108 protein-coding genes and 1 tRNA gene (2 of these 109 cut by a window edge) are annotated in these 110,598 nt (G+C 68.3%); 56 read left to right on the forward strand and 53 right to left on the reverse strand.

What is annotated here, in order from left to right; translation table 11 throughout:
- Together ccmA and ccmB are read left to right on the forward strand one after the other, a co-directional pair.
- A protein-coding gene (gene ccmA / locus V5F48_RS05955) for a heme ABC exporter ATP-binding protein CcmA (RefSeq protein ID WP_394257951.1) crosses the window boundary here: on the forward strand, positions 1 to 391 show its 3' portion. It extends 233 nt beyond the left edge of the window; only the last 391 of its 624 coding nucleotides appear in the window; its start codon lies beyond the left edge, outside the window; it ends in the stop codon at positions 389 to 391.
- 331 nt (positions 392 to 722) lie between these two features.
- Entirely contained in the window at positions 723 to 1,391 is a 669-nt protein-coding gene (gene ccmB / locus V5F48_RS05960; RefSeq protein WP_394258068.1) for a heme exporter protein CcmB, read from the forward strand.
- 23 nt (positions 1,392 to 1,414) lie between these two features.
- On the opposite strand, the gene V5F48_RS05965 is transcribed toward ccmB, so the two are convergent.
- The 4 genes from V5F48_RS05965 to V5F48_RS05980 all read right to left on the reverse strand — a co-directional run bounded on the left by V5F48_RS05965 (position 1,415) and on the right by V5F48_RS05980 (position 4,870).
- Positions 1,415 to 1,768: a winged helix-turn-helix domain-containing protein gene (locus tag V5F48_RS05965; RefSeq protein ID WP_394257952.1), complete on the reverse strand. Its 354-nt coding sequence runs from the start codon at positions 1,766 to 1,768 to the stop codon at positions 1,415 to 1,417.
- 574 nt (positions 1,769 to 2,342) lie between these two features.
- The gene (locus tag V5F48_RS05970; RefSeq protein WP_394257953.1) at positions 2,343 to 2,747 is read right to left on the reverse strand and encodes a hypothetical protein; all 405 of its coding nucleotides are present in this window, start codon (positions 2,745 to 2,747) and stop codon (positions 2,343 to 2,345) included.
- A 293-nt stretch (positions 2,748 to 3,040) separates the two neighbouring features.
- Complete coding sequence (locus V5F48_RS05975; RefSeq protein WP_394257954.1) at positions 3,041 to 4,339, reverse strand: DNA polymerase IV; 1,299 nt, start codon at positions 4,337 to 4,339, stop codon at positions 3,041 to 3,043.
- 204 nt (positions 4,340 to 4,543) lie between these two features.
- Positions 4,544 to 4,870, reverse strand: a complete 327-nt coding sequence (locus V5F48_RS05980) for a DUF3572 domain-containing protein (RefSeq protein ID WP_394257955.1) — start codon at positions 4,868 to 4,870, stop codon at positions 4,544 to 4,546.
- Between the two features lie 101 nt (positions 4,871 to 4,971).
- Between V5F48_RS05980 and V5F48_RS05985 the strand changes: the two genes are divergently transcribed.
- Entirely contained in the window at positions 4,972 to 5,340 is a 369-nt protein-coding gene (locus tag V5F48_RS05985) for a response regulator (RefSeq protein ID WP_149577534.1), read from the forward strand.
- A 1,224-nt stretch (positions 5,341 to 6,564) separates the two neighbouring features.
- Here the strand turns inward: V5F48_RS05985 and rpmG are convergent.
- From rpmG to V5F48_RS06020, 7 genes are all read right to left on the reverse strand, one after another.
- Positions 6,565 to 6,732 carry a 50S ribosomal protein L33 gene (gene rpmG / locus V5F48_RS05990; RefSeq protein WP_282642566.1) on the reverse strand — a complete coding sequence of 56 codons (168 nt, stop codon included), beginning with the start codon at positions 6,730 to 6,732 and terminating at the stop codon, positions 6,565 to 6,567.
- Positions 6,733 to 6,919: 187 nt separating this feature from the next.
- Positions 6,920 to 8,086, reverse strand: coding sequence for an MFS transporter (locus tag V5F48_RS05995; RefSeq protein WP_394257956.1), 1,167 nt, complete (start codon positions 8,084 to 8,086; stop codon positions 6,920 to 6,922).
- Positions 8,087 to 8,096: 10 nt separating this feature from the next.
- Positions 8,097 to 8,831 carry an NUDIX hydrolase gene (locus tag V5F48_RS06000; protein WP_394257957.1) on the reverse strand — a complete coding sequence of 245 codons (735 nt, stop codon included), beginning with the start codon at positions 8,829 to 8,831 and terminating at the stop codon, positions 8,097 to 8,099.
- 81 nt (positions 8,832 to 8,912) lie between these two features.
- On the reverse strand, positions 8,913 to 9,434 hold the full coding sequence (locus V5F48_RS06005; RefSeq protein ID WP_394109879.1) for a DUF983 domain-containing protein: 522 nt from the start codon (positions 9,432 to 9,434) through the stop codon (positions 8,913 to 8,915).
- Between the two features lie 34 nt (positions 9,435 to 9,468).
- Positions 9,469 to 11,802, reverse strand: a complete 2,334-nt coding sequence (gene rnr / locus V5F48_RS06010) for a ribonuclease R (protein ID WP_394258069.1) — start codon at positions 11,800 to 11,802, stop codon at positions 9,469 to 9,471.
- Between the two features lie 459 nt (positions 11,803 to 12,261).
- On the reverse strand, positions 12,262 to 13,131 hold the full coding sequence (locus tag V5F48_RS06015) for an SH3 domain-containing protein (RefSeq protein ID WP_394257958.1): 870 nt from the start codon (positions 13,129 to 13,131) through the stop codon (positions 12,262 to 12,264).
- 147 nt (positions 13,132 to 13,278) lie between these two features.
- Positions 13,279 to 13,578 (reverse strand): hypothetical protein, encoded by a 300-nt coding sequence (locus V5F48_RS06020; RefSeq protein WP_394257959.1) that lies wholly within the window; start codon positions 13,576 to 13,578, stop codon positions 13,279 to 13,281.
- 78 nt (positions 13,579 to 13,656) lie between these two features.
- Here V5F48_RS06020 and V5F48_RS06025 point away from each other — a divergent pair, with 78 nt between their 5' ends.
- Positions 13,657 to 14,130, forward strand: a complete 474-nt coding sequence (locus V5F48_RS06025) for a hypothetical protein (protein ID WP_394257960.1) — start codon at positions 13,657 to 13,659, stop codon at positions 14,128 to 14,130.
- A gap of 17 nt (positions 14,131 to 14,147) precedes the next feature.
- Here the strand turns inward: V5F48_RS06025 and V5F48_RS06030 are convergent, their stop codons facing one another.
- Positions 14,148 to 15,896 (reverse strand): extracellular solute-binding protein, encoded by a 1,749-nt coding sequence (locus tag V5F48_RS06030; RefSeq protein ID WP_394257961.1) that lies wholly within the window; start codon positions 15,894 to 15,896, stop codon positions 14,148 to 14,150.
- Between the two features lie 499 nt (positions 15,897 to 16,395).
- Between V5F48_RS06030 and V5F48_RS06035 the strand changes: the two genes are divergently transcribed.
- Positions 16,396 to 17,184, forward strand: coding sequence for an invasion associated locus B family protein (locus V5F48_RS06035; RefSeq protein ID WP_394109883.1), 789 nt, complete (start codon positions 16,396 to 16,398; stop codon positions 17,182 to 17,184).
- Between the two features lie 181 nt (positions 17,185 to 17,365).
- Here the strand turns inward: V5F48_RS06035 and hspQ are convergent, their stop codons facing one another.
- The gene (hspQ, locus tag V5F48_RS06040) at positions 17,366 to 17,689 is read right to left on the reverse strand and encodes a heat shock protein HspQ (RefSeq protein ID WP_394258070.1); all 324 of its coding nucleotides are present in this window, start codon (positions 17,687 to 17,689) and stop codon (positions 17,366 to 17,368) included.
- Positions 17,690 to 17,987: 298 nt separating this feature from the next.
- Complete coding sequence (locus V5F48_RS06045) at positions 17,988 to 19,028, reverse strand: HpcH/HpaI aldolase/citrate lyase family protein (protein ID WP_394109884.1); 1,041 nt, start codon at positions 19,026 to 19,028, stop codon at positions 17,988 to 17,990.
- Between the two features lie 98 nt (positions 19,029 to 19,126).
- On the opposite strand from V5F48_RS06045, the gene V5F48_RS06050 reads away from it, so the two are divergent.
- Positions 19,127 to 20,005 carry a gamma-glutamylcyclotransferase family protein gene (locus V5F48_RS06050; protein WP_394257962.1) on the forward strand — a complete coding sequence of 293 codons (879 nt, stop codon included), beginning with the start codon at positions 19,127 to 19,129 and terminating at the stop codon, positions 20,003 to 20,005.
- A 15-nt stretch (positions 20,006 to 20,020) separates the two neighbouring features.
- On the opposite strand, the gene V5F48_RS06055 is transcribed toward V5F48_RS06050, so the two are convergent.
- The 3 genes from V5F48_RS06055 to V5F48_RS06065 form a co-directional block, all read right to left on the reverse strand.
- Positions 20,021 to 20,995 (reverse strand): quinone oxidoreductase family protein, encoded by a 975-nt coding sequence (locus V5F48_RS06055; protein ID WP_394257963.1) that lies wholly within the window; start codon positions 20,993 to 20,995, stop codon positions 20,021 to 20,023.
- A 69-nt stretch (positions 20,996 to 21,064) separates the two neighbouring features.
- Positions 21,065 to 21,817, reverse strand: a complete 753-nt coding sequence (locus V5F48_RS06060) for an SDR family oxidoreductase (RefSeq protein ID WP_394257964.1) — start codon at positions 21,815 to 21,817, stop codon at positions 21,065 to 21,067.
- Positions 21,814 to 22,575 (reverse strand): TerC family protein, encoded by a 762-nt coding sequence (locus V5F48_RS06065; protein WP_394257965.1) that lies wholly within the window; start codon positions 22,573 to 22,575, stop codon positions 21,814 to 21,816. Before V5F48_RS06065 ends, V5F48_RS06060 begins: the two co-directional genes overlap by 4 nt.
- Before the next feature lie 263 nt (positions 22,576 to 22,838).
- Between V5F48_RS06065 and V5F48_RS06070 the strand changes: the two genes are divergently transcribed.
- Positions 22,839 to 24,062, forward strand: coding sequence for a UbiH/UbiF family hydroxylase (locus tag V5F48_RS06070; RefSeq protein WP_394257966.1), 1,224 nt, complete (start codon positions 22,839 to 22,841; stop codon positions 24,060 to 24,062).
- Between the two features lie 11 nt (positions 24,063 to 24,073).
- Here V5F48_RS06070 and V5F48_RS06075 read toward each other — a convergent pair whose 3' ends face one another.
- Positions 24,074 to 25,030 carry an AEC family transporter gene (locus tag V5F48_RS06075; protein ID WP_394257967.1) on the reverse strand — a complete coding sequence of 319 codons (957 nt, stop codon included), beginning with the start codon at positions 25,028 to 25,030 and terminating at the stop codon, positions 24,074 to 24,076.
- A gap of 367 nt (positions 25,031 to 25,397) precedes the next feature.
- Between V5F48_RS06075 and V5F48_RS06080 the strand changes: the two genes are divergently transcribed.
- The 6 genes from V5F48_RS06080 (at position 25,398) to era (ending at position 31,651) form a co-directional block, all read left to right on the forward strand.
- Positions 25,398 to 27,626, forward strand: coding sequence for a RelA/SpoT family protein (locus tag V5F48_RS06080; RefSeq protein ID WP_394257968.1), 2,229 nt, complete (start codon positions 25,398 to 25,400; stop codon positions 27,624 to 27,626).
- Positions 27,627 to 27,684: 58 nt separating this feature from the next.
- Entirely contained in the window at positions 27,685 to 28,458 is a 774-nt protein-coding gene (locus V5F48_RS06085) for a pyridoxine 5'-phosphate synthase (protein ID WP_394257969.1), read from the forward strand.
- Positions 28,455 to 28,862 carry a holo-ACP synthase gene (gene acpS, locus V5F48_RS06090; protein WP_394109893.1) on the forward strand — a complete coding sequence of 136 codons (408 nt, stop codon included), beginning with the start codon at positions 28,455 to 28,457 and terminating at the stop codon, positions 28,860 to 28,862. Before V5F48_RS06085 ends, acpS begins: the two co-directional genes overlap by 4 nt.
- 166 nt (positions 28,863 to 29,028) lie before the next feature.
- Positions 29,029 to 29,781, forward strand: coding sequence for a signal peptidase I (lepB, locus tag V5F48_RS06095; protein WP_394109894.1), 753 nt, complete (start codon positions 29,029 to 29,031; stop codon positions 29,779 to 29,781).
- 5 nt (positions 29,782 to 29,786) lie between these two features.
- Complete coding sequence (gene rnc, locus V5F48_RS06100; RefSeq protein WP_394257970.1) at positions 29,787 to 30,488, forward strand: ribonuclease III; 702 nt, start codon at positions 29,787 to 29,789, stop codon at positions 30,486 to 30,488.
- Positions 30,488 to 31,651 carry a GTPase Era gene (era, locus tag V5F48_RS06105; RefSeq protein WP_394257971.1) on the forward strand — a complete coding sequence of 388 codons (1,164 nt, stop codon included), beginning with the start codon at positions 30,488 to 30,490 and terminating at the stop codon, positions 31,649 to 31,651. Before rnc ends, era begins: the two co-directional genes overlap by 1 nt.
- 33 nt (positions 31,652 to 31,684) lie before the next feature.
- On the opposite strand, the gene V5F48_RS06110 is transcribed toward era, so the two are convergent.
- The gene (locus tag V5F48_RS06110) at positions 31,685 to 33,481 is read right to left on the reverse strand and encodes a chloride channel protein (RefSeq protein WP_394257972.1); all 1,797 of its coding nucleotides are present in this window, start codon (positions 33,479 to 33,481) and stop codon (positions 31,685 to 31,687) included.
- Positions 33,482 to 33,485: 4 nt separating this feature from the next.
- Positions 33,486 to 35,723 (reverse strand): DNA topoisomerase IV subunit A, encoded by a 2,238-nt coding sequence (gene parC / locus V5F48_RS06115; RefSeq protein ID WP_394257973.1) that lies wholly within the window; start codon positions 35,721 to 35,723, stop codon positions 33,486 to 33,488.
- Positions 35,724 to 36,018: 295 nt separating this feature from the next.
- On the opposite strand from parC, the gene V5F48_RS06120 reads away from it, so the two are divergent.
- Positions 36,019 to 36,273 (forward strand): hypothetical protein, encoded by a 255-nt coding sequence (locus tag V5F48_RS06120; protein WP_394257974.1) that lies wholly within the window; start codon positions 36,019 to 36,021, stop codon positions 36,271 to 36,273.
- Here V5F48_RS06120 and recO read toward each other — a convergent pair.
- Positions 36,258 to 37,007: a DNA repair protein RecO gene (gene recO / locus V5F48_RS06125; RefSeq protein ID WP_394257975.1), complete on the reverse strand. Its 750-nt coding sequence runs from the start codon at positions 37,005 to 37,007 to the stop codon at positions 36,258 to 36,260. The genes V5F48_RS06120 and recO overlap by 16 nt on opposite strands.
- A 188-nt stretch (positions 37,008 to 37,195) precedes the next feature.
- On the opposite strand from recO, the gene V5F48_RS06130 reads away from it, so the two are divergent.
- From V5F48_RS06130 to V5F48_RS06190, 13 genes are all read left to right on the forward strand, one after another.
- Positions 37,196 to 37,510 carry an FtsB family cell division protein gene (locus V5F48_RS06130; RefSeq protein WP_394109900.1) on the forward strand — a complete coding sequence of 105 codons (315 nt, stop codon included), beginning with the start codon at positions 37,196 to 37,198 and terminating at the stop codon, positions 37,508 to 37,510.
- 161 nt (positions 37,511 to 37,671) lie between these two features.
- A complete protein-coding gene (gene pdhA, locus V5F48_RS06135; RefSeq protein ID WP_394257976.1) occupies positions 37,672 to 38,679 on the forward strand; it encodes a pyruvate dehydrogenase (acetyl-transferring) E1 component subunit alpha in 1,008 nt (335 codons plus the stop codon).
- 10 nt (positions 38,680 to 38,689) lie between these two features.
- Positions 38,690 to 39,043, forward strand: coding sequence for a hypothetical protein (locus V5F48_RS06140; RefSeq protein WP_394109902.1), 354 nt, complete (start codon positions 38,690 to 38,692; stop codon positions 39,041 to 39,043).
- Between the two features lie 5 nt (positions 39,044 to 39,048).
- Positions 39,049 to 40,413, forward strand: coding sequence for a pyruvate dehydrogenase complex E1 component subunit beta (locus V5F48_RS06145; RefSeq protein ID WP_394257977.1), 1,365 nt, complete (start codon positions 39,049 to 39,051; stop codon positions 40,411 to 40,413).
- 12 nt (positions 40,414 to 40,425) lie between these two features.
- Positions 40,426 to 41,760, forward strand: coding sequence for a pyruvate dehydrogenase complex dihydrolipoamide acetyltransferase (locus tag V5F48_RS06150; RefSeq protein ID WP_394257978.1), 1,335 nt, complete (start codon positions 40,426 to 40,428; stop codon positions 41,758 to 41,760).
- 132 nt (positions 41,761 to 41,892) lie between these two features.
- Positions 41,893 to 42,129 (forward strand): YdcH family protein, encoded by a 237-nt coding sequence (locus tag V5F48_RS06155; protein WP_394257979.1) that lies wholly within the window; start codon positions 41,893 to 41,895, stop codon positions 42,127 to 42,129.
- Between the two features lie 198 nt (positions 42,130 to 42,327).
- Entirely contained in the window at positions 42,328 to 42,969 is a 642-nt protein-coding gene (locus tag V5F48_RS06160; protein WP_394257980.1) for a nucleoside 2-deoxyribosyltransferase, read from the forward strand.
- Complete coding sequence (lpdA, locus tag V5F48_RS06165) at positions 42,962 to 44,377, forward strand: dihydrolipoyl dehydrogenase (protein WP_394257981.1); 1,416 nt, start codon at positions 42,962 to 42,964, stop codon at positions 44,375 to 44,377. The genes V5F48_RS06160 and lpdA overlap by 8 nt, the downstream gene beginning before the upstream one ends.
- A gap of 188 nt (positions 44,378 to 44,565) precedes the next feature.
- Positions 44,566 to 44,937, forward strand: coding sequence for a hypothetical protein (locus V5F48_RS06170; RefSeq protein ID WP_394257982.1), 372 nt, complete (start codon positions 44,566 to 44,568; stop codon positions 44,935 to 44,937).
- 31 nt (positions 44,938 to 44,968) lie between these two features.
- Positions 44,969 to 45,247: a GlsB/YeaQ/YmgE family stress response membrane protein gene (locus V5F48_RS06175; protein WP_138397593.1), complete on the forward strand. Its 279-nt coding sequence runs from the start codon at positions 44,969 to 44,971 to the stop codon at positions 45,245 to 45,247.
- A gap of 11 nt (positions 45,248 to 45,258) precedes the next feature.
- The gene (locus tag V5F48_RS06180; protein ID WP_394109908.1) at positions 45,259 to 45,507 is read left to right on the forward strand and encodes a GlsB/YeaQ/YmgE family stress response membrane protein; all 249 of its coding nucleotides are present in this window, start codon (positions 45,259 to 45,261) and stop codon (positions 45,505 to 45,507) included.
- Between the two features lie 154 nt (positions 45,508 to 45,661).
- The gene (lipA, locus tag V5F48_RS06185) at positions 45,662 to 46,615 is read left to right on the forward strand and encodes a lipoyl synthase (protein WP_394109909.1); all 954 of its coding nucleotides are present in this window, start codon (positions 45,662 to 45,664) and stop codon (positions 46,613 to 46,615) included.
- 2 nt (positions 46,616 to 46,617) lie between these two features.
- A complete protein-coding gene (locus V5F48_RS06190) occupies positions 46,618 to 47,076 on the forward strand; it encodes a type II toxin-antitoxin system RatA family toxin (protein ID WP_394257983.1) in 459 nt (152 codons plus the stop codon).
- Positions 47,077 to 47,082: 6 nt separating this feature from the next.
- Here V5F48_RS06190 and V5F48_RS06195 read toward each other — a convergent pair whose 3' ends face one another.
- Complete coding sequence (locus V5F48_RS06195) at positions 47,083 to 47,472, reverse strand: rhodanese-like domain-containing protein (RefSeq protein ID WP_394257984.1); 390 nt, start codon at positions 47,470 to 47,472, stop codon at positions 47,083 to 47,085.
- A 338-nt stretch (positions 47,473 to 47,810) separates the two neighbouring features.
- On the opposite strand from V5F48_RS06195, the gene V5F48_RS06200 reads away from it, so the two are divergent.
- From V5F48_RS06200 to V5F48_RS06230, 7 genes are all read left to right on the forward strand, one after another.
- A complete protein-coding gene (locus V5F48_RS06200; RefSeq protein ID WP_394109912.1) occupies positions 47,811 to 48,728 on the forward strand; it encodes an ABC transporter permease subunit in 918 nt (305 codons plus the stop codon).
- Complete coding sequence (gene livM, locus V5F48_RS06205) at positions 48,728 to 50,254, forward strand: high-affinity branched-chain amino acid ABC transporter permease LivM (RefSeq protein ID WP_394257985.1); 1,527 nt, start codon at positions 48,728 to 48,730, stop codon at positions 50,252 to 50,254. The genes V5F48_RS06200 and livM overlap by 1 nt, the downstream gene beginning before the upstream one ends.
- Entirely contained in the window at positions 50,254 to 51,180 is a 927-nt protein-coding gene (locus tag V5F48_RS06210) for an ABC transporter ATP-binding protein (RefSeq protein ID WP_394257986.1), read from the forward strand. Before livM ends, V5F48_RS06210 begins: the two co-directional genes overlap by 1 nt.
- Entirely contained in the window at positions 51,177 to 51,980 is an 804-nt protein-coding gene (locus tag V5F48_RS06215) for an ABC transporter ATP-binding protein (RefSeq protein WP_394257987.1), read from the forward strand. The genes V5F48_RS06210 and V5F48_RS06215 overlap by 4 nt, the downstream gene beginning before the upstream one ends.
- Complete coding sequence (locus V5F48_RS06220) at positions 51,980 to 52,423, forward strand: DUF6867 family protein (RefSeq protein WP_394257988.1); 444 nt, start codon at positions 51,980 to 51,982, stop codon at positions 52,421 to 52,423. The genes V5F48_RS06215 and V5F48_RS06220 overlap by 1 nt, the downstream gene beginning before the upstream one ends.
- 120 nt (positions 52,424 to 52,543) lie before the next feature.
- On the forward strand, positions 52,544 to 53,644 hold the full coding sequence (locus tag V5F48_RS06225; protein WP_394257989.1) for a branched-chain amino acid ABC transporter substrate-binding protein: 1,101 nt from the start codon (positions 52,544 to 52,546) through the stop codon (positions 53,642 to 53,644).
- Between the two features lie 361 nt (positions 53,645 to 54,005).
- On the forward strand, positions 54,006 to 55,064 hold the full coding sequence (locus V5F48_RS06230) for a bile acid:sodium symporter family protein (protein ID WP_394257990.1): 1,059 nt from the start codon (positions 54,006 to 54,008) through the stop codon (positions 55,062 to 55,064).
- A gap of 7 nt (positions 55,065 to 55,071) precedes the next feature.
- Here the strand turns inward: V5F48_RS06230 and V5F48_RS06235 are convergent, their stop codons facing one another.
- Together V5F48_RS06235 and V5F48_RS06240 are read right to left on the reverse strand one after the other, a co-directional pair.
- Positions 55,072 to 55,968 (reverse strand): PPC domain-containing DNA-binding protein, encoded by an 897-nt coding sequence (locus V5F48_RS06235; protein ID WP_394257991.1) that lies wholly within the window; start codon positions 55,966 to 55,968, stop codon positions 55,072 to 55,074.
- 123 nt (positions 55,969 to 56,091) lie between these two features.
- Positions 56,092 to 57,180, reverse strand: a complete 1,089-nt coding sequence (locus V5F48_RS06240) for a lysine-2,3-aminomutase-like protein (RefSeq protein ID WP_394257992.1) — start codon at positions 57,178 to 57,180, stop codon at positions 56,092 to 56,094.
- A 71-nt stretch (positions 57,181 to 57,251) separates the two neighbouring features.
- Here V5F48_RS06240 and V5F48_RS06245 point away from each other — a divergent pair, with 71 nt between their 5' ends.
- The 3 genes from V5F48_RS06245 (at position 57,252) to V5F48_RS06255 (ending at position 60,010) form a co-directional block, all read left to right on the forward strand.
- Positions 57,252 to 57,575: an XdhC family protein gene (locus V5F48_RS06245; protein WP_394257993.1), complete on the forward strand. Its 324-nt coding sequence runs from the start codon at positions 57,252 to 57,254 to the stop codon at positions 57,573 to 57,575.
- Positions 57,576 to 57,674: 99 nt separating this feature from the next.
- Positions 57,675 to 58,379, forward strand: coding sequence for an XdhC family protein (locus V5F48_RS06250; RefSeq protein ID WP_394257994.1), 705 nt, complete (start codon positions 57,675 to 57,677; stop codon positions 58,377 to 58,379).
- Positions 58,376 to 60,010 (forward strand): NTP transferase domain-containing protein, encoded by a 1,635-nt coding sequence (locus tag V5F48_RS06255; RefSeq protein ID WP_394257995.1) that lies wholly within the window; start codon positions 58,376 to 58,378, stop codon positions 60,008 to 60,010. Before V5F48_RS06250 ends, V5F48_RS06255 begins: the two co-directional genes overlap by 4 nt.
- Here V5F48_RS06255 and V5F48_RS06260 read toward each other — a convergent pair.
- The gene (locus V5F48_RS06260; RefSeq protein WP_394257996.1) at positions 59,991 to 60,446 is read right to left on the reverse strand and encodes a DUF488 domain-containing protein; all 456 of its coding nucleotides are present in this window, start codon (positions 60,444 to 60,446) and stop codon (positions 59,991 to 59,993) included. The genes V5F48_RS06255 and V5F48_RS06260 overlap by 20 nt on opposite strands.
- 336 nt (positions 60,447 to 60,782) lie before the next feature.
- On the opposite strand from V5F48_RS06260, the gene V5F48_RS06265 reads away from it, so the two are divergent.
- Complete coding sequence (locus tag V5F48_RS06265) at positions 60,783 to 61,952, forward strand: zinc-binding metallopeptidase family protein (protein WP_394257997.1); 1,170 nt, start codon at positions 60,783 to 60,785, stop codon at positions 61,950 to 61,952.
- A gap of 113 nt (positions 61,953 to 62,065) precedes the next feature.
- On the opposite strand, the gene topA is transcribed toward V5F48_RS06265, so the two are convergent.
- A complete protein-coding gene (gene topA / locus V5F48_RS06270; protein WP_394257998.1) occupies positions 62,066 to 64,768 on the reverse strand; it encodes a type I DNA topoisomerase in 2,703 nt (900 codons plus the stop codon).
- A gap of 321 nt (positions 64,769 to 65,089) precedes the next feature.
- Between topA and V5F48_RS06275 the strand changes: the two genes are divergently transcribed.
- Positions 65,090 to 65,308: a hypothetical protein gene (locus V5F48_RS06275; protein WP_282642313.1), complete on the forward strand. Its 219-nt coding sequence runs from the start codon at positions 65,090 to 65,092 to the stop codon at positions 65,306 to 65,308.
- Positions 65,309 to 65,330: 22 nt separating this feature from the next.
- Here the strand turns inward: V5F48_RS06275 and dprA are convergent, their stop codons facing one another.
- The 4 genes from dprA to V5F48_RS06295 form a co-directional block, all read right to left on the reverse strand.
- Positions 65,331 to 66,479: a DNA-processing protein DprA gene (dprA, locus tag V5F48_RS06280; RefSeq protein ID WP_394257999.1), complete on the reverse strand. Its 1,149-nt coding sequence runs from the start codon at positions 66,477 to 66,479 to the stop codon at positions 65,331 to 65,333.
- 8 nt (positions 66,480 to 66,487) lie between these two features.
- Complete coding sequence (plsY, locus tag V5F48_RS06285) at positions 66,488 to 67,096, reverse strand: glycerol-3-phosphate 1-O-acyltransferase PlsY (RefSeq protein ID WP_394258000.1); 609 nt, start codon at positions 67,094 to 67,096, stop codon at positions 66,488 to 66,490.
- A 136-nt stretch (positions 67,097 to 67,232) separates the two neighbouring features.
- Entirely contained in the window at positions 67,233 to 68,549 is a 1,317-nt protein-coding gene (locus tag V5F48_RS06290) for a dihydroorotase (protein ID WP_394258001.1), read from the reverse strand.
- A complete protein-coding gene (locus V5F48_RS06295; protein ID WP_394109930.1) occupies positions 68,542 to 69,489 on the reverse strand; it encodes an aspartate carbamoyltransferase catalytic subunit in 948 nt (315 codons plus the stop codon). The genes V5F48_RS06290 and V5F48_RS06295 overlap by 8 nt, the downstream gene beginning before the upstream one ends.
- Before the next feature lie 290 nt (positions 69,490 to 69,779).
- On the opposite strand from V5F48_RS06295, the gene V5F48_RS06300 reads away from it, so the two are divergent.
- The gene (locus V5F48_RS06300) at positions 69,780 to 70,235 is read left to right on the forward strand and encodes a hypothetical protein (protein ID WP_394258002.1); all 456 of its coding nucleotides are present in this window, start codon (positions 69,780 to 69,782) and stop codon (positions 70,233 to 70,235) included.
- Between the two features lie 60 nt (positions 70,236 to 70,295).
- On the opposite strand, the gene V5F48_RS06305 is transcribed toward V5F48_RS06300, so the two are convergent.
- The 4 genes from V5F48_RS06305 to V5F48_RS06320 all read right to left on the reverse strand — a co-directional run bounded on the left by V5F48_RS06305 (position 70,296) and on the right by V5F48_RS06320 (position 72,601).
- Positions 70,296 to 71,231, reverse strand: coding sequence for an AEC family transporter (locus V5F48_RS06305; RefSeq protein WP_394258003.1), 936 nt, complete (start codon positions 71,229 to 71,231; stop codon positions 70,296 to 70,298).
- A gap of 139 nt (positions 71,232 to 71,370) precedes the next feature.
- Positions 71,371 to 71,901, reverse strand: coding sequence for a Holliday junction resolvase RuvX (gene ruvX, locus V5F48_RS06310; RefSeq protein ID WP_394109933.1), 531 nt, complete (start codon positions 71,899 to 71,901; stop codon positions 71,371 to 71,373).
- Between the two features lie 53 nt (positions 71,902 to 71,954).
- Positions 71,955 to 72,320, reverse strand: coding sequence for a type II toxin-antitoxin system VapC family toxin (locus V5F48_RS06315; protein ID WP_394258004.1), 366 nt, complete (start codon positions 72,318 to 72,320; stop codon positions 71,955 to 71,957).
- Positions 72,317 to 72,601: a type II toxin-antitoxin system VapB family antitoxin gene (locus V5F48_RS06320; RefSeq protein WP_394258005.1), complete on the reverse strand. Its 285-nt coding sequence runs from the start codon at positions 72,599 to 72,601 to the stop codon at positions 72,317 to 72,319. Before V5F48_RS06320 ends, V5F48_RS06315 begins: the two co-directional genes overlap by 4 nt.
- Before the next feature lie 85 nt (positions 72,602 to 72,686).
- Between V5F48_RS06320 and gatC the strand changes: the two genes are divergently transcribed.
- Together gatC and gatA are read left to right on the forward strand one after the other, a co-directional pair.
- Positions 72,687 to 72,974: an Asp-tRNA(Asn)/Glu-tRNA(Gln) amidotransferase subunit GatC gene (gene gatC, locus V5F48_RS06325; protein WP_012115897.1), complete on the forward strand. Its 288-nt coding sequence runs from the start codon at positions 72,687 to 72,689 to the stop codon at positions 72,972 to 72,974.
- Positions 72,971 to 74,455, forward strand: a complete 1,485-nt coding sequence (gene gatA, locus V5F48_RS06330; RefSeq protein ID WP_394258006.1) for an Asp-tRNA(Asn)/Glu-tRNA(Gln) amidotransferase subunit GatA — start codon at positions 72,971 to 72,973, stop codon at positions 74,453 to 74,455. The genes gatC and gatA overlap by 4 nt, the downstream gene beginning before the upstream one ends.
- Before the next feature lie 45 nt (positions 74,456 to 74,500).
- On the opposite strand, the gene V5F48_RS06335 is transcribed toward gatA, so the two are convergent.
- Positions 74,501 to 75,640, reverse strand: a complete 1,140-nt coding sequence (locus V5F48_RS06335) for a glycosyltransferase family 2 protein (RefSeq protein ID WP_394258007.1) — start codon at positions 75,638 to 75,640, stop codon at positions 74,501 to 74,503.
- 261 nt (positions 75,641 to 75,901) lie between these two features.
- Here V5F48_RS06335 and gatB point away from each other — a divergent pair, with 261 nt between their 5' ends.
- Positions 75,902 to 77,392: an Asp-tRNA(Asn)/Glu-tRNA(Gln) amidotransferase subunit GatB gene (gatB, locus tag V5F48_RS06340; protein ID WP_394258008.1), complete on the forward strand. Its 1,491-nt coding sequence runs from the start codon at positions 75,902 to 75,904 to the stop codon at positions 77,390 to 77,392.
- A gap of 209 nt (positions 77,393 to 77,601) precedes the next feature.
- Here gatB and lldD read toward each other — a convergent pair whose 3' ends face one another.
- The 3 genes from lldD to V5F48_RS06355 all read right to left on the reverse strand — a co-directional run bounded on the left by lldD (position 77,602) and on the right by V5F48_RS06355 (position 79,963).
- The gene (lldD, locus tag V5F48_RS06345) at positions 77,602 to 78,768 is read right to left on the reverse strand and encodes an FMN-dependent L-lactate dehydrogenase LldD (RefSeq protein ID WP_394258009.1); all 1,167 of its coding nucleotides are present in this window, start codon (positions 78,766 to 78,768) and stop codon (positions 77,602 to 77,604) included.
- Positions 78,765 to 79,523 (reverse strand): FCD domain-containing protein, encoded by a 759-nt coding sequence (locus V5F48_RS06350; RefSeq protein ID WP_394258010.1) that lies wholly within the window; start codon positions 79,521 to 79,523, stop codon positions 78,765 to 78,767. Before V5F48_RS06350 ends, lldD begins: the two co-directional genes overlap by 4 nt.
- A gap of 140 nt (positions 79,524 to 79,663) precedes the next feature.
- Positions 79,664 to 79,963 (reverse strand): hypothetical protein, encoded by a 300-nt coding sequence (locus tag V5F48_RS06355; RefSeq protein WP_394258011.1) that lies wholly within the window; start codon positions 79,961 to 79,963, stop codon positions 79,664 to 79,666.
- On the opposite strand from V5F48_RS06355, the gene V5F48_RS06360 reads away from it, so the two are divergent.
- On the forward strand, positions 79,950 to 80,294 hold the full coding sequence (locus V5F48_RS06360) for a DUF2190 family protein (protein ID WP_394258012.1): 345 nt from the start codon (positions 79,950 to 79,952) through the stop codon (positions 80,292 to 80,294). The two genes, V5F48_RS06355 and V5F48_RS06360, sit on opposite strands and share 14 nt — an antisense overlap.
- Before the next feature lie 26 nt (positions 80,295 to 80,320).
- On the opposite strand, the gene V5F48_RS06365 is transcribed toward V5F48_RS06360, so the two are convergent.
- Entirely contained in the window at positions 80,321 to 81,502 is a 1,182-nt protein-coding gene (locus V5F48_RS06365) for a phospholipase D-like domain-containing protein (protein WP_394258013.1), read from the reverse strand.
- A 207-nt stretch (positions 81,503 to 81,709) separates the two neighbouring features.
- A tRNA-Met gene (locus V5F48_RS06370) sits at positions 81,710 to 81,786 on the reverse strand.
- Positions 81,787 to 81,995: 209 nt separating this feature from the next.
- On the opposite strand from V5F48_RS06370, the gene V5F48_RS06375 reads away from it, so the two are divergent.
- Positions 81,996 to 82,886, forward strand: a complete 891-nt coding sequence (locus V5F48_RS06375) for an alpha/beta hydrolase (protein ID WP_394258014.1) — start codon at positions 81,996 to 81,998, stop codon at positions 82,884 to 82,886.
- Between the two features lie 4 nt (positions 82,887 to 82,890).
- Here V5F48_RS06375 and V5F48_RS06380 read toward each other — a convergent pair whose 3' ends face one another.
- Positions 82,891 to 83,787, reverse strand: coding sequence for an RNA methyltransferase (locus tag V5F48_RS06380; RefSeq protein ID WP_394258015.1), 897 nt, complete (start codon positions 83,785 to 83,787; stop codon positions 82,891 to 82,893).
- 234 nt (positions 83,788 to 84,021) lie between these two features.
- Here V5F48_RS06380 and V5F48_RS06385 point away from each other — a divergent pair, with 234 nt between their 5' ends.
- A complete protein-coding gene (locus tag V5F48_RS06385) occupies positions 84,022 to 85,236 on the forward strand; it encodes an NADP-dependent isocitrate dehydrogenase (RefSeq protein WP_394111480.1) in 1,215 nt (404 codons plus the stop codon).
- A gap of 382 nt (positions 85,237 to 85,618) precedes the next feature.
- On the opposite strand, the gene V5F48_RS06390 is transcribed toward V5F48_RS06385, so the two are convergent.
- The 3 genes from V5F48_RS06390 to V5F48_RS06400 form a co-directional block, all read right to left on the reverse strand.
- Positions 85,619 to 86,788: a cyclic nucleotide-gated ion channel gene (locus V5F48_RS06390; RefSeq protein WP_394258016.1), complete on the reverse strand. Its 1,170-nt coding sequence runs from the start codon at positions 86,786 to 86,788 to the stop codon at positions 85,619 to 85,621.
- Positions 86,789 to 86,792: 4 nt separating this feature from the next.
- Positions 86,793 to 88,529, reverse strand: a complete 1,737-nt coding sequence (locus V5F48_RS06395) for a cation:proton antiporter domain-containing protein (RefSeq protein WP_394258017.1) — start codon at positions 88,527 to 88,529, stop codon at positions 86,793 to 86,795.
- Positions 88,530 to 88,920: 391 nt separating this feature from the next.
- A complete protein-coding gene (locus tag V5F48_RS06400; RefSeq protein WP_394258018.1) occupies positions 88,921 to 90,066 on the reverse strand; it encodes an NAD(P)H-dependent flavin oxidoreductase in 1,146 nt (381 codons plus the stop codon).
- Positions 90,067 to 90,153: 87 nt separating this feature from the next.
- Between V5F48_RS06400 and V5F48_RS06405 the strand changes: the two genes are divergently transcribed.
- From V5F48_RS06405 to V5F48_RS06425, 5 genes are all read left to right on the forward strand, one after another.
- Complete coding sequence (locus tag V5F48_RS06405) at positions 90,154 to 90,984, forward strand: LysR family transcriptional regulator (protein WP_394258019.1); 831 nt, start codon at positions 90,154 to 90,156, stop codon at positions 90,982 to 90,984.
- 140 nt (positions 90,985 to 91,124) lie between these two features.
- Positions 91,125 to 92,408, forward strand: coding sequence for an ergothioneine biosynthesis protein EgtB (egtB, locus tag V5F48_RS06410; protein ID WP_394258020.1), 1,284 nt, complete (start codon positions 91,125 to 91,127; stop codon positions 92,406 to 92,408).
- Positions 92,408 to 93,412: an L-histidine N(alpha)-methyltransferase gene (egtD, locus tag V5F48_RS06415; protein ID WP_394258021.1), complete on the forward strand. Its 1,005-nt coding sequence runs from the start codon at positions 92,408 to 92,410 to the stop codon at positions 93,410 to 93,412. The genes egtB and egtD overlap by 1 nt, the downstream gene beginning before the upstream one ends.
- A 202-nt stretch (positions 93,413 to 93,614) precedes the next feature.
- Complete coding sequence (locus tag V5F48_RS06420; protein WP_394111430.1) at positions 93,615 to 93,857, forward strand: hypothetical protein; 243 nt, start codon at positions 93,615 to 93,617, stop codon at positions 93,855 to 93,857.
- 54 nt (positions 93,858 to 93,911) lie between these two features.
- Positions 93,912 to 94,124, forward strand: coding sequence for a hypothetical protein (locus V5F48_RS06425; RefSeq protein WP_394111429.1), 213 nt, complete (start codon positions 93,912 to 93,914; stop codon positions 94,122 to 94,124).
- Here the strand turns inward: V5F48_RS06425 and V5F48_RS06430 are convergent.
- A complete protein-coding gene (locus tag V5F48_RS06430) occupies positions 94,113 to 94,406 on the reverse strand; it encodes a hypothetical protein (RefSeq protein ID WP_394258022.1) in 294 nt (97 codons plus the stop codon). The genes V5F48_RS06425 and V5F48_RS06430 overlap by 12 nt on opposite strands.
- Positions 94,407 to 94,545: 139 nt before the next feature.
- On the opposite strand from V5F48_RS06430, the gene V5F48_RS06435 reads away from it, so the two are divergent.
- The 5 genes from V5F48_RS06435 to V5F48_RS06455 all read left to right on the forward strand — a co-directional run bounded on the left by V5F48_RS06435 (position 94,546) and on the right by V5F48_RS06455 (position 102,601).
- The gene (locus V5F48_RS06435) at positions 94,546 to 96,339 is read left to right on the forward strand and encodes a potassium/proton antiporter (protein ID WP_394258023.1); all 1,794 of its coding nucleotides are present in this window, start codon (positions 94,546 to 94,548) and stop codon (positions 96,337 to 96,339) included.
- A 67-nt stretch (positions 96,340 to 96,406) separates the two neighbouring features.
- Positions 96,407 to 96,730: a hypothetical protein gene (locus V5F48_RS06440; protein ID WP_394258024.1), complete on the forward strand. Its 324-nt coding sequence runs from the start codon at positions 96,407 to 96,409 to the stop codon at positions 96,728 to 96,730.
- 41 nt (positions 96,731 to 96,771) lie between these two features.
- Positions 96,772 to 97,974, forward strand: a complete 1,203-nt coding sequence (locus V5F48_RS06445; protein WP_394258025.1) for an aminotransferase — start codon at positions 96,772 to 96,774, stop codon at positions 97,972 to 97,974.
- Positions 97,975 to 98,299: 325 nt separating this feature from the next.
- Complete coding sequence (locus V5F48_RS06450; protein ID WP_394258026.1) at positions 98,300 to 99,451, forward strand: efflux RND transporter periplasmic adaptor subunit; 1,152 nt, start codon at positions 98,300 to 98,302, stop codon at positions 99,449 to 99,451.
- 6 nt (positions 99,452 to 99,457) lie between these two features.
- Positions 99,458 to 102,601: an efflux RND transporter permease subunit gene (locus tag V5F48_RS06455; RefSeq protein ID WP_394258027.1), complete on the forward strand. Its 3,144-nt coding sequence runs from the start codon at positions 99,458 to 99,460 to the stop codon at positions 102,599 to 102,601.
- Positions 102,602 to 102,617: 16 nt separating this feature from the next.
- Here the strand turns inward: V5F48_RS06455 and V5F48_RS06460 are convergent, their stop codons facing one another.
- The 8 genes from V5F48_RS06460 to V5F48_RS06495 all read right to left on the reverse strand — a co-directional run.
- The gene (locus V5F48_RS06460) at positions 102,618 to 102,947 is read right to left on the reverse strand and encodes a lipid-A-disaccharide synthase N-terminal domain-containing protein (RefSeq protein ID WP_394258028.1); all 330 of its coding nucleotides are present in this window, start codon (positions 102,945 to 102,947) and stop codon (positions 102,618 to 102,620) included.
- Positions 102,947 to 103,693: a glycosyltransferase gene (locus V5F48_RS06465; RefSeq protein WP_394258029.1), complete on the reverse strand. Its 747-nt coding sequence runs from the start codon at positions 103,691 to 103,693 to the stop codon at positions 102,947 to 102,949. The genes V5F48_RS06460 and V5F48_RS06465 overlap by 1 nt, the downstream gene beginning before the upstream one ends.
- Positions 103,690 to 104,622 (reverse strand): phosphatase PAP2 family protein, encoded by a 933-nt coding sequence (locus V5F48_RS06470; RefSeq protein WP_394258030.1) that lies wholly within the window; start codon positions 104,620 to 104,622, stop codon positions 103,690 to 103,692. Before V5F48_RS06470 ends, V5F48_RS06465 begins: the two co-directional genes overlap by 4 nt.
- Positions 104,619 to 106,352, reverse strand: a complete 1,734-nt coding sequence (locus tag V5F48_RS06475; RefSeq protein ID WP_394258031.1) for an ArnT family glycosyltransferase — start codon at positions 106,350 to 106,352, stop codon at positions 104,619 to 104,621. The genes V5F48_RS06470 and V5F48_RS06475 overlap by 4 nt, the downstream gene beginning before the upstream one ends.
- A gap of 210 nt (positions 106,353 to 106,562) precedes the next feature.
- Positions 106,563 to 106,787 (reverse strand): hemin uptake protein HemP, encoded by a 225-nt coding sequence (locus V5F48_RS06480; RefSeq protein ID WP_394108854.1) that lies wholly within the window; start codon positions 106,785 to 106,787, stop codon positions 106,563 to 106,565.
- Positions 106,788 to 107,396: 609 nt separating this feature from the next.
- Positions 107,397 to 108,173 (reverse strand): amino acid ABC transporter ATP-binding protein, encoded by a 777-nt coding sequence (locus V5F48_RS06485; RefSeq protein WP_394258032.1) that lies wholly within the window; start codon positions 108,171 to 108,173, stop codon positions 107,397 to 107,399.
- Positions 108,174 to 108,188: 15 nt separating this feature from the next.
- The gene (locus V5F48_RS06490; protein ID WP_394258033.1) at positions 108,189 to 109,610 is read right to left on the reverse strand and encodes an amino acid ABC transporter permease; all 1,422 of its coding nucleotides are present in this window, start codon (positions 109,608 to 109,610) and stop codon (positions 108,189 to 108,191) included.
- Between the two features lies 1 nt (position 109,611).
- Positions 109,612 to 110,598 carry the 3' portion of an amino acid ABC transporter permease gene (locus V5F48_RS06495; protein WP_394258034.1) on the reverse strand. 309 nt of this gene lie beyond the right edge of the window, so the window shows 987 of its 1,296 coding nt (coding positions 310-1,296); its start codon lies off the right edge, out of view; it ends in the stop codon at positions 109,612 to 109,614.

Here is a 110,598-nt window from a genome sequence, read left to right on the forward strand (position 1 = left end):
GCATATTCACTATCTCGGCCACGAGGATGCGGTGAAGGGCGCGCTCACCGTCCGGGCCAATCTGGCCTTCTGGCGCACCGTGCTGGGACCCTCGGGCCTTCCGGTGGAGGATGCGCTGGAGGAGGTGGGCCTTGGCGGCCTCGGCGGCCTGCGGGCGCAGGTGCTCTCCGCCGGGCAGAAGCGGCGCCTCGCCATCGCCCGCCTGCTGGTCTCGCGCCGGCCGGTGTGGGTGCTGGACGAGCCCACCACGGCGCTGGACGTGAAGGCGCAGGCGCGCTTTGCCGCCTTCGGCCGGGACCATCTGGCGGGCGGCGGCATCCTGATCGCCGCCACCCACGCGCCGCTCGACCTCGGCGATGTGGATGAACTCAGGCTGGGGGGCATGGGCTGATGCGCGGCGTGGATGTGGAACGGCCGGGTGGGGTTGGCGGGCGTGGGCTTCGGGATACCGTGCAACTGTCGGCTCCCCATCTGCGGTGTTTGCCCCCTCCCCAGTCCTCCCCCGCAAGCGGGAGAGGGGGCAGGGCGGCGCTTGCTCCCACACCCTGCCCGGCGCACGCAGGGTCAAAGCCCTCTCCCGCTTGCGGGGGAGGGTTGGGAGGGGGCAGCGTGGTCGAGGCTGGAGCACACCGTCCGGCGTGGGCGCGATCAAAGTTCCCGGCTGTCCGCCGATGCGGCGGTGGACCCCGCACCCATCCCCCCTCTCGGAGCCTGCGCCCATGATGGCCGCCTTTTTCGCCATCGTGCGGCGTGACCTCGCCTTGTCCCTCGGCTCCGGCGGGGGGGCGGGGCTCGGCGTGGTGTTCTTCCTCAGCGTGGTCACGGTGATGCCGTTCGCGGTGGGGCCGGACCTGGTGCTGCTGGCCCGCATCGGCCCGGCCATCCTGTGGATCGGCGCGCTGCTGGCGAGCCTTATCGGCCTGGAGCGCCTGTTCGCCGCTGATGTGGAGGACGGCTCGCTGGACGCGCTCACTTTGTCGGCCCTGCCTCTGGAACTGGCGGCGGCGGCCAAGGGCCTTGCCCACTGGCTCGCCACCGGCCTGCCGCTGGTGCTCGCCGCCCCGGTGCTGGCGCTGATGCTGAACCTGGAGCCCGCCGCCATCGGCGCGGTGGTGCTGACCCTGCTGGTGGGAACCCCCGCCGTCACCTTCCTCGGGCTCATCGGCGCGGCGTTTGCCGGCGCGTTCCGGCGCGGCGGGCTCCTGATCGCGGTGCTGGTTATACCCCTCGCCATCCCGGTGCTGATCTTCGCCGTCTCGGCCACACAGGCGGCGGTGGTGGGGCCGGTGCCGTTCGGCACGCCGTTCCGCGTGCTCATGGGCCTCACATTGTTCGCGCTGGTGCTGGGGCCGGTGGCGGCCGCGGCGGCGCTCAGGGCCGCGCGGGCGTGAGCCTCAACCGCTGAGGCGCGGACCTATTCCGCCGCGCTGCTGAGGGAGGAAAGCTCCGCCTCCAGCGCTGCCACCTGCTGGCGGGTGGCCTCGGTGGCCGCGGCCGCGATGGTGCGATAAGCGGCCACCACCGCATGGCCGAGCGGGGTGAGCTGGGTGCCGCCGCCCTGCTTGCCGCCGGTGCGGGGGGTCACGATGGGGCCGGTGAAAAGGCCGTTCATCTCCTCCACCAGCTCCCAGGCCCGGCGGTACGACATATCCATGGCGCGCCCGGCGGCGGAGATGGAGCCGAGCGCCTCAATCTTCTCCAGAAGCTCGATCTTGCCGGGGCCGATGCGCTTGGGCCCGAGGTCGATTCGCACGCTGAGCGAGGCCATGCACAAACCTGAAGCGGAGCCGCCCTTGGGCAGGCGGCGCGGGGCGATAATCCAAGTCTAGCAGGCGCGCTTGAGGCTGTCGCGCGGGGCACAAAGACGGCGGTGTCTCAGTTTGAAAAGCGCCGCCGGTGACCCTTGCTCCTTCTCACCCACTGCAAGCCGGCCGGCTCCCTCTCCCGCGTGCGGGGGAGGGGTGGGGAGGGGGCACGGCACCCGGGGCAGAACACTGGCGACGGGACGGCGGAGAATGTCTGCCCCCTCCCTGCCCTCCCCCGCCCGAACTCGGCTTCTGCCGAGTTCGGTTCCCACGAGCCGAGGCCGGAAACATCCGGCCTCGGGCGGGAGAGGGTTCAGAGCGTGCCCAGTCGAAGCGGCTCTTTTCAAGCCGAGACACCACCGCAGAGACAGTTCGGCCCCGGGCACGGGGTGCGTGTCCGGGGCCTCCGTTCGACATGCCACGAGAGAGGGAGAAAGTTGAGAGGGAGAAGGTTGAGAGGGGGATGGGGAGAGACGGGGATGGGGGGAGAGGCAAGAAAAAGCGGGCCGCCACCGGGAGGCCGGCGGCCCGGAGAGGTCAGTTGAACCGGGTGGCCTTCGCTGCCTGCGCCACCTGCGCGCGGGGCAGGGCCGCCTCGGCCGCCACCAGGGATTTCAGCTGCGGCCCGGCGAGGGCGAAGGACACCTCGAAGCCATCGGGCGTCGACAGGGTGAGGATGAGGGTCTGGGGGTCAGACGCCTGCTCGATGCGCACCATTTGGGCGGGATAGACAAGGCGCAGGCTGTCGTCCCTGTGCCGGGCGCGCAGCACCTCGGTCATCATCTTGGGCAGGGTCATCACCATGGCCTTGAGGCAGTCGGACGGCAGGTTGAGGGCCGTCGCGGTTCCGTCGGGCCGGCTGAAGCTCATGCGGATGCGGCTGCCGTCCACCGCCACGTCGAAGGCGAGGAGGTCCTCGCCCATGATGTCGTCCCGCTCCATGAAGGGGCCTCCCGTCGCGGTGTTTGCGTGTAAGCTATATTCATTCAGATATAGCGTAAGTCAAGCGGGTCATTGCATCCGGGCGGTCACGTCGTTCGGTTCGAAAAAGTCGTTCTCCCTCTCCCCTCTGCGGGAGAGGGCCGGGGTGAGGGGTCCGCTGCGATCATGGGCAGACAGGCGTTTTTCGGCGTCGCCGTCCCCTCACCCCCATCCCCTCTCCCGCAGGGGGAGGGGGGGCACGGCCGCTCAAGGCGCTTTCGCAGAGTTCTCGCTTGGCGGGAAGGGCGCGCGTTCTAGGTCTTCTTGCGCCGGTCCGTGGTGGCATCCAGCAGGATGCCGCGGGTGAGGACGCCGCGGCCGAATCGCGCGCGCAGCTGGTCCACGGCGCTTTCCGTCGCCTTCAGCCGCTCGGTCGAGGTGTCCACGAGGTCCGCCGGGTCGGCGTCGGCGATGGGGCACAGGTCCGAGACCCCCACGCCGATGAGGCGGAACAAGGTGCCGTCCACCTCCTTCGCCAGCAGCTCCCGCGCCGCCCCGTTGATGCGCGCCGCAAGGCAGGTGGGCGCTTCCAGCGTGCGCGAGCGGGTGCGCAGACGGAAATCGGCGCTTTTCAGCTTCAAGGTCACCGCGCGGCCGGCGATGCCCGCATGCTTCAGGCGCTCGCTGACCTCCTCCGACAAAGCATAGAGGGTCTGCTCCAGCGGGCGCAGGGCGCCCATGTCGCGCTCGAAGGTGGTTTCGGCCGAGACGCTTTTGGCTTCCCGCTCCGGCTCCACCGCGCGGGTATCGAGGCCGAAGGCGAGGCGCGACAGGCGCAGCCCTTCCGCGCCGTAGCGCCGGGCAAGGTCGGCGGGGGCGGCGCGCTGGAGATCGGCGATGGTGTGGAAGCCGTCCTTCGCCAGCTTGCCGCCGAACGCCGCCCCCACGCCCCAGATGAAGGTGACGGGGCGCGGCGCCAGGAAGCCGGCCGCCTCCGCCTGCCCGAGCACGGAGAAGCCGCGCGGCTTGTCGAGGTCGGAGGCGATCTTGGCGAGGAACTTGTTGGCCGCGAGCCCCACCGAGACGGTGATTCCCACCTCCTTCTCCACCGCCCGCGCGAATCGCGCGAGCGTCCGGGCGGGGCTGGCGCCGTGCAGGGCCTGCGTTCCGGAGAGGTCGAGGAAGGCCTCGTCGATGGACAGCGGCTCCACCAGCGGGGTGAGCTGCTGCATCATGGCCCGCACCTGCCGGCCGACCGTGCGGTATTTCTCCATGTTGGGCTTCACCACCACCGCCTCGGGGCAGAGCGCCAGCGCCTTGAACATGGGCATGGCCGAGCGCACGCCCTTGATGCGGGCGATGTAGCAGGCGGTGGAGACCACCCCGCGCTTGCCGCCGCCGATGATGAGGGGCACGTCGGCAAGGCTGGGGTCGTCGCGCTTTTCCACGGCGGCGAAGAAAGCGTCGCAATCCACATGGGCGACGCTCAGCGTATCCAGCTCCCGATGCCGCACCAGGCGCGGGCTGCCGCAGGCCGGGCAGCGATCGCCGGCAGGGCCGCCCGTCTGGGGCGCGTCGCAAAGGCAGTCGCGGCAGAAGCCGGGGGTGCTCATGACGGCTGTCCGGGACGCGCGATTCGCGCTTTTCCTGCCGTAGAGCGACCTGCGGCCGCTCTCGTCTCACCTGATGTAGAGCGACCGGAGGCCGCCCTCACCTTTGCTGATGTAGAGCGACCGGAGGTCGCTCTCGCCTTTGCTGATGTCGAGCGACTTGCGGTCGCTCTCGCCTTTGCTGATGTAGGGCGACCTGCGGTCGCCCTACATGGGCCGGCGCACCGTGGCATCGGGGTCCACCGGCGGCGCGAGGATTTCCAGGGCGCCCACCACATGCCGGGGATCGAGCCCCTTCTCGGCGGCGAAGGCCACCAGCATGGCCTCGTCGGAAATGAGGAAGGCCAGCACCCCGGCGCCGAAGCTGCGGCGGGCGGCGGCCTCGCGCAAAGTCGCCGGGGATAGGCCGGTTTCGGCGAGGAATCGCACCAGCCGCTCGCCGTCGGCGGCGATGAAGGCGAGGGCGGAGGTCGCCACCTCCTGCGCCGCATCGCGCTGCGCCTTGAGGCCTTTTTGTTTGTCCTGAATGGGCATTTGCGCTTCCGCAAGGAATGGGGTCTAGGTGTCACCCCATTCCAGCACGTTCCGCGCGGGCTGCGAAGGGTGGACGGCGCAGGGCGGGTCCGGGGGATGGGATGGCCAAGACCGTAATGATCGTGGAGGACAACGAGCTGAACATGAAGCTCTTCCACGATCTGCTCGAAGCCCACGGCTACCGCACGGTGGAGACGCGCTCGGGGGTCGAGGCCGTGGAGCTGGCCCGCGCCCACCGGCCCGACCTCATTATCATGGATATCCAGCTGCCGGAGATTTCCGGCCTCGATGTGACGCGCAAGCTGAAGGCCGACCCGGAGCTGAGGGCGATTCCCGTGGTGGCGGTAACCGCCTTCGCCATGAAGGGCGACGAGGAGCGCATCCGCGCCGGCGGCTGCGAGGCCTACCTTTCCAAGCCCATCTCCGTGGCCAAGTTTCTCCAGACGGTGCGCCAGTTCGCCGGGGGGTGAGGCGCACCCGCCCGCCGCCTCCCGCGGAGCATGAAAAGGGAGCCCGGATGGTGAGCCGGCGGCCCACCGATTCGGCGGCTTTCCCTTTTGTCGTGATGTGCTAGTCTTCCATTCTCGGCAGATACAGCGTGAGAGACACGGTCGCGGACGGCCGCTGAAGGGGTGCTGCGCTTGCGCGGCTCCGGTGTCTCCCGCCTTCAGGACAACCCTGCGGAGTGCTCAGGTCCGCCGCATCTCCTGGGTCCGTGGGGTTTGGCCGGTGGGTGAGCGTTGCGGGAGGCCTCCCCGCTTCCTCCCCACCGGCCAGCCTACCTTCCAGCGCCGGTTTCGATCAGCCTGAACCCGCCTGATCGCCGCGCACTCCGGCGAACACGGTGGATACCTACCCCTCCGGTATCGCGCCTGTCCCTTCCATCGGGTCTGTCTCTGGTGGTTGGACCACGCGGGCTATCCGGCCCTTGCCCCAGCATCGTTCACAAGGCCCATGGCCACGCACGCCGGCAACGCGCTTGCGGGAGGCGTGGCCATGGGCGCGGCAGCGCGTCGGCCCGGGTGCCCTGAACAGGTACCCTGTAGCCGCGAGCGAGTGGCGTGTGTCGGAGTTTTTGTTGTGCAGTGCATTATTTTGGTGGTACTAAATCACCGCATACTGGTAAGGTAAGGCCGCTGACCTAAGGTAACAAAATTAGGATCGCCGCAATGGCCCCTTTTGTGTTCTTTATCATCGCCTATGTCCTCCTGCCCGGCCTTGTCATCGCGATCAGCTTCCGGGCACGGCCTCGCACGAAGTTGAGACGTACCGGCCTTACCCCAAGGGCGATCGTCGGCGGCGCATCCCGTTCCGCCCACGGCCCGGCGCTCAAGGGAAAGCGCGCCGTGTCACCCCCAAATCGTGGCTAGAGCGTTTTCGAGCCAAGTGGATACCGGTTCGCGTGAAGAAAACGCGTCAATACAAGAATCTAGAGCGATTGCCGTGAGCCAGTGCGAACGAAAAGCGCTCTTGCACGGCATGTCCAGGCAGGATTCGGGTCCAAATGGCTCTAAGGCCTGACGACCAGCAGATCCTACGGCGCAGGCGATCGGATCGCCCGGCGCCAAAAGAAAAGGGCGCCGTATGGCGCCCAAATCATGTCTAGATGGGTTTTCACGTCTGGAAGGCTCTGAGGCCTTAAGACCAGCAGATCCCGCGGCGCAGGCGAACGGGCCGCCCGGCGCCGCAGCGGATCACTTGATCTTGGTTTCGCGGAATTCCACGTGCTTGCGCACCACCGGATCATACTTCTTGAGCACGATCTTGTCGGTCTTGGTGCGGGAGTTCTTCTTGGTCACATAGAACACGCCCGTGTCCGCGGTGGACAGAAGCTTGATCTTGATGGTTGCAGCCTTGGCCATGTCTTGATCCCTGGGTGCCGCGTGCGGCGCGCGACCGTCTGGTTTGCGAAAACCGTGAGGTTGCGAAAAGAAAAACGGACGCGCTGCCGGTGCCGGCGGCTCGTGGGGGCGGAAACTCTCCCACAGCGCCTGAAATGTCAAGGCCGGGGCGGGTCCCGTTCCCGACACGTCATCTCGGCTACCCCCGTCAGCGCGCGCGCAGGGCGAGCCGGCTTGCCACCACGGCCGCATACAGGGCGAGCATGCCGAAGATGACGAAGGCGAAGCCGTAGGGGTTGTAGAGCCGCATGCCCAGCCCCGCCACCGGCGGGCCGACGATGAGGCCCACCGAATACAGCATGACAAAGGCCGCATTGGCCGCCGCAAGGTCCGCGCCGTGGTAGCGCGCGCCCAGATGGGCAAGGCCCACGGTGTAGAGCGAGCCCACGATGCCGGTGGACAGGAAGATCATGGCCAGGAACAGGGGGCTGGAGACCGCCACGAACGGCAGGGTCAGCGCGCCCGCCGCGCCCACCAGCGAGCAGACGAGGAGCAGGATGCGCCGGTCCACCTTGTCGCTCACAAGGCCGATGGGGATCTGGAAGGCCACGTTGCCCAGCACCGCCGCCGTCAGCAGCAGCGAGGCGCTGGTCTCCGACAGGCCGAGGCGCAGGCCGTAGAGCGGCAGGAAGGTCATCACCGCCGTCTCGATCGCGCCGAACACCAAAGCGGCCAGTACCGCCGAGGGCGAGCGCCGCACGAAGGTGAGCACGCCGTGATGGTCGTCATTATGGATGCGTGGGGTGATTCCCCGCGCCAGCAGGATGGGAATGGCGCCGAGGCACAGCACCGCCGCCCCCGCCAGATACGGCGCCCAGCCCGAGGCACCGAGCACGCTCAGGATGGCCGGCCCCAGCGCCGCCCCCAGCGACAGGGCGGTGGCATAGACGCCCATGATCAGCCCGCGCCGGTTGGGCGGCGCCAAGGCGTTGATCCAGAACTCGCTGACCGCGAACAGGATGCACAGGGCCGCGCCGAAGGTGAAGCGCAGCGGAAACCACATGAGGAAGGAGGGCGCCGCCTTGAAGCCCACGAGGCTGGCGGCGGCCAGCGCGATGGCGCCCACCAGCAGCGCCCGCAGCCCCACCTTGCGCACCAGCATGGGCACGAATGGCGCGGTGAGGATGGTCGCCACCCCGGCCATGGCCGTGTTCACGCCGATCCAGGTGCTGGAGATGCCGCGCACCTCCAGTTCCAGCGCCAGCAGCGGAATGGAAAGGCTGATGCCGACGCCGACGACGGTGATGGCGGAAATGGCGGCGGCAATGGAGGCCGTGCGGCTCATATGGCCCAGCGGCCGGTCGGGAGCATGCATGGAAAGGGGATCAATCAAGCAGGGTGCGGACGAATTGCCCGTGTTGCATGGCGTAGAAGGGCACCGGCAGGCGCGGGCTCGCGCCGGCCTCGATGCGCTGGGCCAGTTCCTCCAGCACCACGCGGGTGACGGTGGGCAGCTCCTGCGCGGCGGTTTCCGCGAAGGTGAGCCAGGCCAGTTCCACCAGTTCGGAGTCCTCGCCCACAAGGCCCGTCACCTCGTCGCAGACGGCGCGGGCATCGGCGGCGAAGAAGCGGGTGTCGAAGCGCCGGGGCCGGCGCGGCGGGGTGATGGCGCGGGCCACATAGGTGAGGGCGCCGAGATCGGGAAACACGCCGCGCTCCTCGAATACGCGCCAGTCGGTGGAGGGCGCCTGCGGCGTGCCGAGGTCCTTGGTGCCCACCAAGAGGCCGGTTTCCTCGTACATCTCGCGGATGGCGGCGGCGGCCAGGCCCCGGGCGCGGGAGAGAGTGGGGCGCTGCACCCTGGTCATCAGCCGCCGCTCGCTGTCGGCATCGAGCACGCCGTAGACCGGCATGGTCCGGTCGGCCTTCTCCAGCCGTCCGCCGGGAAAGACGAAGACGCCGGGCAGGAATTTCAGCTTGGGATGGCGTCGGCCCATGAGCACGCGGGGCTTTCGGCCCTTGTGGTCGATGAGGATGAGGGTGGCGGCGTCGCTCGGGCGGACGTTGGGCCAGTCCTGGCGGCGCTCGGCCTGGGTCAGCCGCGTGGCGAAGTCGGTCATTGCGCGTCAGTGCTCATCGGACGTTTTTTGGGGGGCGTGCTTATGGGGGCGATGTTCTGGAGTGCCAAGGCTGCCGGGACTTCAGCGGAGGGGCCGGACAGCGCGCACCACGGGGACCACTCCGTCGGGCGGTCCTTCCCGCTCGGCGCTCTGGGGGTCGAAGCCGTGCATGCGCAGGGCCCATTGCAGGTTCACCAGCATGCCCTTGAGCGGCGGCAGCAGGGTGAGGCAGAGCACCAGCGTCAGCGGCAGCCACAACACGAGGTGCACCCACACCTCGGGACGGTACATCTCCTCCACCAGCACCATCAGCGGCACCACGATGTGGCCCACCAGCAGGATGGTGGCATAGGGCGGGGCATCGTCCGCCCGGTGGTGATACAGCTCCTCGTCGCAGTCCGGGCAGTAGGGCGAGACCTTGAGATAGCTGGAGAACAGGCGTCCGGCGCCGCAGGCGGGGCACAGGCCGCGCGCGCCGCGCAGCAGCGCATCGGGCACGGCGCGGGGCGGCGAGGGCGGCTCCTGCGGCGCACGGCCCCGCGCATCCCCCGGCCCGGAGCCGGCGAGCTTGTTCGTTACCGTCATGGTCGCAGGCGTGGTCACCGTCGAACCCCTTTAACTCCCGTCAGATCGCGACTTAAGGGCGCGACCGCCCTTTGCCTTGCGGACCCTTGCCTTGCGGGCCCCTGCCTTGCGGGTTTTGGCCCGGATGGCCACTGCCGACGGCCCGTCCGGCCGGACCTTGCCGGGCACCGCCCTTTGGTCCGCCGCCCCGCCGGAGCGGGCCGGGCCGGCCGCGAGGCCCCTTTACATAGGAGCCTTCGGTCAGAAGCTCAAACCGCAGGGCGCCGGCCACCGGCGCCGCCTCCACCAGCTTCACCTCCACCCGGTCGCCGATGCGGTGCATTTCCCCGGTCCGCTCGCCCACCAGGGCCTGCCGGGTTTCGTCGTAGCGGTAATAGTCCTGCCCCAGCGTCGAGGCGGGAATGAAGCCGTCGGCCCCGGTGATGTCGAGCGCGACGAAGAGTCCCGCCTTGGTGGCCCCGGTGATGCGGGCGTTGAAGGTGGCGCCGATCTGGTCGGCCAGATGATGGGCGATGAGCCGGTCCACCGTCTCCCGCTCGGCCGCCATGGCCCGGCGCTCGGTGACGGAGATGGCGGCGGCCACCTCGGAGAGCGTGGCGGTGGTGGCGTCCTGCGGCAGGCCGTCCGTGCCGAAATCCATGGCACGCACCAGGCCGCGATGCACCACCAGATCCGCATAGCGGCGGATGGGCGAGGTGAAATGGGCGTAGCGGCGCAGGTTCAGGCCGAAATGGCCGTAATTCTCCGAGGCATATTCCGCCTGGCTCTGGCTGCGCAGGATCACCTGGTTGACCAGCGGGGCGGCGTCCGTGTCCTTCACCTGCGCGAGGATGCGGTTGAAGTGGGAGGGCCGCACCTGGTCGATCTTGGCCAAGGCGATGTCCAGCGTCTTCAGGAATTCCCGCAGGTTGGAGAGCTTTTCCAGCGAGGGGCCATCATGGACGCGGTAGACGAGGGGGGTCTTCTTCTCCTCCAGCGTCTCGGCGGCGGCCACGTTGGCGAGGATCATGAACTCCTCGATGAGGCGGTGGGCGTCGAGCCGCTCCGGCACCACCACGCGGTCCACCGTGCCGTCTTCCTTCAGCACGATCTTGCGTTCCGGCAGGTCGAGGTCGAGGGGCTGGCGGGCGTCGCGGGCGGTCTTCACGCAGGCATAGGCGGCGTAGAGCGGCTTCAGCACGCCGTTGACCAGCGGGTCGGTGATGTCGTCGGTGCGCCCCTCGATGGCGTTCTGCGCCTGGGCATAGGCCAGCTTGCCCGCCGAGCGCATGAGGATGCGGTGGAACGTATGGTGGCGCTTCCTCCCATCCGCGCCGATGACCATGCGCACCGCCAGCGCCGGGCGGTCCTCCCTGGGGCGCAGGGAGCACAGATCGTTGGAGATGCGCTCCGGCAGCATGGGCACCACGCGGTCCGGGAAATACACCGAATTGCCGCGGATCAGCGCCTCGCGGTCCAGCGGCGAGCCGGGGCGCACATAGGCCGCCACGTCGGCGATGGCCACGGTGACGATGAAGCCGCCCTCGTTGCCGGCGTCGTCGTCGGGCACGGCGTGGACGGCGTCGTCATGGTCCTTGGCGTCGGGCGGGTCGATGGTGACGAGGGGCACGTCGCGCCAGTCCTCGCGGCCGCGCGGGGTGACGGGCTTGGCCGCCTCGGCCTCCTTCAGCACCGCCTCGGGGAAGACGTGGGGAATGGCGTGGGCGTGCAGCGCGATCAGGCTCACCGCCTTCTCGGAGCTGAGGGAGCCCAGCTTCTCCTTCACCCGCGCGGTGGGCAGGCCGAACACGCGCTGGCGCATCAGCTCGACGGTGACGAGGTCGCCGTCCTTGGCCTCGTGCTCGGCGCCGGGGGGCACCTGGAGTTCGCGGCCCAGCTGCTTCTTGTCGATGGGGATGATGCGCCCGCCGCCTTCTCCGCCCGGCGCGGCGCGGAAGATGCCGATGGTCTGCTTGCGCGCCTTCTCCAGCACCTTGATGACGCGGCCCACATGGGGAACGCCATGCTCGATGGAGCCTTCCACGATGCGCAGCAGCACCCGGTCGGCAAGGCCGGGGGCGGGACCCACGGCGCGGCGGGGCACCTGAACCAGGATGGGCGGGGCGTCGCCCTGGGTCTCGGTGTCCCATTCCACCGGCACGGCGATCAGCTCGCCGTCGGCATCGCGGGAGACGATGTCGGCCAGCACCACGCCGGGCAGGGCGCCGGGCACATGCAGCCGGCGCCGGCTGCGCTCCACGGTGCCGGTCTCGGACAGGTCGCGCAGCAGGCTTTTCAGCTCGATCTTCTGCGCCGCGTTGAGGCCGAAGGCGCGGGCGATCTCGCGCTTGCCCACCTCGCCGCTCTGGGTGGCGATGAAGGCCAGCACCTGTTCCTTGGTGGGCATCTCGCCGGTGGCGTGGCGGGCGACCACCAGGGCCTCCACCCGCGCATGCTCGGCGGCCGCCTGCTTGCGCGAGGCGCGGGATTTACCCGCGCGCGCCTTGGGCGGTCGGGTGGCGGAAGGGGAAGATGGGGGCTTGGTGGGGCGCTTGGGCAACGGGTCCGTCCGGTTTCCCGCGACGCTACCCGGAACCGGAGCCGCGGGCTAGAGCGTTTTCGAGCGAAGTGGATACCGGTTCGCGTAAAGAAAACGCGTAAACTCAATGACCTAGAGCATTTCCCCGATTCAGTGAAACGGGGAAATGCTCTAGAGCACGCGTTGACCGGACGGCCTCGCAATCTGATCGGACAAGGTATTCTCTTGTCTTGAGCTTGGCGCCGATGGCGGGAAGGCAGACGCGCCAGTCGAGCCCCGGCGCCGCAGTTTCCCGGCGCCGAGGCGTGAGGCCGATCAGCCTTGATCCTATTGCGCCACGGCCGCCTTGTAGACGAAGCCGCGCTTGTCGCCGGACGACACCTCGCACCAGGATTTGCAGGAATAGAGCGTCACCTTGGTGCCCTCCTCCAGCGTGCCGACGACGGATGCGGAACGCTTCGGCCCGGAGCGCAGGGTGACGGCGGTGCGGATGCGCGCGGTGCGGCCGTCATCGGCGGCGGCCTTCCCGGTATCCGCCGAGGCCATCGCGATGGCCCGGGGCTTGGCCTTGGGAAGGGGGGCGCCGGCCGCCGGCATGGTATCGGAAACGGTCTGCGTGGCGCCTTCGGGCAGGCTCGCCTCGTCGCCCGCCTCGTCGCCGCTGACCGGTTCGAGGAAAGCCGGGCGGGCGAAATCGGCGGCCGTGGGGGCCGGTTCCGCCGGGCCGGGAAGGGGGCTCGCGGCCGCCACCCGAAGCGCGTTGGCCCGCTCCGGCGCGGCCGAGGAGGCAGCGAGGATGGAGGCGACCTTGGTGGACATCTGCGCGTGCCCACCATCCGGGGTCCTGCCATCCGGGGTACTGGGGCCGATGGCTTTTGGCGGGCGGGTGTCGCTGGCGCCGCCAGCGGTGAGGGTCGCGCCGTCGGGGGCCGGGCGGTTGGAACCGATGGAATGGTAGGCAACCACGCCGCCCATGCCGAGGATCAGGACAGAAGCGGAAAGCGCCAGGGCACGCCACAGCAGCAGCCCATCGCGCACCTTGCGACGTGGCGGGCGACCGCGCGTGCTGGTGCCGATGCGGGGGCGGGCGGTATCCCGCCGATCAAAAGGAACGTCGAAGCCGTTATCCAGATCATAGTCCCGGAAGGTGTCTTCCTTACCGCCGGAGCGGCGCTGGGCGCGTCCAAGGCCAGCCATATATATACCTCCTGCCAAGCCGTCTGCGCCGGAAGAGGCAGAGGCTCGAGGATCCATTTCTCTGGGCCTGTCGACCGCACGCGGACCGCGTTGCCTTCAGGGGGGGATCGCCTCGCGATGCCGCCTCAAAACGCAACCTGCTCCGTTTTAAACCGCTGGCGCGCGAACCGTGGCCTTCTTCCTCCCTCGTTCCGGCAAGACCGCCGGCAACGGCGGCTTCTGAAAGATGCACTTGAAACGGTAACATCTGAAGAACAAATCGCCCGCAAACCATACCGCCTGCAAGGCACTGTCGAGCGTGGCGACAAAATGCGGCCGATATGTGCCCATGCGGAAGCCGGGGGAAATACTTAAGGACGCCAATGCGCACGCCCGGCCGTGCCAGCCTGTGCCGCCGCCCTTCCTTCCGCCGCCCATCTTGCCGGCGCCCATCTTGCTGGCGTCCATCTTGCTATACGGGGGGCGCGACCAATACGGGGGCGCGACGCACTGCTAAGCTGCGACATCCTGAAGGAGCGGCCAGCCATGTTCGACCCGACGACTTTGACCGGCATCCATACCTATATCAGCCTCCTTGCCATCGCCGCCGGCATCGCGGTGGTGGCGGGCCTCGTTCGTGGCCTGGACCGGCCCACCACGGCGGCCAGTTTCCTGGCCCTCGCCTTGCTCACCAGCGCCACCGGATTCCTGTTTCCCTTCAACGGCGTCCTGCCGTCCCACGTGGTCGGGGCGGTGGCCATTCTCGTGCTGCTGCCGGCGATCTACGCCCGTTATAGCGCCGGGCTTGAAGGGCGCTGGCGCGGCATCTATGCCGGCACGGCGGTGGCGAGCCTCTATTTCCTCGTGTTCGTGGCGGTTGCCCAGGCCTTTGCCAAGGTGCCGGCGCTTCAGGCCGTGGCGCCGACCCCGGGCGCGCCGGCCTTCGCGGTGGCGCAGGGCGTGGTGCTACTCGCCTTCATCGGCCTTGGCTTCGCCGCCGTGCGGGCGCGGCCGGCGTAATCCTACTTGCCGGGAACCTACTTGCCAGGAACCCGCCACCAGGTCTCGGGCAGGGTGCCGTAGAGCGAAGCGCGACCGGGCCGCTCGATCCGCGTCCAGCGGGCGAGCCACTGGCCCGGCGTGTGGAACAGCGGCACCCCGTAGGCACCGGACACCAGCACCCGGTCGAGGGCGCGGGCGGCGGACACATATTCCTCCTCGTCGCGGGCCGCCAGCAGGGCGGCGATGGCGGCATCGATGGCCGGGGATTTCGCGCCCATGTAATTGCGGGTGCCCGGCGTGTCGGCGGCGGCGGAGCCGAAATAGAACGCCTGCTCGTTGCCCGGCGAGAGCGACTGGCCCCAGGCATAGGGCATCATGTCGAACTCATAGGCGCCCCGCCGGGCATCGAATTGCACCGCATCCACATACCGTACCTGCGCCGCGATGCCCGCCCGCTTGAGCTGGCTCTGGTAGGCGAGGGCCAGGCGCTCCTGCTCGCGGGTGGCCACCATGATCTCGAAGGCGAACGGCCGTCCGCTCTCCCGGTTCACCAGCGCCCCCTGCCGCAGCATCCACCCGGCCTGGTCGAGAAGCTGAAGCGCCGCCTTCAGCCGATCGCGGTCGCGGCCGGAGCCGTCGGAGACCGGGGGCCGGAAGGTGCCGGCCAGCACGTCGGGCACCACCGCATCGGGGAAGGGGGCGAGCAGCGCCCGCTCGCGGGCGTCGGCCGGCACTCCCGAACTTGATAATTCCGAACCTTCGAAGAAGCTCGCCGTGCGGCGATAGAGACCGTGGTAGAAATTCGTGTCGAGCCATTCGAAATCGAACAGCTCGATGAGCGCCTGGCGCACGCGGCGATCGGCGAAGAGCGGGCGTCGCGTGTTGAATACGAAGGCCGAGTAAGGCTTTGGCGTTCCGGTGGGAATAAGCTCCTTCACCACCTCGCCCGCCCGCGCGGCGGGGAAGTCGTACCCGGTCTCCCAGCGGGCGGGATCGCCCTCGAAGCGGGCGTCGATCAGCCCCTTCTTGAAGGCCTCGAACTCGGTGTTGGCATCCCTGAAGTAGAAGTAGCGGATCCGGTCGAAATTATAGAGACCGCGGTTGAACGCCAAGGTGCGTCCCCAATAGTCCGGGTTGCGCTCCAGCGTGATGGATGCTCCCGCATCCACCGCCCCGACCCGGTAGGGACCGGAGCCGACGAGGGGCGTGAGCGTGGTTTCCTCGAAGCGGTCGCGGTCGATGCTGGCCTGCTTGAACACCGGCATGAGGCCCATGATGAGCGGTAGTTCCGGGTCCGGCTCGGCGAAGGTAAAACGGACGGTGTGGGCGTCCGGCGCTTCGACCCTGGCGATTTTTCCGTAATAAAGACGGTGGTTTGGCCGGCCCATGTCGCGCATGAGCGCGAACGAGAACAAGACGTCGTCGGCGGTGACGGGGGTGCCGTCGGAGAAGCGGGCGGCGGGGTTCAGGGCGAAGGCGACGAAGCTGCGTTCGGCGTCGGTCGACACACTCTGCGCCAGCAGCGGGTAGAGCGTGAACGGCTCGTCGAGGGAGCGCGCCATCAGGCTCTCGGTCACGGTATTGCGTATGAAAAGCGGCGCCGAACCCTTGACGATGAAGGGGTTGAGGCTGTCGAAGGTGCCCAGCAGCGACAGGTCCAGATGGCCGCCCTTTGGGGCATTCGGATCGGCATAGGGCAGGGCGGCAAAGGTTGGCGGCAGGTCCGGCGCGCCGCGCATGGCGATGGCCGGCGCCCGGTCCAGCGCCTGGGCTTGTGCCGGCATCGGCGCAGCCAGAAGCAGGACCGCCAGAACCAGGTCCGCAAAGAGCCAGCGCCGGGCGTCTCCTCCCGATCCGTGCCATAGCGAACGCTGGCTGAAACCAATTCCCATGACGCCTTTTCCCATGACGCCTTTTCCCATGACGCCTTGCCAGCCTTTCCCCGCCGGCCGCGCCGCCAGCATGCACCCCGGCCGGTTACGAATCGTATGGACTGCCACCGTATTCTTACGGTACCGCTACGGCACATTTGACTGTTTAAACCAGCCTGTCGGCCGTTTGTTGGCCTTATTCCTCGGCAAGGTAGCACACGCTGTCCCGACGCCTCGAACGGTGTGGGCGTGCGTGCTCCCCGTGCGGCTGCCCAGAGCGGCTGCGGCCCGTCACCTTCTCGCCTCAATTGGGCTGGAGAGAGCCGGTGTCCGAGAGAGGGGGGTGCGGGGCCCCGGCCTCTGCGCGTGCGCGACCGGAGCCCCGGCGGCTCAGACCACAAGAAAGGCCACGATGACCATGACCAAATTCAACGCGCGGCTCACGGCCGGGGTTGCCGCCACGTTGTTCGCTGTGGCGTTCGCCGGCCCGGCCTTCTCCCAGACCCAGCCGGCCCAGCCTGCGCCTGCGGCCAAGCCGGCCCCCAAGCCCGCCGCACCCGCCGCCAAGCCCGCTGCTCCGGCACCGGCCGCGCAGGCGCCCGCTGGCGGCGCTCCCCAGGCCGAAGCCGACGTGAAATTCTCCGCCTCCCCGTGGCAGAAGATCTGCCAGGAGATCCCGGAGCGGAAGAAGCAGGTGTGCGTGCTGACCCAGGTGCTGGGCGTCGAGAATCAGGCCATCGCTAAGGTCGACATCGTCGAGATGCAGGATGAGCCGAAGAAGCGCATCAACATTTCCGTGCCCCTCGGCATGCGCCTGCAGCCCGGCCTGCGCATCACCCTCGACAAGGACCCGGTGAACGTCCCGTTCGTGCTGTGCCAGCCCATCCAGGGCGGCGGCGCCACCTGCATCGGCGACCTTGAGGTGGACGGCAGCTTCATCGCCAAGTTCCGCAAGGCCAATGCCGTGTACCTGCAGATGGTGAACGGCACCGGCCGCACCCTGAGCCTGCCCATCTCCACCGCCGATTTCGGCAAGGCCTATGATGGCCCCGGCATGGACGCCAAGGTGGCCATGGAGCAGGAGCGCAAGCGCATGGAAGACGCCCGCGCCGCGGCCCAGCAGCAGGAAGAGCAGGGCAAGGCCGCTCTCCTGAAGAAGGGCCAGGAGCTTGAGCGCGCCAAGGCGCAGGGCGCCCAGTGAACCGGATGGAGTGAACCGGATGCAGTGATCTGGGGCGGCGCGCCGCCCTGCCACGTTCAACAAAAAAGGCCGGCATTGGGATGCCGGCCTTTTTTCATGTCTGCTGGTCCGGCGGCCCGGACCAGTCTGCCAGTGGTCCGAGACTGCCCCCGAAGGGCCGGCCCCGGTTGCGCGACCGGCCTCAGTTGATGAGGTCGCGCCGCACCCGCCAGCCGCCGGCGCCGTCGTCGGTCAGGGCCTCGTTCACCTTGGGATGGCGCACCGGCTCCTCGGAGACGTCCCGCTCCAGGTTCTGCTCGGAGACGTAGGCCACATATTCGCTGTCCGCATTCTCGGCGAGCAGGTGGTAGAAGGGCTGGTCCTTGTGGGGGCGGATCTCCTCGGGAATGGAGAGCCACCATTCCTCGGTGTTGTCGAACACCGGGTCCACGTCGAACACGACGCCGCGGAACGGGAAGTGCTTGTGCCGCACCACCTCTCCGATGCGGAACTTCCCTTCGCGCATGGTGGAGTGGAAATCCGCCGCCGCACCCACGAGCGGCGAGGCGACCGCCCCTTCCGGCGCCCCGCCAGAACCCTTGCTCTCGGCTGCGCCAGCTTTGCCCTCGGCCGCTCCGGCTTTGGCGTCTTGCGCCACGGCGCCGGCCTCGGGTGCCGACGCGATGCCATTGCCGTCGGGCGCAGGCGCGCCGGTGGCGGGTTTCGCGCGCGCTTTGTCGTGACTGCCCATGTCCCGCCTCTTCACTGTGCCGTCGCGATTGACCTTCCGTTACGGCAATATCCTGTAAGGTTAATCAATTCTGTCACAGTCCGTAGGTTTTGCCCATTTCCGGATCCTTGGCTGCGACAATGCGGGCAAGGTCCACGATCACCTTGGCCTGCTTCCAGGTTGCATCGTCCTGCATCTTGCCGTCGATCATCACCGCGCCGGCGCCATCGGGCATGGCTTCCAGGATCTTGAGGGCGAAGGCCACCTCGCCCGGATCGGGGGAGAACACGCGCTTGGCGATGTCGATCTGGGTGGGGTGCAGCGACCAGGCGCCGACGCAGCCCTGCAGGAAGGCGTTGCGGAATTGGCTCTCGCACGCCGCGAGGTCCGAGAAATCGCCGAACGGGCCGTAGAAGGGCTTGATGCCGTTGGCGGCGCAGGCGTCCACCATCTTGCCGACGGTGTAGTGCCACAGGTCCTGCTGGTAGCCGGCGCGGGGCGCGTCGCCATCGGCGTCCGCCAGCACCTTGTAGTCGGGATGGCCGCCGCCGACGCGGGTGGTCTTCATGGCGCGGGAGGCGGCAAGGTCGGCCGGTCCCAGGCTCATGCCGTGCATGCGCGGGGAGGCGCTGGCGATCTCCTCCACATTCTTCACGCCCTCGGCGGTTTCCAGGATGGCGTGGATGAGGATGGGCTTGCCGATGGCGTGCTTGGCCTCCAGCTGGGCCAGCAACTGGTCGAGATAATGCACGTCCCAGGCGCCTTCCACCTTGGGCAGCATGATCACGTCCAGCTTGGCGCCGATCTCGCTGACGATCTCCACGATGTCGTCGAGCACCCAGGGGCTGTTGAGGCAGTTGATGCGGGTCCACAGGCCGGTGGAGCCGAAATCCGTGGCCTTGGCCATCTCAATGAAGCCGCGGCGGGCGGCTTCCTTGGCGTCGGAGGGGATGGCATCCTCAAGGTTGCCGAGCACCACGTCCACCTGCCTGGCGATGTCCGGCACCTTGTTGCGCATCTTCTCCAGATGCGGCGGCACGAAATGGATCATGCGCTCCAGCTGCACCGGCAGCTCGCGGTAAGGTGCGGGCGCACCGATGGCCAGCGGCTTGAAGAATTGGCGCGGCAGCTTCATGTGTCCCCCCACTGATTTGGCGGCCCGGCCTCGTGCCTCGGTCGCCAACCTGTTGAATGCAATGCAGCATAGGTGGCGTGCCGGTGCAACACGACTTCATGGCAGGACGATCTGGGCGCGCGCATGGGGGTGACGTCCGTCGCGGGCGTCGATGGCCGTCGCGGCGGGATGTTCTGCTCGGGCTCGCCGGCCTTGCCGCTGCGTCCGGCCCGGCGGCGGCGCGCGATTTCTGGGGCGAGGGGCTGCCCGACCAGCCCGCGGATTTTCTGTTCGGCTACGGCACGCTCATCAGCGAGCCGTCGCGCACGTCCACCTCGCGGCGGCGGGTGGTGGCGGTCCCGGCGCGGGTTTCCGCGCGGTTCGGCCTGGTGCGGGCCTTCGTCGCCCGCGGCGGGGCGCGGTCGGGGGCGGGTTTCACCGCCCTGGGGCTGCGCCATCTGCGCGAGGGGGAGGTGCCCTCGTCCATCAATGGCGTGGTTTTCCCGGTGCGGGACGCCGAGGAGATGGCCGCCTTCGACCGGCGCGAGGGCGGCTACCAGCGGGTGGAGGTGGCCCCGGCCCTGGTGGAGGCGGTGGGCTGGCAGGGGCTGCCGCGCTCCGGCCGGGTGTGGATCTATGTGCCCAAAGGGGTGGACATGAGCGGGGTGGCCATCAGTCGGGAGGGCACGCCGGACAACGGCATCCCGCCCGACGCGGCGTTCCCGCTGGTCCAGTCCTATATCGACGTGGTGTTGCAGGGCGCGCTGGCGGAAGGCGGCGCCTTCGCGCGCGAATTGATCGAGACCACGTTCGACTGGAGCGAATTCTGGCTCGACGACCGCCCCATACCCCGCCGGCCATGGGCTGAGACCGAGCAGGCCGGGGCCATCGACCGGCTGCTAGCGAGCACGGAGCCGGCGGCGAGCCAGTTCCGCAACCGGCTCTACCCGGAACTCTATGCCGCGCGCCATCTGACGGATGCGACGGCGCCGCGATAGGGAGATGCGGGCAACCTACGGCAGCAGCAGCGTTGACCCCGTGGTCTTGCGCGCTTCGAGGTCCTTGTGGGCCTTCTGCACGTCCTTCAGCGCATAGGTCTGGTGGATGGGGATCTTCACCGCCCCGGTCAGCACCGCCTCGAACAGGTCGTTGGCGGTGGCGATCAGGTCATGGCGCTTGGCCACGAAGGTGGCAAGCGTCGGCCGGGTGGCGAACAGGGAGCCCTTCTGCGAGAGCGCCAGCAGGTCGAAATTCTTGATGGCGCCCGAGGCGTTGCCGAAGCTCACCCACAGGCCGAGCGGCTTCAGGCAGTCGAGGGAGGCGGGGTAGGTCGCCTGTCCCACCCCGTCGTAAACCACGTCGCACAGCTTGCCGGCGGTGATCTCCTTCACCCGGTGCACGAAATCCTCGTCGCGGTAGAGAATCACCTCGTCGCAGCCGTGGGAGAGGGCCAGTTCCGCCTTGTCCCTTGACCCCACCGTGCCGATGACGGTGGCGCCCAGATGCTTGGCCCACTGGCACAGGATGAGGCCCACGCCGCCGGCCGCCGCCTGGACCAGGATCACGTCCCCCGGCTTGATGTGATGGGTGCGGCGCACGAGATACTGCGCCGTCATGCCCTTCAGCATCATGGCGGCGGCGGTCTGGTCGTCGATGGAAGCGGGCAGGTGCAGCAGAACGGCCGCCGGCACGTTGCGGACTTCCGCATAGGCGCCGATGGCCATGGCATAGGCGACGCGGTCGCCGGGGTGGAAGTCGTTCACGTCCGGCCCCACGGCCTCCACCACGCCGGCGCCCTCGTTGCCGGGGATGAAGGGCAGGCTCGCCGCCTTGTAGAGGCCGGTGCGGAAATAGACGTCGATGAAGTTGAGGCCGATGGCGGTGTGGCGAACCTGCACCTCGCCGCGCCCGGGGGAAGGCACCTCGACCGTTTCATAGGTCAGCGCCTCGGGACCGCCCGTCTGATGCACCCGAACCGCATGGACCATGACGCCAGACCCCTTTTCCTTCCGCGACGCCGGGGATCATAGGCCCGCGTCCGGCGCTCGCAAGCGCCCTCAGCGCCCGCCGGAGACCTTCAGGAGGGCGCCGGTGGTGTAGCTCGCCGCATCCGAAAGCAGGTGCAGGACGGCGTCGGCCACCTCCTCGGCGGTTCCGGCCCGGCCCATGGGCGTGGTCGGCACCAGCCGGTCCAGCCGGCCGGCGACGCCGCTGGTGTCGTGGATGTCGGTGGCGATGAGGCCCGGCGCCACTGCGTTCACCCGGATGCCCTCGCGGGCCAGCTCGCGGCTGAGGCCAATGGTGAAGCTGTCGATGGCGCCCTTGCTCGCGGCGTACCAGACATACTCGCCGGGCGAGCCCAGCGTCGCCGCCATGGAGGAGATGTTGACGATGGCGCCGCCCTTGCCCCCGCGCGCCGTGGACATGCGCCTGACCGCCGCCTGGGCCACCAGCAGCGCGCCGGTGACGTTGAGGTCGATGACGCGGGCGATCTCGGCGGGATCGGCATCGGCGAAGGGTGAGGCGCGGCCGGTGATGCCGGCGTTGTTGATGAGATGGGTCACCGGGCCGAGGCGGGCATCGCTCTCGCCGAACAGGTGGGCGATGTCGGCGGCAACCGCCATGTCGCCCTTGATCACCGCCACTTCGGCGCCGTGGGCGCGCGCGGCGGCGGCGGTGGCCTCGGCGGCGGCGGCATCGCTGGTGTAGTTGAGCGCGATCTTCCCATAGCCCGCCTGGGCGGCCTTGATCACGCAGGCGGCGCCGATGCCCCGGCTGCCGCCTGTCACCACGAGGACCTTGCCTGTCATTGTTCCCCCTCCGCGTGCCGCGCCGCGATCCGCCGCCGGCGCCGGCCGGAGGCGGCGACGTTCAGCATCTCCACCATCACCGAGAAGGCCATGGCCGCATAGATGTAGCCCTTCGGGACGTGCGCGCCGAAGCCGTCGGCCACCAGCGTGACGCCGATGAGCACCAGGAAGGCTAGCGCCAGCATCTTGGTGGTGGGATGGGCGGCGATGAAGGCGGAGAGCGGGCCGGAGGCGGCGAACATGATGGACACGGCGATGATCACCGCCAGCACCATGATGGCGAGATGCTCCGCCATGCCGATGGCGGTGAGGATCGAGTCCACCGAGAACACGAGGTCGAGCAGGATCACCTGCGCCACCACCGCCATGAAGGCGCGCTGCGCGTGAGCGGCCGGGCCGTCGCAGGCTTCCGGCTCGTCCTCGCCCTCCAGCGCGCCGTGCATTTCCTGGGTGGCCTTGGCAATGAGGAAGGCGCCGCCGGCCATCAGGATGATGTCGCGCCAGGAGAAGCCATGGCCGAAGGCGGTGAACAGGTTTTGCTGCAGGCCGATGAGCCAGGTGAGCGCGAACAGCAGCGCGATGCGCAGGATCAGTGCCGCGGAAAGCCCCACCTGCCGTGCCCGGAGCGCCTGGGCCGCGGGCAGCTTCTGCACCACGAGGGAGATGAACACCACGTTGTCGATGCCGAGGATGATCTCCATGGCGGTGAGCGTCACGAGGGCCGCCCAGGCCTCCGGTGACGAAATCCAGTCGAGCATCCGATCCCCCAGCATCGATTCCGCGCCAGAATGGGGAAACCCGCGCGCACCGCAAGATGTCCTGTCGTGATCTCTGCGCAAAAAGGCGCCGCGGGTGCCGATGGGGCAACACGCCGCGCCGCTGGAGCGTGACGGATCATACGCCGAAGCCTTGCGGCGTGGCATCTTGACGGCCTGACTCGGGGCCGGGCGGCCTTTTCTCTGCCCCATGCGGGAACTAGTGTGCGACACGCCGGTGACACGGCGGCGGCGGGGAGGCTGCGATGGCGCAAGAGGACATCCACGACGGGGACATCCACGACGGCGACATCCACAGTGACCATGTTCATGAGGTCGTCGTGGTGGGCGCCGGTCCGGCCGGGCTTGCCACGGCCCTCGGGCTGGCCGCACGGGGGGTGCCCACGGCTCTCGTCACCGGCCCCGATCGCGGGGCCGACCACCGCACCACGGCGCTGCTGGAAGGCTCGGTGCGCATCCTGGAGGATTTCGGCCTGTGGGCGGAGCTGGAGCCCCGTTCCGCGCCGCTGCGCGACATGCGCATCGCCGATGCCACCCGCCGGCTGGTGCGGGCACCGGAAGTGACGTTCCGCGCCGCGGAAATCGGCCTTCCCGCCTTCGGCTACAACATCGAGAACGACGCCCTGCGCAACGGCCTGCTCGCCAAGGCCATGCAGCGGCCCAACCTCTTTATCGCGCGCACCGCGCTGGAGCGCATCGATTTTGCGCCCGACGCCCTCACCCTGCATCTTGCCGACGGCACGCGCCTGCGTGCCCGCCTGGTGGTGGGGGCGGACGGACGCCAGTCACGGGTGCGGGCGGCGGCGGGCATCTCCATGCGCACCCGGGCCTATCCGCAGGTGGCCTTCACCGCCACCGTGCGCCACACCCGCTCGCACGAGGACACCTCCACCGAATTCCACACCGAGAGCGGCCCCTTCACCCTGGTGCCGCTGACGGGGGATCGCTCGTCCATCGTCTGCGTGGTCACGGAGCGGGAGGCGATCCGCCTGCTCGGCCTCGACGACATGGCGCTGGCCCGGGAACTGGAGACGCGGGCCTCGTCCGTGCTCGGCCGGTTCGAGATGGAGGGCGGCCGCGGCGCCTTCCCGCTGGCGGCGGAGACGGCGGAGCGCCTGGTGGCGGACCGCATCGCCCTCATCAGCGAGGCGGCCCACATCATGCCGCCCATCGGCGCGCAGGGCCTCAATCTCGGCCTGCGCGACGCGGGGGCGCTGGTGGCCTTCGTGGCGGACGCCTTCGCCGGGGGCGAGGACGTGGGCGGGGAGGCCCTGCTGTCGCGCTATGCGGCGGCGCGCCAGCGCGACGTGTTCGGCCGCATGCGGGCGGTGGACCTGCTCAACCGCTCGCTGCTGTCCGACCTGCTGCCGATCCAGGGCGTGCGCGGCTTCGGCCTCTATCTGCTCGACCGGGTCGGCCCCCTGCGCCGCACCCTCATGCGGCTCGGCATCGGCGACAAGGCGGCCTGAGGCCCGCAGGCTCAGAACAGACTGAGCGGGATGAGGTGCCCGCGCAGCAGGAAGAGCATGCCCGTCACCGTCACCACCGAGAACAGGGTGCCGAGGAGGACGGCGGCGGACGCCTCCTCCATGAACACATGGTACTGCCGCGCCAGCACGAACACGTTCAGCGCCGGCGGCAGCGCCGCCATCAGCAGCAGCGTCTCGCTCCAGACCTGCGAGAAGGGTCCGAACAGGCTCAGCGACACCAGCGCGATCACCGGGTGCAGCACCAGCTTCAACACCAGCAGCGGCCCCAGCTCCACCGGCACGCGCTTCAGCGGCCTAAGCGCCACGGTGACGCCGAGCGCGAACAGTGCGCAGGGCGCGGCGGCATTGCGCAGGAAATCCAGCATGCGCGACAGGGGCTCCGGCTCGCGGAACTCCAGCGCCGCCGCCGCGACCCCCAGCATGGTTGCGATGTTGAAGGGGTGGGTGAGCACCCTCTTGGCGATAAGGCCCAGCGTGTGGAGCAGGCTCTCGCCCCGTCCGCGCATGCTCATCAGCAGCGGCACGATGGTGAAGAACAGCAGGCTGTCGCAGGCGAAGATCAGCGCCGCCGGCGTTGCCGCCGCCTGCCCGAGGGCGGCCAGCGTCAGGCCCGGCCCCATGTAGCCCACATTGGCATAGGCGCCGATGGTGATGGCGATGGCGGCCTCGCCCACATGCCCGCGCCGGAAATACAGGCCGATGGCCAGCGCGATGAGCGCGGTGGTCGCGGTGGACGCCACCACCGCGAGGATGAAGGCGGGATTGGCCAGCTCGTGGATCGGCGTCTGCGCGACGATGCGGTAGAACAGCGCCGGCAGCGCCACATAGATGACGAAGAAGGTCAGCCAGGCGAGCCCGCTCTCCGGCAGCCGGACCCGCCAGCCGCAGAAATAGCCAAGGAAGATCAATCCGAAGAAGGGAAAGGCGAGGCCGAACAGGTCGCTCATGGCGGCGCGCTCATGGGTGCGGGCTCATTGGTGCGTGCTTTTGGGGCTGGCGCATTGCAGGGCAGGGGGGGCGGAAGCGTCTGGGGCGGGCGGCGCCTGTGGCGCGTTGCCTCATCCATAATCGGCGGGCGCGCGGATGAAAAGCGGTAGCCGCGCGCGGTCATCGTCACGCGCTGGTGCCCCGGCCCCCGCCATCAGCCCCGGCTTGCGCGAGGGTCAACGCCGTCGTCCTGCAGCGTTTTCCCGCCAAGAAGTGCAACGTGCGCCTTGCGCGTGGCCCCCCTCGGCATGATATCAAGACTCAAACTAGGATGGGGCGGGCGCGCTGAACCTGCCCCGCCCGTGCTGCGACGGATCGTTCCCGGCCATGATGCGCCAATACGAACTCGTCGAGCGCGTTCGACGGTATAATCCCAACACCGACGAGGCGCTGCTCGACCGCGCCTATGTGTATGCCATGCGCGCGCACGGCAGCCAGCTGCGCGCGTCCGGCGACCCCTATTTCTCCCACCCCCTCGAAGTCGCGGCGATCCTCACCGATCTCAAGCTCGACGATGCCACCATCGTCGCGGCGCTGCTGCACGACACCATCGAGGATACCAGCGCCACCAAGTCCGAGATCGAGCGCCTGTTCGGCATGCAGATCGCGACGCTGGTGGAGGGCCTCACCAAGATCAAGAAGCTGGATCTCGTCTCCAAGCAGGCCAAGCAGGCGGAGAACCTGCGCAAGCTGCTGCTGGCCATCGCCGACGACGTGCGGGTGCTCCTGGTCAAGCTCGCCGACCGCCTCCACAACATGCGCACCCTGAAATGGGTGCCGCCGGAGAAGCGCGATCGCGTGGCGCAGGAGACGCTGGACATCTACGCGCCGCTCGCCGCCCGCATGGGCATGCAGGACATGCGCGAGGAACTGGAGGACCTCTCGTTCCGCCAGCTCTCGCCGGAGGCCTATCAATCCATCGCCGTGCGCGTGTCCGAGCTGCGCCAGGGCAACGGCGCGGTGGTGCAGGAGATCGAGCGCGAGCTGAAGGACGAGCTGGCGCGGCGTGGCATCACGGTGGAGGTGAAGGGGCGCGAGAAGCGGCCTTATTCCATCTGGGGCAAGATGGAGCGCAAGGCCATCGGCTTCGAGCAATTGTCTGACCTCTACGGCTTCCGCGTCATCGTCGGCTCGGTGGAGGACTGCTATCGCGCGCTGGGGGTGATCCACACCAAGTGGGCCATCGTGCCCGGCCGCTTCAAGGATTACATCTCAACCCCCAAGCCCAACGACTACCGCTCGCTCCACACCACTGTGGTCGGTCCGCGGCGGCAGCGGGTCGAGATGCAGATCCGCACCCGGGACATGGAAGAGATCGCCGAATACGGCATCGCCGCCCACGCCCTCTACAAGGATGCGTCCGGGGCGCCGGGGGACATGCTCTCCTATGAGAGCCGCGCCTATGCCTGGCTGCGCAAGACCATCGAGAACCTGTCCCAGGGCCTCTCGCCCGAGGAGTTCCTGGAGCACACCAAGCTTGAGCTGTTCCACGACCAGGTGTTCTGCTTCACCCCCAAGGGCCGGCTGATCGCCCTGCCGCGCAAGGCGACGCCCATCGATTTCGCCTATGCGGTGCACACCGACGTGGGCAATACGGCGGTGGGCTGCAAGATCAACGGCTCCATCGCGCCTCTGGTGTCGGAGCTGAAGAACGGCGACGAGGTGGAGATCATTACCTCCAAGGCGCAGACGCCGCCGGGCGCGTGGGAGACCATCGCGGTGACGGGCAAGGCGCGCGCCGCCGTGCGCCGGGCCACCCGGACCGCCGTGCGCGCCCAATATGCCGGGCTCGGCCGCAAGATCGCCGAGCGGGCCTTCGCCAAGGCGGGCAAGGTGTTTTCGGAAGACGCCGTGGCCAAGGGGACGCCGCGCCTTGCCCGTACCGTCGCCGAGGATGTGTTCGCCGCCGTGGGCCGGGGCGAGATCAAGACCGATGACCTCATCCGCGCGGTCTATCCCGACTGGGCGCCGCCGCGCGCAGAGGATCGCACCGACCAGCAGGTGAACGGGGAAGGCTGGTTCGAGCTGAAGCGCGGCCACAACCTCAAGTTCAAGATCCCCGCGGGCGCCAAGCCCCGCGAAGGGACGGACATCGGGCGCCTCGACGCCATTCCCATCCGCGGCATCAACGGCGAGCTCCCGGTGCGGTTCGCGCCGGAGGGGGGCGCGGTGCCGGGCGATCGCATCGTCGGCATCCTGACGCCGGGGGAGGGGATCACCATCTACCCGATCCAGTCGCCGTCCCTGCAGAGTTTCGAGGATGCGCCCGAGCGCTGGCTCGACGTGCGCTGGGACGTGGACGAATTGTCGGACGGCCGCTTCCCCGCCCGCATCATCGTGACCGCCCGCAATACGCCCGGATCGCTGGCCCAGGTGGCGAGCGCCATCGGCGACCGCGGCGGCAATATCGACGGCCTCCAGATGCGCGCCCGCTCGGCCGACTTCCACGAGATGGTCATCGATATCGAGGTTTTCGACCTGAGGCACCTCAACACCATCATGGCGGACCTGAAGGCCCGCGAGGTGGTCGCCCAGGTGGAGCGTGTGAACGGCTGACCGTGCCGGCACACGGGCAACCGGCTATAAGCCCGCGACGGAGCAGGGAGCAGGGAGAATGGCGGTGTCGAAGCCGGTGCGGCTTGGAGTGAACGTGGATCATGTGGCGACGGTGCGCAACGCGCGCGGCGGCGCCCTTCCGGACCCGGTGCGCGCCGCCGCCCTCGCCAAGGCCGCCGGCGCCCACGGCATCACCGCCCATCTGCGGGAAGACCGCCGCCATATCCGCGACGCCGACATGGCGCGGTTGAAGGCCGAGGTCGACCTGCCCCTCAATTTCGAGATGGCGGCCACCGAAGAGATGGTGGCCATCGCCTGCCGCGTCCGCCCCAACGCCTGCTGCCTCGTGCCCGAGCGGCGGGAGGAGCGCACCACCGAAGGCGGGCTCGACGCGAGCGGCCAGCGCGCCGAGCTTGCCCCCCGCATCGCGCGGCTGAAGGCGGCGGGCATCCGCGTCTCGCTGTTCATCGCGGCGGACCCGGCCCAGATCGCGGCGGCGGCCGAGCTCAACGCCGACATCGTGGAACTGCACACCGGCGCCTGGTGCGACGCCTGCGCGGAAGGCCGGCACGCGGAAGCCGAGGCCGAGTTCACGCGGCTGAAGGCCGGGGCGCGGCAGGCGGCGGATCTGGGCCTGGAGGTCCATGCCGGCCACGGCCTCGACTACGACACCGCCGAGCGCATCGCCGCCTTCCCGGAGATCGTGGAACTGAACATCGGCCACTTTCTCATCGGCGAAGCCATTTTTGTGGGGCTCGACGCGGCCATCGCGCGCATGCGGGCGGCCATTGCGGCGGGGCGGGCGGCCATGGGGGACGGCGCGGCGGCATGATCATCGGCATCGGCTCGGATTTTTCGGACGCCCGGCGCATCGCCCGCTCCATCGAGCGGTTCGGCGACCGCTTCCTCGACCGGGTCTTCACCCCCGAGGAACGGGCCAAGGCGGATCGGCGCAAGCGGCGGGCCGAGACCTATGCCAAGCGCTTCGCCGCCAAGGAAGCCTGCTCCAAGGCCCTGGGCACCGGGCTCAGCCACGGCGTGTTCTGGCGCGACATGGGGGTTGTGAACCTGCCGTCCGGCCAGCCTACCCTGGTGCTCACCGGCGGCGCCGCCCGGCGCCTCGCCGCGCTGGTGCCGCAGGGCTATGAGCCGCACATCCACCTCTCCCTCACCGACGAAGGGCCGCTGACGGCGGCCTATGTGATCATATCGGCGGTACCCAAGACAGGCATCTAACCCGTCGACAGGTGCCTGTACGTGCGTTGCCGGGAGCCGACGAAGCCTCTATAGGGGCCATCACGCCACCTTGGCCCTGTGGACACAGACGCTGATCCGGCGTCTGTCCTCAGTTTCGGCGCAGTTTCCACTACCCTGCGCCCCATCCGGGATTTTTGGACACCAGATGACCGCGACCAGCGACTCCAAGAAGGACGGCGGTTTCCTCGAAACCGTCCGCGTGATCGTTCATGCGCTGCTGATTGCGCTGGTGATCCGGACCTTGCTGTTCCAGCCTTTCAACATCCCGTCCGGGTCCATGAAGGATACGCTGCTGATCGGCGACTACCTCTTCGTCTCCAAGTACAGCTACGGCTATTCGCGCTTCTCGATTCCCTTCTCGCCCAACCTGTTCTCCGGCCGCATCTTCGGCGCGGAGCCCACGCGCGGCGACGTGGTGGTGTTCAAGCTGCCGCGCGACAACGAGACGGATTACATCAAGCGCGTCATCGGCATGCCCGGCGACAAGATCCAGATGATCGGCGGCCTGCTGCACATCAACGGCACCCCGGTGCAGCGCGAGCGGCTTCCCGACGTGGCCGAGGATGACGGGGCCGGCCGCAAGGTGCCGGTGAAGCGCTGGCGCGAGACCCTGCCCAACGGCGTCTCCTTCGAGACCCTCGATCTTGTCGATAATGGCTTCTATGATAACACGCCGGTCTATGAAGTTCCGCTGGGCCACTACTTCATGATGGGCGATAATCGCGATAATTCGGCAGATAGCCGCGTGTTGAGCCAGGTCGGCTATGTGCCCTTCGAGAACCTCATCGGCAAGGCGCAGGTGATCTTCTTCTCGATCGACGAGGGTGCATCCGCGTGGCAGGTTTGGACGTGGCCTTGGACGGTGCGATGGGATCGGCTGTTCTCTCGGGTACATTGAACGCAGTGGGCTCTGACCTCGCGTCCGTAGAGGAGCGGATCGGCTATCGCTTCCGCGACCCGTCGGTGCTTGAGCTTGCGCTCTCCCACATCAGCGCCGTGAAGGGCGAGGCCCCGCGGCTGCGCTCCTATCAGCGCATGGAATTCCTGGGCGACCACGTGCTCGGCTCCGTGGTGTCGCACATGCTTTATCTCGCCTTCCCGGAAGGGGAGGAGGGAGACCTCTCGCGCCGGCTCGCCGAGCTGGTGCGCGAGGAGGCCTGCGCCGAGGTGGCGCAGGACATGGATCTTGGCCCCTTCATCCGCCTCGGTCCCGGCGAGAGCCAGTCCGGCGCGCACAAGCGGCGGGCGATCCTTGCCGACGTCGCGGAAAGCGTGGTGGCGGCCGTGTTCCTCGACGGCGGCTATGAGGCGGCCCACCAGGTGGTGGAGCGCTTCTGGCGCCCCCGGCTGGAAACGCCGCGCCGGCCCCTGCGCGATGCCAAGACGGTGTTGCAGGAGTGGGCGCAGGCCCGTGGCCTGCCGCCGCCCTCCTATCGCGAGGTGATCCGTTCCGGTCCCGATCATGCCCCCTGCTTCACGGTGGCGGTGGATCTTCCGGGCCTCAAGTCGGAACAGGCGGACGGGGCCTCCAAGCAGAATGCGCAGAAGGCGGCAGCCGCCGCTTTCCTCGTCCGTGAGGGCGTGTGGAAAAAGGACGAGTCGTGATGGCACCGGCAGGGAAGGGGCCCAAAACCCCCAAGGATATGCTGGGCGAGAACGGCCCGGATGAGAGCGGCCCCGGCAACGGGGCTCCGGCCCGGGGCGACCTGAGCGCGGCCGAAGGCGCGCCGCAGGACGAGCTTCCTGAGGGCGATCTGCTGGACGGCCCCCTGTCCGATGATGACCTGTCCGATGATGATTTGGACGACGAGGACGACGATTTCGACGCGGAGCACGACGCCGCGCCGCGCATCCTGCCGCCCCTTGAGGGGCCGACCCGCTGCGGCTTCGTCGCGCTTTTGGGCGCGCCCAATGCGGGCAAGTCCACGTTGACCAATCAGCTGGTGGGCACCAAGGTGTCCATCGTCTCCCACAAGGTGCAGACCACCCGTGCCATCGTGCGCGGCATCGCGCTGGACGGCGCGGCCCAGCTGGTGCTGGTGGACACCCCCGGCATCTTCTCGCCCAAGCGCCGGCTGGAGCGCGCCATGGTTTCCAGCGCCTGGACCCATGCCGCCGACGCGGACGTGATCGCGCTGCTGGTGGACGCCAAGCGCGGCCTGGACGAGGACATCGAGGCGCTGCTCGCCCCGCTCTCGCAGATCCGCAAGCCGCGCGCGCTGATTCTCAACAAGATCGACATCATCCGCCGCGACACGCTCCTGGCCCTCGCCGCCCAGATCAACGAGAAGCTGGCGTTCGACCGGGTGTTCATGGTCTCCGCCCTGACCGGGGACGGGGTCGCCGACGTGCGCCGCTGGTTCGCCGAGCAGGTGCCGCTGAGCCCCTGGCTCTATCCGGAAGATCAGGTGTCCGATGCGCCCATGCGCATGCTGGCGGCGGAAATCACCCGGGAAAAGATGTTCCTGCGCCTCCATGACGAGCTGCCCTACCGCTCCACGGTGGAAACCGAAAGCTGGAAGGAACTGCGCAACGGCTCCGTGCGCATCGAGCAGACCATCTATGTGGAGCGCGAAAGCCAGCGCAAGATCGTGCTGGGTAAGGGCGGCAACACGATCAAGACCATCTCCTCGGAATCCCGCGCGGAGATCGCCGGGATCATCGAGCAGAAGGTGCACCTCTTCCTGTTCGTGAAGGTGCGCGAGAGCTGGGCCGACGACCCCGAGCGCTACCGCGAGATGGGGCTGGAATTTCCCAGAGGGGGCTGACGACAGCCTTCTCGTTCTCCTGCCGCTGCCGCTTCACGCCTCCGCGCCAAGGCCCTGCCGGGCCTTGTCCAGTTCCTCGGTGTAGCGTCTCAGCACGTGGGCCTCGCCCAAGAGGCCCACCAGGCGGCGGGTGGCGCGGTCGTCCACCACGGCGAGGTCCTCGGCCCGGGCGGCGTCGAAGGCCAGCGCCGCCTCCTTCACATTCATGGCCGGCAGCAGCATGGCGTCGCGCTGGGTGGCGAGCCTTGCGGCGGCTTCCGCGGGATCGCGCTCCGCCGCATGGGCCTCCGCCACCCGCACCAGCCCGGCATAGGCGCCCGCCCCGTCCACCAGCACCACCATCCGTCGCGCGCCCAGCGGGAAGGCCGCGCGCAGGGCGCCGATGGTGCCGTGCTCGGGGAAGGTGGCCATGTCGGTGCGCATCATGCGGGCGACGGTGAGTTCGCGCATCCAGCCCACGTCCTGCGCGCTGCGGATGCTCTCGCCGCGCAGATGGAACCGCCAGGTGGAGAAGGAATAGCCGAAGGTCTCCCGCACCGCGAGGGAGGTCACCACCGCCGCCGCCAGCACATAGCCGGACAGGGCGAGGTCCTGCGTCATCTCCAGCACCAGGAAGGTCATGGTGAGGGGGCCGCCGATGATGCCCACCGCCAGCGCCCCCATGCCGGCCACCGCGCAGATCACCGGATCGAGCTGGAGCGCGGGCCACACCACGGCGAGCGCGCCGCCGTACAGCTTGCCCATGAGCGCCCCGAGGAACAGGGACGCGAAGAACAGGCCGCCGCGGAAACCGGAGCCGATGGACAGGGCCGAGGCGAGGATCTTCAGGCCGAAGATGATCGCCACCGAGAGCACCACCGGGCTGTCCACCTGCAGGTGCAGCGCGCCATGGCCGTCGGACAGCACCTGCGGGCTGTAGAGCGCCAGGGCTCCGACGCAAAGGCCCGCCACCGCCGGCCGCAGCGGCGCGGGGATGCGGCTTTTGCCGAACAGGGTCTCCACGCCGGTGACCAGACGCATGATGAGGATGGCGACGCCCGCCGCCAGCAGCCCGAGCAGCGCGATGGGCAGGATGTCGAGGGGCTGGAGCACCACATCGGGCGGGATGTTCAGCGGCTCCACATGGACCCCGAGCAGCCGCGCCACCATCACCGCCGAGACCGTTGCCGCCAGCACCGGGGCGGCGGCGGGAATGGAATAGCTGCCGATGATGATCTCGAAACCGTAGAAGGCGCCCATGAGCGGGGCATCAAAGGCCGCGCCGATGCCCGCCGCCGCGCCCGCGCCCACCAGGATGCGCAGGTCGTTGCGTCGCAGCTGGAAGGCCCGGCCGAGGCGCGAGGCAATGCCGGCGCCGATCTGCGAATAACCCGCCTCCAGCCCCAGGGAGGCGCCGAAACCGTTGGAGACCATGGTCTGCGCCGCGACGATGATGCTGTCGGTCAGCGACATGCGCCCGCCATGCAGCGCATTGGCCTCGATGGGGTCCACGACGCTGCGCGGGCGCCAGCGCTTCAGGGCGAGGGCGATGAGCCCCATGGCCAGACCGCCCGCCGCCGGCACCAGGACGAGCCAGGGCGAGGACAAGGCCGGCGCGGCGCTGAGCCGGTCGCCGGGGGCGAGCTGGAACAGCACCTCGTGCATCCACTGGGTGGTTCGGCTCATGGCACTGGCCGCGAGCCCGGCGAGGATGCCCATCACCGCCGCGATCACCACCAGCGCGGCTTCCCGCGCGCGCACGCCGGCCCGGGCGATGGCGATGAGGCGGCCGAGGGCGGAGGCCGGCGCTGCGCCAACCACCGGTGCGGGATCAGCGGGCGGAGCGGTCATCGGCTCAGGAGAAGGTGTTGCTGCGGGGGAAGCCCTTGGGCGGCAGGCGGCCGGCCGAGGCGCGCTCGCCCTGCCATTCAATGAGGTCGGTCACGGTCCAGGTGCGGCCGGAGGTGTCCTCCCAGGTCAGGCCCGAGGCCATGGAGAAGGCCTTGAGGTCGGACAGCCCGCCTTCGCGGTAACGCTGGAGGCGCACGCCGCGCCCGCGGGTCATTTCCGGCACCTGGTTGAGCGGGAACAGCAGCAGCTTGCGGTTGTCGCCGATCACCGCCACCCAGTCCCCTTCCACGAAGCGCACCGCCAGCGCTGCGTCGGGCGGATCGGTCACGAGCACCTGCTTGCCCTTGCGGGTGTTGGCGAGGCAATCGTCCTCGCCCACCATGAAGCCGCGTCCCTCCTTGGAGGCCAACAGCAGCTTGCGCCCGGGCTGATAGGCGAAGACGGAGACGATCTCCGCCTCCTGCTCCAGGTCGATCATGAGGCGCATGGGCTCGCCGTGGCCGCGCCCGCCGGGCAGCTTGGCGGCGTCCAGCGTGTAGAAGCGTCCGTTGGAGGCGAACACCATGACCTTGGAGGTGGTCTCGGCGAAGAAGGCGTGGCGCAGGCTGTCGTCGCCCTTGAACTGGAGGCTGGAGAGGTCCTGCACGTGGCCCTTGAGCGCGCGGATCCAGCCCTTGTCGGAGACCACGATGGTGACCGGCTCGCGCTCCACCAGCGCCTCGGTGAAGGCGTCCTCGTGGAAGGTGGGCGGCGCTGCGAACGTGGTGCGGCGCCTGCCGATGGCGGTGTCGGGGCCGTAGGTCTTGCGGGTCTCGCGGATTTCCTTGGCGATGTTCTTCCACTGCGCCGCCTCGGAGGCGACCAGCCTGTTGAGGCCGTCCTGTTCCTTGGTGAGGGCGTCGTGCTCCTTGCGGATCTCCATTTCCTCCAGCCGGCGCAGGGAGCGCAGGCGCATGTTGAGGATGGCTTCCGTCTGCACGTCGGTCAGCTCGAACGTGCGCATCAATTCCTGCTTGGGCTCGTCCTCCTCGCGGATGATGCGGATCACCTCGTCGAGGTTGAGATAGGCGATGAGGTAGCCGCCCAGCACCTCCAGCCGGTGCGCAATCTGCTCCAGCCGATAGCGCGAGCGGCGCAGCAGCACCTCGCGGCGGTGGTCCAGCCATTCCCGCAGCGCTTCCGACAGGGAAAGCACCTTGGGGACCTGCCCGCGCACCAGAACGTTCATGTTGAGCGGGATGCGGGCCTCAAGCTCGGTGAGCTTGAACAGGCTTTCCATGAGCACTTCCGCATCCACCGTGCGGGCGCGGGGCTCCAGCACCAGCCGGATGTCCTCGGCGCTCTCGTCGCGCACGTCGGCCAGCAGCGGCAGCTTCTTGTCGGTGAGCAGTTCCGCGATCTTCTCCACCAGGCGGGACTTGGCGACGCCGTAGGGGATTTCGGTAACCACCACCACATAGGTGCCGCGCCCGGTTTCCTCCTTCTCCCAGCGCGCCCGCACGCGGAACGAGCCACGTCCGGTGGCATAGGCCTCGGCCACGCCTACCGGATCCTCCACCAGCACGCCGCCGGTGGGAAAGTCCGGGCCGGGCACGAACTGGAGCAGGTCGAAGGCGGGAGCCTCCGGGTGGTCGATGAGGTGGAGCGCCGCGTCCAGCAGCTCGGCGGCATTGTGGGGCGGGATGGAGGTGGCCATGCCCACGGCGATGCCCTGCGAGCCGTTGGCGAGCAGGTTCGGGAAGGCCGCCGGCAGCACCACGGGCTCTTCTTCCGAGCCGTCATAGGTGGGGCGGAAGTCCACCGCGTCCTCGTCGATGCCGTCCAGCAGCAGGCGGGCGGTCTCGGTGAGGCGTGCCTCGGTGTATCGCATGGCGGCGGCGTTATCGCCGTCCACGTTGCCGAAATTGCCCTGGCCATCCACCAGCGGATAGCGCTGGGCGAAATCCTGGGCGAGGCGCACCAGGGCGTCATACACCGACTGGTCGCCATGCGGGTGGAACTTGCCGATCACGTCGCCCACCACGCGGGCGGACTTCTTGAAGCCCTGGCCGGGATCGAGGCGCAGCTGGCGCATGGCGTGCAGGATGCGCCGGTGCACCGGCTTCAGGCCGTCGCGCGCGTCGGGCAGGGCGCGATGCATGATGGTCGAGAGGGCATACGCCAGGTAGCGCTCTTCCAGCGCCTCCTTGAGCGTGACTTTCTCAATGTGCCCGTCGCCGGGCGGAAGTGTGCGCGTGGCCATGCCTGCCAGTAGCGCGCGCGCGGGCGAGCCACAAGCCGCCTTTGGATGCCGGCCCCATCATCGGGGTGTCCCACAAGCGCCCGATGAAAAGCGTGCCACCGCCCAAATCCTGAACGGCAAATGAATTCATCGCCATTCCCGACCGTAAATCGTGGCGAAACTTTGCCGCAGACAAGAGATCAACTGCTATTGAAAGACGAGAAATACCAAGGATGGAACAAAATCACGCCCCAGCGACGTTACAGCATCATAAGGCCGGGCGGTGAGTACGCTCGTGCCATGAGGAGATCCGAAAATGAAGACGGCAGCTCTTGCGGCGGGCGGGATTGTCGCGTTGGCGCTTCTTGGGGCCGTGCCATCGGCGTCGGCCGGATCGTTGATGGGCAGCGGTTCCACCTTCGCCGGACAGGCGCAGGCCCAGGCCCAGGTGGAAGACGTGCGCTGGGTGCGGCGGTGCTGGCAGGAGCGCCGCTGGTGGAACGGGCGCCCCCATTGGGTGACCAAGTGCCGAAACGTGTGGGTGGGTCCGCGGCGTTATCGCGGCTGGTGATGAGCCGGCTCCGGCGCCGTATCGCGGCGCCAGGCGGCAATGAAGGCCGCGCGCGCATCGGCAAGCCCGAGCCCGCGCGGCTCCAGCACCCGCGTGAGCAGGAAATGCCCGGTGATGCGCAGCGCGTCCTCCACATCCCCGGCGGGCGGGGCGGTTCCGTCCACCAGGAAGCGCGGCAGGGCAAAGAGCCGGTCCGCATAGGGCGCACCCGCCTCCGCGCAGACCGCCCGTCCGCTTTTCGGCGAGACATAGACCAGGTCTTCCCGTCCCCCGGTGGCGGCGCAGGTTTCCAGCTCCAGCCCGAACCCCAGTTCCGCCAGCAGCGCCAGCTCGAAGCGGGCCAGCAGCCGGCCGGCTGACGCGCGATCCTCGAAGGCGTCGAGGATGGCCCCGAGGGTGAGGAACAGGCCCTCGTGGGGATCGCGCTCCGGCAACAAATGCAGCATCTGCGCCATGTGGGTGAAGCCGAAGGCGGCGTGGGGCGCGCGCATGAGCACTTCGGTGCGCACCACCGCGGGCTCCAGCGCATAATTGCCCATGTGCTCGTCGAGACGCGCCCGCCAGGTGGCGCTCACCGTGTTGCCGGGCTGGAGCAGGGGCGCCTGCCGCCGCGAGGCGCCGCCCCGCACCATGCCGAGGTGCCGGCCGCGCAGGCGGGTCAGCAATTCCACGATGGCATTGCCTTCGCCGTGCCGCCGCACCCCCAGCACGATACCCTCATCGGTCCATTCCACGGCGTGCCTGTCCGGCTCTCAGCTTCGAGAAAAGCGATGCATGGTTGCGCGCGGCCTTGGCGCGCGGCCCGCCCTGCCGGCCGAACGCAGCGTCGCGCTGCCGGGCAATGAACGCCCTCAGGCGCGAAGACGCAACAGGGCGGTCTCGCCTTAAGACGGCGGAAACCCGAAGCGGCGAGGATGCGGCCATGCAAAGCCGCTCGCGCCTTCAGTCCATCCTCGCCACGTTCGCCCTTCATCTCGGAGCGGCGGCGCTCATCGGCTATTTCGCCTACCACGCCTACAATGGCGATCATGGGCTGGTGGCCAAGCGCAACTACGAGCAGGAGATGAAGGCGCTGGAATCCGAGCTTGCCGGGCTCAAGGCCCAACGCCGGGCGATGGAGAACAAGGTGTCGCTTTTGGCCGCAAACCAGCTCGATCCGGACATGCTGGACGAGGAAGCGCGCCGTCAACTCAACTTCATAAACGGCAAGGACCTGGTGTTGCTTCGCAGCAAATGAACTGAATATAAGTTCATGATGTATATGAACCATTTCTAAGTTCATTATAGCAAAATCAAGAGTTTGCAACGTGTTGCAGCGCAACACAGAAAAATTGGCGCTTTGAAGGCACGGGGAGCTGGGATAGGAAGGCGCAGTTCCAGCGCTTCCTGAGGATGCCGATGGCCAAAAAGCCTACTGCCCGTGTCGCCGATCCCTCGGCCCCGGCCCCCTTCACTAAAGACCAGGACATTCTCGCCTATCGCGAGATGCTGCTCATCCGCCGCTTCGAGGAGAAGGCCGGCCAGATGTACGGCATGGGCCTCATCGGCGGCTTCTGCCATCTCTACATCGGCCAGGAGGCCGTGGTGGTGGGCATGCAGATGGCCATGAAGCCGGGCGACCAGGTCATCACCGGCTATCGCGACCATGGCCACATGCTGTCCACCGGCATGGCCGCGCGGGGCGTGATGGCCGAGCTGACCGGCCGCCGCGGCGGCCTGTCCAAGGGCAAGGGCGGCTCGATGCACATGTTCAGCATCGAGAAGCAGTTCTTCGGCGGCCACGGCATCGTCGGCGCCCAGGTCTCGCTCGGCACCGGCCTCGCTTTCGCCGATCGCTACCGCAACAACGGCGCGGTCTCGGTCACCTATTTCGGCGACGGCGCGGCCAACCAAGGCCAGGTCTACGAGAGCTTCAACATGGCCGAGCTGTGGAAGCTCCCGGTCGTGTACGTGATCGAGAACAATAAGTACGCCATGGGCACCTCGGTGTCCCGTGCCTCGGCCCAGCAGGATTTCTCCAAGCGCGGCACCTCCTTCAACATCCCCGGCGAGCAGGTGGATGGCATGGACGTGCAGGCGGTGAAGGCCGCCAGCGAGCGGGCGCTCGCCTTCGCCCGCGAGGGCAATGGCCCCTATATCCTGGAAATGCAGACCTACCGCTATCGCGGTCACTCCATGTCGGACCCGGCCAAGTACCGGTCCAAGGAGGAGGTCCAGAAGATGCGCACCGAGCACGACCCCATCGAGCAGGTCCGCAACCGCCTTCTGGAAAGCCACGGGGCGACCGAGGACGAGCTGAAGAAGTTCGACGCCGAGGTCCGCGAGATCGTGAACGAGGCGGCGGACTTCGCCACCAACGATCCCGAGCCCGACGTGTCGGAGCTGTACACGGACATCCTGCGCTGAGCGGCCGGCCATGGCCGCGCTGTTTCATATCATCGCCGGCCTCGCGCTTCTCGCGGCGCTGATCGCCTGGGCCGTTGCCGTGCGCGGCGGCCTGCAGGCCATCGCCGCCAACCGCGCGGCCGGGCAGGGGGGCGGCGCGGGAAGCTACGCCCTTCTCGCGCTCTGGCCCTTCGCCGTGAAGCGGCGGGGCCGCGAGGCTGACGCCGACGCGGTGCGGACCGGCAAGGCGGCCATCGCCTTCTTCGTGTCCGTGACCGTCGCGGTCGCCGCCATCTCCGCCTACACCAATCTCACCTTCAAGCCCCCCGTGGCCCCGGCCGGCTCCTCGCCGGCCGCACCCGCGGGCGCGCCGAGCAAGAGCTGACAGCCATGGCCATCGAAGTCCTCATGCCGGCCCTGTCTCCCACCATGGAGAAGGGCAATCTCACCAAGTGGCTCAAGAAGGAAGGCGACACCGTCAAGTCCGGTGACGTGCTTGCCGAGATCGAGACCGACAAGGCCACCATGGAAGTCGAGTCCATCGACGAAGGCATCCTCGGCCGCATCCTCGTCCCCGAGGGCGCCCAGGACGTGGCGGTGAACACGCCCATCGCCACCATCCTCGCCGACGGGGAAGATGCGAGCGCCGCCCCCGCCCCCAAGGCCGCCGAGAGCGCCCCGGCCCCGGTTGCTGCTCCCGTCGTCGCCGCGCCTGCGTTGGTTGCGCCGGTGGTGGTGGCCCAGGCCGATCCGGAAGTGCCCGCCGGCACCGAGTTCGTCACCCAGACCGTGCGCGAGGCCCTGCGCGACGCCATGGCCGAGGAAATGCGCCGCGATGGCGATGTCTTCGTCATGGGCGAGGAAGTGGCCGAGTATCAGGGCGCCTACAAGATCACTCAAGGGTTGCTCCAGGAGTTCGGCGAGCGCCGTGTCATCGACACCCCCATCACCGAGCACGGCTTTGCCGGCGTCGGCGTGGGCGCGGCCATGGCGGGCCTGAAGCCCATCGTGGAGTTCATGACCTTCAACTTCGCCATGCAGGCCATCGACCAGATCATCAACTCGGCGGCGAAGACGCTCTACATGTCCGGCGGGCAGATGCACTGCTCCATCGTGTTCCGCGGCCCCAACGGCGCCGCCGCCCGCGTCGCCGCCCAGCACAGCCAGGACTACACCTCCTGGTATTCCAACGTGCCCGGCCTGCGAGTGATCGCACCCTATACGGCGGCCGACGCCAAGGGCCTGCTGAAGGCCGCCATCCGCGACCCCAACCCGGTCATCTTCCTTGAGAACGAGATCCTCTACGGCCAGTCCTTCGAGGTGCCGAAGCTGGATGACTTCGTGCTGCCCATCGGCAAGGCGCGCATCGCCCGCACCGGCAAGGACGTGACCCTGGTCTCCTTCTCCATCGGCATGACCTATGCGCTGAAGGCGGCGGACGAGCTGGCCAAGCAGGGCATCGAGGCGGAGGTGATCGACCTGCGCACCATCCGCCCCATGGACGTGGACACCATCATCGCCTCGGTGAAGAAGACCGGCCGCTGCGTGAGCGTGGAGGAGGGCTGGCCGCAGTCGGGCGTCGGCGCCGAGATCGTCGCCCAGCTCATGGACAAGGCGTTCGACTATCTCGACGCCCCGGTGCTGCGCGTCACCGGCAAGGACGTGCCCATGCCGTATGCCGCCAACCTCGAGAAGCTGGCCCTGCCGACGGTCGCCGATGTGATCGCGGCGGTCCACGCCGTGACCTATCGCTGAGGAGAGAGACGCATGCCCATCGAGATCCTGATGCCGGCCCTCTCCCCCACCATGGAGAAGGGCAACCTCGCCAAGTGGCTCAAGAAGGAAGGCGACACCGTCAAGTCCGGTGACGTGCTTGCCGAGATCGAGACCGACAAGGCGACCATGGAAGTCGAGTCCATCGACGAGGGCATCCTCGCCAAGATCCTGGTGCCGGAAGGCTCCCAGGACGTGCCGGTGAACCAGCTCATCGCCGTGCTCGCCGGCGAGGGCGAGGATGTGGCCGCCGCTGCCGCCGGCGCTGGCGGGGCCAAGCCCGCCGCCGCTCCGGCCGCCGCTGCCGCGCCTGCCGCTGCGGCTCCTGCTGCTATCGCTGCTCCGGCCGCTCCCGTCGCCAACGGCCAGGGCGGCCGCGTGTTCGCCTCGCCGCTGGCCCGCCGGATCGCCAAGGACAAGGGCATCGACCTTGCCGCGCTCGCCGGCTCCGGCCCGCACGGCCGCATTGTCGCCCGCGACCTGGAAGGTGCCCAGCCGGGTGCCAAGCCCGCTGCCGCCGCCGCGCCTGTTGCCGCCGCTCCCGCGCCTGCCGCTGCGCCCGCCCCCAAGGCGGCGGTGGCCAGCGCGCCCGGCGCCGAGCAGGTCAAGGCCATGTTCGAGGCCGGCAGCTACGAGGAAGTGCAGCTCGACGGCATGCGCAAGACTATCGCGCGCCGTCTGGTCGAGAGCGAGCAGGTGACCCCCACCTTCTTCCTCACGGTGGACTGCGACCTCGACGACCTCATGTCCCTGCGCGAGCAGGTGAACGCCAATGCGGGCAAGGACAAGGACGGCAAGCCGACCTACCGTGTCTCGGTCAACGACTTCATCATCAAGGCCATGGCGCTGGCGCTCCAGAAGGTGCCCGCCGCCAATGCGGTGTGGGCCGAGGACCGGGTGCTGCGCATGAAGCATTCGGACGTGGGCGTGGCGGTGGCCATCGACGGCGGCCTCTACGCCCCCATCGTGAAGAAGGCGGAGCAGAAGACCCTGTCCACCATCTCCAACGAGATGCGCGACCTCGCCGGCCGTGCCCGCACCAAGAAGCTGAAGCCGGATGAATATTCCGGCGGCTCCACCTCGGTGTCGAACCTCGGGATGATGGGGATCCGCAACTTTACCGCCATCATCAACGCGCCGCAGTCCTCCATCCTCGCGGTGGGCGCTTCGGAGCAGCGCGCCGTGGTGCGCAACGGCGAGATCAAGGCGGTGATGCAGATGACCGTCACCATGACCTGCGACCACCGGGTGATGGACGGCGCCCTCGGCGCCGAGCTGCTCAGCGCGTTCAAGGGCTTCATCGAGAAGCCCATGTCGATGCTGGTGTGAGCATGCTGGTTGTGAGCGGGCCGGTGTGAGGCTCGACCCGGAGGCTGCGGCAGATCAAATCCTGCCGCGACCGCCCGGTGTAGCTGCGGGGCAACGGCATTTTCCGCCGTCGCACCAAGGAAGGTTGAGACCATGAGCCACACGCCCCACGAGCTTGCCGCCGATTTCCCGGAACATGCCGAGAAGATCCAGGCGCTGAAGCTGTCCGACGCCCACTTCGCCAAGCTCAGCGACGCCTATCACGAGGTGAACCGTCAGGTGCATCGCGCCGAGACCGACGTGGAGCCCACCGGCGATGCCGAGATCGAAGCCATGCGCCGCGAGCGCATGCGCCTGAAGGACGAACTCTTCGCCTTCCTGTCCAAGTGATCCTGCCCAAGTGATCCTGTCCAAGTGATCCTGCCCAGGTGATCCTGTCCAAGTGACCGGACCGGCTGACAAGAACCGGGGCGCCTTTTTCGGAAGGCGCTCCGCAAGACCGGCTTCGGAACCGGGAGCAAGTGACAAGGACCCGCCCGGCGCCGGCCGAAGACCGGGCCGATGCCATCATGGAGACGGGCAAGCCTGATGAAGCTCTACCTCGCCGGCCCCGAAGTGTTCCTCGACGACGCGCGCGAGATCGGCCGGCGCAAGGTGGAGCTGTGCACCCGCTTCGGCTTTACCGGCCTCTATCCGCTGGACGGCGATCCGTTGCTGGATACGGTGGCAGGGGCCGCGAGCCGCGCCATCTTCGCCGCCAATCTCGCCCTCATGCGCTCCGCCGACGCGCTCATCGCCAATCTCACGCCCTTCCGCGGCATCAGCGCCGATCCCGGCACGGCGTTCGAGGTGGGCTTCGCCTTCGCGCTGGGCAAGCCGGTGGCGGCCTATTCCAATCTTCCGGGCGAGCTGAAGCACCGCGCCCATTCCGCCATCGGCCCCGCCGACGGCCAGGGCGCCGCCCCCTCCCTGCTGGCCGATGGCCTGCACGTGGAGGACTTCGGCCATTTCGATAATCTCATGCTGGCGGAAGCGCTCGCCGCCTCCCGGCTGCCGGTGATCCAGGCGCCGGCGCCGGCCGCCGACCCGTTCCGCGATCTCACCCTGTTCGAACAGGTGCTCGCCCTCATGGCCGAGGCCCGGTCCACCGGCCGCCTCGGCACGCCCCAAACCCCTTCCCATCCAGAACCCGCCGGTCCGGCGCACGGCGAGGAGACCTTCCATGGCTGACAGTTACGACATCATCGTCATCGGCGGCGGGCCGGGCGGCTACGTGGCCGCCATCCGCGCGGCCCAGCTCGGCTTCAAGGTGGCCGTGGTGGAGAAAAGCCATCTCGGCGGCATCTGCCTGAACTGGGGCTGCATCCCCACCAAGGCCCTGCTGCGCTCGGCCGAGATCTACCACTACATGGAGCACGCCAAGGATTACGGCCTCTCCGCCGAGAAGATCGGCTTCGATGCGGCGGCGGTGGTGAAGCGCTCGCGCGGGGTCTCGGCCCAGCTGGCCGGGGGCGTCGCCTTCCTGCTCAACAAGAACAAGGTGGACGTGATCTGGGGCAAGGCGACCTTCACCGCCCCCGGCAAGATCAAGGTGGAAGCCGCCCAGAACCCGCTCAAGGGCGCCAAGGGCGGCGGCGACTACACCGCCAAGCACATCATCGTCGCCACCGGCGCCCGCCCGCGCGCGCTGCCCGGCCTTGAGCCCGACAAGAAGCTGATCTGGACTTATTTCGACGCCATGGTGCCGGAAAAGATGCCCAAGAGCCTGCTGGTGATGGGCTCCGGCGCCATCGGCATCGAGTTCGCCTCGTTCTACCGCACCATGGGCACCGAGGTGACCGTGGTGGAGGTGCTGCCGCAGATCCTCCCCGTGGAGGACGAGGAGATCGCCGCCGTCGCCCGCAAGCGCTTCGAGAAGCTGGGCATGAAGATCATGTCCGGGGCCAAGGTGACCGGCGTCACCAAGCATGCCGACAGCATCACCGCCCATGTGGAGGACGCCAAGGGCGCCAAGCACGACATCACGGTGGATCGCATGATCTCCGCCGTGGGCGTGGTGGGCAACGTGGAGGGCCTGGGCCTTGAGGCCATCGGCGTGAAGATCGAGCGCGGCTGCGTGGTCATCGACGGCTATGGCCGCACCAACGTGCCGGGCGTCTATGCCATCGGCGACATCGCCGGCCCGCCCATGCTGGCCCACAAGGCGGAGCATGAGGGCGTGATCTGCGTGGAGACCATCAAGGGCCTCCACACCCACCCCATGGACAAGAACAAGATCCCCGGCTGCACCTATTGCACGCCGCAGATCGCCTCGGTGGGCCTCACCGAGAAGAAGGCCAAGGAAGCCGGCCGCGAAATCAAGGTGGGCCGCTTCTCCTTCATCGGCAACGGCAAGGCCATCGCGCTCGGCGAGCCGGACGGCCTCGTGAAGACCATCTTCGATGCCAAGACCGGCGAACTGCTGGGCGCCCACATGGTAGGCGCGGAGGTGACGGAGCTGATCCAGGGCTTCGTGGTGGCCATGAATCTGGAGACCACCGAGGAAGACCTGATCCACACGGTCTTCCCGCACCCGACCCTGTCGGAGATGATGCACGAGAGCGTCATGTCCGCCTATGGCCGCGCGATCCATTCGTGAGAGTGGCCGGGGAAGTGTTATCCTTCCCCGGTGCGGAGCTTGGCTGCCCCGAAGCCCTCTCCCGCCTGCGGGAGAGGGTAGGGTGGGGCAAACAGTGCTTCGAATTCACTCTGTGAGATGTCGAGCCTGTGACTGAAGAAAATGTCGACCATTCGAAAATGAGAGCCGTGGTTCGGAGTATAATTGAGTTGGCTTCCGAGAAGGAGCGGGAACAACTGAGAATATGGGCTGCACGTATCATCGAAATATACGAATCAAAAGATTCTAAATTTAACAAATTGAAATTAGCAATTACGTTTACATATTCCTCAAAATCGATAACTCCATTCTTGAAAATCGCGATTGACTATGCTCGCCGGCATATATGGAGCAACCGCTCCATGATGACCAAATTCGGCATGAGTGGAGCCGCGATAGGAATTGTGATTTTTGGTTGGCAGGGTGCCGGCATCGCCGCGTTTGGCACGGCTATTGGCGTGCCCATATTTTTTCTCACAGGTGTGGGTGCTGTGTTCGCAGGTATTTTGTGGCAGGAACTGACAGGCCAAGAAAAATCATAAACTCAATCGTCTGAACCTCGGAGGTGCCATCATGGACCAGCAGACCTATGCGTTCCTGAGCCAGCCGGGCGTCGGCTTCTTCTCGCTCATCATCATCGGCCTTATCGCCGGCTGGATCGCCGAGCGGGTGACGGCGAGCAATCACGGCCTGCTGACGAACCTCCTTGTCGGCGTCGCCGGCGCCTTCATCGGCGACAAGCTGGCCTCGGTGCTCAACGTGCCGGTGTTCGGTTTCTTCCGCACGCTGATCGCGGCCATCGTCGGTGCCATCCTGCTGCTGTGGATCTGGCGCGCGATCCGTTCGCGCTGAGGGAGGCCGGAATGATCATCTCCATTCTCGTCGGCATCATCGCCGGTTTTCTCGCCGAAAAGTTCATGAAGTCCTCCGGCGGGCTCCTCACCAATCTCGTGGTGGGGCTTGTGGGCGGCATGCTGGGCGGCTGGGTAGCGGGGGCCCTCGGCCTCAATTATATCGGCGACGGCATGCTCGACCGCATTGTCATCTCCACCTGCGGGGCGGTGCTGCTGCTCGCCATCTGGCGGGCGGTGACCGGCAAGCGGCCTGCCTGAAACGCAGTGCCGCAGCGCGCGCCACGTGGCTTCCGGCCAAAGGTGGCGCGCGGTATGGTGAATTGAAATTCATGCCCGGCCCGGACCTTGGTCCGGGCGGGGCTTCGCCCGGCATGGGCGTATTACCCTGCTCGGGGGTCAAGAGACGAAACGCATGGTCACGGTCATCGATACCCTCGCCCGCCCGCGCCACCCGGAAAAGGCCAACCGCCCGGAAACCGAGGTGCTGCGCAAGCCCGACTGGATCCGCGTGAAGGCGCCGGGCTCGGCCGGCTGGTCGCAGACCGCCGAGATCGTGCGGGCGAACGGCCTGCACACCGTGTGCGAGGAGGCCGGCTGCCCCAATATCGGCGAGTGCTGGGAGAAGAAGCACGCCACCTTCATGATCATGGGTGACACCTGCACGCGGGCCTGCGCCTTCTGCAACGTGCGCACCGGCATGCCGGAGGCGCTGGACCAGGGCGAGCCGCAGAAGGTGGGCGACGCGGTGGCCAAGCTCGGCCTCTCCCACGTGGTCATCACCTCGGTGGACCGGGACGACCTCGCCGACGGCGGCGCCGAGCACTTCGCCCGCACCATCGCCGCCATCCGCACGGCAAGCCCCGGCACCACCATCGAGATCCTCACCCCCGACTTCCTGCGCAAGGACGGGGCGCTGGAGGTGGTGGTGGCGGCCAGGCCCGACGTGTTCAACCACAATCTGGAGACGGTGCCGGCCAAATACCTCTCGGTGCGGCCCGGCGCGCGCTATTTCCACTCCCTGCGCCTGCTTCAGAAGGTGAAGGAGCTGGACGGCTCCATCTTCACCAAGTCCGGCATCATGGTGGGCCTCGGCGAGGAGCGGCCCGAAGTGCTCCAGCTGATGGACGACCTGCGCTCGGCGGAGGTGGATTTCATCACCATCGGCCAGTATCTCCAGCCCACGCGCAAGCACCACAAGGTGGAGCGCTTCGTGACGCCGGACGAGTTCAAGGCCTATGAGACCGTGGCCTATGCCAAGGGCTTCCTGATGGTCTCGGCCAGCCCGCTGACCCGCTCGTCCCACCATGCCGGCGCGGATTTCGAGAAGCTGCGCGCGGCCCGGGCGGCGCGCCTCGGCCGGGCCTGATCGTGCCATCCTTCACCAACGCCCGGCGGGTGAGGCACGGGGCGCGGGACATGTTCGACCTCGTGGCGGACGTGGAGCGCTATCCCGAGTTCGTGCCCCTGTGCCAGTCGCTGCGTATCAAGCGGCGCATGAAATCGGACGAGGGGGTGGAGATCCTGGTGGCGGACATGACCGTCGCCTACAAGCTGATCCGCGAGACCTTCACCTCACGGGTGACGCTGGACCGGCCGCGCCTCACCATCCATGTGGAATATCTCGACGGCCCCTTCAGCCGGCTCGACAACCGCTGGGAATTCGTGGGGCGGGGCGAGGATGCGAGCGAGGTGAAGTTCTTCATCTCCTACGAATTCCGCTCGCGCACGCTGGCCATGCTCATGGGCGCCATGTTCGAGGCGGCCTTCCGCCGCTTCGCCGATGCCTTCGAGGCGCGGGCCGATCAGGTCTACGGCACGGTGGGGTAGGGCGCCTCAGCCCTCCACCGGTCCGCCCGCCTCCTTCCACGCCTTGAAGCCGCCGCCCACATGGGCCACCGGCTTCAGACCCATGTCCTGCGCTGTGGCCGCCGACAGGGCCGAGCGCCAGCCCCCCGCGCACAGGAAGATGAAGGCCCGGTCCTCCCCGAAGGGCGGCTTGAAATAGGGGCTCTCGGGGTCGATCCAGAATTCCAGCATGCCCCGCGGGCAGTGGAAGGCGCCGGGAATGCGGCCCTCCCGCTCCAGTTCGCGCGGGTCGCGCACATCCACCAGCAGGGCGCCCTCGGCGATCCGCCGCTGGGCGTCCTGCGGGGTCAGCGTGGCGACGCGGGCATTGGCTTCTTCCAGGAGCTGCTTGAAGCCGCGGGTGATGGTCTGGGGCATGGCGTTTCCTGCGGCGCAATCGGCCGATCCGGAGAAGGGGGCAGGAGGCGAAGGCCTGTCAAGCCGGGAGGGCAGTGGGGGCTGGGCCGCCGGCGCAGATGGCGCGGGCTTGTCCTCCCCACCCCTCGCGTTTGCGCCCTCCAACCCTCCCCCGGCCTACCCCCTCCCCAGCCCTCCCCCGCAAGCGGGAGAGGGAGCTCGTCCGCGTTACGCCGTCCGCCCCGGCGCAATTGTCTCGACGGGCGGGGCGGGTTATGAGTCGGAAAAGTGGCAGCGCACAATCGTCGGGCACGATGATAAAATAAGCGCGCCAACCAGACAGAGGGGTTCAGCGGCGGATGGAAGTGTTCCTCCAGCAGCTCATCAACGGATTGACCCTTGGGTCGATCTACGGATTGATCGCCATCGGCTACACGATGGTGTTCGGCATCATCGGAATGGTGAATTTCGCCCACGGCGACGTGTTCATGGTGAGCGCCTTCATCGGCCTCATCTGCGTTCTGCTGCTCACCACCGTGGTGGGGATGAGCTCCATCTTCCTCATCCTCGCCATCACGCTGGTGGTGGCCATGGTGTTCACCGGCCTCGTGAGCTGGGCCATCGAGCGGGTCGCCTACCGGCCCCTGCGCGGCTCCTTCCGCCTCGCGCCCATGATCTCGGCCATCGGCATGTCCATCCTGCTCTCGAACTTCGTGCAGGTGGCGCAGGGCCCGCGCAACAAGCCGCTGCCGCCCATGGTGCCGGACGTGTTCGTGGTGATGGAACGCAACGGCTACGAGGTCACCCTCGCCTATAAGCAGATCATCATCATGGTGGTCACGGCGACGCTGCTCGCCGGCTTCTGGTGGCTGGTGCAGAAGACCTCGCTCGGCCGCGCCCAGCGCGCCTGCGAGCAGGACCGCAAGATGGCGGCGCTCTTGGGCGTGAACGTGGACCGCACCATCTCGCTCACCTTCGTCATCGGCGCCGCGCTCGCCGCCGTGGCCGGGGTCATGTACCTCATGTATTACGGCGTGGTGAACTTCGCCGATGGCTTCGTGCCGGGCGTGAAGGCCTTCACCGCCGCCGTGCTGGGGGGCATCGGCTCGCTGCCGGGGGCGGTGCTGGGCGGGCTGCTCATCGGCCTCATCGAGACCCTGTGGTCTGCTTATTTCTCCATTGAATACAAGGATGTGGCGGCGTTCTCCATCCTCGTCGTCACGCTCATCTTCCTGCCTCAGGGCCTGCTGGGCCGGCCGGAAGTGGAGAAGGTCTGATGGTGCATCCGCCCGTCGCCGATATCCCGCAGGGATCTCTGCCGTCCGGATCGTTGCCTCAGGTCGATGTGCCCGCGAACGGCCTGCCCGCCGTCTCGCCCCTGCCGCCCGCGGCCCCGCGTCCGGGCTCGGTGGTCGCAAGCGCCGTCACCGATGCGGTGGTGAGCGGCCTGCTCACCGGCCTGCTGCTGCTGCCGCTGGTGGGCTTCCGCGCCACCGAATCCGGCAGCGGTCCGCTGGGCCTCACCTATCGGTTCGGCCTGGTGGCCGTATTCGCCGGCATCGTCGCGGTGCTGCGGCTGGTGCTGAACCTCACGGTCTGGCGGCGCGGCCGCAAGGTGAAGACGAGCGAGGGGCCCTCCGCCTTCGCCACTCTGGCGCTGAAGGCGGCGCCGGCGCTGAGGCCGGCCTTCTTCGCCTTCGCCATCGCCTATCCCGTCCTGGCCATCCTGCTGTCGGGCGGCTTGACCCCAAGCCGCTACTGGGTGGACCTCGGTATCTATGTGCTCACTTATGTGATGCTGGGATGGGGCCTCAACATCGTGGTCGGCCTCGCCGGGCTGCTGGATCTTGGCTACGTGGCCTTCTACGCGGTGGGCGCCTACACCTTCGCCCTGCTCTCCACCAGCGTGCCGGTGAACGATTTCTTCGCCGGCCATCTGGGGGAGGGGTTCTGGACCGCGTGGTCGTTCTGGCTGTGCCTGCCGGTGTCCGGCATCCTCGCCGCCTTGTGGGGCGTCATCCTGGGCTTCCCGGTGCTGCGGCTGCGCGGCGATTATCTCGCCATCGTCACCCTGGCCTTCGGCGAGATCATCCGCCTCGTGCTCATCAACTGGGTGTCGCTGACCAATGGCGGGGCGGGCATTTCCTCCATCCCGCCCATCTCGTTCTTCGGCGTGCCCTTCAACGCCACGGACGAAGGCTTCGCGGCCAAATACGGCCTCGACTTCGATTCCATGCACCGGATCATCTTCCTGTATTTCGTGATCCTGGCCCTGGCCGCGCTCACCGCGCTGGTCACCATCCGACTGCGGCAGATGCCGGTGGGCCGCGCCTGGGAGGCGCTGCGCGAGGATGAGATCGCCTGCCGCTCGCTGGGCATCAATACCACGCTGACCAAGCTCACCGCGTTCGCCACCGGGGCCATGTTCGGCGGCTTCGCGGGGGCCTTCTTCGCGGTGCGGGTGCGCTTCGTCTCGCCGGAGAGCTTCACCTTCATGGAATCGGCGGTCATCCTCGCCATCGTGGTGCTCGGCGGCATGGGATCGCAGATGGGCGTGGCCGGGGCCGCCATCCTGCTCATCGGCGGCATGGAGATGCTGCGCAACCTCTCCTTCCTGAAGGCCGACTTCCTGTTCGGGCCGGATTTCGACCCCTCGCTCTACCGCATGCTCATCTTCGGCTTCGCCATGGTGGCGGTGATGGTGTGGCGCCCGCGCGGGCTTGTCTCCTCGCGACTGCCCACCATCTTCCTGAAGGAGCGCAAGGCGGTCTCCTCCGCCCTCGTCAAGGAGGGCCACGGCTGATGGCGAGCCTTGATTCCGTGGACGGGGCGCGGGTGCCGATCCTCGCGGTGGACCATCTGTCCATGCGCTTCGGCGGCCTCATCGCGGTGAACGACGTGTCCTTCGTCGCCGCCCGTGGCGAGGTGACGGCGGTGATCGGCCCCAACGGCGCCGGCAAGACCACCGTGTTCAACTGCATCACCGGCTTCTACAAGCCCTCCGCCGGCCGCCTTGCCCTGTTCCACGACGGCGCGGCAACGCCTGCGGAACTCGACGCCGTCACCGCCTCGGGCCTGTCGTGGGGGCGGACGGGGGCGGGCGCGCTCTATCTGCTGGAGCGGCTGCCCGACCACAAGGTGGCGTCCTGGGCGCGGGTCGCCCGCACCTTCCAGAACATCCGCCTGTTCTCGGGCATGACGGTGCTGGAAAACCTGCTGGTGGCGCAGCACATGTCGCTCACCAGCGCCGGGCTGCTCAATCCCGCCGCCCTCCTCAACCTGCCGTCCTGGAAACGCCAGCAGAAGGGCGCCATGGACAAGGCGCTCTACTGGCTGCACCAGATCGGACTCATCGACCGGGCGGATGATCCCGCCGGCGACCTGCCTTACGGCGACCAGCGCCGCCTGGAGATCGCCCGCGCCATGTGCACCAACCCGGTGCTGCTCTGCCTCGACGAGCCGGCGGCTGGCCTCAACCCGCGGGAATCGGCCGCCCTCAACGAACTGCTGCTCTCCATCCGGCGCGACCACGACACTTCCATCCTGCTCATCGAGCACGACATGTCGGTGGTGATGGAGATTTCCGACCATGTGGTCGTGCTGGAATACGGCTGCAAGATCGCCGACGGCACGCCGCAGCAGGTGCGCACAGATCCCAAGGTCATCGCCTCCTATCTCGGCGTCGAGGAGGATGAGGCGGCCGTGGTGGATGTTGGGGTGGGCGCATGAGCACAAAGATCCTCGCCCCCGATGCCCTCGCCCCCAGTGCCCTCGCCCCGGGCGCCGTCGCGCCCCAGAGCGCGCCGAAGGGCACGCCGCTGCTGCAGGTCAGCGGCGTCACCGCCTATTACGGCAAGATCATCGCGCTGAAGGGCGTGGACATTGCAGTGAACGAGGGCGAGATCGTCACCCTCATCGGCGCCAACGGGGCCGGCAAGTCCACGCTGATGATGACCATCTGCGGCAATCCCCGGGCGCGCGATGGCCGCATCGTCTTCGCCGGGCACGACATCACCGGCCTGCCCACCCACGAGATCATGCGCCTCAACATCGCCCAATCCCCCGAGGGCCGGCGCATCTTCCCGCGCATGAGCGTCTACGAGAACCTGCAGATGGGTGCCGCCATCACCGGCAACGCCCATTTCGCGCAGGATCTGGACCGCATGTTCGAGATGTTCCCGCGCCTGAAAGAGCGCATCGACCAGCGCGGCGGCACACTCTCTGGCGGCGAGCAGCAGATGCTGTCCATCGCCCGCGCGCTCATGGGCCGCCCGCGCCTGCTGCTGCTGGACGAACCCTCGCTGGGCTTGGCGCCGCTGGTGGTGAAGCAGATCTTCGACGCCATCAAGCTCTTGAACGAGACCGAGGGGCTCACCGTGTTCCTGGTGGAGCAGAACGCCTATCACGCCCTGAAGCTGGCCCACCGCGGCTATGTGATGGTTAACGGGCGCGTCACCATGTCGGGCACCGGGGCGGAACTGCTGGCCCGGCCCGAGGTGCGCGCCGCCTATCTGGAGGGAGGCCGCTGATGGTGTCCAAGGCAGATCCGGGGCGGTCCTCGTCCCCCCTGCTCATCGGCCCTCTGGCGGTGATCGCCGTGCTGGTGGTGCTGATCGCCCTCTGGCCGAAGGAACTGATCGGCGCCTCGCTGGCCGATTTCCTGCTGGTCACCCTGTTCCTCGGCGGGGCTGCCGCATGGCGCACCGGCAAGGCGGTGGCCCATGGCTGGGCGCCCTACCTGCAGCTTGTGCTCTATTGCCTGCTTCTGGCCGGTGCGGTGCGCTTCTGCCACTTCGCCCTGTTCGAGGACGAACTGTTCACGATCGAGCCGTTCGTGGTGGAATTCGTGCTGCTCACCGCCATCGCGACGTTGGGCTTCCGCGCCCACCGCAAGCGGCAGATGACCGTGCAGTACGGCTGGATGTACGAGCCGGCGGGGAAGCTCGCCTGGCGACCCAAAACCTTCGGTTGAAACCGGCGCGAGGTGCCGCGCGCGGCATCGACAGGCCGGGGAATTGCGGCACAATGCGCCGCGGAGTTTCACTGGGAGGCGGACCGGTGTTCCGCTCCCGGACGAAAGGGAGAGACCTGAATGAAGAAGCTCTTGATGGCGTCGCTTGCTCTTAGCGCCAGCCTTCTGCTTGCGGCGCAGGCCCAGGCGCAGGTGAAGATGGGCGTCGGCGGCCCCATGACCGGCTCGAACGCCGCCTTCGGCGCCCAGCTGAAGACCGGTGCCGAGCAGGCCGTGGCCGATATCAACGCCGCCGGCGGCATCCTCGGCCAGAAGATCCAGCTTTCGGTCGGCGATGACGGCGGCAAGCCCGAGCAGGGCAAGTCGGCGGCCAACAAGTTCATCTCCGACGGCGTGAAATACGTGGTGGGCCACTTCAACTCCGGCGTGTCGATCCCGGCCTCGCAGGATTACGAGGAAGCCGGCGTTCTCCAGATCAGCCCGGCCTCCACCAACCCGGCCTTCACCGAGCGCAAGATGTGGAACACGTTCCGCACCTGCGGCCGGGACGACCAGCAGGGCGCCGTGGCCGGCGCCTATATCGTCAAGAATTTCAAGGGCAAGAAGGTCGCCATCGTCCACGACAAGACCCCCTACGGCAAGGGTCTTGCGGACGAGACGCAGAAGACCATCAACAAGGGCGGCGTGAAGGAAGTCCTCTATGAGGGCATCAATACCGGCGAGAAGGACTATTCGGCCCTCGTCTCCAAGCTGAAGGCCAATGGTGTCGACCTGCTCTATTTCGGCGGCCTGCATCCCGAAGCCGGCCTGCTGGTGCGCCAGATGCGTGACCAGGGCATGAAGACCGTGCTGTTCTCCGGCGACGGCATCACCGACAAGGAATACTGGACCATCGCCGGCCCCGGCGCCGAAGGCACGCTGATGACCTTCGGTCCCGATCCGCGCAACAACCCGGCCGCCAAGGACATCGTGGCCGCCTTCAAGGCCAAGGGCGTGGATCCGGAAGGCTACGTGCTCTACTCCTACGCGGCCGTGCAGGTGATGAAGCAGGCCGCCGAGGCGGCGAAATCCCTCGACCCCAAGAAGGTGGCCGAGAAGATGCACTCCGGCATGACCTTCAACACCGTGCTCGGCCCGCTCTCCTTCGACAAGAAGGGCGACATCACCAAGCTCGACTATGTGGTCTACGTCTGGAAGGACGGCGCCTACACCCAGCTTTGACGGCTTCGCCCAGGCGACAGGAAGGCCCGCGCTCTGCGCGGGCCTTTTTTGTTGCGCAAACCCAATGGAGCCGGCGCGCCCCATTCCATGCGGGCGAAGCGTGGCACGACATGTCGCGCCCGTGCTCCCATGTTTGCCCCCATATTTACCGCCGCAGCCGGTTGACCCGGCGGGGAACAGCACGCAGTCTAGGTATATTGTCGACAGGAAGATCGGCGAAAGCTGGCGCAGACCGCTTCAGGCGGAATGAAGCCGGCGGATAAGCGCGCACACGGGGCCTCAGGCGTCCGGTTGGGCGATGGGCAGGGAACGGTCGCGGAGTGCAGGTCGCACGCCTCTCTCACGCCTCACCGTTCCGCTCATGTTGTCACGACTGAAGCTCGACCCGTTCGTCGTCGCTCTCGCGCTCACCGTCTCCCTGGCCCTGGTCTGGCCGCAGCCCGGCGTCACCGGTGGCCTGCTCCATGCCGACAAGGCCGCGAGCTGGGGCGTCGCGGTGATCTTCTTTCTCTACGGCATCTCGCTGTCGCCGAAGCGGCTGCTGGAAAGCGCCGCCCGCTGGGAGCTGCACCTGATCGTGCAACTCGGCACCTTCCTGTTGTTTCCAGCGGTGGTGGTGACGGTGCTGGCCCTGATGGGCGAGCGTCTGCCCGAGGCGGTGGCGACGGGGTTCTTCTTCCTCGCCGCCCTGCCGTCCACGGTCTCCTCCTCGGTGGCCATGACCTCGCTGGCGCGCGGCAACGTGCCGGTGGCCATCTTCAACGCCTCCATCTCCAGCCTCATCGGCGTGTTCGCCACGCCGGTCCTGATGGCCTGGTACCTGCACACGGTGGGCGGGGGCATGGATCTCGGCCCGGTGATCCTGAAGCTGATCATCCTGGTGATCCTGCCGCTGGCGGTGGGGCAGGTCGTCCGGCCGCTGCTGTTGAATCTGGTGGAACGCCATCGCCAGGTGGTGCGCATCGCCGACCGGGCGGTGATTCTGGCCATCGTCTACAATTCGTTCTGCGACAGCGTGGCTGCCGGCGTGTGGAAGGGCCAGAGCCCGGTCCTGCTGCTGGAGATCGTCGCCGGCGTGCTGTTGCTGTTTGCCGTGGTCTACCTGCTGATCGGGATCGCCTGCCGGGTCTTCGGCTTCTCCCGGCCCGACACCATCGCGGTGGTGTTCTGCGCCTCGAAGAAGTCGCTCGCCACCGGGCTGCCCATGGCGCAGGTGATGTTCAACGCCTCGCCGGACCTGTCGCTGATCATCACCCCCATCATGCTCTACCACTTCCTCCAGCTGGTCATCGTCGGCACCCTTGCCGGCCGCAGCGGGGCATTGGAGGCAGAAGAGACCGAGCCGGCGCTCCTCGCCGAGGACAATGACGACCTCATTCCCGAGCCCCAGGGGCGGCGGGCCTCGTCCACCGCCTCTTGAGCGGCGCTCAGGCGGTGGGGATCTCCTCCACCGCCAGCTCGAAGGTGATGAGCACCGGATTGGCGCCCGGTACCAGCCGGCCTTCGGCCAGCACGCCGGTGAAGCTGACGAGGGCGAGGTCGATCTGTGCCGCAAGCACGCCGGAGTCATCCGGTGCCACGACGCCCGAGGTCACGAACACCTCGGTGGCGTAGTCGTCCACCGGTGGGGCATCGACAAAGCGGGCGCCGATGAGGCTGCCCACCCCGCCGCGCAGCCGCCCGCCGACGAAGCCATGGCGACGGCACAGCGCCTCCACTGCCGCGCCGATCTCCACGTTCGGCCGGACGCGCGCGAAGGCGATGCGCGGGCCGCCCTCCGCCGGTGCGATGCGGGCGTGGGGGCTCAAATGGGGGCTTGAATGGGGGGTGAAGAGGGGAAAGTTGGTTTCGGAATCGAAATCGGCGGTGGTCTCCACCTCGGCGGAGCCATAGGCGCGGGCGCGGATGGGGGCGGCCACCACCGTCTCATGGGGCATGATGTGGCCGCCGTGGCGGCTGCCGTCGGGCTCGGTCCAGAAGGCATGGCAATGGATGAAGGGCGCGCCCTCCTTGCGCCCGAAGGTGACGTTGCCGCGATCAAGCCGCGTCTCGCCCGCCGGGGTGAAGGGCGCGCTGTACCAGGCGGCGTGGATCGCATCGGAGGCGGCGGCGGGCATCACATAGGTGAAGGGGCCGAAGCCGCCGCCGGACACTTCCACCTGCGCCGCGCCCATGCCCGCCGCCATGAGCGGCCCGGTGATGGCGGCATTGAGGGTGAGGCCCGGCTCCAGAGTGAAATCCAGCACCTGAAGCCGGCCCACGGCGCTCTCGATGCGCTCCTGCGGCGCCGGCCCCGGCTGAGAAATCCGGCGCATCTCCCCCATGGCGTCCTCCCTATTTGCCCTGTGCGATAGCACGGGCGGAAGCCGCCATCACCCTTCATGCCAACGGCCCCGGTCTTCGCCCGGTGCCGAGAGGGCTTCGCTCAGGCGCCGCGCGGGCTGGCTTCACCCCTCGGGGGGATAGAGATGGACGCCGCCGCAATTGTCGGAGACCGCGAGGCGCGTCCCGGCCGGCGAAAGATGGCCCGGGGTCAGCGGCACCTTGCCGGCGCCGCCGGGAATGTCGAGCACATAGGTGGGCAGCGCGATGCCCGAGAGCCGCCCGCGCAGGGCGCGCATCAGCTCCTGTCCCCGCGCGATGTCGAGCCGGAAATGGGCGGTGCCGGGGGCAAGGTCCGGATGGTGCAGGTAATAGGGCTTCACCCGGCATTCCACCAGGCTGCGAAAGAGGGCGGCGAGGGTGTCCGCGTCGTCGTTCACCCCGCGCAGCAGCACCGACTGGGACAGGAGCGGAATGCCCGCATCGGCCATGCGGGCGAGGGCCGTGCGGGCTGTGGGCGTCAGTTCGCGGGCATGGTTCGCATGCACCGCCACGTAGGAGGTGAGGCCCGGCGCCTTGAGCGCGGCGACGAGCGCATCGCTTACCCGCTCCGGCGCGGCGATGGGCACGCGGGTGTGGAAGCGGACGATCTTCACATGGGGGATGGCGGCAAGGCGCGCCATCACCTCGCCCATGCGGCGGGGGGAGAGCATGAAGGGGTCGCCGCCGGTGAGGATCACCTCCCAGATTTCGGGATGGGCGGCCAGATAGGCGAAGGCCTGCTCCAGCGCCTCGGGCGACAGGGTGGCGGCCGCGCCCGGCCCCACCATCTCGCGGCGGAAGCAGAAGCGGCAATAGACCGCGCACACCCCCACGATCTTCAGCAGCGCCCGGTCCGGGTAACGGTGGACGATGCCCGGCACGGGGCTGTGGGCATCGTCGCCGATGGGGTCGGCCAACTCCTCCGGCCGCGCGTCCAGCTCGGCGGGATGGGGCACGAACTGGCGGGCGATGGGATCGGCCGGGTCGGTGCGATCGATGACGGCGGCCAGCGTCGGCGTCACCGCCACCGCATAGCGTGCCGCCACGCGGGCCAGCGCCTCAAGGTCGCGGGCGTCGGCAAGGCCGGCAGCGACGAGGTCCTCGCCCGAGCGCAGGGTGCCTTGATCGCGGGCGGGCAGAGGCAGAAGGTTTGGCAGCAGAAGGTTTGGCATGGGCGTTGGGGCACCTATATGGGATGCGTCGGGCCTTGCCAATTCACGAGGCCGCCGGAAGGAGCAACGCCATGGACGTGACCGAAAGCGATGTTCTGGCCGCCGCCGAGCGCTGGCGCCGCGAGGGGCGTGGCGTGGCGCTCGCCACCGTGCTGGAAACCTGGGGCTCGGCGCCCCGCCCGGTGGGGAGCCGGCTTGTGATCGATGCGGACGGCAATTTCCTCGGCTCAGTCTCCGGCGGTTGCGTGGAAGGCGCGGTGGTGGGCGAGGCGGCGGAGGTGATCGCCTCCGGCACGCCGCGCACCCTTGAGTTCGGCGTCGCCGACGAGGCCGCCTGGAAGGTGGGCCTGTCCTGCGGCGGCAAGATCGCGGTGTTTGTCGAGCGTGTGGATTGAAAACGGCGGCCGATGACGCGGCGCGTCCTGCGTTATAGTCATCGGGGAAGATGATGCTGCCGGCCCGGCCGGCCGCTCCCTCAGGGAGGATGACCACTTATGCGCCTCGACCTTCTTGCGGCCCTCAACGCGGAACGCGCCGCCCGGCGGGCGTGCGTGGTGGTGACGGAGCTGGAGAACGGCGCCCAGCGCCTGGTCGTGCGTGACCAGGTGGACGGCGATCCGCTCGCCGGCCCCATCCGCGAGGCGCTTGCCATCCGGCGCAGCCGCCTTGTGGGGGAGGGGGCGGGGCGCGCCTTCCTGGCGGTGGAGGTGCCGCCGCCGCGCATGCTGGTGATCGGCGCGGTGCATATCTCCCAGGCGCTGGCGCCCATGGCGCGTCTCGCCGGCTTCGACCTGACCATCATCGACCCGCGCACCGCCTTCGCCACGCCCGAGCGCTTCGGCGATGTGCCGGTGATCGCGGAATGGCCACAGGTCGCCCTGCCGGCCTATGGCCTCGACCCCTTCACCGCCCTTGTCGCCCTGACCCATGACCCGAAGGTGGACGAGCCGGCCCTGATCGCCGCGCTGAAGGCGGGCTGCTTCTATGTGGGCGCGCTGGGTTCCCGCCGCACCCATGCGAAGCGGGTGGAGCGGCTGCAGGTGGCGGGACTCCCGCCGGATGTCATCGGCCGCATCCATGCGCCCATCGGCATGGATATCGGCGCCGCCAGCCCGGCCGAGATCGCGGTGGCAGTGCTCGCCGAGGTGATCCGCGCCCTGCGCTCGGGCACGGCGCATGCGGAAGGAGTTGCGGCGTGAAGTTCGGGTCCCTGCCCTTGTCAGAGGCCGAGGGTGCCATCGCCGCCCATTCGGTGCGGCTCGAGGATGGCGTCCTCAAGAAGGGCACCCGGCTCGGCCCGGACGAGATCGCGCGGCTTAAAGCCGCCGGCTTCCGCGAGGTGGCGGCGGCGCGCCTGGAGCCGGGAGACATGGCGGAAGATGCCGCCGCCCGGCTTTTGGCGGAAGCGGTGGCCGGCCCCCATGTGCGGGCGGACGCCGCCTTCACCGGCCGCGCCAATCTGTTCGCGGAATCATCCGGCGTGCTGCGCGTTTCGGAAGCCGCACTCGACGCCTTCAACGACGTGGACGAGGCCCTCACCCTTGCCACCCTGCGCGATTTCACCCCGGTGGCGGCGGGCGACATGGTGGGGACGGTGAAGATCATCCCCTATGCGGTGCCGGACGGTCTGGTGGACGCGGCGCGGCGGGCATCGGAGGGGCTGTTGTCGGTGGCGCCGTTCCGGCTGAAGCGCGTGGCGGTCATCTCCACCCTGCTGCCGGGCTTCGCCGACAAGGTGGTGGCGAAGACCCTCGCGGTCACGCGCGCCCGCCTCGCCCCCACCGGCGCCGAGGTGGTTTCCGCCGACACCGTGGCCCACCATCCGACCGCGCTGGCGCAAGCCCTCCGGAGGGCGGCGGAGGATGGGGCGGACCTGGTCATCGTCTTCGGCGCCTCGGCCATTGCCGACCGCAACGACGTGATCCCTGCCGCGGTGGTCGCCGCCGGGGGCGAGGTGGTGCGGCTCGGCATGCCGGTGGACCCCGGCAATCTCCTGATGCTCGGCCGGCTGGGCGCCACGCCGGTGCTGGGCGCGCCCGGCTGCGCACGCAGCCCGAAGGAGAACGGCTTCGATTTCGTGCTCATGCGGCTCCTCGCCGGCCTTGAGGTGACCGCCCGCGACATCGCCCGGCTCGGGGCGGGCGGGCTGTTGTCGGACATTGCGGCCCGGCCCCATCCCAGGGCGGAGGGCGACGCGGGACAGGGCTTCGCCGCCGTCATCCTCGCCGCCGGGCGCAGCGCGCGCATGGGGCAGGGGATCAACAAGCTGATGGAGGAGGTGGGGGGCGTGCCGGTGATCCGCCGGGTGGCGGACGCGGCGCTCGCCTCGCGGGCGCGCCCTGTCATCATCGTCACCGGCCATGAGCGCGGGCGCATCGCCGCCGCGCTCGAAGGGCTGGATGTGACCTTCGCGCACAACCCCGATCATGCCAGCGGCATGGCGTCCTCGCTGCGGGCGGGGATCTCCGCGGTGCCCGAGACGGCGGCGGGGGCGCTGGTGGTGCTCGGCGACATGCCGCTCCTCGCCGCGGATATCATCGATCGGCTGATTGCCGCCCATGCGCCCGACGAAGGCCGGCTCATCTGCGTGCCCGTGGATGGCGGGCAGCGGGGCCATCCCGTGTTGTGGTCACGCCGCTATTTCGCCGATCTCGGCGCGCTGGAGGGCGACGTGGGCGCGCGGCACATCCTCGCCGCCAATCAGGATGTGGTGGCGGAAGTGGCCATCGCCGGTGGCGGTGCTTTCCTTGATGTGGATACCCCCCAGCTCCTCGCCCAGGCGCGGGCGGCGGCGGACGAGGAGAAGGTGGTCAGAACGGAGCCGGTATGAGGTGGGTGGCGCCGATGTCCAGGCGCTCGCACATCCATTGCGCCAGCCGCAGGCGGTGGCAGCCTTCCACGTGCCGCTCGTAGCACAGCAGGCAGATGCGCCTGCCCTGGGCGAGGGACGCCAACTCCTCCAGCGCCGCCTGCGCCGGGGCGGTGGCGAGGTGGGCGTCGTAGATGCGCATGAGGGCGTCGTGGTCGCCGCCGCGCGCCGCGAGCCGGCCCTCCTTGGGCGTGCCCAGCGCCCGCAGATGCACATAGGCGACGCCGTGCTCGGCGATGCCCGCCGCCAGCGCCGTCTTGGAAAAGCCCGGCCGGCGGGAGGCCGCCACCGCCCGCACATCCACCAGAAGGTCAACCTTGGCTTCGTCCAGTGCCGCCTGGAAGGCGGATGGGGTGCTCTGCTCGTAGCCGATGGTGAAGAGGTGGGTCGTGCTCATGGGATGATCATGCCGTGAGCGGTGGACGCCGTCACGCCTGCGGCCATCCGATGGTCACAAGCGGGGGACGTGTCCCGGCCGCGCCCAAACGGCCATGGACTTCGGCGCAGGACGTGTGAAATTGACACGCCGCCGGTGCGGAATGGGAACCTCTGCTGAATCAGGGGGTTCATTGGGCGCCGGCCGCACAGAATGTGTGCCCGAAGTACCGCGACCGCCTGGAGCATGTTCGGCAGACACCGGTTGGCTTGAACATGCTCTAAACCTTTGTTTCATCGCAATTCCGGACGCAAAATCGCTTCTCGCTTTTGCTGGAATTGCTCTTGGGAGATGAAGATGCGCTTGTTCCGCTGCGCCGTCTGCGACCAGCTTCTCTACTTTGAGAACCGCCGCTGCGAAAAGTGCGGACACGAACTCGGCTATATCCCTGAAGCCAACGAGATCACCCCCCTTGAAGCGGATGGCGAAGCCTACCGTTCCGTCGACACCGAGGCGCGCTACAAATTCTGCGCCAATGCAGCCCACGACGCCTGCAACTGGCTGATGCCGGCGGATCAGGATGAGGAATATTGCCTCGCCTGCCGCCACAACCGCACGGTGCCGGACCTGACGGTGCCGGAAAACCTGCGCAAATGGCGCAGGATGGAAGTGGCCAAGCACCGGCTGGTCTATTCGTTGCTGCGCCTCAACCTGCCGCTGGAAAGCAACAAGGACCGCGAGGGCGGGCTGTGCTTCGACTTCCTTGCCGATATGCCGGACACGCAGGCGCCCAACGTGATGACCGGGCACGACGAGGGCCTGATCACCATCGCCCTGGTCGAGGCTGACGATGCCGAGCGGGAGCAGCGCAAGAGCGAGCTGGGCGAACTCTACCGCACCGTGCTCGGGCATTTCCGGCACGAGGTGGGCCATTATTACTGGAATCGCCTGGTGCGCGATGCCGGTCGGCTCAATGCTTTTCGCGCCGTGTTCGGAGATGAGAGCGCCGATTACGGGGAAGCGCTGAAGATCTATTACGCTTCCACACCTCCGGCCGACTGGCAGATGAACTATGTTTCGGCCTATGCCACTGCGCATCCGTGGGAGGACTTCGCCGAGACCTTCAAGCACTACATCCACATCGTGGACACGCTGGAAATGGCGGCCGCGTTCGGGGTGGAGGTGCACCCCGGCCTGGACGACACGGGGGAACTGGGCGCCCAGGTGGATTTCAATCCCTACCAGGCCTGCCCGGTGCAGCAGATGGTGGATTCCTGGCTGCCCATCGCCTTTGCGCTCAACAATCTCAACCGCTGCCTCGGCATGTCGGATGCCTATCCGTTCATCCTCGGCCCGGGCGTGATCGCGAAGCTGGGCTTCATCCACGATCTCGCCCACCGTCAGGTGGCGGCGGACCTTGCGGCGGATCCCGCGGCGCCGGCGTCGGAGGATACGGAGATCCCCAAGGGACGCGGCGAGAATGCGGAGGATGCACCCGAGGGCAAGCCGGCATCGGCGGCGGCCTGAGCCTTCCCTCATCAGGCGGCCGGCCCACCGTCCGCCTGATGAGAAGAAAGGGCGAGCCCGCCGGAGCCCGGTGCGCTCGCCCTTTCTGTTTCACGATACGGACGGGGCGGGGGCTATTCGGCCGCCTCCGGCCCCTTGCTGGCACTTTTCGTCGTCTTCTTCGCGGCCGGCTTGGTCGCCGTCTTCTTTGCCGCCGGCTTCTTCGCTGCCGTCTTCGCTGTTGTCTTGGCTGCCGTTTTGGCCGGCGCATCCTCGCCGGATGCGGAGGCCTTGGCCGGCGCCTTGCGGGGCGCCTTCGCCTTGGATGGCGACAAGGCGGCCTTGGCGTCGATGAGGGTCACCGCCTCGGCGAGGGTCAGGGCCTCCGGGTCCGTGGACTTGGGCAGGGTGGCGTTGACCTTGCCATGGTTCACATAAGGCCCGAAGCGGCCCGGCCGCACCGTGATCGGCCCGCCGTGGGTGGGGTGATCGCCCAGGGTGCGCCCCGGCGTCGCCGCCCCGCGTCCGCCCCGGCCCTTGGACTGCTTCTCGGCGATGAGCACCACCGCCCGGTTCAAGCCGACGGCGAGAATGTCGTCGCCGTCCTCGATGTTGGCGTAGGTGCGCCCGTGCTGCACATAGGGGCCGTAGCGCCCGATGCCAGCGAGGATGGGCTCGCCGTCTTCCGGATGCTTGCCCACCTCGCGCGGCAGGGCGAGCAGTTTCAGCGCGGTTTCCAGGTCCACGTCCGCCGGGGCGAGGCCCTTGGGCAGGGAGGAACGCTTGGGCTTCTCCCCGTCCTTGCCTTCGCCGAGCTGGAGATAGGTGCCGAAGCGCCCCGCGCGGATGGTGACCTCCTCGCCGCTCTCCGGATCAATGCCAAGCTCGCGCTTGCCGTCGCCCTCGGGGGCGCCGTCGCCGGTGAGGGGGCGGGTGTGGCGGCACTCGGGATAGTTGGAGCAGCCGATGAAGGCGCCGAACTTGCCCATCTTCAGCGACAGCCGCCCGTTGCCGCAGGTGGGGCACAAGCGCGGGTCGGTGCCGTCCTGCGTGGGCGGGAAGATGTGGGCGGTGAGCATGTCGTCCAGGGCGTCGAGCACCTGGGAAACGCGCAGGTCCTTGGTGGCCTCCACGGCGATGTGGAAGTCCTGCCAGAAGGCGCGCAGCACGTCCTTCCAGTCCAGTTCCGCGGCGGAGACCTCGTCCAGCTTCTCTTCGAGATCGGCGGTGAAGTCGTATTCCACGTAGCGCTTGAAGAAGCTTTCGAGGAAGGCGGTGACCAGCCGTCCCTTGTCCTCGGGCAGGAGGCGCTTCTTCTCGAGCTTCACATATTCGCGGTCGCGCAGCACCGCGAGCACGGCGGCATAGGTGGAGGGCCGGCCGATGCCCAGCTCTTCCATGCGCTTCACCAGCGAGGCTTCCGAATAGCGCGGCGGCGGCTCGGTGAAGTGCTGGGTGGTGAGGATGTCGCGCCGGTCGAGCTTGTCGTTGGCGCTCATGGCCGGCAGGCGGCGGCTCTCCTCGTCGTCGTCCTCGTCGTCCTTGCCCTCGCGATAGAGGGTGAGGAAGCCGTCGAACTTCACCACGGTGCCGGTGGCGGTGAGATCCAGCGTGCGGCCGCCGGCTTTCGCCTCGATATCGGCGGTGGTGCGCTCCAGCTCGGCCGATTCCATCTGGCTCGCGACCGTGCGAATCCAGATCAGCTCATAGAGCTTGGCCTGCTCGCCATCGAGATGACGCGCCGCTTCACGCGGGTGCCGGGAGGGATCGGTGGGGCGGATGGCCTCGTGGGCCTCCTGGGCGTTCTTGGCCTTGGTGGTGTATTTGCGCGGCACGCCGGGCAGATATTTCGGCCCGAACTGCTTGCCGATGGCGCTGCGGGTGGCGGCCACCGCCTCCGGCGCCATGTCCACGCCGTCGGTTCGCATATAGGTGATGAGGCCCACCGTCTCGCCGCCCACGTCCACGCCCTCGTAGAGGCGCTGGGCGATCTGCATGGTGCGGGCGGGGGCGAGGCCCAGCTTGCGGCTCGCCTCCTGCTGCAGGGTGGAGGTGGTGAAGGGCGGCTGCGGATGGCGCCGCATGGGCTTCGCCTCCACCGAGCGCACGCGGAAGTCGGCCGCCTCCAGCGCCGCGCGGAAGGCCTTTGCCTCCTCGGCGGTGCCCACGGAGAGGCGGGTGATCTTCTTGCCGTCCGCGCCCGACAGGCGGGCCTCGAACTCCTCGGCGCGGGGCGTCGCGAGCCTGGCGACGATGGACCAGTATTCCTTCTGGACGAAGGTCTCGATCTCACGCTCGCGGTCGCAGACGAGGCGCAGCGCCACCGACTGCACGCGGCCGGCGGAACGGGCGCCCGGCAGCTTGCGCCACAGCACCGGCGAGAGGGTGAAGCCCACCAGATAGTCGAGGGCGCGGCGGGCGAGATAGGCGTCCACCAGCGCCACGTCGATGGCGCGGGGCGCCTTCATGGCGTCCAGCACGGCCTGCTTGGTGATGGCGTTGAAGACGACGCGCTCGACCTTCTGGCCCTTGAGCGCCTTCTTCTGCTTGAGCACCTCCAGCACGTGCCAGGAGATGGCTTCGCCCTCGCGATCCGGGTCGGTGGCGAGGATGAGGCCATCGGCTCCCTTCACCGCGGCGGCGATCTCGTTGAGCCGCTTCTGCGCCTTGGGGTCCACCTCCCACAGCATGCGGAAGTCCGCATCGGGGTCGACGGAGCCGTCCTTGGAGGGCAGGTCGCGCACGTGGCCGTAGGAGGCGATCACCTCGTAGCCGGGACCGAGATATTTATTGATCGTCTTCGCTTTGGCGGGCGATTCGACGATGACGACCTGCATGACGGACCGTGTCTTTCATAGGGCCGCCGCCCCAGCGCGCGGCCTCAATTGGAATGGCTTCGCCGACGAAACGATGCGCGGTCGCGCATCGTGTTCCGCCGTGGGACTGCCGGCTTCCGCAGCGCGATCCTGATCCCCGCCGGCCGGATCGCGACACCGGGAAGGGGCCGCAACATGGGGAGCGGATCGGCGCGTGTCAAATTCGGCTCCCGCCTTGATGCGGTGTCAGCATCCGGCGAACTTACAACCATAGGTATGTTTTAATATGACACTCAATCTATAAGACGTGCAGAGCTATCCAGTTACGCCGATGGACGGGCCATGACCGACGTGTCCTCCTCTCGCCCCCGCGGCGATCCCGCCTCCGCGGCCGCCTATATTGCGACCATCACGACGGAATTGTCCCGTCTTGCGGAAAACCACGGGCTCACCACCCTCGCCTATATTCTCGAAATGGCCCGGCTCGAAGCCAAGAGCCTGGCTGATGACCCGCTGGCAGGCTCCGAAGGCGGCCTGACGCGCCGTGGTGGCGGGACCTGATCCGCACAGATCCGGCACCGGCCTATTTGAGCGCCACGCGGCCGGTGCCCGGGCGGTCCAGCCGGCCGGCAAGGTCGAGTTCCAGAAGCACGATCTGCACGTCCGCGGCGCTGCAGCCGGACAGGCGCACCAGATCATCGATCAGGGTGGGGGCGGGGCCAAGCAACTCGACGATGCGGGCGCGGGCGTCCTCGCCCGGCATGGCCGGCTCCATGGCTGGCCCCTCCGCCTCGATGGCATCCGGCCCCTGCCGCCCCGCCATGGGCGTGAGGACGCTGATGACGTCCGCAGCCTCGGTGACCAGGGTGGCGCCCTGCTTCAGGAGGCGGTTGGTACCGCCGGCGCGCGGGTCCAGCGGCGAGCCCGGAACGGCGAACACCTCGCGGCCCTGCTCGCCGGCAAGGCGTGCGGTGATCAGCGAGCCGGAGCGCTCGGCCGCCTCCACCACCACCACGCCCAGCGCCATGCCCGACACCAGCCGGTTGCGGCGCGGGAAATCGCGCGCCCGCGCTTCCCAGTTGACCGGCATTTCGGAGACGATGGCGCCGGTTGCGGCGACTTTCTCGATGAGCCCGAGATTCTCCGGCGGATATGGGCGGGCAAGGCCTCCGGCGAACACGCCCACTGTGCCGCCGTCGAGGCTCGCCTCGTGGGCCGCCGCATCGATGCCGCGGGCAAGGCCGGAGACCACCACCCAGCCGGCGCCCGCCAGATCCCGCGCCAGCCGTGCGGCGAAGGAGCGGCCGGCGGCGGAGGCGTTGCGGGCCCCGACAATGGCCACCATGGGCCGCTGCAGCACTTCGCCGCGGCCCTTCACGCAGATCAGCGGCGGCGCGTCGTCGAGCTGGCGCAGGGGGACGGGGTAGTCGGCTTCGCCGGTGGCCACCAGCCGTGCACCGAGGCGGGCGAGGGCCGCCACTTCCGCTTCGGCCTCGGCGAGGTCGGGCACGCGCGGCGGCAGCAGTCGCCCGCCACGGCGCGCGAGGGTCGGCAAGGCTTCCAGCGCCGCAGCGGCGCCGCCGAACTGGTTGATGAGGGCGCGGAAGGTGCGCGGCCCCACATTCTCGGTGCGGATGAGGCGCAGCCAGTCGAGCCGCTGGGCCGGCGAGAGCAGTTCGCCCGGGCCGGGTCCGCCGACCGCGTGGGTGTGTCCGGCCTTGCCCCGTGCCATGGGGCGCCCTAGCCCTTCGCGCCGATCTTGCCCTCGGTCCCTTCGAGGAGGCGGCGGATGTTGGCGTGGTGCTTGATCCACAGCAGGATGGCGAGCAGCGCCAGCAGCAGCGCCAGTCGGTCGTCGACGAGGGCCACAGCGGCCGCCACGCTCGCCACCGAGGCGGTGAGGGCGGAAAGCGAGGAGAAGCGGGTGAAATAGGCCGTTGCCAGCCATGCCGCAGCGAACACAAGCGCCACCGGCCAGGACAGGCCGAGCGTCACCCCCAGGAAGGTGGCGACGCCCTTGCCGCCCTGAAAGCGCAGCCACACCGGGGCGATATGGCCGATAAAGGCGCCGAAGGCCGCCACCATGGCGGCTGGCGCCCCGAGCAAATGGCCGGCTACCAGCACCGCCACGGTGCCCTTGAGAGCATCGAGCAGTAGTGTCGCGGCGGCGAGATCCTTGCGGCCGGTGCGCAGCACGTTGGTGGCGCCGATATTGCCGGAGCCGATGGAGCGGATGTCGCGGGTGCCGGCGAGGCGGGTGAGCAGGAGCCCGAAGGGGATCGAGCCGAGCAGGTAGCCCAACGCCAGTGCCAGGAGCAGCACCGGAGCGGACGACGGGGCATCAGGCATTAAAGACCTCGGAGACGGACCAGAAGGCGAGAGCGCATCGGAGCGCAGCGGATACCGGTTCGCATGACGACACCGCGTCGAGGCGGAACACGCGGGCATCGTCGCTTGTGGGGATGTACGACGATGCCGGAGGCCATCAAACGTATTCGTATACAGTGGCTCCGGCAACGATGGTGCGCAGCACGCGCCCATCGAGCCGGGCTTCGTCGAACGGGGTGTTGCGGCAGCGCGACTTGAGCATGGAGGGTTCCAGCACGTAGGGCATGCCGGGGTCGAACACGGTCACATCCGCCGGGGCGCCGGGGCGCAGCGTGCCGGCATCGAGGCCGAGGATCGCCGCCGGGCGGGTGGAGAGGGCGGCCAACAGGGTCACGAGGTCCACCTGGTCCGCATGCACGAGGCGCAAGGAAGCGGACAGCAGGGTTTCGAGCCCGATGGCGCCGGGCTCCGCCTCGGAGAAGGGCAGGCGCTTGCCTTCCACGTCCTGGGGCAGATGGTCGGAGACCACCACGTCGATGAGTCCGGAGGATATGGCGTGGATCAGCGCCTGGCGGTCCTCCTCCGCCCGCAGCGGAGGGGCAAGCCGGAAATAGGTGCGGTAGGCGCCGATATCCAGCTCGTTGAAGGACAGGTGGTTGATGGTGGCGGAGGCCGTCACCGGCAGGCCGGATTCCTTGGCGCGCTCCAGCACGGCCAGCGATTCGGCGCAGGTGAGCGCCGCCGCGTGGTAGCGCCCGCGGGCCCCGGCCACGAGGCGCACGTCACGCTCCAGCACGATGGTTTCCGCCGCCTTGGGATTGCCGGAGAGGCCGAGGCGAGCGGCAAACGCGCCCTCGTTCATGGCCCCCTGCGACATGCTCGCATCCTCGGTGTGATGCACCAGGAGGGCGTCGAAATCGCGGGCGTAGGTCAGGGTCCGGCGCAGCACCTGGGCGCTTGCCACCGAGCGGTGGCCGTCGGTGAAGGCGACGGCGCCGGCGGCCTGGAGCAGGCCGATCTCGGTCATCTCCTCGCCCCTGAGGCCCTTGGTGATGGCCGCCATGGGGTGCACCCGCACCACCGCCGTGTCCCGCGCCCGGCGCAGGATGAAGTCGACGATGGCCGGGTCGTCCACCGCCGGGTCGGTGGTGGGCTGGCAGATGATGGTGGTGACACCGCCGGCCGCCGCCGCGTGGCTGGCGGAGGCCAGCGTCTCGCGATGCTCGGCGCCGGGCTCGCCCACGAAGGCGCACATGTCGACGAGGCCGGGCGCGACCACGGCGCCCCTGCAGTCCACCACCTCGGCGCCGTCCGGCACGCCCGAGGCGGCGATGCCGAAGCCGGCATCCTTGATGACGCCCTCGGCGAGATACACATCGCCGTGGAAATCCGAGCCGCGGGACGGGTCAATGACCCGCGCGTTGACCAGCAGCAGCGGGCGGGGATCGCGGGAGAACAGGCGGCCGTCACGCATTGGGCAGCTTCCGGGCGAGGGTGTCGAGCACGGCCATGCGCACGGCGACGCCCATCTCCACCTGCTCGCGGATGAGGGAGCGCGGGCCGTCCGCCACCGCCGAATCGATCTCCACGCCCCGGTTCATGGGGCCGGGATGCATCACCAGCGCGTCCGGCGCGGCGTGGCGGAGCTTCAGTTCGTCGAGGCCGAAATAGTGGAAATATTCCTTCACCGAGGGGATGAAGGAGCCGGCCATGCGCTCGCGCTGGAGGCGCAGCATCATCACGATGTCCGCATCCCTGAGGCCTTCTTCCATGGTGCGGAACACCTCGACGCCAAGGCTCTCGATGCCCGCCGGCAGCAGGGTGGAGGGCGCCACCACCCGCACCTTCGCGCCGAGGGTGTGGAGCAGGATGATGTTGGAGCGCGCCACCCGCGAGTGCAGCACGTCGCCGCAGATGGCGACGGTGAGGCCGGTGATGCGGCCCTTGTTGCGGCGGATGGTGAGGGCATCCAGCAGCGCCTGGGTGGGGTGCTCGTGGGCGCCGTCGCCGGCATTCACGACGCAGCAGTCCACCTTGCGCGCCAGAAGCGCCACCGCGCCGGACGCGTGGTGCCGCACCACCAATATGTCGGGGTGCATGGCATTCAGCGTGATGGCGGTGTCGATCAGCGTCTCGCCCTTCTTCACGGAGGACGAGCCCACCGACATGTTCATCACGTCCGCCCCGAGCCGCTTTCCGGCGATCTCGAAGGAGGACTGGGTGCGGGTGGAGGCCTCGAAGAACAGGTTGATCTGGGTGCGGCCGCGAAGCGTGGTGCGCTTCTTCTCGATCTGCCGGTTGAGTTCGACGAACTCCTCGGCAAGGTCGAGCAGACCTGTGATCTCGCTGGCGATGAGGCCTTCGATGCCGAGAAGATCCCGGCCGGAGAGGGTGAAGGCGGAAGCAGCATGCATGGCAGGCGGCAGGCATAGAGGCATGCGGCCCGCCGGGCAAGGGAGGCGGACGACGCAAGCGCGGCAAGAGCCGGTCGTTTTTCGGACGAAGCCGGCCGTCGCCCCACCCCGCCACCGCGCGGGGGCTTCAGGGATCGTTCACCATTCGAGCACAACTCTTCCCGGAAACACCCGCGCGGCGCCACACTTTGGGACGAAGTCGCGCCGAGCCTGAGATGGAACCGGGGATGCCGGTTTCAGGGATTGTTTCTCGGGGCCTTCAGGGCCTGCGACGTTTGGGAGTTGCTCTCATGTCTTCTCTCCTCCGGGCGAAGCTCGTGGCGCTGGCCGTGGCGGCGGCCGCGGCCACGGGCGCGGCATCGACGGGCCATGCCGCCGCCATCGGCACGGGCGCGCTGGCGCTCGCGCCGGGCCAGGCTGCCTCCGTCACCGATGTGGGCTATTGGCATCGCGGCCGCTATTACAACGGCCCTTACCGCGGTTACGGCGGCCCCTATCGCGGCGGCTGCTGGAATTGCGGCGGCGGCAATGGTGCGGCGGTGGGCGCGGGTGTCGCCCTCGGCATTCTGGGCGCAGCCGCCATCGCCGGTGCCGCCTCGGCTCCGCCGCCCCCGGTCTATTACGAGGAAGAGCCGGAGGTTTATTACCAGCCGGCGCCGCGCGTCTATCTGGAGCCGGCCCCGCAACCCCGCAGCTGCTGGGTCGCCACCGGCCCCGGCGGTGGTGGCTACTGGTCACCCTGCTGAGGCAGGATGGCGGGCGCGATTCGAAAAGGGCGGCTTCGGCCGTCCTTTTTTTTGGAACGCTCAGGCGAGAAGCTTCGCCACCGCCACCACCAGCGGCAGGGTGAATGCGGCGGCGACGATCTGGAGGGTGAGGATTTCCGCCAGCATGGGCGCATCGCCGCCCATCTGGCGGGCCAGCACATAGCCGTTGGGCGCGGACGGCACGGCGGCGGTGATGGCCACCACCACCAACTCCGTGCCCGAGAGGCCGAAGGCCAGCGCCAGCAGGAGCGCGATGGCCGGCTTCACCAGAAGCTTCAATCCCAGGCTCGCCAGCACGATGGGGCGCGGCCGTGCCAGTCGGTCCAGCACCAGCCCGCCGCCCACCACCAGCAGCCCCAGCGCCAGGGAGGCGCGACCCAGCACGTCGCCGAATTCCAGCAGCACGCCGGGCACGGGGAAGTGGGTCGCGTTCAGCGCAGCCCCTGCCGCACAGGCCCAGATGTAGGGGTTGCGGGCGAGCTGCCCGGCCACATAGGCGAAAGTGGGCGGGTGGCGGCCCGAAAAGCTCGCCAGCACCAGCACGGCGATCACGTTCACCACCGGGATCATGGCCACCAGGGCCAGCGCCGAGATGGTGATGCCCGCCGGTCCGTAGAGCCCACCGGCCACCGCCAGCACGATATAGGTGTTCCAGCGCACCGCCCCCTGGAACAGGGAGGTGAAGCCCGGCCCGTCCGCCGCCAGCGCCGCGATCAGCGGCCGGTGGGCGAGCAGGATGAGGCCCGAGAGCACCACCACCGAGCCGATGAGCGCCCCGCCGACCGCCAGCACGTTCACCTTGCTGAGATCGGCCTTCACCGCCGAGACCACGAGCAGGGCCGGGAACAGCACGAAATAGGTAAGCTTTTCCAGCGCCGCCCAGTGGGCGGGATCCTTCAGGAGGATCCGGCGCAGCACGGCACCGAGGGCGATGACGAGGAAGACGGGCGTGAGTGCGCTGAAGATGAGGTCCATGGGCCGACGCATAACGTGCCTGCCGTTCGGCGGCAGGCAATTAGTTCCCTTTAGGCGGGCGGATCGGGGAAATCCACCGTCCCGAAACGGGACATGCGCCTCGCCGGACTGGAACACCGGGGAACAGGCGGTGATCGAATCAGCCCACGGGGCCGGTTTCGGATTCGTTCCCGGCGGGGCGGAGCAGGTGGCGGGAGAGGAAGCCCAGCGCCCCTTCCAGGATGAAGGCAGCGGCGTGCTGGTCCACCACGGCGGCGCGGCGGGCACGGCTGACATCGGCGGAGATCAGCGCCCGCTCCACCGCCGCGGTGGACAGGCGCTCGTCCCACAGGGCGATGGGCAGCGGCGTCAGGCGGGCGAGGTTGCGGGCAAAGGCGCGGCTCGCCTGGGCGCGGGGGCCTTCGGACGCGTCCATGTTGAGCGGCAGGCCGAGCACGAAGCCCACCGCCCGCCGCTCCGCCGCAAGCACGAGCAATCGCTGGGCATCGGCGGTGAACTTGGTGCGTTGCACCGTCTCCACCACGGTGGCCACCCGGCGGTCGGGATCGCAGGAGGCGACGCCGATGGTCTTGGTGCCGAGGTCGAGCCCGAGCAGCGCGCCGCGCGGCGGCAGCAGCGGCGCGATATCGGCCAGCGGGCCCACGGGGGTGGGGGAGGCGGGGTGCGTCATTGCGTATGGCTAACGCATTTTGGGGCAGGGGTGAATGTGGGCCGCTCGCCGCTTCAAGGGGAAATGTCGAGACCTAGCTCCGCCGCCACCACCCCGAGTCGTCGGTCCCTGGTCCAAAGGCGTGTATCAGGCGTCAGGCGCACCGAGGCGATGAGATGGGCATCCACAAGGCCGATGCCGCGGCCACGCAGGCTCGCTGCCTCGATCAGCCCGAGCACCTCTGCGTCATTCGCCACGATGGCGCCCGGCAAATCCCCAAGGGCGTCCAAGATGGTGCCACGGTTGCGGAAATTTCCAAGGGCCAGCTCGCCGAGGACGAAGGGATGGATGAGAATCTCTCCGGCTTCGAGCAACTCGGCGAGGCGCGTCTCACCGGCGCGGAAATGGTCGATCCAGATCGACGTATCGACGAGAATCATGCCTCGCCGGGCCGGCGACGGCGCACCGGTTCCAGCTGCGGCTCGCTTCCGCCCAGCCGAGCCAGGCGCCGTGCGCTTTCGCGGGCGATGAGCGCCTTCAGGGCCTCCCGGATCAAGGCGGATTTTTCCGTCATGCCTGTCAGCGCCTGGGCCTTCGCGAGCAGATCGTCGTCGATGGCGAGGGTTGTCCGCATGGCAAAGGCACTCCCGCACGCTGGTTGAGCATCAATTATAGCATCAATTGATGCGAAAATCCGTGCGGCTGCGGCGGTGCGCGCCATCCGGAGCCGCCTCGCTTTCCGCCGCAAACCCTTCCACCGCGGCATACCCCTTGCTATAGCGGCGGGCAGCTTTTGGGAGCGTATCATGTCCGTCGATCAGGCGACCGTCCGCCGGGTGGCCCATCTTGCGCGCATCTCGGTGCGCGAGGACGAACTCGGCCATCTTCAGAATGAGCTTAACGCCATCCTCGAATTCGTCGAGCAACTGGCCGATCTCGACGTGTCCGGCGTCGAGCCTTTGACCAGCGTGGTGCCCGTGGAACTGCCCATGCGCGAGGATGTGGTCACCGACGGCCACTGCCCCGAAAAGGTCCTCGCCAACGCGCCCGACGCCGAGGGCGGCTTCTTTACCGTGCCGAAGGTGGTGGAATGACCAAGCTTACACAGCTCACCCTCACCCAGGCCCGCGAAGGCCTCGCCCAGGGCGAGTTCACCTCCGTCGAGCTGACGCAGGCCTATCTCAAGGCCATGGAGGCGGCCCGTCCCCTCAATGCCTATGTGCTGGAGACGCCCGAAATCGCCCTCGACATGGCGAAGGAGAGCGACCGGCGCATCGCCGCCGGCGAGACCGGTCCGCTGGAGGGCATTCCCCTCGGCATCAAGGACATGTTCGCCACGCAAGGCGTGCGCACCACGGCCTGCGCGAAGATCCTCGACAATTTCATCCCGCAGTACGAATCCACTGTCACCTCGCACCTGTGGCGCGACGGGGCGGTGCTGCTGGGCAAGCTCAACAACGACGAGTTCGCCATGGGCTCGTCCAACGAGACCTCGGCGTTCGGCCCTGTCGTCTCGCCCTGGCGGCGCGACGGGGACGAGACCCCGCTGGTGCCCGGCGGCTCCTCCGGGGGCTCGGCGGCGGCGGTGGCGGCCTTCCTGTGCGCGGGGGCGACGGGCACCGACACCGGCGGCTCCATCCGCCAGCCGGCGGCCTTCACCGGCACCGTTGGCATCAAGCCCACCTATGGGCGCTGCTCGCGTTGGGGCATCGTGGCTTTCGCCTCGTCCCTCGATCAGGCTGGCCCGTTCGCTCGCACAGTGAACGACGCGGCGGTGCTGCTGAAATCCATGGCGGGCTACGACCCCAAGGATTCCACCTGCGTCAACCGGCCGGTGCCGGACTATGAGGCGGCGGTGGGCGCCTCCATCAAGGGCAAGAAGATCGGCATTCCGCGCGAATACCGCATGGATGGCATGGCCGACGAGATCGACACCCTCTGGAGCGAAGGCGCCCGCTTCCTGAAGGACGCGGGGGCGGAAATCGTCGACATCTCGCTGCCCCATACCCGGTACGCCTTGCCGGCCTACTACATCGTGGCGCCGGCGGAGGCCTCCTCCAACCTCGCCCGCTATGACGGTGTGCGCTTTGGCGAGCGCGTGCCGGGCAAGGACGTGGTGGAGATGTACGAGAACACCCGCGCCGCCGGCTTCGGTCCGGAGGTGCGCCGCCGTATCATGATCGGCACCTATGTGCTCTCGGCCGGCTATTACGACGCCTACTATCTGCGCGCGCAGAAGGTGCGCAGTCTGATCAAGCGCGACTTCGACCAGGTGTTCGCCCAGGGCGTCGACGCGGTGCTCACCCCGGCGACGCCGTCGCCCGCCTTCGGCATCGGCGAGAAGCTGAAGGCCGACCCGGTGGAGATGTATCTCAACGACGTCTTCACCGTGACGGTGAACATGGCGGGCCTGCCCGGCATCGCCGTCCCCGCCGGCCTGTCGGCGGACGGGCTGCCGCTCGGCCTCCAGCTCATCGGCCGGCCGTTCGAGGAGGAGACCCTGTTCTCCCTCGCCGAGGTGATCGAGGAAGCGGCCGGCCGCTTCCCGGTGGACAAGATGTGGTGGCGCGGCTGAGGACAGCCGCAGTCGAATAGCACCCGCACGCAAGTGCGGGTGCGCCTATCCCAGCCGCTTCTTGATGGAGCGGCTGAGGCGGCGGACGGTGCCGTCCCATTCCGCCTTGAGGGTGGTATGGCCGCCGCGCAGCGCCCGCCAGCGCCCCACCAGGGACTTGGACAGGAACTTCGCAAGGCCGCTCTCCCCTGACCCCTGCCGGGAGGCTGCGCCGCCGGCCTCAAGACGGCTGAGGGCGGCGATGACCGTATCGACGGCGGAGGCGGCCTTGTCATAAGGCCGGATGGCGGCGAGGGCATCGTAGCGCCGCGCCGCGCCCAGCCGCTCGAACGGCCGCTGCACCGTATCCTCCGGCCCGGTCGCGCCCATGTAGCAGGCGGTGATGGCCTCCAGGCTGTCGAGCCTGAGGCCGGGATTCGCCCGCAGCAGCGCCATGGCCCCCATGGGCCCCAGCGCCGTGGTGGCGGGATCGTAGTCCGGCCGGGTCCGCCAGCGGCAATAGGCCACCAGCGTTTTGGAAACGATCTGGTCGTGGCTGCGCACCGGGAAATGGGCGAGGGCGACCGACTGCAGCTGATGCACCACCACCTTGCGCCGGAAGCAGAAGGCGGCGTGGTTGCCGTCCTCGATCTTCAGTTCGTCGTTGGCGGCGACGCTCGCCGGCAGCATCACCTTGGCGCTGAAGCCAGTGAGCTTCTGGGTGCGGTCCGAGACGAAGCTGAAGGGATCGGGAATCTGGTCCAGCGGGCGGGGTAGGTAGTTCCACATGCGCAAGCCCCCGGCCTGGGATTCGGGCAGGCTGACCAGCTCCGCTTCGAGGGTGGCGCGGTTTGGCGTGGTGAGGAATTCGTCGCCATCCAGCAGGAAGGCGAAATCCCACCGCTCCACGGCGTAGGCGCGTTGCAGCAGGCCCCTGGTGCGCGCCGCCTGGAAATAGGCGGCCTCCTGCGGGCCGTCGAACACGCTCACCGCCAGCCCTTCCGCCGCGAGGGCGTCGAGGATGGCGCGGGTGCCGTCGCGGCTGTGGTCGTCCTCGATGAAGAGGTGATCAACCACCGCGAGGTTGTGCCGCACGAACGCCTCGATCACGTCCGCCTCGTCGCGGACGATGGCGACGGCGGCGAGCCGCAGGCCGTTCGGCGCGGAGGGGGAGGGCGATGGGACGCCGGATGTTGACGCGGTCATGAATGGGAGTGAGATGGGGTTCTCATTGGCGCCTGCTATAGCACCGGCCGCGCGGCGAGGCGAGGCGGCAAACCACGGCCATGAGCGCGCTCCAGACTTGAGGAAAGAGACCGCCTTATCCGATCCGATTGCGGTGCAATCCGATCGGGGCGTGCTCGAGCGTTGCGCGCGCTCCCCGTTGGGGAGTAGTGAGTTAAGGAAACGCTCGTCGAAACGCTGATCGCCTGCGCACCGCCGCGGCGGCTAGTCCCGGGACCTTTCATGACCCTACATGTTCGCCCTACCGAACCAAAGAAGCTCATTTCCGGCGCCACCGGCGACTGGGAGGTGGTGATCGGCCTGGAGGTGCATGCCCAGGTGGCCACCAATGCCAAGCTGTTCTCCGGCGCTTCCACCGCCTTCGGCGGGCCGCCCAATGACCATGTGTCGCTGGTGGACGCGGCCATGCCCGGCATGCTGCCGGTCATCAACAAGGAGTGCGTGGCCCAGGCGGTGCGCACCGGCCTCGGCCTGAAGGCGCAGATCAACCTCACCTCGGTGTTCGACCGGAAGAATTATTTCTATCCGGACCTGCCCCAGGGCTACCAGATCAGCCAGTACCTGCAGCCCGTGGTGGGCGAGGGCGAGGTGATCGTGGACCTGCCCGACGGCGAGAGCATCCCGGTGGGCATCGAGCGGCTGCACCTGGAGCAGGACGCCGGCAAGTCCATCCACGACCTGTCGCCCACCCAGTCCTTCGTGGACCTCAACCGCTCCGGCGTGGCGCTGATGGAGATCGTCTCCCGCCCCGACCTGCGCTCGGCGGAGGAGGCGAAGGCCTATGTGACCAAGCTGCGCACCATCCTGCGCTATCTCGGCACCTGCGACGGCGACATGGAGAAGGGCAACCTGCGGGCGGACGTGAACGTCTCCGTGCGCCGCCCCGGCGCGCCCTTCGGCACCCGCTGCGAGATCAAGAACGTCAATTCCATCCGCTTCATCGGCCAGGCCATCGAGGTGGAGGCCCGCCGCCAGATCGAGATCCTGGAGGATGGCGGCTCCATCTCCCAGGAGACGCGCCTGTTTGACCCCACCAAGGGCGAGACGCGTTCCATGCGCTCGAAGGAAGAGGCGCACGACTATCGCTACTTCCCCGATCCGGACCTGCTGCCGCTGGTGCTGAAGCCCGAGTGGGTGGAGGACCTCAAGTCCCACCTGCCCGAACTGCCGGACGAGAAGAAGGCCCGCTTCATCGCCGCCTACGGCCTCAGCCCCTATGACGCCGGCGTGCTCGTGGCGGAGCGCGAAACCGCCGCCTATTTCGAAGAGGTGGCGGAAGGCGGCGGCGTCAAGCGCGACGGCAAGGCGGTGGCGAACTTCGTCATCAACGAGCTGTTCGGCCGCCTGAACAAGGAGGGGAAGGATGTCACCTCCTCCCCGGTCAGCCCGCACCAGATCGGCAGCATCCTCGACCTGATCGCGGAGGGCACCATCTCGTCCAAGATCGCCAAGGACCTGTTCGAGATCATCTTCACCGAGGGCGGCGACCCGCGCGTCGTGGTGGAAGCCCGCGGCATGAAGCAGGTGACGGATCTCGGCGCCATCGAGCAAGTGGTGGACGAGATCATCGCCAAGAACCCGGACAAGGTGGCCCAGGTCCTGGCCAAGCCCACCATGCTGGGCTGGTTCGTGGGCCAGGCCATGAAGGCCTCCGGCGGCAAGGCCAATCCGCAGGCCCTCAACGACATCCTGAAGGCGAAGCTGGGGATCTGAGCGGGTCCGAAGCGCCTTTCTAGACAGACGCAAGGCCCGGCCGCGCGCCGGGCCTTGTCGTTTGGTGGTGTCTCAGCTCGAAAGCGACTGTGAGGGACGGGAATGGAGGGACGGACGGTCGTTCTATTCCGGGTCCCGTTCAGATGGCCGGGGCCTGCCCCCTCCCCAGCCCTCCCCCGCACGCGGGAGAGGGGGAAACCGCCCCGGCCTCATTCCGCCGCGCGGGCCAGCGGCCGCTCGATCTCCCGCACCAGGCTTTCGCGGGAGATGTCGCCGATGGCGCGGGCGCCGGTGAGGGTCATGGCCACCCGCATCTCCTTGGCGATGATGTCGAGCAGGTTCTCTACCCCCGCGCCGCCGGCCGCCGCCAGCGCATAGGCGAAGGCCCGGCCGAGCAGCACGCCGTCGGCGCCCTGCGCCAGCATGCGCACCACGTCCAGCCCCGAGCGGATGCCGGAATCGGCCAGAAGCGTCATCTCGCCCTTCACCGCATCGGCGATGGCCGGCATGGCGCGGGAGGAAGAGAGCACGCCGTCGAGCTGGCGCCCGCCGTGGTTCGACACGATGATGCCGTCGGCGCCGAAGCGCACCGCGTCGCGGGCGTCCTCCGGATCAAGGATGCCCTTGATGACCATGGGACCCTTCCAGAATTCGCGGATCCATTCCAGGTCCTTCCAGCCGATGGACGGATCGAAATTGGCGCCGAGCCAGCCGATATAGTCTTCGAGGCTGGTTTTCTGCTTGCGATAGGTAGAGATGTTGCCGAGATCGTGCGGGGTACCCATGAGGCCCACGTCATAGGCCCAGAACGGGTGCAGGACCGCCTGCACCATGCGCCGGAACGCGGCATTGGGGCCGGACATGCCCGAATGGGCATCGCGATAGCGCGCGCCGGGCACCGGCATGTCGACGGTGAAGACCAGGGTGCGGATGCCCGCCGCCCACGCCCGCTCCAGCGCGTTCTGCATGAAGCCGCGGTCCTTCAGCACGTAGAGCTGGAACCAGATGGGCTTGCCGACCTGGCTCTGCACTTCCTCGATGGGGCAGACCGAGACGGTGGAGAGGGTGAAGGGAATGCCCTTCTTGGTGGCCGCCTGCGCCGCCTGCACTTCGCCGCGCCGCGCCAACATGCCGGCGAGGCCCACGGGCGCGAGGGCCACGGGCATGGCGAGGGGCTGGTCGAACAGGGTGGTGGAGAGATCCACCTCGCCCACGCTCTTCAGCACGCGCTGGCGCAGGGCGAGGTCGGACAGGTCCTCCACGTTCCGGCGCAGGGTCGCCTCGGCATAGGCGCCGCCGTCGACATAGTGGAACAGGAAGGGCGGCAGGCGGCGCCGGGCGGCTTCCCGGTAGTCGGAGGACGACGAGATGATCATGATCTGGCTTCCTTCTGTATCGCCGCCCGGGAAAGGGCGCGCACCGAGCGTCGCTCGCGCGCCGCGGCGTCTTCGATGAGCCGCAGGCTGTCCTCCACGAAATCGAGATGCCGGCGGGCGGCATCGCGCGCGTCGTCGGCGCGGCCTTCCACGATCGCCTGGAAGATCAGGCGATGCTGGTCTTCCAGCGCGTGGGCCGTGCGCGGCAGGCGGTAGAGCTTTTCGAGGCTGGCGGAAATGGAGTGCTGCAACAGCTCGAACAGGCCGGCCATCACCTGGCGCAGCACCGCATTGTGGGAGGCCTGCGCCACCGCCATGTGGAAGGCGGCGTCGGCCTGGGCCTGGGTCGCCGCGTCCGCGCCTTCGGCCTTGCGGATGTGCTCGAAGGCGGCGGTGAGCCGCGCCCGGTCCTCATCGCCGGCGCGCAGGGCGGCGCAATAGGCGGTGTCGCCATCCAGCGACTTGCGGATCTCCATGACATCCTGCCAGTAGCCCGGCTCCATGCGGGCGAGCGACGACAGCGGGGAGAGGGCCTTGTCCAGGGACGACGGAGCGAGCGGCGCGGCCACGAAAGTGCCGCCGCCCTGGCGCGCCGTGAGGATGCCGCGGCTGGCCAGCTGCTGGATGGCCTCGCGCAGCCGGGAGCGCGACACGCCGAAATCCGCCGCGAGCTTGCGTTCCGACGGCAGGCGCGCGCCGGCCTCAAGCCCGCCGTCGGCGATCAACGCCTCGATTTCGTCCGACAACTTGCGCACCCGCCCCTCCCAGCCGGTAGGATCGGCACCTGTGGTGCCACCTTGTCGCGCGGTCGCCATGAGAATTGGTCAGACCAATTTCCGGCGAACTCCGCGCGATGGCTCGCGAATTTCGTCAGATATAGCAAGCGCGGCATAAGTCAACGGCAGAGGTGGTCCGACCATTTTATGGCGATCATGGCCGCGTCAGCCCCGGCCCGCTCTGCCCGAAGGCGGATGATTGCGACATCTTCTTCGCCACCGGACGGATCGAGTTGGTGAACAATCGCGGCGAGAGGGTTCACGTGCAGGAGGCGGATGGAACGCCCAGGCGCGACGACCATGGTCGTTTCATCGTGGCGCATGACCTCTTCAACCCGCACCGCCGCGCTGGGCGCTTCGCCCATCCGGCAGATGCGGATCGCCTCCACGAAAGGAACCTGAGCCATGAAGAACGACATTCAGGAAAGCCGCATGATCACGCTGGCCGCGCCCGCAGGCGGTCTCGCCTCCGGCGCGGGCGTCGTGATCGGCAATCTGTTCGGCATCGCCGCGCGCACCGTGCTCGTCGGCGAGCAAGTCGCGATCAGCACCGAGGGCGTCTACGAACTGCCAAAGCTCGCCAGCGCCGTGATCGCGGCCGGCGCGCGCGTCTCCGGGACGATACCGCCAAGCAGATCAACGTGCCGGCGACGGGTTCTCTTTCCGGTCGGAACCGCAATCGAGGCGGCGGGCAATGGCATCGCGACGGTTCGCGTTCGGCTGGATGGTGTTTCCACGGCGGCGGCGTGATCAGAGGCGAAAGGCGAGAACGAGCCCTATTCGCCCTCCAGCTCTTCGTCTCGCCAATACGCATAGTTGAAGACGGCATCGAGTTCGCTCAGATTGGCCAATCCAAGCCTCTGGCGAATGGTGTTCGCCTGGCTACAAAACTCCGCATAGAGCGAACCAGGGACACTGTTTCTGCTGGGCCGATCGGGGAAACCCGTGAGCCCGGCCAGTTTCATCCCTGCCACGGAGTTCTGATTCATCACGGCGAACTTGTCGTTGTCGTAGGTATGAAGAAGCTCGGTCAGCACGTTGGGGCCTATGCCGGACGCTTGATCGGCTAACACGCGGAGCTGATCGAGTGTTTCCGCGATAGGCTTGCCGTCCGACACCTGCGCAATTTTTACGATTTGCTGAAAGACCTCCGGGGTCTCGGCAATTCGCGTCTTTCCGCGATGCAAACCGCCCGAGTGCCAAAGACCGCTGACAAGGGGACTGTAGAGCTTGAGGAATGAGTTGCTGGTTAAGGGCCGCGCATCTGCGATCTTCGACAGGACACCCCTCGCGCTTAACCGGCTTGCCTCACGACCACCAACCCGCCTGGAGAACTCTGAATCTGCGCCTCCATCTTTCATTTCGCGTAAGATTTCGCGCAGCGCCTCAAGACCCGGCTCCGCCATCTCAAGGGAACGCTTGATGCGCTTCTCAGCCAGGCGATGAAGGACGTGATAGGCGTCGTATCGCGTTCGATAGGCTGCCAACATCGACCTTGTCAGCTGAACCACGTCCTCCCCGCTCACCAGGTCCTCCAGATATGCAGACACACGTTGTTCGCGCTTGAAATCTAGGAGGGCAGATACCTCGTAGTTTTGGGAAAGGCCTCCCTGCGTGAGATTGGCCGATCCGATTACCACCGAGGTATGGTCTCCGTGGTCAAACCGGTAGATTTTAGGGTGAAAGGTGCAGGAATCTTGCGTTGCGCCAACCAGGACGTCGATGCCGTATTTCTCCCTGAGGGACAGAAGACGGTCCAATACTCTCGGCTCGCTCTGACAGAAATCCAACCCCACCATGAACCGCGCGGTCATCCCATTCTCCAGGCGATCGACTATCGCCTTCTGAATGGCCTCGAAGCCGGACCACTTCGCGAATGCGACCACGCAGTCAAAGTTCTTTGTGGTCTTTAGCAGCCGTTTAATGAGCCGTCCGTGATCCTGACGCTCTTCGTTCAAGACTATAGAACTTGCTCTAACCACTGGCCCGCCCCTTCCTCAACCGCAATATTTCATGGGGTAAGTCATGAAGCTACCGGCAAGGCGAACAGCGCGATGATTGCCGTTTTGCGCCAATCACCGCCACCGATTTTGTTGACTCGGCACGCCGGAGCAGCGGAGCCTAAAACGAAAACGCCCGCCATCTCATTGAGATAACGGGCGATTTGGTTGCGGGGGTAGGATTTGAACCTACGACCTTCAGGTTATGAGCCTGACGAGCTACCGGGCTGCTCCACCCCGCGTCAAAGTCGAGCCGGCGAACCGCCTGTCGACGAGGCGTATGTAGCAACCCCTGTTCCCGATTGAAAGGGCTGGAGGGGAAAAAATGCCCACGAGCGTACCGCCCTGTGGACGGCGCCTCGTCTACCGGCCGCGCCGAACCCTCGCCACCCCTTGTGGCCCATGGAGAAATGCCCAGGATGGGCGGCCAACGAAAGGTGGGGGACGGCCGATGGGAATTTCCGACATCGATGCGCTGCGCGCGATCCTCGCGGCAAGCCCCCGGCCCCAGACCCTCGCCGAGCGGCGCGAGCGGATGGAACAGGTCACCGCCATCGACCCCATCGATCCCGATATCATCGTCACCCCGGTGGACGCGGGCGGCGTGCCCGGCGAGTGGTCGCTGGCGCCGGGGGCGGACCCGACGCGGGTGCTGCTGTTCCTGCACGGCGGCGGCTACTCCTCCGGCTCGCTGAAGAGCCATCGCACCATGGTGACCGGGGCGGGCCGGGCCGCGGGCAGCCGCACCCTCGCCATCGCCTACCGCCTGGCGCCCGAGCATCCCTTTCCCGCCGCGCTGGACGATGCGGAGGCGTCCTACGGCTTCCTGCTGGCGCAAGGCTATGCGCCCCGCAGCATTGCGGTCGGCGGCGACAGCGCGGGGGGCGGGCTCACGCTGGCCCTGTTCCAGCGGCTGCGGGCGAAGGGCATGGACCTGCCGGCGTGCGGCTGGCTGGTCTCGCCCTGGGTCGACCTCGACATGACGGGGGCGAGCATCGATACGAAGGATGCGGTGGACCCGCTCATCCACCGGGCCTATCTGGAAATGCTGGCGCAGGCTTATCTTGCCGGCGGCGGGCGCCGGGCGGACCCCCTGGTCAGCCCGCTTCATGCCGATCTGTCGGGCCTGCCGCCCATCCTCATCCAGGTGGGGTCGGCGGAAACCCTGCTGGACGACGCGGTGCGCATGGCCGGGCGGCTCGGCGCCTGCGATGGGTCGGTGCGGCTCTCCATCTATCCGCACATGATCCACGCCTGGCCCATCTGGTACCACCGCCTCGCCGAGGGGCGCCGGGCACTGGCCGAGGCCGGTGCCTTTCTGGGCGAACAGCTCGGCGGCTGAGGGCTCAGTCGCCCTCGTTCTCGCCCTCATGGTCGCCTTGGGGCGGGACCGGGGCCGGCGGGGTCTTGCGTTTGGTCGCCTTGCGCGTCTTGTGGATGGCGGCTTCGGCGATGCGGATGGTCTTGCGGGCGTCCCGGCCGGCGCGGCCTTCCTCCAGCGCGGTGATGGCGCCGTGCAGGGTGGCCAGATCCTGCCGCGTCAGGCCGATGCGATGGAAGATGTTGCGCAGGTTGCGGATGGTGGAGGGCGCCTTTTCCGGCGAGCGGAAAAATCCCGATTGCTCCAGCGCCCCCTCCAGGTGATCGAAAAAGGCGAGGAGGTCGCCCTTGTCCGCCAGCGGCGAGCGGTCCGGCGGGGCGAAGGGCAGGGCGCCCCCGGTTTCCGCCTTGAACCACTCGTAGCCGGCCACCGCCACGCACATGGCCAGGTTGAGCGAGGCGAAGGCGGGATTGACCGGAAGGGTGAGGATGGCGTCGCAGAGCGAAACCTCCTCCGTATAGAGGCCGGTGCGCTCACGGCCGAAGACGAGGGCTACGTCCTCCCCCCCGGCCAGGCGGGAGCGGGCCTCCTGCGCCACCGCGTCGGCGCCGAGCACGGGCTTGGCCATGCCGCGCTCGCGGGCGGTGGCGGCGAAGGCATAATTGACGCCCGCAAGGGCCGAGCGCAGGTCGGGATAGAGCACGGCGTCGGCGAGGATGCGGTCGGCCCCGGCCGAAAAGATGCGGGCCGGCTCGCTGGGCCAGCCCTCGCGCGGGTTCACGATGCGCAGGCGTGAGAGGCCGAAATTGCCCATGGCCCGCGCGGCCGAGCCGATATTCTGGCCCAGTTGCGGCTCCACCAGGATCACCACTGGCCCGCCGGCCACCCAGGGCTTCGTGCTGTCGGTACCGGAACCCGGCATGTTGTCTCCCGTTTCGCGCTGTCTCGCACAGGGTGGGCGGACAAGTCGAGGGGTGAGGTCGAAAGGTATGGTGCGGCGTGGGAAATCATCTCACACCAAAGCCGGGGTTTGCGGCTGTTGCACTGCGCCACGCCAGTGCTATAGCGGCGTCGCTGAAGGATTGCCGGCATCAAGCGCAGGCGGCCCTTCTCCGCTTTCCCTGTGGCTCACAGAGCAGTCCTGAAAGGCCGTCCCATGGCGAAGATCAAGGTGGCAAATCCGGTCGTCGAACTCGACGGCGATGAGATGACCCGGATCATCTGGCAGTACATCAAGGACAAGCTGATCCACCCCTATCTCGACATCGACCTGGAATATTACGACCTTTCGGTCGAGAATCGGGACGCTACCAGCGACAAGGTCACGGTCGACGCGGCCAATGCCATCAAGAAGCATGGCGTGGGCGTGAAGTGCGCCACCATCACCCCGGACGAGGCCCGCGTCGAGGAATTCAAGCTCAAGGAAATGTGGAAGTCGCCCAACGGCACCATCCGCAACATCCTGGGCGGCGTGATCTTCCGCGAGCCCATCATCTGCAAGAACGTGCCGCGCCTGGTGCCGGGCTGGACCCAGCCCATCGTGGTGGGCCGTCATGCCTTCGGCGACCAGTATCGCGCCACCGATTTCAAGGTGCCGGGCAAGGGCACGCTGACCATCTCCTTCGTGGGCGAGGACGGCACCAAGATCGAGAAGGAAGTCTACAAGTATCCGGGCGCCGGCGTGGCCATGGCCATGTACAATATCGACGAGTCGATCCGCGAGTTCGCCCGCGCCTCGCTCAATTACGGCCTGATCCGGAACTACCCGGTCTATCTCTCCACCAAGAACACCATCCTGAAGGCCTATGACGGGCGCTTCAAGGATATCTTCCAGGAAGTGTTCGACGCGGAGTTCAAGGACGAGTTCGCCAAGCGCGGCATCACCTACGAGCACCGCCTGATCGACGACATGGTGGCCTCGGCCCTCAAGTGGTCCGGCGGCTATGTGTGGGCCTGCAAGAACTATGACGGCGACGTGCAGTCCGACATCGTGGCCCAGGGCTTCGGCTCGCTCGGCCTCATGACCTCCGTGCTGATGACGCCCGACGGCCTGACCGTGGAGGCCGAGGCCGCCCACGGCACCGTCACCCGTCATTATCGCGAGCACCAGAAGGGCAAGGAGACCTCCACCAACTCCATCGCCTCCATCTTCGCCTGGACCCGCGGGCTCACCCACCGCGCCAAGCTGGACGGCAACGACGAGCTGGCCAAGTTCTCCGCGACCCTCGAGAAGGTGTGCGTGGACACGGTGGAAGAAGGCTACATGACGAAGGACCTCGCGCTCCTCGTCGGCGCCGACCAGAAGTGGCTCTCCACCACCGGCTTCCTCGACAAGATCTCCGAGAACCTCACCAAAGCCATGGCGGCGTGAGATTGGCGGCCTGAGGTAAGGGAGGGGGCGGCATCGCCCTCGTTCGACTGTTCCGGAAGGGGCCGCATCGCGGCCCCTTTCTTTTTGCGCGCAAGGCTGACGGGCGGTCGTAATTCAGTTTGAAAGTGGGCGCTGTCGGCCCCCTCTCCCGCTTGCGGGGGAGGGCTGGGGAGGGGGCAGGGGCGGCAGGGAGGAACACCGGCGGCGGGACGGCGGAGAGAGCCTGCCCCCTCCCTGGCCTCCCCCGCCCGAACTCGGCTTCAGCCGAGTTCGGTTCCCACTGCTCCCAGTCGAAGTCACGGACTTTCAAACAGGGACGTCGCCCGACGGTTCGGCTCTTTGACCGCTGCGCGGGCTCGCCCGCGCTTCTGGCAAAGGGCCCTCACACCGTCGGGTCCGGCTCCCGGTCCCGTGCGGCGGCCACAAGGCGGCTCATCACGGCGGGATGGCGCAGCGCCAGCATGTGAAGCTCGTTCTCCTCGATGGCCAGGATCTTGGACTTGGCCACCGCGCGGACCGGCAGCGGGTTCGCCTTGGTGTGGCCGGGCAGGAGGCCGAACACGTCGCCGGGGCCGAGCGAGCGCGTGCCCTCCTCGCCCTCCATCTCCAGGCGGCCTTGCAGCACCACGAACAGGTGGGCGGCGCTCTCGCCCCGCCGCACCACATGGTGGCCCCGGTCGAAGCTGCGGGAATTGAGCAGGGGCAGGATGTCCCCCAGCACCGGCGCGTCCAGGTCCGAGAACGGCGGCAGGCGGGAGATCATGGAGAAGGTGACCACGAAATTGTGCTTGGCGATCACCTCGGAGAATGAGCTGGCGATGATGGCGATGGGCAGCGCCAGCATGACCAGGCCCGACACCATGGTGATGGCGCCGACCACGCGCCCCAGGTTGCTCACCGGCACCACGTCGCCATAGCCCACCGTGGTGAGGGTGGTGATGGCCCACCACATGGCCTCGGGAATGGAGCCGAACTTGTCCGGCTGCACGTCGCGCTCGATGAGATACATGGCGGTGGCCGCCATCAGCACGCCCGCCCACAGGATGATGAAGCAGGACAACAGCGCGTAGCGCTCGCGCCGGATCGCCAGATAGAGCGCGTTGAAGCCCGAGGAATAGCGCGCGAGCTTGAGGAAGCGCACCAGCCGGAGCACCAGCAGCGCGTGCGCGTCGAACGCGGTCACGAGCGAGACGAACCACGGCAGGATGGCGGCAAGATCGATCAGCGCCGGCACCGTCACCCCATAGCGCACCCGCGCCACGAGGGGCGGGAGCCGCCGGCGCAGCGGGTGTTCCGGTGCCACCCACAGGCGCACGGCGTATTCCACGCTGAAGATGATGAGGGCGGCGAACTCGCCCCAGTGGAACCACCATTTGTCCCGCAGCTGCAACGACGGCACGGTGGCGAGAACGGCGCCTCCGACCGAGAGCAGCACGGTGACGATGAGAAAATAGTGGACCGCATCGGCGATGTGGTCGCCGGGCAGGTCCCGCTCCAGAACGTCGAAGATGCGGCGGCGCAGCCTGCGCAGGCGCGGCTTGAACTCACCCATACGCTCAGATCCCTTCCGCGCCGGTGCGCCGCTCGATGTCGTCGCGGATGCGCGCCCGCGTGCGGTCGGTGCGGTCGGCCACGACCTCGTCGGGAAGTCCGAGGGCGGACAGCAACTGGGCCATGAGTTGGAGGCTGGCTTCCGCCGCCTCCGGAATGACGCCGGCCACCCCGAGGGCGGCAAGGCGGCGGGCATGCTCGGCATCCTTGGCGCGGGCGATCACGGCCGTACCGGGCCAGTGCTGGCGCACCGCCGCCACCATGCGCTCGGCGGCGTTGGGCGCGTCGAGGGTGGCCACGAAGGCGAGGGCGCGCTCCGCCCCCAGCCGGTCGAGGATTTCCGCCCGCCCGGCATCGCCGAAGAACACCGGGCGTCCCGCCGCCCGCGCCGTTGCGACACGCCGGGGGTCGGCATCCACCGCCACATAGGGCACGCCCTCCTCGTCCAGCGCGTCGGCGATGGTGCGGCCCACGCGGCCGAACCCGCCGATGATCACATGGCCGGTGGCGGTGCTGGCCACCGGCGCAAGGGCGTCGTGCAGCCGGGCATCCAGCGTGCGCCCGAGCCGCGCCGCGATGCGGGCCAGCACCGGGGTCGCCGCAAGGCTGAGGCTGACCACGGCGACGAGGGTGGCGGCATCCTGCGCGCCCAGCACGCCCTTGGCGGCGAGCAGCCCCAGCACCACGAAGGCGAACTCTCCGGTCTGGGACAGCAGCAGGGCGGCCTCGGCGGCGGCGGGCGGGCTCACGCGCAGCAGCCGGGCCGCCCCATAGGTGCATGCGGCCTTCACCGCGATCAGCCCGCCGACGCCCGCCACCACCCACAGGGCGCGCGGCAGCACCGATCCGAAATCAAGGCTCATGCCCACGGTGACGAAGAACACGCCCACCAGCAGGCCCTTGAACGGCTCCAGATCCACCTCGATCTGGTGGCGATAGGCGGTTTCCGACAGCGCCATGCCGGCGAGGAAGGCGCCGAGCGCGCTCGACAGCCCGGCCGCATGGGTCACCGCCGCCGAGCCCACCACCACCACCAGGGTGATGGCCATGATCAGCTCCCGCGAGCGGGTGGAGGCGGCCACCGCCACCAGCGGCGCCAGCACGAACCGTCCGGCCACCAGGATGAGCGCCACCGCGCCCGTGGCCTTGGCCAGCGCCACGGCCGCCAGCGTCAGGACATCGGTGGCCGGCCCGCCCAGCAGCTCGGCCGCAAGCAGGATGGGCACCACCATCAGGTCCTGGAACAGCAGCACGGCGATGACCAGCTGGCCCAGCGGCGCCAGGGAGCGATGCTGCTCGATGAGCAATTGGCTGACCAGGGCCGTGGACGACAAGGCCAGCGCGAAGCCCAACACCAGTGCCACCTCCGGCCCCGGCGCCGCCACCAGCGTCAATGCGAGGGCCAGGGGGACGCCGCAGAACAGCACCTGCAGGGCGCCGACGCCGAACACCTCGCGCCGCAGCTTCCACAGGCGGGGAGCCGAGAATTCAAGCCCCAGCAGGAACAACAGGAACACCACGCCCAGTTCGCCGAAGGGGGCGGCGCGCTCGGGGCTGGAAATGGTGATGAAGCGCACCAGGGGCAGGCTGTCCGCCAGCCGGCCGAGGCCGTGGGGGCCGATGAGCGCGCCAGCGGCGATGAAGCCCACCACCGCACCGATTCGGGCGCGGTGAAACAGCGGAACGAGGATTCCGGCGGCGAGGAGATAGACGAACGCGTCCTTGAGGAAGGCGTCACTCACCTTCTTGTCCCTCGCCCGGCATCCTGTGTTCCCGCTTCACCCGGCCGTGCTGCGACCTTCGATGGCTGCGGGAGATGACCACGCGGAGCGACCGGCGCCAAGCGCCAAGAACGCGCACCGGGCGGGTGGAGCCTTGGTTTGAAAGCCAGCTGCTTCGACCGCGCACGGTGCGAACCCTCTCCCACTTGCGGGGGAGGGCAGGGTGGGGGAGGGCAGTATGGGTGCAACAGGCGTTGTGATTTGGCGCCGCCGGCGCCTTTGAGCGCGACCCGCCCCCTCCCCCGCCCTCCGCCGCAAGCGGGAGAGGGAGCGACGGCGCTTTTCACACGGAGCACCGGCCCCGCGGCCAAATCCACCACGTCGGACCGGGTGCCCGGCCGCCCCCTCCCGCTCAGGCCGAAGGCGCGAGCCGGGCCAGGGCGTCGGCGGCGAGCGTGCGCGTCAGCTCGGCCGCCGGCAGGCGGGGGGCGAGACGGGCCGCCTGACCGGCCCAGAGGTTGGTGAAATCGTCCCGGCCCTCGGCTTCCGCCGCCGCCCGCAGCGGGGCGAGGGCGCCGCCGGCAAGGGGAAAGGCCGGGGAATCGCCGGAGAGGGGGCCCACCTCCCGCATCACCCGGTTCACGATGCCGCGCGCCGGGCGGCCGGTGAACAGGTTGGTGAGGGCGGTGCTGTCGTCCCCCGCGGCCTCCAGCGCGGCGCGATGGACGGCGGGGAGCTTTGCTTCCGGGCAGAACAGGAAGGCGGTGCCCACCTGCACCGCCGACGCGCCCAGGGCGAGGGCGGCGACGATGCCCCGCCCGTCGGCGATGCCGCCGGCGGCGATCACCGGCACGCCCACCGCGTCCACCACCTGCGGCACCAGGGCGAAGGTGCCCACCTGCCGGCCCATGTCGCCCGCCATGTCGCCCGCGACATCGTCGCCGAGGAAGGTGGCGCGATGGCCGCCCGCTTCCAGCCCCATGGCGATGATGGCGTCGCAGTCGCGCGCGTCCAGCCATCGGGCCTCGGCCACGGTGGTGGCGCAGGAGATTACCTTCGCCCCCGTCGCCTTCACCCGTGCGAGCAGGGCGGGATCGGGCAGGCCGAAATGGAAGCTCACCACCTCCGGCCGCATCTCCTCCACCAGGGTGCAGAGGGTGGCGTCGAACGGCGCGCGGCCGCCGGCCGGCGGCGTCGCCTGCGGGTCGAGGCCCCGTTCCACATAATAGGGCGCGAGCCGGGTCCGCCACCGCATCATGCGCACCGGGTCGGACGCGGGCGGGGCGTGGCAGAAGAAATTGACGTTGAGCGGCCGGCCGGGAAGGGCGGCGCGCACCTCCGCGATGGCCGCGCGCAGCTCGTCCGGCTGGTACATGGCGCCGGCCAGGGAGGCCAGGCCGCCCGCCGCGCCCACCGCAATGGCGAGCTTCGGCGTGCCCGCGCCCGCCATGGGTCCCAGCAGGATGGGATGACCGATGCCGAACAGATCGAGGATGCGGCGGTCGGGCCAGGACGCCGCCTGCGCGGTGGATTCCGGCGGGTGGGTCGCTTGGGTCATGGGCAGGCCTCCTTCGCTCTTTCAGCCATTATGGCGCGCGCCATCTTCATTGAAATTGAAACTATCTGATATTATCGTTCACTTATAATGATGGATATCCGCGACATCCAGTTCCTCCAGGCAGTGGCCGAGACCGGCAGCGTCACCCGCGCGGCGGAGCGGCTCGGGTGCGTGCAGTCCAATGTCACCGCGCGCCTCAAAAAGCTGGAGGAGCGCCTGGGCCAGAAGCTGGTGGCGCGCATGGACGGGCGCATGGTGCCCACCGCCGCCGGCAGCCTCGCCCTCGACTATGGCGCGCGCATCGTCAGCCTCTCCACCGAGGTGGAAAAGCGCCTCAAGGCCTCGGCGCAGGACTGGCCGCCTTTGCGCCTCGGCACCATGGAGACCACCGCCGCCGTCCGCCTGCCGCCGGTGCTAAAGCGCATCCGCGCCACCCTCTCCCCCCTGCGCCTGACGCTGAAGACCGGCACCAGCGGCGAGCTGATGGCGGGCCTGCGGCGCGGCGCCTTCGACCTCGTCTTCGTCGCCGAGGATGTGGCGGACGATCGCTTCGCCTCCGCGCCGCTGTGGAGCGAGCGGCTGGTGGAGGTGGTGCCCAAGGTGCTGGCCAATGGGGCGGAGCCGGAAAGCGCGGCCATCGTGTTCCGCGAAGGCTGCTGCTACCGCGAGCGCTGCCGCGCCGTGCTGGGCGACCTGCCCATGCTGGAACTCGGCACCCTGGACGGCATCATCGGCTGTGTCGCGGCCGGCCTGGGCCGCACCCTGCTGCCGGAAGCGGCGGTGGAACGCTGGCGTGCTCTGGGCGAGATCGAGACGCGTCCTGTTCCCGGGCCGGACGTGCGCACCCTGGCGGTGTGGCACGCCGCCAGCCCGTCCTTGCGCTCCATTGATGCCGTGGTGGCGCTCGCCGCCAGCTGAGGCGGCTCTCGGGATTGTGTCCGGCCGCGCGTAACCAACAGCCACGCTCGCACGTAGCTGCTTGAAGAACCAATACGTGCCCGCCGGCGTTATGGCCATGGAAGCGTGCCGCCCGGACAGCCGCCCAACGGCGAGGTGAAATGACGATCCATCACCAGATGCACGCCCATCCCGTGCCGCGCAGCGCATGGCTGGGCCGGTTCCAGAGGGTGCGGGCACTGAGCGAGGATCTGGCCCGCGACCTCCATCCGGAGGACCAGACGGTCCAGTCCATGCCGGATGCGAGCCCCACCAAGTGGCACCTCGCCCATGTCTCCTGGTTCTTCGAGACTTTTATTCTGGTGCCGCATCTGCCCGGCTACACGGTGGCCCACCCCCAGTTCGCCTATCTCTTCAATTCCTATTACGAGGCCGCCGGCGCCCGCCACGCCCGTTTCGCGCGCGGCCTCATCACCCGGCCCGCCGTGGAGGAGGTGGCCGCCTATCGCGGACGGGTGACGGCGGCTATGGGCGAGTTGATCTCGACGGCGGGCGAGGCGGCCTTCACCGCCATCGCGCCGCTGCTGGACATCGGCATCAACCACGAGCAGCAGCACCAGGAACTGATCCTCATGGACATCCTGAACCTGTTCGCCGCCAATCCGCTGCGACCGGCCTACCGGCCCTCGGCCGCCGCCTCGGCGGGGAGCGCGCCGGACCTGGCCTTCTTCGATTGTCCCGGCGGCATCTTCGAGATCGGCCATGCCGGCCCGGGCTTCGCCTATGACAATGAAGGGCCGCGCCATGAGGTGCTGCTGCGGCCGTTTCGCCTCGCCAGCCGCGCGGTGACCAACGCGGAGTGGATCGCCTTCATGGAGGACGGCGGCTATGGCCGTCCCGACCTGTGGCTCGCCGACGGCTGGGCGCGGGTGAAGGCGGGCGAATACGCGGCGCCGCTGTATTGGGAGAAGACCGCCGCCGGCTGGGAGGCCATGACGCTTGGCGGCCAGCATCCGGTGGAGCTTGCCGCCCCCGTCGTCCATGTGAGCTATTACGAGGCCGACGCCTATGCCCGCTGGGCCGGGCGGCGCCTGCCCACCGAGGCGGAATGGGAGGTGGCGGCGCGTCCTGTGCCCGTCTGCGGCAATGTCCTGGAATCCGGCGCCCTGCGTCCGCTGCCGGCCGCACCCATGGCTGACCATCCCGCCCAGCTCTATGGCGACGTTTGGGAATGGACCCAGAGCCCCTATGTCGCCTATCCCGGCTACCGGCCGGCGCCGGGGGCGCTCGGGGAATACAACGGCAAGTTCATGTGCTCGCAGATGGTGCTGCGCGGCGGCTGCTGCGCCACGCCGGAGGGGCACGCGCGCGCCACCTACCGCAACTTCTTCTACCCCCACCAGCGCTGGCCCTTCGCCGGCCTGAGACTAGCGGAGGATGCCTGATGGTGCCCCTCTCCCTCGCCAAATCCCTCGCTTCATCCCCGCGGTCCGCTGAGCAGTGCTCGGCGGACGAGGCCACGGCCCTGTTCCGCGCCGACGTGCTTTACGGCCTGTCCCAGCCGCAGAAGGCGGTGCCGCCTAAGTATTTCTACGACGAGGCTGGCTCGCGGCTGTTCGACCTCATCTGCCGCCTGCCGGACTATTACCCGACGCGCTGCGAGCTTGAGATCCTGAAAGCCCGCGCCGCCGAGATCGGGGCGCTCGCGGGGCCCGGGGCGAGCCTGGTCGAGTTCGGCTCGGGATCGAGCATCAAGGTGCGCCTGCTGCTGGACGCCATGGCGGCGCCTGCCGCCTATGTGCCCATCGATATCTCCGGCCCGCACATGCGCGCGGCGGTGACGCGGCTCGCCGAGGCTTATCCGGGGGTCGCCATGGTGCCGGTGGAGGCGGACTTCACGCAGTCTGTCCGCCTGCCGCCGCTCGAAGACGGACGGCGGGTCGGCTTCTTCCCCGGCTCCACCATCGGCAATTTCACGCCGGAGGCGGCAACCGCCTTCCTCGCCCATGTGGGCGATGTGCTGGGCGCCGGTTCCGCCCTCGTCGTCGGCTTCGATCTCGCCAAGGACCGCGCGGTCCTGGAAGCCGCCTATGACGACCGGCAGGGCATTACCGCCGCCTTCAATCTCAACCTGCTCGCCCGCATCAATCGGGAGGTCGGCGCGGACTTCGAACCCAGCGCCTTCCGGCACAGGGCCTTCCTCAATGGGGCTGAAAGCCGCATCGAGATGCATCTCGAAAGCGTGAGGCAGCAGGAGGTATCCATCGGCCGCCACCATTTTGCCTTCGCGCGGGGGGAAACCATTCACACGGAGAATTCCTACAAGTTCTCCGCCGACGCATTCCTCGCCATGGTCCGGCATGCCGGATGGCGCCAGCACGCGGTGTGGACCGATCCCAAGGGCTGGTTCGCCGTGGCGGCACTGGAGCGGGACGGGGAGGGGCGCTGAAACAGGCCGGCGGGCGGGACCCGTCGGCAGGGCCGGATGGTCTGGATGCCGGGTAGCGTGATGGCGCCCAGACCGATCCGTCTCTCTTCAAGATGTTGGAGCGAGCCGCAAGGCCGGATCGTTCCAAGGGGGTGTTTGGGGGCCAGGCGGATGACGTGTCCGGACCGAACCGGAGGCTTCGTCCATGTGATTGAAGGTCACCATGGCGCGACATTGGCAAACCCCGCTCAACCGGCCCATCTGGCTTCCCGATGGCAGTGAGCTTTCGACCCTGACGGATTGCGGCCGCATGCTGGTGCAGCGGTTTTCGGCGGGGGAAAGTGGCCCCGGGCTCGATACAGCGTTCAAGGCGCTCATCGGCGCCGCCGAGGCCGGCCGACCCGAGGATGTGGCGTTCGCGGAGCGCAAGGTGCGCCTGTTCGTCCACGCCGGGGCACTTCTTTGAGCGCCTGGCGGCCACCGCCATCATACCACCGTGATTGGAGGGCTGTTTCGGCCGATGATGATCTGCGCCGAATGCGGCCGCTGCGGGCGCCGCTCCATCCTGTCCCAACGTGACGCTGCCGACGAACGGCAACTCACCTCCAGCGAGCCGGCCGAGCCGGTCTCGCTCCGGTGCGACCTGTGCGGCAGCCGGCGGGTGCAGGTGGTTCAGTTCGATTCGCCGTACCTGGCCATGGCCTTCATCGCCAAGCGCGGCTCAGGGCGCTGAGACCAAAGCTTCGCGGAGGCCCGGGACATGGGCGCCGTCCACCTCGGATCCGAATCCGGGGCTGAGCGAGCCCATGCAGAAAATGGGGCTGCCGGCGACGCAGCGCCCGTTGGCGTCGAGCGGGTAGACCCCCGACCACGCACAGCGTGCACAATCTTCCGTCGCCATGGCGAAGGCCAGATCGCGGTCAAAGCAGACGGTCTCGCTCTCCAGAACGAGACTGCCACGCGAACGCACCATCGACATGACGAGATACGCTGCGGGAATGCCGGTTAAGGACATCTCCTGAACCTTTCCGCCCCCGGATCGGCTTACGGTTCACATCGCGGACGGCCCTGACCTCGCGACCGCGACGATCAGGAACTTACGCCCTCGCCCTCACAGACGCTACTGTTGCATCTCAATTGCGAAGGGCGGGCGCGTGGCCCGGCATGTGATGGGTTCCGTCTTCGTTTCCAATCTTGTTCTTCTTGTGGTTGCCGCCCTTGTGGTGGTCGGCACCCTTTCGAGTTTGCTCGCGGCGCGGTTCGGGGCGCCCATCCTGCTGGTGTTCCTCGTCATCGGCGTCGTGGCGGGGGAGGGCGGCCCAGGCGGCATCCATTTCGACGATTATTGGGCCACCTACATGGTGGGCTCGGCGGCGCTGGCGGTGATCCTGTTCGACGGCGGGCTGCGCATGCGCATCGCCAGCATGCGGGGCGCCATCATTCCGGCGGTGGGCCTGTCCACCATCGGCGTGGTGATGACGGGGGCGCTAGTGGCTCTGGTGGCGGGGCCGCTGCTTGGCCTCGGCGCCCTGGAAAGCCTGCTGGTGGGCGCCATCGTCGCCTCCACCGATGCGGCGGCGGTACTGTTTCTGGTGCGGGCGCAAGGCCTTCATCTCGGCCGGCGGGTGGGCTCGGTGATCGAGATCGAATCGGCCACCAACGATCCGGCGGCGGTGTTCCTCACCGTCCTGCTGGTGGAGCTTTTGACCTCCAACATGGGCAATCCCGGCATCGCCATGGTGCTGGGCGTGCTGCGCGAGATGGTGGTCGGCGCCATGCTTGGCGTGGCGGGCGGCTATGCGCTGGTTGCATTGCTCAACCGCGTGGATCTGCCCGGCGGGCTGCATCCGGTGATGGTGGTGGGCGTCGCCGTGCTGCTGTTCGCGGTGACATCGCTGCTGCACGGCTCGGGCTTCCTTGCCGTCTATCTCGCCGGGCTGGTGCTGGGAAACCGGCCGGTGCGGGCCATCGCCTCCATCACCTCGTTCCTCGATACCGTGACCTGGCTCTGCCAGATCGTGATGTTCGTGATGCTGGGCCTGCTCGTCTCGCCCGAGAAGATCCTGTTCTACGCGCTGCCCGCCCTCGGGGTGGCCGCCTTCCTGATCCTGGTAGGGCGTCCGGCGGCGGTGTTCCTGTGCCTTGCGCCATTCCGCTTCTCGCTCAAGGAGAAGCTGTTCATCTCCTGGGCCGGGCTGCGCGGGGCGGTGTCCATCTTCCTCGCCACCATCCCCATGCTGGCGCATTTGCCGCAGGCGGAAGTCTATTTCAACGTGGCCTTCGCAGTGGTGCTGGTCTCGCTCATTCTCCATGGCTGGACCATGGCGAAGGTGGCGCGGCGGCTTGATGTGACCTTGTCGGATCCTGCGCCCGCCATCCGCCGCTTCGAGATCGACCTGCCGGGGCAGACCGAGGTGGAACTGGTCGCCTATCCGGTGGTGGCCGGCACGCCCGCCACGGGTCAGGCTGCGCTCCCCACCTGGGCGCGGCTGATGATGGTGGTGCGGAATGGCCAGACCCTCACCCCGGAAGCCGCCGGCGCGCTCAAGGTCGGCGACTATGGCTATGTGCTGGCGCCGCCCAAGCGGGTGCACCAGCTCGACCGCCTGTTCCGCCCGCAGGAGGCGACGCCCATGGACGACGGCGCCGCCTTCCCCTTCGTGGGCGAGGTGCGGCTCGGCGACCTCATGAGCTTCTACGGCCTCACCGTGCCTGATTCAGAACTTGCCCTCACCATCGCCGAGGCCTTCGCCGACCGCTCGGACGATCATCCCGCCCCGGGCATGCGCATCACCTACGGGCATGCGGTGATCGAGGTGCGCGAGGTGGTGGACGGGCGCGTGACCTGGGCCGTGCTGCGGCTGGAGGCCGGCCGGCTCAAGCGCTCCATCGCGCGGGTCAGGCGGCTGTTCGGCCTCCAGCCCGAGGGGGAGGACGACGAGGCGTGATGCGCCGTCATGTTTGCGCCGCGAGGACGGTTCAAACACCGCTGCGAGAGCCATCGAGGAGGCGGGGATGAGGCTGTTCATGCGCCGGCGCGGCGAGGCGGGACCCGCGCGCGATGCCGCCCGCGTCCTGGCGGATCTGGTGCGCGACACCCTGAAGCTCGATGCCGACGCCACGGTCTCGGTCTCCGAGATTTCCTGCGGCGATCCCGCCTGCGGCGGCTCCGAGACCGTGGTGCTGGTGATGCGGCCGGGTGAACGCACCCAGGCCGCAAAAGTGCTCATGCCCATGGGCCAGGTGACGCCGGGGGCCCTGGTGGCTGCACTCAAGCCCCTGATGGCCGGGGAGGCCGCAGTCTCCACCGGACTTTCGCCCCACGGCGAGAAGGTCTAAACGGCCAGGGCCTTTTCCCTTTCCCGTGCCGCGACCGTTCCATGTCCCTTGCTTCCGACACCGCCCCGTCCGGCCGCCCCGCCCGGTCCCTCAATCCCATCTATGCGGAGCTGCCGACCACCATCTTCGAGGTGATGTCGCAGCTCGCCCGCACCCACGAGGCGGTCAACCTCGGGCAGGGCTTCCCGGACGATCCCGGACCGGAAGACGTGCGGCGCAAGGCGGCGGACGCTGTGGTGGACGGCTGGAACCAGTATCCGCCCATGATGGGCCTGCCGGAGCTGCGCGCCGCCGCCGCCGCCCATTATCGCCACTGGCAGGGGCTGGAGCTGGATCCCGACGCCGAGGTGATGGTGACCTCCGGCGCCACCGAGGCGCTGGCCGGCGCGCTGCTCGCCCTCATCGAGCCCGGCGACGAGGTGGTGCTGTTCCAGCCGCTCTACGACGCCTATCTGCCGCTGGTGAAGCGCGCCGGCGGCATCCCCAAGCTGGTCCGGCTGGAGCCGCCCGCGTGGGGCATCACGCGGGAGGCCCTCGCCGCCGCCTTCTCCGAGCGCACCAAGCTGGTGCTGTTCAACAATCCGCAGAATCCCACCGGCGTCGTCTACGGCCATGCGGAACTGGCCCTGCTGGCCGAGTTCTGCGTGGCGTTCGATGCCTATGCGGTGAGCGACGAGGTGTGGGAACATGTGATCTTCGACGGCGTGGCCTTCACCTCGCTCATGGCCCTGCCCGGCATGCGCGAGCGCACCGTGAAGATCTCGTCCGCCGGCAAGATCTTCGGCATGACCGGTTGGAAGGTGGGACTGGTCTTCGCCGCTCCGGCCTTGATGAAGGTGCTGTCCAAGGCCCACCAGTTCCTCACCTTCACCACCCCGCCCAATTTGCAGGTGGCGGTGGCCTACGGGCTCGGCAAGGCGGACGCCTATTTCACCGGCATGCGGGCGGACCTCCAGCGCTCCCGCGACCGTCTGGCGCAGGGTCTCGCCGGCCTCGGCTTCTGCGTGCTGCCCTCGGCTGGCACCTATTTCCTCTCCATCGACCTTGCCGCCCAGACCAACGGGGCGGACGACGAGGCCTTCTGCCTCGATCTGGTGCGCACCTTCGGGGTCGCCACCATTCCGGTTTCGGCCTTCTACGCCCAGGACCCGGTGAGGAGCGTGGTGCGCTTCTGCTTCGCCAAGCGCGACAAGACCATCGACCGGGCGCTGGAGCGGCTGGCGGACGTTCCGCTGCTGCGCTGAAGGCCGTCCGATCACGCGTGCGTCGATCACGAGTGCGTTAATCACGCGTGCGTTTTGGCGCCATGGCGGGCCGGCTGCGGACCTGACCAAACCGTAATTGGACCGAACGATCGGTTTAGTGTTGCATTGCGGCAAGAGAGGCTGGGCAAGAGAGGCTGGGGCCGACGCTGGATTGGCTGCGGTCTCTTGGGTCAACAGCCCTTACCGTTCTGATTGTGTCGCAATCGAAACGGTAAAACGGCTTATGGACGGCTGGAGGCGGAGGTTGCGATCAGGTCCCGGGCCTGATGATCTCCGGTTCCGCGCCGGGTCGATCGAGGTTTGCATGTCCGCCCAACAGGCATCGCGTAAAGGACGGATCGCCACCGCTGTCCTGTGTCTCGCCCTCCTCGGCGCGGGGGCCTGGGCATGGGACAGGAAGCCGTGGATCAGCGCCGCGGCACAGAAGCCCCAAAGCGCTCCGGGCCGCGTCGTCGCCGTGCTCGCCGCCAAGGCCGAGCGCACGGCCCTCCCGGTGCGGGTGGAGGCGCTGGGCACCGTGGAATCCATGGTCACCGTGCCCATCCGTTCGCGGGTTGCAGCGGCGGTGGAAAAAGTCGGCTTTGCCGACGGCGCCTTCGTGAAGGAGGGAGACCTTCTCTTCGCCCTCGATTCCCGCGTCATCGACGCCGAGATCCGCCAGTCCGAGGCGACGCTCGCCCGCGACAGGGCGCAGCTGGAGAAAACCCGGCGCGACGTGGAGCGCTACACCGGCCTTGCCGTGCGCAATGCGGTCTCGCAGGTGCAGGTGGACGACGCCAAGACCGCCGCCGACGTGCAGAAGGCCACCGTGGCGCAGGGCGAGGCGAACCTCCAGTCGCTCAAGGTCCAGCGCGGCTATTACGACATCCGCTCCCCGGCCTCCGGGCGCATCGGCGTCTCGTCGGCCCGTCCCGGCGCGGTGATCCGCGTGGACGATACGCTGGCCACGGTGCGCCAGCTGAAGCCCATCTACGTCGCCTTCGGCTTGCCGGAGCGCTACATCGCCGACCTGCGCGCGGCGCAGGACGCCAAGGTCTCCATCACCCTCCAGGGCTCGGGCGAGACCATCCCCGACGGCAAGGTGGTGGTCATCGATAATACGGTGGACCCGCAGACCGGGACGCTGACCGCCCGCGCCATTTTCGCCAACGCGGACGAGCGGTTGTGGCCCGGCACGCTGGGCGCCGTCACCGTGACGCTCCGGGTGGAGACCGATATCGTCGCCGTGCCCAGCGAGGCGGTGCAGAACGGGCAGGATGGCACCTTCGTGTTCGTGGTGGAGGACGGCATCGCCACGGTGCGGCCGGTCACCGCCACCCGCACGGTGGAGGGGCGCACGGTCATCAGCAGGGGGCTCTCCGGCGGCGAGACGGTGGTCACCGACGGCCAGCTCTCTTTGCGCAACGGCAGCCGGGTGAATGTGCGCGCCCGCACCCAGCCCCTGGCCGGGAGCTGAGCCGCCATGTTCGCCGAGCTGTGCATCCGCCGCCCCGTGATGACGACGCTGTTGATGCTGTCGCTGATTGTGGCGGGCCTGTTCGCCTATCGCCAGTTGCCGGTGGCGGCGTTGCCGCGGGTGGATTTTCCCACCATCACCATCACGGCGACCCTGCCCGGCGCCAGCCCGGAGACCATGGCGACGGCGGTGGCCACTCCCATCGAGCGCCAGCTGGCCACCATCGCCGGCATCTCCTCCCTCACCTCGTCGTCGACGCAGGGCTCCAGCGCCATCACGGTGCAGTTCGACCTGAACCGCAACATCGACGCCGCCGCCCTCGACGTGCAGTCGGCCCTGTCCGTGGCGCAGCGCCAGCTTCCGGACGAGATGACCACACCGCCGAGCTACCGCAAGGTCAATCCGGCCGATGCCCCGGTGCTGCTGCTGGTGGTCTCGTCCGACACCCTGCCCCTGTCGACGGTGAATGAATATGCCGACACCCTGATCGGCCAGCAGATCTCCCAGTTGCCGGGGGTGGCGCAGGTGCAGATCTACGGGGCCCAGAAATATGCCGTGCGCATCCGCGTCGATCCGGCCGCCGCGGGCGCGCGCAACATTTCACCCGACGACATCCAGCGCGCGGTTTCTGCCGCCGCCTCGAACACGCCGCTCGGCATCATTTCCGGCCCGAAGCAGTCGCAGACCATCGACATGGGCTCCCCCAAGGCGGATGCGACCCAGTTCCGGCGCATCGTGGTGGCGTGGCGCAACGGCGCGCCGGTGCGCCTGGAGGAAATCGCCACCATCTCCGACGGCGTCGAGAACGAGCGGGTGGCGAGCTGGTTCAACGACACCCGGGCGGTCATCCTCGCCGTGGTGCGCCAGCCCGATGCCAACACGGTGAGCGTGGTGGACGAGGTCCGCGCGCGCCTGCCTTCCTTCCGCGCCCAGCTGCCCGGCGCGGTGAACATCGATGTGCTGAACGATCGTTCCGTTTCCATCCGCGATGCGGTGGCGGACGTGCAGACGACCCTGTTCGAGGCCATCGCCCTCGTGGTGATGGTGATCTTCCTGTTCCTGCGCAACGTGCGCGCCACCATCATCCCCTCGCTGGCGCTGCCCATCTCCATTGTCTCCACCTTCGCGGTGATGTGGGTGCTGGGCTATTCCATCAACAACATGACGCTGCTGGCGCTCACGCTCTGCGTGGGCTTCGTGGTGGATGACGCCATCGTGGTGCTGGAGAACATCTACCGTCACGTGGAGAACGGCGAGACACCCTTCCGTGCCGCCATCCGCGGCTCGCGGGAGATCGGCTTCACCATCATTTCCATGACCCTGTCGCTGGTCGCGGTGTTCATCCCCGTGCTGTTCATGGGCGGCGTGGTGGGGCGCGTGTTCCGCGAGTTCGCGGTCACCATCTCCGTCGCCATCCTGGTCTCGGGCTTCGTCTCGCTGACGCTGACGCCCATGCTGTGCGCCCGCGTGATGAAGGCGCCGGACCACACCAAAAAGCCGTCCGCCTTCTTCCGCGTCACCGAGCGCATGTTCGACGCCTGGCTCGGTGCCTACCGGGTGAGCCTCGATTTCGTCCTGCGGCACCGCCCCTTCATGCTGGTGGTGACGCTCGCGACGGTGGCGCTGTCGGTCTATCTCTACATCATCATCCCCAAGGGCTTCTTCCCGCAGGAGGACAACGGCTTCATCAGCGGTACGGTGGAGGCGGCGACCGACAGCTCCTTCGACGCCATGGTGGCGCGGCAGAAGCAGGTGGCGGACGCCGTGCGCGCCGATCCGGACGTGGACTACCTGGTCTCCACCGCCGGCGCCACGGGCACCAGCCGCACCACCAATACCGGCCGGCTCTTCATCGCCCTCAAGCCGCGCGCCGAGCGCACCCGTTCCGCTGACGGGGTAATCCAGAACCTGCGGCACCGCGTGGACCAGGTGCCGGGCGTCAACGTCTTCTTCCAGGCCGCGCAGAACATCAACGTGGGCGGCGTCGTCTCCAAGAGCCAGTACCAGTACACGCTCCAGAGCTCGGACACTCAGCTCCTCTTCAGCTTCGCCAAGGAGATGGAGCAGCGCCTCGCGACCCTGCCGGGCCTGCGCGACGTGACCTCCGACCTGCAGATCAGCAATCCGCAGCTCACCATCGTGCTCGACAAGGACAAGGCGGCGGCCCTCGGCATCACCGAGCAGCAGCTGCGCGACGCGCTCTACACCCAGTTCGGCACCCGCCAGGTGGCGACGCTCTATACCACCACCAACCAGTACGCCATCATCGCCGAGGTGCAGCCGCGCTTCCAGCGCGAGCCGGGCGACATCGGCCGGGTCTACCTGCGCACCTCATCGGGCGCCGTGGTGCCGCTGGAGACGGTGGCCAACATCACCCGCACGGTGGGGCCGCTCTCCATCCAGCACCAGCAGCAGCAGCCGGCGGTGACCCTCTCGTTCAACCTTGCCCCCGGCACGTCGCTGGGCCAGGCGGTGGAGCAGATCGACGCGGCGGCGCAGGAGGCGGGCATCCCGGCCAGCATCACCACGGGCTTCCAGGGCAACGCCCAGGTGTTCCAGGATTCGCTCTCCAACCAGCCGTTGCTGATCCTCGCGGCGGTGGTGGTGATCTATATCGTGCTGGGCATTCTCTACGAGAGCTTCATCCACCCCATCACCATCCTGTCGGGGCTGCCGTCTGCGGGCATCGGGGCGCTCATCACGCTGATGGTGGCGGGCATGGAATTGTCGGTGATCGCCATCATCGGCATCATCATGCTGGTGGGCATCGTGAAGAAGAACGCCATCATGATGATCGACGTGGCGCTGGAGCGCCGGCGTGCCGGGGCACTGGCGCAGGACGCCATCCGCGAGGCGGCGCTGCTGCGCTTCCGTCCCATCATGATGACCACGCTGGCCGCCATCTTCGGCGTGCTGCCCATCGCGCTCGGGGCCGGGGCGGGCTCGGAGCTGCGCCAGCCTTTGGGCGTGGCGGTGGTGGGCGGGCTGCTGCTATCCCAGCTTCTGACGCTCTACATCACGCCGGTGATCTATCTCTATCTCGACCGGCTGGATGGGGTGGTGCACCACGCCATCTCCGGCCGCCACGCGGAGTCGGCGGCCCAGCCCGCTCCGGACCGCCCGGTTCCCGACCGCATCGCGGCGGAATAGGGGGCGGGGACGCCCCTCAGGTCACCGCGCGCTGGGCGCGGCGCTCGCGCAGGGCGAACTGCAGGTTGCGGATATAGATGAAGGTGGAGAGCGCCTGCCCGGCGATGAACACCGGATCGCGCCGGTAAAGCGCATAGATCAGCAGCAGCGTGCCGCCGCCCAGCGAAAAGGTCCAGAAGGCAAACGGGATGACCGAGCGCTGGGCCTTCTCGCTGGCGATCCACTGCACCACGAAGCGCATGGTGAACATGATCTGGGCCACCAGACCCAGCACCACCCACCAGTCGAACTGGTCGATGAAGACCTCGTGCAGATAATTGCCGATCTGGCTGAGGTAATAGATCATCAGCCGGCCTCCACCACATGCGGGACGCGCCGCCGCTGCACCAGCCACCACACGCCGAAGAGATCGAGGATCCCCACGCCGAAGCGGTTCCAGAAGCCGTATTTGGAGACGCCGCTCCAGCGCTCGCGGTCCACCACCTTCACGGTGCGGGTCTCATAGCCCTCGCGCTTCACCAGAGCGGCCATGAAGCGGTGCTGCCCGTCGAACAGGGGCAGGCGCAGGTGCAGGTCCCGCCGCACCGCCTTCAGCCCGCATCCGGTATCACGGGAGCCGTCGTTGAGAAGCGCGGCGCGGATGCGGTTGGCAAGGCGCGACTGGTAGCGCTTGAAGCGTGTATCCTTGCGGCCCTGCCGCTCGCCCTGGACCATGCCGACGCGCGCGCCGCCCTCGTCCATGGCGCGCACCATCTCGGGCAGGTAGGCCGGGTTGTTCTGCCCGTCGCCGTCGAGCAGGAGCAGGATGTCGCCCCGCGCCGCCCGGGCGCCGGTGTCCACGCCCGCGGTCTTGCCGCAGGATTTTTCGTGCACCAGCAGGCGCAGGTAGGGCCGCGTCGCCGCCGCCGTGCGCAGGTTGGCGAGGGTGGCGTCGGTGGAACCGTCGTCCACGAAGATCAACTCGAACGGCTCGGCGGTGAGGGCGCGGTCGATCTCCTCGATCAGCGGGAGGACGTTGTCCGCCTCGTCTTTCACGGAAATGATCACCGACAGCCGGGGGGCTGCGGACGCATGGGCAATGGGAGAGGTCACGGTCTCGCCTCTTCGACAGGGACGGCGGAGCTGAAAGCGGGGCGGGGCAGAAGGCGGCCGAGCTGACGGGCCGACGGCCCTGCCATGGGCGTGATCGCGCCCGCGCCGTCAACCTTGAACACCAGCCGGCGCGCCGCGAACGCGCGGATCATCCACAGGGCGAAGGCGGTTCCGACGGCGGCGCCGGCGATCACGTCGCTCGGGAAATGGGAGCCGAGCACCACCCGGGTCGCCGCCACCGGCAGGGCCAGGGCGATCAGCCAGGCGCGGGCGCGGGGAAACAGCGCGGCAAACGCCACCGCCGCCGCAAAGGTGGTGGTGGCGTGGCCGGAGGGGAAGGACGAGAAGCTCGACTTGAAGGCGAGCACATTCAGGGTGAGTTCGGGATTGGGGCCGGGCAGGGCCAGCGCCGCGTGGGGCCGCGCCCGGCCGAGCATGTGCTTGAACAGGGAAACCCCGAGCCCCACCGGCGCGATGGCGAGGAACAGGAAGCCGACCCGCGCGGCAAGGCTCGCGGCCATGCGGCGGGTCATCACATCGCCCGCATGGGTCAGCAGCAGCGCGTAGGCCAGCGCAATTCCCAGCGGCCACAGCACCACGCCGCTGAAGCCGAGATCGGTAATGCGCTCGGACACGGTGATGAGCCACGCCGGCATCCTGAAGCGCAGGCCGAGCACCTGCGGGTCCACGAGGATCAGCGCCGCCGCCGTCAGCCCCGCAGCGAGCCCGGCGAGGGCGAGCATTTCCCATCGTCCCAGGAAGCCGAGGCGGGGCAGGGGCCGGCCGATCCTGCGGCGGGCCAGGTAGCCGAGCGCCTGCCAGATGGAGACCAGCAGCAGGCGCACCCCCTCGGTCCCCTGTCGCAGGAACCCGTTACCCCATCTGCCGGAACGGGCCGCCGGCGCGTCGGGCGCGGCTTCAGCCGTCACGGGGCAGCCTCGTCGGAGCGGTACACGGTGATCGCCACCTGCCGCCCGCCATTGTAGGTGAAGCCGGAAAGGGTGGCGACGGCGTGATACTTCAGGCCGATCTCGCTGGCCTTGGTCTCGAACCAGGTATGGAAGCGGGTGTCGATGAAGGCGAGGGCGCAGCCGCCCTGCTTCAGCAGCACCGCCGCCGCGTCGGGCAGGATGTAGTTGATCTTGGTGCCCACCAGGAAGACGAGGCTCGGCTCCTGATAGGGGAAGGAGGCGATCTTCTCGGCCGGGCAGCCCTCTTCCCGTGCCACCTGGGCGAGGCGCTCGGAGATCCACAGCGCCCGCATCTGCGGCAGCATCACCTGATAGACCGCGAAGAACAGCACCAGCGTTCCCACCAGGGCGGTGAGGAACGCGCCCTCCACGCCCACCCGTGGCAGGGCGCGCGCCGCGCTCCACAACAGCACGGTGGCGAGGATGAGCAGCGGCCATGCCGCTAGCCCGAAGCCGCTGCCGAACCACAGGTAGGCGCCGCCGAGCGCCAGCGACAGCACGATGGCGAGCACCGGCCAGATCCAGACCAGGCCGGCGAGCCGGCTGCCCGCCTTGGCCATGGCGCCGCGCTCCATCGCCAGCGCGGTCAGGATGGCGAGGGCCGGATAAAGCGGCAGCACATAATGGGGGAGCTTGGTGACGGCGATCTCGAACACCAGCCAGGTCGGCACCAGCCAGCACAGCAGGAAGCGCACCTTCTCCTCGCGCCGGGCGCGCCAGGCAAACGGCGCGGCCATGGCGACGAGCACCACCGACGGCCAGAAGGTGCCCCAGGCGGCGAGGAAATAGGTTCCCGGCGGGCCCCAGTGGCCCTCCGCCCCTTCGGCTACCTTGCCCAGCATGTCGACGCCCACGGCGTGCTGGTAGAAGGCGCCATTGGTGATGAAGTAGATGGCGACGAACCAGGGCAGCACCAGCAGCAGGCACCAGGCGAGGCCCAGCAGCGGCTTCAGCGGCTTCAGGAAGCCGCCGGAGCGCTCCACGATCGCCAGCGCCAAGATCGGGAGCCCCACGAACAGGGGCGCCATGGGTCCCTTGATCAGGATGCCGGCGGCGAGCCCCGTCCAGAAGATGGCGGCGAGCTTCAGGTCCCCCGCGCGCTCCGCGGCCGGGCGCATATAGGCCCGCGCCAGCGCGCCGAAGGAGGCGATGATGGTGAAAAGCAACACCGCATCGGTCTTGGCGAGGCGCGCCTCCACCCCCAGCAGCACGCAGCCCGCCATCATCAGGCCGGCGAGCGCGGCGCCACGGCGGGTGACGAAGACAAGCGCGGTCCAATAGGTGAGCAGCACCGCGCCGATGGCGGCGAACAGGGAGGGCAGGCGATAAAGCCAGATGGAATAAAGCGCGGAGGGGCCGATGACCGCCTCGCCCGCCTTCACCGTCGCGGCCTGGAGCCAGTAGATGCCCACCGGCTTCTTGTGGCGCGCCTGGGTGTGGAAGCGGATGTCCACATAATTGCCGCTCTCCAGCATCTGCTTGGTGGCCTGCGCGAAGCGGGCCTCGTCGCGGTCGATGGGCGAGAGCTGGAAGAAGCCGGGCAGGAAGGCGAGCAACGCCACGGCCACGAGCAGCAGGCTGGCGCGGCGATGGCTCGCGCAGGCACCATCCAGGAGGCGCACAAGGCGCCGGGGCAGGTCGAGGTCGAACGCCCGGCGCGTGTTGGACGCGGGCTCTGAGATGGCCATGCTTCTGTCTGGATCCGCTGAAATCGGCGCGGACAATAGCAGAAACGCCCGTGCCGAAAAGGGCCGGGCGATCGGCGCGCGGTGCGCCTTTCCCCCGGGGCGGACCTGATGCAGGCGAAACGCGGCAAAGGCAAGGCACGCGCCTTGTTCCTGCCGCCTGAGCTTCCCCGCGGCGCCGGCGGTCCCCGTCACCTGCCGCAGGCCGGCCGGCTATTTGGTGAGGATCAGCTTGTTCTGGGCCGTGAGGCGCAACTGGTAGGTGTGCTCCCCGTGGGTGATGGTGATGAGGCGGCCGGCGGCGAACAGGTCGCGGCTGTCGAGCTGCGCATCCGTCATGGGAATGGTGCGACAAGACCCCCGCGCGCCGCGCAAGGCGCCGTCGCCTCCCATGGATACGCCGAAGACGCCGGCGTTTGCGTGTTCATGCCTGCTCATTTTTGAATCGCTCCAGATCAGCAGGTGCGCCCATCAACACAGTGGGAACATCAGGTCCAGTTTAGAAGTATTCAATACTTGAATACCGCTTCGTCATCTTTGAGTAATACATCGGCCACCGAAGATCAACTCCCGGCGCGCCGGTTTGGCGTGGGTCCATTGGGCGAAGCGGGGGAGAACATGCGGAGGGTGCCAGCGCATCATAGCCGCGCGCGGGGCGGCCGTGTCTTGCCGGGGCGTGGGTCGGCTCTGGATGGGGCCGGATGGGTCGGCGATACGACAAACGCGCGGAGCGTCTTCCAGCGGCCATCACGATCTGTGGGATTGGTGCCAGCAAAGCCGGCGCCCGGCGGCATCCCTCGCGCCGGCCGGCGTTGCCGCGTGGGTGCTGGTGCCTGGGTTGCGAGGCCGGTCGCCCCTCTCCCCTTGCGGGAGGGTTGGGGTGAGGGGGTGTTATGGACTTGGGAGGGCGCGCATTTTCCTGAACCGTCCCCTCATCCCCAGCCCCTCTCCCGCAGGGGGAGAGGGGAGGAGGGCAGCTCAAGGGGCTTGCCCAGCGGTCTCGCAGGCGAGGAGGGGAAGGCCGCGCGCGGCCTTCCCCCGCCCGCCTCAGTGCAGGATCTGGCTGAGGAACAGCTTGGTGCGCTCGTGCTGCGGGTTGGAGAAGAAGGCGTTGGGCTCGTTCATCTCGATGATCTGGCCGGCATCCATGAAGATCACCCGATTGGCCACCTGCCGCGCGAAGCCCATCTCGTGGGTCACGCACAGCATGGTCATGCCGTCCTGGGCGAGGCTCACCATGGTGTCCAGCACCTCCTTCACCATTTCCGGGTCGAGGGCGGAGGTGGGCTCGTCGAACAGCATGATGCGCGGGCGCATGCACAGGGCGCGGGCGATGGCCACGCGCTGCTGCTGGCCGCCGGAGAGCTGGCCGGGATACTTGTGCGCCTGATGGGGGATCTTCACCTTCTCGAGGAAGTGCATGGCCAGTTCCTCGGCCTCCTTCTTCGGCATCTTACGCACCCACATGGGCGCCAGCGTGCAGTTCTCGAGGATGGTGAGGTGGGGGAACAGGTTGAAGTGCTGGAAGCACATGCCCACCTCGCGGCGCACCTCGTCGATGCGCTTGAGGTCGTCGGTCAGCTCGATGCCGTCCACCACGATGCGGCCCTTCTGGTGCTCCTCCAGCCGGTTGATGCAGCGGATGAGGGTGGACTTGCCCGAACCCGATGGCCCGCAGATGACCAGCCGCTCGCCCCGCTCCACCGTGAGGTTGACGTCGCGCAGCACGTGGAAATCCCCGTACCACTTGTTCACACCGGTCATCTCCACGGCGATCTTGGGGGCGGTGGCCTCGGCTGCCGCGATGATGGGATCTGCGCTCATGGGTCGCCCTTTCAATCAGTGCCGCTGGGCCCGGTCGAGGCGCTTTTCCAGCGCCATCGAGTACCGGGACATGCCGAAGCAGAAGACGAAGTAGATGATGCCGGCGAAGCCGAAACCGGTGAACAGGGTGGTGGGCGAGGCCCAGGTGGGATCGGTGAAGGCCGCGCGCATGGAGCCGAGCAGGTCGAAGATCGAGACGATCAGCACCAGCGTCGTGTCCTTGAACAGGCCGATGAAGTTGTTGACGATCCCCGGGATCACCAGCTTCAGCGCCTGCGGCAGCACCACGAGCCGCAGCATGAGGGTGGAAGGCAGGCCCACCGCCATGGCCCCTTCGTACTGGCCCTTGGGAATGGCCTGCAGGCCGCCGCGCACCACCTCCGCCATATAGGCCGAGGCGAACAGGGCGACGCCCACCAAGGCGCGCAACAGCCCGTCAATGGTGATGCCCCCGGGCAGGAACAGGGGCAGCATATAGGTGGCGAAGAACAGCACCGTGATCAGCGGCACGCCGCGCCAGAACTCGATGAAGATGATGGACAGCGCCTTCACCAGCGGCAGCCTGGAGCGCCGGCCCAGCGCCAGCAGGATGCCGAAGGGCAGCGACACGGTGATACCGGTGACCGCGATGACGAGGGTGACCAGCAGGCCGCCCCACAGCCGGGTTTCCACCTGCGGCAGGCCCAGGTCGATGTCCATGGCGAAGATGACGAGGCCGAGCAGGACGAAGACCGAGAGGGTGGTCTTCGCCGCCCCCGGTGCCGCCTCCGGCCCGGCGACGATGCGCGAGACCAGATAGGCGATGCCGGTGACGATGCCCGTCGACAGCACGAAGTCGATCCAGAAGCCGGCGCGCATCCCGAGCACGGTGCCGGTGCCGGCAAACAGGTCGCCGAGGCCGAACGAGCCCAGCAGGAAGCGCTGCATCACCAGATTGCCGCCGGTGAGCAGCACAAAGGCCACCACCGGGAACACGCCGAAGAACGCAATGGCGTTGAGCCGCTTGCCGGGCAGTTTCTGGATCAGCAGCGGCAGCAGCAGGAGGGCGCCGAGGGCGTACACCAGGTTCACGCGCCAGCGCTCGCTGGCCGGATAGAAGCCGTAGATGAGCTGGTCCAGCTTGGCCCAGACGAAGGGCCAGCAGGCGCCCACGGCCCGGCCCACGTTCTCGGGCAGGCAGGCCTCGCGGTTGGTGCCGGTCCACACCGCGTCGATGAGGAAGAATTTGATGAACGGCGGGACGGTCACATAGACCAGCCAGATGCCGAACAGGGTCAACAGCACCTGCGGCACCGAGCCGACCAGATGCCGGCGCACCCAGAGCACGGGGCCGCGGGTGGCCACCGGGGCCGGCTCCTGCTCGCGCAGGAGCGAGGAGACATAGGCTTGCGCGGGGGAGACCCGGGGGGCGGAGAGGGGCACGGTGGTGTCGCTCATCTCACCGCTCCACCAGCGCGACGCGCTTGTTGTACCAGCCCATGACCATGGACGTGAGGATGGAGATGGTGAGGTAGACCGCCATGGTCACCGCGATGATCTCGATGGCCTGCCCGGTCTGGTTCAGCGTGGTGCCGGCGAAGATGGCGAACAGGTCGGGATAGCCCACCGCCACGCCCAGCGAAGAGTTCTTCGTCAGGTTGAGATACTGGCTGGTGAGCGGCGGCACGATCACCCGCATGGCCTGCGGGATGACGACGAGGCGCAGGGTCGGGCCATTGCGCAGGCCGAGGGAATGCGCCGCCTCGCTCTGGCCCTTGGAGACGGCGAGGATGCCCGAGCGCACGATCTCGGCGATGAAGCCGCCGGTGTAGATGGCCAGCGCCAAAAGCAGCGAGACGAATTCGGGGATGACCCGCAGCCCGCCGACGAAATTGAAGCCGCGCAGCTCCGGCGTCTCGATGGTGACGGGATTACCCACGGCGTAGGAGGCCGCCAGCGGCAGCGCGATGAGGAGGGCAAGGCCGGTCCAGAACGCCGGGAACGGCTTGCCCGTGGCCTCGCGCCGCTTCTTCGCCCACCGGCCGATCACAAAGCTCGCCACCACCGCCGCGATGAGGGCGTAGAGGATGGCCAGGGAGCCGTCCTCGAACACGGGACGGGGCACCACGAGGCCGCGATTGTTCACGAACACGGACGGCGCCGACAGGCCCGCCGCGAACGTCGAGATGGGCGTGCCGAGTACCCCGAGTCCGATGCCCGAAAGCCCGGAGCCGATGGCGCCGAACAGGGGCTGGAGGCCGAAGCCCCAGCTTTGCCGCGGCCCCGGCAGGGTGGAGAGCACCGCGAGGTACCAGAACATGATCTGGAACAGGGGCGGCAGGTTGCGGGTGATTTCCACGTAGGCGGAAGCCAGAGCCTTGATCACCACGTTCTTCGAGAGGCGCGCGACGCCCATCACGAAGCCGATGATCGTGGCGAGGATGAC

The sequence above is a fragment of the Xanthobacter autotrophicus ATCC 700552 genome, assembly GCF_043194565.1.
In the GTDB taxonomy this organism is placed as follows: Bacteria; Pseudomonadota; Alphaproteobacteria; order Rhizobiales; family Xanthobacteraceae; genus Xanthobacter; species Xanthobacter autotrophicus_F.

Bases quoted from the DNA above. Each gene is read 5' to 3' on its own strand.
- V5F48_RS06460 (WP_394258028.1), bottom strand. From the start codon at position 102,947: ATGATCTATTACCTCAGCCAGATCGGCAATTATCTGCACGAGGTCTTC.
- V5F48_RS06475 (WP_394258031.1), bottom strand. From the start codon at position 106,352: ATGGCCATCTCAGAGCCCGCGTCCAACACGCGCCGGGCGTTCGACCTC.
- V5F48_RS06195 (WP_394257984.1), bottom strand. From the start codon at position 47,472: ATGCCCCAGACCATCACCCGCGGCTTCAAGCAGCTCCTGGAAGAAGCC.
- ccmB (WP_394258068.1), top strand. From the start codon at position 723: ATGGCCGCCTTTTTCGCCATCGTGCGGCGTGACCTCGCCTTGTCCCTC.
- gatB (WP_394258008.1), top strand. From the start codon at position 75,902: ATGACCCTACATGTTCGCCCTACCGAACCAAAGAAGCTCATTTCCGGC.
- V5F48_RS06320 (WP_394258005.1), bottom strand. From the start codon at position 72,601: ATGGCGCGCACCGCCGCAGCCGCACGGATTTTCGCATCAATTGATGCT.
- V5F48_RS06175 (WP_138397593.1), top strand. From the start codon at position 44,969: ATGGACCAGCAGACCTATGCGTTCCTGAGCCAGCCGGGCGTCGGCTTC.
- V5F48_RS06050 (WP_394257962.1), top strand. From the start codon at position 19,127: ATGGCAGGACGATCTGGGCGCGCGCATGGGGGTGACGTCCGTCGCGGG.
- rpmG (WP_282642566.1), bottom strand. From the start codon at position 6,732: ATGGCCAAGGCTGCAACCATCAAGATCAAGCTTCTGTCCACCGCGGAC.
- V5F48_RS06420 (WP_394111430.1), top strand. From the start codon at position 93,615: ATGGCGCGACATTGGCAAACCCCGCTCAACCGGCCCATCTGGCTTCCC.
- V5F48_RS06130 (WP_394109900.1), top strand. From the start codon at position 37,196: ATGCAAAGCCGCTCGCGCCTTCAGTCCATCCTCGCCACGTTCGCCCTT.
- V5F48_RS06025 (WP_394257960.1), top strand. From the start codon at position 13,657: ATGTTCGACCCGACGACTTTGACCGGCATCCATACCTATATCAGCCTC.
- V5F48_RS06375 (WP_394258014.1), top strand. From the start codon at position 81,996: ATGGGAATTTCCGACATCGATGCGCTGCGCGCGATCCTCGCGGCAAGC.
- V5F48_RS06035 (WP_394109883.1), top strand. From the start codon at position 16,396: ATGACCATGACCAAATTCAACGCGCGGCTCACGGCCGGGGTTGCCGCC.
- V5F48_RS06220 (WP_394257988.1), top strand. From the start codon at position 51,980: ATGGTGTCCAAGGCAGATCCGGGGCGGTCCTCGTCCCCCCTGCTCATC.
- V5F48_RS06000 (WP_394257957.1), bottom strand. From the start codon at position 8,831: ATGACCGACTTCGCCACGCGGCTGACCCAGGCCGAGCGCCGCCAGGAC.
- gatC (WP_012115897.1), top strand. From the start codon at position 72,687: ATGTCCGTCGATCAGGCGACCGTCCGCCGGGTGGCCCATCTTGCGCGC.
- livM (WP_394257985.1), top strand. From the start codon at position 48,728: ATGGTGCATCCGCCCGTCGCCGATATCCCGCAGGGATCTCTGCCGTCC.
- V5F48_RS06335 (WP_394258007.1), bottom strand. From the start codon at position 75,640: ATGACCGCGTCAACATCCGGCGTCCCATCGCCCTCCCCCTCCGCGCCG.
- lldD (WP_394258009.1), bottom strand. From the start codon at position 78,768: ATGATCATCTCGTCGTCCTCCGACTACCGGGAAGCCGCCCGGCGCCGC.
- hspQ (WP_394258070.1), bottom strand. From the start codon at position 17,689: ATGCGCGAAGGGAAGTTCCGCATCGGAGAGGTGGTGCGGCACAAGCAC.
- V5F48_RS06200 (WP_394109912.1), top strand. From the start codon at position 47,811: ATGGAAGTGTTCCTCCAGCAGCTCATCAACGGATTGACCCTTGGGTCG.
- V5F48_RS05970 (WP_394257953.1), bottom strand. From the start codon at position 2,747: ATGGAGCGGGACGACATCATGGGCGAGGACCTCCTCGCCTTCGACGTG.
- V5F48_RS06020 (WP_394257959.1), bottom strand. From the start codon at position 13,578: ATGGACGCCAGCAAGATGGGCGCCGGCAAGATGGGCGGCGGAAGGAAG.
- V5F48_RS06425 (WP_394111429.1), top strand. From the start codon at position 93,912: ATGATGATCTGCGCCGAATGCGGCCGCTGCGGGCGCCGCTCCATCCTG.
- acpS (WP_394109893.1), top strand. From the start codon at position 28,455: ATGATCATCGGCATCGGCTCGGATTTTTCGGACGCCCGGCGCATCGCC.
- V5F48_RS06385 (WP_394111480.1), top strand. From the start codon at position 84,022: ATGGCGAAGATCAAGGTGGCAAATCCGGTCGTCGAACTCGACGGCGAT.
- V5F48_RS06295 (WP_394109930.1), bottom strand. From the start codon at position 69,489: ATGCATGCTGCTTCCGCCTTCACCCTCTCCGGCCGGGATCTTCTCGGC.
- V5F48_RS05995 (WP_394257956.1), bottom strand. From the start codon at position 8,086: ATGCATGCTCCCGACCGGCCGCTGGGCCATATGAGCCGCACGGCCTCC.
- V5F48_RS06290 (WP_394258001.1), bottom strand. From the start codon at position 68,549: ATGCGTGACGGCCGCCTGTTCTCCCGCGATCCCCGCCCGCTGCTGCTG.
- V5F48_RS06450 (WP_394258026.1), top strand. From the start codon at position 98,300: ATGTCCGCCCAACAGGCATCGCGTAAAGGACGGATCGCCACCGCTGTC.
- V5F48_RS06140 (WP_394109902.1), top strand. From the start codon at position 38,690: ATGGCCGCGCTGTTTCATATCATCGCCGGCCTCGCGCTTCTCGCGGCG.
- egtD (WP_394258021.1), top strand. From the start codon at position 92,408: ATGGTGCCCCTCTCCCTCGCCAAATCCCTCGCTTCATCCCCGCGGTCC.
- parC (WP_394257973.1), bottom strand. From the start codon at position 35,723: ATGGCCACGCGCACACTTCCGCCCGGCGACGGGCACATTGAGAAAGTC.
- era (WP_394257971.1), top strand. From the start codon at position 30,488: ATGGCACCGGCAGGGAAGGGGCCCAAAACCCCCAAGGATATGCTGGGC.
- V5F48_RS06245 (WP_394257993.1), top strand. From the start codon at position 57,252: ATGGACGTGACCGAAAGCGATGTTCTGGCCGCCGCCGAGCGCTGGCGC.
- plsY (WP_394258000.1), bottom strand. From the start codon at position 67,096: ATGCCTGATGCCCCGTCGTCCGCTCCGGTGCTGCTCCTGGCACTGGCG.
- ruvX (WP_394109933.1), bottom strand. From the start codon at position 71,901: ATGACGCACCCCGCCTCCCCCACCCCCGTGGGCCCGCTGGCCGATATC.
- V5F48_RS06160 (WP_394257980.1), top strand. From the start codon at position 42,328: ATGAAGCTCTACCTCGCCGGCCCCGAAGTGTTCCTCGACGACGCGCGC.
- V5F48_RS06230 (WP_394257990.1), top strand. From the start codon at position 54,006: ATGTTGTCACGACTGAAGCTCGACCCGTTCGTCGTCGCTCTCGCGCTC.
- V5F48_RS06235 (WP_394257991.1), bottom strand. From the start codon at position 55,968: ATGGGGGAGATGCGCCGGATTTCTCAGCCGGGGCCGGCGCCGCAGGAG.
- rnr (WP_394258069.1), bottom strand. From the start codon at position 11,802: ATGCCCACCAAGGAACAGGTGCTGGCCTTCATCGCCACCCAGAGCGGC.
- V5F48_RS06155 (WP_394257979.1), top strand. From the start codon at position 41,893: ATGAGCCACACGCCCCACGAGCTTGCCGCCGATTTCCCGGAACATGCC.
- V5F48_RS05965 (WP_394257952.1), bottom strand. From the start codon at position 1,768: ATGGCCTCGCTCAGCGTGCGAATCGACCTCGGGCCCAAGCGCATCGGC.
- V5F48_RS06210 (WP_394257986.1), top strand. From the start codon at position 50,254: ATGGCGAGCCTTGATTCCGTGGACGGGGCGCGGGTGCCGATCCTCGCG.
- V5F48_RS06075 (WP_394257967.1), bottom strand. From the start codon at position 25,030: ATGAGCGACCTGTTCGGCCTCGCCTTTCCCTTCTTCGGATTGATCTTC.
- V5F48_RS05975 (WP_394257954.1), bottom strand. From the start codon at position 4,339: ATGAGCACCCCCGGCTTCTGCCGCGACTGCCTTTGCGACGCGCCCCAG.
- V5F48_RS06015 (WP_394257958.1), bottom strand. From the start codon at position 13,131: ATGGCTGGCCTTGGACGCGCCCAGCGCCGCTCCGGCGGTAAGGAAGAC.
- V5F48_RS06260 (WP_394257996.1), bottom strand. From the start codon at position 60,446: ATGAGCACGACCCACCTCTTCACCATCGGCTACGAGCAGAGCACCCCA.
- V5F48_RS06045 (WP_394109884.1), bottom strand. From the start codon at position 19,028: ATGAAGCTGCCGCGCCAATTCTTCAAGCCGCTGGCCATCGGTGCGCCC.
- V5F48_RS06355 (WP_394258011.1), bottom strand. From the start codon at position 79,963: ATGTCGTTCTTCATGGCTCAGGTTCCTTTCGTGGAGGCGATCCGCATC.
- V5F48_RS06250 (WP_394257994.1), top strand. From the start codon at position 57,675: ATGCGCCTCGACCTTCTTGCGGCCCTCAACGCGGAACGCGCCGCCCGG.
- V5F48_RS06080 (WP_394257968.1), top strand. From the start codon at position 25,398: ATGATGCGCCAATACGAACTCGTCGAGCGCGTTCGACGGTATAATCCC.
- V5F48_RS06240 (WP_394257992.1), bottom strand. From the start codon at position 57,180: ATGCCAAACCTTCTGCTGCCAAACCTTCTGCCTCTGCCCGCCCGCGAT.
- V5F48_RS06070 (WP_394257966.1), top strand. From the start codon at position 22,839: ATGGCGCAAGAGGACATCCACGACGGGGACATCCACGACGGCGACATC.
- V5F48_RS06150 (WP_394257978.1), top strand. From the start codon at position 40,426: ATGCCCATCGAGATCCTGATGCCGGCCCTCTCCCCCACCATGGAGAAG.
- gatA (WP_394258006.1), top strand. From the start codon at position 72,971: ATGACCAAGCTTACACAGCTCACCCTCACCCAGGCCCGCGAAGGCCTC.
- lepB (WP_394109894.1), top strand. From the start codon at position 29,029: ATGACCGCGACCAGCGACTCCAAGAAGGACGGCGGTTTCCTCGAAACC.
- V5F48_RS06110 (WP_394257972.1), bottom strand. From the start codon at position 33,481: ATGACCGCTCCGCCCGCTGATCCCGCACCGGTGGTTGGCGCAGCGCCG.
- V5F48_RS06120 (WP_394257974.1), top strand. From the start codon at position 36,019: ATGAAGACGGCAGCTCTTGCGGCGGGCGGGATTGTCGCGTTGGCGCTT.
- V5F48_RS06485 (WP_394258032.1), bottom strand. From the start codon at position 108,173: ATGAGCGCAGATCCCATCATCGCGGCAGCCGAGGCCACCGCCCCCAAG.
- V5F48_RS06265 (WP_394257997.1), top strand. From the start codon at position 60,783: ATGCGCTTGTTCCGCTGCGCCGTCTGCGACCAGCTTCTCTACTTTGAG.
- V5F48_RS06430 (WP_394258022.1), bottom strand. From the start codon at position 94,406: ATGTCCTTAACCGGCATTCCCGCAGCGTATCTCGTCATGTCGATGGTG.
- topA (WP_394257998.1), bottom strand. From the start codon at position 64,768: ATGCAGGTCGTCATCGTCGAATCGCCCGCCAAAGCGAAGACGATCAAT.
- V5F48_RS06315 (WP_394258004.1), bottom strand. From the start codon at position 72,320: ATGATTCTCGTCGATACGTCGATCTGGATCGACCATTTCCGCGCCGGT.
- V5F48_RS06380 (WP_394258015.1), bottom strand. From the start codon at position 83,787: ATGCCGGGTTCCGGTACCGACAGCACGAAGCCCTGGGTGGCCGGCGGG.
- V5F48_RS06480 (WP_394108854.1), bottom strand. From the start codon at position 106,787: ATGAGCAGGCATGAACACGCAAACGCCGGCGTCTTCGGCGTATCCATG.
- V5F48_RS06300 (WP_394258002.1), top strand. From the start codon at position 69,780: ATGTCTTCTCTCCTCCGGGCGAAGCTCGTGGCGCTGGCCGTGGCGGCG.
- V5F48_RS06225 (WP_394257989.1), top strand. From the start codon at position 52,544: ATGAAGAAGCTCTTGATGGCGTCGCTTGCTCTTAGCGCCAGCCTTCTG.
- V5F48_RS06490 (WP_394258033.1), bottom strand. From the start codon at position 109,610: ATGAGCGACACCACCGTGCCCCTCTCCGCCCCCCGGGTCTCCCCCGCG.
- V5F48_RS06390 (WP_394258016.1), bottom strand. From the start codon at position 86,788: ATGGGTGAGTTCAAGCCGCGCCTGCGCAGGCTGCGCCGCCGCATCTTC.
- V5F48_RS06145 (WP_394257977.1), top strand. From the start codon at position 39,049: ATGGCCATCGAAGTCCTCATGCCGGCCCTGTCTCCCACCATGGAGAAG.
- V5F48_RS06215 (WP_394257987.1), top strand. From the start codon at position 51,177: ATGAGCACAAAGATCCTCGCCCCCGATGCCCTCGCCCCCAGTGCCCTC.
- pdhA (WP_394257976.1), top strand. From the start codon at position 37,672: ATGGCCAAAAAGCCTACTGCCCGTGTCGCCGATCCCTCGGCCCCGGCC.
- V5F48_RS06085 (WP_394257969.1), top strand. From the start codon at position 27,685: ATGGCGGTGTCGAAGCCGGTGCGGCTTGGAGTGAACGTGGATCATGTG.
- V5F48_RS06360 (WP_394258012.1), top strand. From the start codon at position 79,950: ATGAAGAACGACATTCAGGAAAGCCGCATGATCACGCTGGCCGCGCCC.
- V5F48_RS06305 (WP_394258003.1), bottom strand. From the start codon at position 71,231: ATGGACCTCATCTTCAGCGCACTCACGCCCGTCTTCCTCGTCATCGCC.
- lipA (WP_394109909.1), top strand. From the start codon at position 45,662: ATGGTCACGGTCATCGATACCCTCGCCCGCCCGCGCCACCCGGAAAAG.
- V5F48_RS06030 (WP_394257961.1), bottom strand. From the start codon at position 15,896: ATGCCGGCACAAGCCCAGGCGCTGGACCGGGCGCCGGCCATCGCCATG.
- dprA (WP_394257999.1), bottom strand. From the start codon at position 66,479: ATGGCACGGGGCAAGGCCGGACACACCCACGCGGTCGGCGGACCCGGC.
- V5F48_RS06400 (WP_394258018.1), bottom strand. From the start codon at position 90,066: ATGACCCAAGCGACCCACCCGCCGGAATCCACCGCGCAGGCGGCGTCC.
- V5F48_RS06445 (WP_394258025.1), top strand. From the start codon at position 96,772: ATGTCCCTTGCTTCCGACACCGCCCCGTCCGGCCGCCCCGCCCGGTCC.
- V5F48_RS06060 (WP_394257964.1), bottom strand. From the start codon at position 21,817: ATGACAGGCAAGGTCCTCGTGGTGACAGGCGGCAGCCGGGGCATCGGC.
- V5F48_RS06405 (WP_394258019.1), top strand. From the start codon at position 90,154: ATGATGGATATCCGCGACATCCAGTTCCTCCAGGCAGTGGCCGAGACC.
- V5F48_RS06440 (WP_394258024.1), top strand. From the start codon at position 96,407: ATGAGGCTGTTCATGCGCCGGCGCGGCGAGGCGGGACCCGCGCGCGAT.
- V5F48_RS06065 (WP_394257965.1), bottom strand. From the start codon at position 22,575: ATGCTCGACTGGATTTCGTCACCGGAGGCCTGGGCGGCCCTCGTGACG.
- V5F48_RS05980 (WP_394257955.1), bottom strand. From the start codon at position 4,870: ATGCCCATTCAGGACAAACAAAAAGGCCTCAAGGCGCAGCGCGATGCG.
- lpdA (WP_394257981.1), top strand. From the start codon at position 42,962: ATGGCTGACAGTTACGACATCATCGTCATCGGCGGCGGGCCGGGCGGC.
- V5F48_RS06055 (WP_394257963.1), bottom strand. From the start codon at position 20,995: ATGGTCCATGCGGTTCGGGTGCATCAGACGGGCGGTCCCGAGGCGCTG.
- V5F48_RS06180 (WP_394109908.1), top strand. From the start codon at position 45,259: ATGATCATCTCCATTCTCGTCGGCATCATCGCCGGTTTTCTCGCCGAA.
- V5F48_RS06455 (WP_394258027.1), top strand. From the start codon at position 99,458: ATGTTCGCCGAGCTGTGCATCCGCCGCCCCGTGATGACGACGCTGTTG.
- egtB (WP_394258020.1), top strand. From the start codon at position 91,125: ATGACGATCCATCACCAGATGCACGCCCATCCCGTGCCGCGCAGCGCA.
- V5F48_RS05985 (WP_149577534.1), top strand. From the start codon at position 4,972: ATGGCCAAGACCGTAATGATCGTGGAGGACAACGAGCTGAACATGAAG.
- V5F48_RS06275 (WP_282642313.1), top strand. From the start codon at position 65,090: ATGACCGACGTGTCCTCCTCTCGCCCCCGCGGCGATCCCGCCTCCGCG.